Annotated in this window: 111 protein-coding genes, 2 tRNA genes, 1 other RNA gene and 1 pseudogene (2 of these 115 cut by a window edge); 49 read left to right on the top strand and 66 right to left on the bottom strand. The window is 55.8% G+C overall.

The window, feature by feature from the left end; genetic code table 11:
• From LN244_RS04605 to LN244_RS04585, 5 genes are all read left to right on the top strand, one after another.
• A protein-coding gene (locus LN244_RS04605) for an FCD domain-containing protein (protein ID WP_239041674.1) crosses the window boundary here: on the top strand, positions 1 to 502 show its 3' portion. It extends 272 nt beyond the left edge of the window; 502 of the gene's 774 nt are visible here — the last part of the coding sequence; the start codon falls outside the window, past its left edge; it ends in the stop codon at positions 500 to 502.
• Between the two features lie 81 nt (positions 503 to 583).
• The gene (gene doeB2 / locus LN244_RS04600; protein WP_239041673.1) at positions 584 to 1744 is read left to right on the top strand and encodes a N(2)-acetyl-L-2,4-diaminobutanoate deacetylase DoeB2; all 1161 of its coding nucleotides are present in this window, start codon (positions 584 to 586) and stop codon (positions 1742 to 1744) included.
• 216 nt (positions 1745 to 1960) lie between these two features.
• Positions 1961 to 3223 (top strand): aspartate aminotransferase family protein, encoded by a 1263-nt coding sequence (locus tag LN244_RS04595; protein WP_239041672.1) that lies wholly within the window; start codon positions 1961 to 1963, stop codon positions 3221 to 3223.
• The gene (gene doeA / locus LN244_RS04590; protein WP_239041671.1) at positions 3216 to 4496 is read left to right on the top strand and encodes an ectoine hydrolase; all 1281 of its coding nucleotides are present in this window, start codon (positions 3216 to 3218) and stop codon (positions 4494 to 4496) included. Before LN244_RS04595 ends, doeA begins: the two co-directional genes overlap by 8 nt.
• Positions 4496 to 5866 (top strand): NAD-dependent succinate-semialdehyde dehydrogenase, encoded by a 1371-nt coding sequence (locus LN244_RS04585; protein WP_239041670.1) that lies wholly within the window; start codon positions 4496 to 4498, stop codon positions 5864 to 5866. Before doeA ends, LN244_RS04585 begins: the two co-directional genes overlap by 1 nt.
• A 36-nt stretch (positions 5867 to 5902) precedes the next feature.
• Here the strand turns inward: LN244_RS04585 and LN244_RS04580 are convergent, their stop codons facing one another.
• Both LN244_RS04580 and LN244_RS04575 read right to left on the bottom strand, forming a co-directional pair.
• Entirely contained in the window at positions 5903 to 6223 is a 321-nt protein-coding gene (locus LN244_RS04580) for an SMR family transporter (protein ID WP_239041669.1), read from the bottom strand.
• The gene (locus tag LN244_RS04575; RefSeq protein ID WP_239041668.1) at positions 6220 to 6567 is read right to left on the bottom strand and encodes a DMT family transporter; all 348 of its coding nucleotides are present in this window, start codon (positions 6565 to 6567) and stop codon (positions 6220 to 6222) included. Before LN244_RS04575 ends, LN244_RS04580 begins: the two co-directional genes overlap by 4 nt.
• A gap of 129 nt (positions 6568 to 6696) precedes the next feature.
• Here LN244_RS04575 and LN244_RS04570 point away from each other — a divergent pair, with 129 nt between their 5' ends.
• The 4 genes from LN244_RS04570 to LN244_RS04555 all read left to right on the top strand — a co-directional run bounded on the left by LN244_RS04570 (position 6697) and on the right by LN244_RS04555 (position 12165).
• On the top strand, positions 6697 to 7614 hold the full coding sequence (locus tag LN244_RS04570; RefSeq protein WP_239041667.1) for a LysR family transcriptional regulator: 918 nt from the start codon (positions 6697 to 6699) through the stop codon (positions 7612 to 7614).
• Positions 7615 to 7747: 133 nt separating this feature from the next.
• Entirely contained in the window at positions 7748 to 8611 is an 864-nt protein-coding gene (locus LN244_RS04565) for an MBL fold metallo-hydrolase (protein WP_239041666.1), read from the top strand.
• Between the two features lie 38 nt (positions 8612 to 8649).
• Positions 8650 to 10389, top strand: coding sequence for a bifunctional protein tyrosine phosphatase family protein/NAD(P)/FAD-dependent oxidoreductase (locus tag LN244_RS04560; protein WP_239041665.1), 1740 nt, complete (start codon positions 8650 to 8652; stop codon positions 10387 to 10389).
• Between the two features lie 30 nt (positions 10390 to 10419).
• The gene (locus tag LN244_RS04555; RefSeq protein ID WP_239041664.1) at positions 10420 to 12165 is read left to right on the top strand and encodes a SulP family inorganic anion transporter; all 1746 of its coding nucleotides are present in this window, start codon (positions 10420 to 10422) and stop codon (positions 12163 to 12165) included.
• Here LN244_RS04555 and LN244_RS04550 read toward each other — a convergent pair.
• Positions 12149 to 12607 (bottom strand): methyltransferase family protein, encoded by a 459-nt coding sequence (locus LN244_RS04550; RefSeq protein ID WP_239041663.1) that lies wholly within the window; start codon positions 12605 to 12607, stop codon positions 12149 to 12151. The genes LN244_RS04555 and LN244_RS04550 overlap by 17 nt on opposite strands.
• A 156-nt stretch (positions 12608 to 12763) precedes the next feature.
• Between LN244_RS04550 and LN244_RS04545 the strand changes: the two genes are divergently transcribed.
• Positions 12764 to 14095 (top strand): DASH family cryptochrome, encoded by a 1332-nt coding sequence (locus LN244_RS04545; protein WP_239041662.1) that lies wholly within the window; start codon positions 12764 to 12766, stop codon positions 14093 to 14095.
• Positions 14096 to 14194: 99 nt separating this feature from the next.
• On the top strand, positions 14195 to 14791 hold the full coding sequence (locus tag LN244_RS04540) for a TetR/AcrR family transcriptional regulator (protein ID WP_239041661.1): 597 nt from the start codon (positions 14195 to 14197) through the stop codon (positions 14789 to 14791).
• 52 nt (positions 14792 to 14843) lie between these two features.
• Here the strand turns inward: LN244_RS04540 and LN244_RS04535 are convergent, their stop codons facing one another.
• From LN244_RS04535 to LN244_RS04460, 16 genes are all read right to left on the bottom strand, one after another.
• On the bottom strand, positions 14844 to 16130 hold the full coding sequence (locus tag LN244_RS04535) for a TRAP transporter large permease (RefSeq protein WP_239041660.1): 1287 nt from the start codon (positions 16128 to 16130) through the stop codon (positions 14844 to 14846).
• 9 nt (positions 16131 to 16139) lie between these two features.
• The gene (locus LN244_RS04530; protein ID WP_239041659.1) at positions 16140 to 16616 is read right to left on the bottom strand and encodes a TRAP transporter small permease; all 477 of its coding nucleotides are present in this window, start codon (positions 16614 to 16616) and stop codon (positions 16140 to 16142) included.
• 53 nt (positions 16617 to 16669) lie between these two features.
• Entirely contained in the window at positions 16670 to 17707 is a 1038-nt protein-coding gene (locus tag LN244_RS04525) for a TRAP transporter substrate-binding protein (RefSeq protein ID WP_239041658.1), read from the bottom strand.
• 178 nt (positions 17708 to 17885) lie between these two features.
• On the bottom strand, positions 17886 to 18875 hold the full coding sequence (locus LN244_RS04520) for an FAD-binding oxidoreductase (RefSeq protein ID WP_239041657.1): 990 nt from the start codon (positions 18873 to 18875) through the stop codon (positions 17886 to 17888).
• On the bottom strand, positions 18875 to 19903 hold the full coding sequence (gene dmpG, locus LN244_RS04515) for a 4-hydroxy-2-oxovalerate aldolase (protein WP_239041656.1): 1029 nt from the start codon (positions 19901 to 19903) through the stop codon (positions 18875 to 18877). The genes LN244_RS04520 and dmpG overlap by 1 nt, the downstream gene beginning before the upstream one ends.
• Positions 19904 to 19917: 14 nt before the next feature.
• Positions 19918 to 20829 (bottom strand): acetaldehyde dehydrogenase (acetylating), encoded by a 912-nt coding sequence (locus LN244_RS04510; RefSeq protein ID WP_239041655.1) that lies wholly within the window; start codon positions 20827 to 20829, stop codon positions 19918 to 19920.
• Between the two features lie 15 nt (positions 20830 to 20844).
• Complete coding sequence (locus LN244_RS04505; protein ID WP_239041654.1) at positions 20845 to 22680, bottom strand: feruloyl-CoA synthase; 1836 nt, start codon at positions 22678 to 22680, stop codon at positions 20845 to 20847.
• A gap of 35 nt (positions 22681 to 22715) precedes the next feature.
• Complete coding sequence (locus LN244_RS04500; RefSeq protein ID WP_239041653.1) at positions 22716 to 23498, bottom strand: 2-keto-4-pentenoate hydratase; 783 nt, start codon at positions 23496 to 23498, stop codon at positions 22716 to 22718.
• The gene (locus LN244_RS04495; RefSeq protein ID WP_239041652.1) at positions 23499 to 24437 is read right to left on the bottom strand and encodes an NAD(P)H-dependent flavin oxidoreductase; all 939 of its coding nucleotides are present in this window, start codon (positions 24435 to 24437) and stop codon (positions 23499 to 23501) included.
• Positions 24438 to 24474: 37 nt separating this feature from the next.
• Positions 24475 to 25257, bottom strand: coding sequence for a 3-(cis-5,6-dihydroxycyclohexa-1,3-dien-1-yl)propanoate dehydrogenase (gene hcaB, locus LN244_RS04490; RefSeq protein WP_239041651.1), 783 nt, complete (start codon positions 25255 to 25257; stop codon positions 24475 to 24477).
• An 8-nt stretch (positions 25258 to 25265) separates the two neighbouring features.
• Complete coding sequence (locus LN244_RS04485; protein ID WP_239041650.1) at positions 25266 to 25805, bottom strand: 3-phenylpropionate/cinnamic acid dioxygenase subunit beta; 540 nt, start codon at positions 25803 to 25805, stop codon at positions 25266 to 25268.
• Entirely contained in the window at positions 25805 to 27151 is a 1347-nt protein-coding gene (locus LN244_RS04480) for an aromatic ring-hydroxylating oxygenase subunit alpha (RefSeq protein WP_239041649.1), read from the bottom strand. The genes LN244_RS04485 and LN244_RS04480 overlap by 1 nt, the downstream gene beginning before the upstream one ends.
• Positions 27152 to 27176: 25 nt before the next feature.
• Positions 27177 to 27524, bottom strand: a complete 348-nt coding sequence (locus LN244_RS04475; protein ID WP_239041648.1) for a non-heme iron oxygenase ferredoxin subunit — start codon at positions 27522 to 27524, stop codon at positions 27177 to 27179.
• Between the two features lie 6 nt (positions 27525 to 27530).
• Positions 27531 to 28373 (bottom strand): DODA-type extradiol aromatic ring-opening family dioxygenase, encoded by an 843-nt coding sequence (locus LN244_RS04470; RefSeq protein ID WP_239041647.1) that lies wholly within the window; start codon positions 28371 to 28373, stop codon positions 27531 to 27533.
• A gap of 5 nt (positions 28374 to 28378) precedes the next feature.
• A complete protein-coding gene (locus tag LN244_RS04465) occupies positions 28379 to 28663 on the bottom strand; it encodes a hypothetical protein (RefSeq protein WP_239041646.1) in 285 nt (94 codons plus the stop codon).
• Positions 28660 to 29484, bottom strand: a complete 825-nt coding sequence (locus LN244_RS04460; RefSeq protein ID WP_239041645.1) for an alpha/beta fold hydrolase — start codon at positions 29482 to 29484, stop codon at positions 28660 to 28662. The genes LN244_RS04465 and LN244_RS04460 overlap by 4 nt, the downstream gene beginning before the upstream one ends.
• Before the next feature lie 251 nt (positions 29485 to 29735).
• Here LN244_RS04460 and LN244_RS04455 point away from each other — a divergent pair, with 251 nt between their 5' ends.
• A complete protein-coding gene (locus LN244_RS04455) occupies positions 29736 to 30443 on the top strand; it encodes a dienelactone hydrolase family protein (protein WP_239041644.1) in 708 nt (235 codons plus the stop codon).
• 89 nt (positions 30444 to 30532) lie between these two features.
• Positions 30533 to 31513, top strand: a complete 981-nt coding sequence (locus tag LN244_RS04450) for a nucleoid-associated protein (protein WP_239041643.1) — start codon at positions 30533 to 30535, stop codon at positions 31511 to 31513.
• Between the two features lie 20 nt (positions 31514 to 31533).
• Here the strand turns inward: LN244_RS04450 and LN244_RS04445 are convergent, their stop codons facing one another.
• Positions 31534 to 32190 (bottom strand): DsbA family oxidoreductase, encoded by a 657-nt coding sequence (locus LN244_RS04445; protein WP_239041642.1) that lies wholly within the window; start codon positions 32188 to 32190, stop codon positions 31534 to 31536.
• A 147-nt stretch (positions 32191 to 32337) separates the two neighbouring features.
• Here LN244_RS04445 and LN244_RS04440 point away from each other — a divergent pair, with 147 nt between their 5' ends.
• Positions 32338 to 33027: a pseudouridine synthase gene (locus LN244_RS04440; RefSeq protein WP_239041641.1), complete on the top strand. Its 690-nt coding sequence runs from the start codon at positions 32338 to 32340 to the stop codon at positions 33025 to 33027.
• A gap of 8 nt (positions 33028 to 33035) precedes the next feature.
• Here LN244_RS04440 and LN244_RS04435 read toward each other — a convergent pair whose 3' ends face one another.
• Complete coding sequence (locus LN244_RS04435) at positions 33036 to 33557, bottom strand: GNAT family N-acetyltransferase (protein ID WP_239041640.1); 522 nt, start codon at positions 33555 to 33557, stop codon at positions 33036 to 33038.
• A 92-nt stretch (positions 33558 to 33649) separates the two neighbouring features.
• Between LN244_RS04435 and LN244_RS04430 the strand changes: the two genes are divergently transcribed.
• Entirely contained in the window at positions 33650 to 34510 is an 861-nt protein-coding gene (locus LN244_RS04430) for an endonuclease/exonuclease/phosphatase family protein (protein ID WP_239041639.1), read from the top strand.
• A gap of 112 nt (positions 34511 to 34622) precedes the next feature.
• Here LN244_RS04430 and LN244_RS04425 read toward each other — a convergent pair whose 3' ends face one another.
• From LN244_RS04425 to rsmI, 3 genes are all read right to left on the bottom strand, one after another.
• A complete protein-coding gene (locus LN244_RS04425; protein WP_239041638.1) occupies positions 34623 to 34961 on the bottom strand; it encodes a TfoX/Sxy family protein in 339 nt (112 codons plus the stop codon).
• A gap of 151 nt (positions 34962 to 35112) precedes the next feature.
• An RNA gene (gene rnpB, locus LN244_RS04420) (RNase P RNA component class A) lies at positions 35113 to 35466 on the bottom strand.
• 40 nt (positions 35467 to 35506) lie between these two features.
• A complete protein-coding gene (rsmI, locus tag LN244_RS04415; RefSeq protein WP_239041637.1) occupies positions 35507 to 36340 on the bottom strand; it encodes a 16S rRNA (cytidine(1402)-2'-O)-methyltransferase in 834 nt (277 codons plus the stop codon).
• 36 nt (positions 36341 to 36376) lie between these two features.
• Here rsmI and LN244_RS04410 point away from each other — a divergent pair, with 36 nt between their 5' ends.
• The 4 genes from LN244_RS04410 to LN244_RS04395 are packed head-to-tail and all read left to right on the top strand — an operon-like array spanning position 36377 to position 39765.
• Positions 36377 to 38209 (top strand): penicillin-binding protein activator, encoded by a 1833-nt coding sequence (locus tag LN244_RS04410; protein ID WP_239041636.1) that lies wholly within the window; start codon positions 36377 to 36379, stop codon positions 38207 to 38209.
• Positions 38210 to 38221: 12 nt separating this feature from the next.
• The gene (locus LN244_RS04405; RefSeq protein ID WP_239041635.1) at positions 38222 to 38581 is read left to right on the top strand and encodes a YraN family protein; all 360 of its coding nucleotides are present in this window, start codon (positions 38222 to 38224) and stop codon (positions 38579 to 38581) included.
• A gap of 18 nt (positions 38582 to 38599) precedes the next feature.
• Positions 38600 to 39184, top strand: a complete 585-nt coding sequence (locus LN244_RS04400; protein ID WP_239041634.1) for an SIS domain-containing protein — start codon at positions 38600 to 38602, stop codon at positions 39182 to 39184.
• A 5-nt stretch (positions 39185 to 39189) separates the two neighbouring features.
• The gene (locus tag LN244_RS04395) at positions 39190 to 39765 is read left to right on the top strand and encodes a BON domain-containing protein (protein WP_239041633.1); all 576 of its coding nucleotides are present in this window, start codon (positions 39190 to 39192) and stop codon (positions 39763 to 39765) included.
• A 49-nt stretch (positions 39766 to 39814) separates the two neighbouring features.
• Here the strand turns inward: LN244_RS04395 and LN244_RS04390 are convergent, their stop codons facing one another.
• From LN244_RS04390 to LN244_RS04345, 10 genes are all read right to left on the bottom strand, one after another.
• Positions 39815 to 40255 (bottom strand): ClpXP protease specificity-enhancing factor, encoded by a 441-nt coding sequence (locus LN244_RS04390; RefSeq protein WP_239042364.1) that lies wholly within the window; start codon positions 40253 to 40255, stop codon positions 39815 to 39817.
• A gap of 172 nt (positions 40256 to 40427) precedes the next feature.
• Positions 40428 to 41060, bottom strand: a complete 633-nt coding sequence (gene sspA / locus LN244_RS04385; protein WP_239041632.1) for a stringent starvation protein SspA — start codon at positions 41058 to 41060, stop codon at positions 40428 to 40430.
• Positions 41061 to 41150: 90 nt separating this feature from the next.
• Positions 41151 to 41918: a cytochrome c1 gene (locus LN244_RS04380; protein WP_239041631.1), complete on the bottom strand. Its 768-nt coding sequence runs from the start codon at positions 41916 to 41918 to the stop codon at positions 41151 to 41153.
• Complete coding sequence (locus LN244_RS04375; protein ID WP_239041630.1) at positions 41918 to 43174, bottom strand: cytochrome b; 1257 nt, start codon at positions 43172 to 43174, stop codon at positions 41918 to 41920. Before LN244_RS04375 ends, LN244_RS04380 begins: the two co-directional genes overlap by 1 nt.
• Complete coding sequence (gene petA, locus LN244_RS04370) at positions 43174 to 43770, bottom strand: ubiquinol-cytochrome c reductase iron-sulfur subunit (protein WP_239041629.1); 597 nt, start codon at positions 43768 to 43770, stop codon at positions 43174 to 43176. Before petA ends, LN244_RS04375 begins: the two co-directional genes overlap by 1 nt.
• Before the next feature lie 264 nt (positions 43771 to 44034).
• Complete coding sequence (rpsI, locus tag LN244_RS04365) at positions 44035 to 44427, bottom strand: 30S ribosomal protein S9 (RefSeq protein WP_239041628.1); 393 nt, start codon at positions 44425 to 44427, stop codon at positions 44035 to 44037.
• Positions 44428 to 44440: 13 nt separating this feature from the next.
• Positions 44441 to 44869 (bottom strand): 50S ribosomal protein L13, encoded by a 429-nt coding sequence (rplM, locus tag LN244_RS04360; protein ID WP_239041627.1) that lies wholly within the window; start codon positions 44867 to 44869, stop codon positions 44441 to 44443.
• A gap of 170 nt (positions 44870 to 45039) precedes the next feature.
• A complete protein-coding gene (gene zapE, locus LN244_RS04355; RefSeq protein WP_239041626.1) occupies positions 45040 to 46149 on the bottom strand; it encodes a cell division protein ZapE in 1110 nt (369 codons plus the stop codon).
• A gap of 119 nt (positions 46150 to 46268) precedes the next feature.
• On the bottom strand, positions 46269 to 46979 hold the full coding sequence (locus LN244_RS04350; protein WP_239041625.1) for an LrgB family protein: 711 nt from the start codon (positions 46977 to 46979) through the stop codon (positions 46269 to 46271).
• The gene (locus LN244_RS04345; RefSeq protein WP_239041624.1) at positions 46976 to 47341 is read right to left on the bottom strand and encodes a CidA/LrgA family protein; all 366 of its coding nucleotides are present in this window, start codon (positions 47339 to 47341) and stop codon (positions 46976 to 46978) included. Before LN244_RS04345 ends, LN244_RS04350 begins: the two co-directional genes overlap by 4 nt.
• 178 nt (positions 47342 to 47519) lie before the next feature.
• Here LN244_RS04345 and LN244_RS04340 point away from each other — a divergent pair.
• The 3 genes from LN244_RS04340 (at position 47520) to LN244_RS04330 (ending at position 49082) form a co-directional block, all read left to right on the top strand.
• Positions 47520 to 47596: transfer RNA gene (locus LN244_RS04340), tRNA-Pro, on the top strand.
• 23 nt (positions 47597 to 47619) lie between these two features.
• A tRNA-Pro gene (locus tag LN244_RS04335) sits at positions 47620 to 47696 on the top strand.
• Between the two features lie 93 nt (positions 47697 to 47789).
• Entirely contained in the window at positions 47790 to 49082 is a 1293-nt protein-coding gene (locus LN244_RS04330) for an NCS2 family permease (protein WP_239041623.1), read from the top strand.
• Between the two features lie 106 nt (positions 49083 to 49188).
• On the opposite strand, the gene aceF is transcribed toward LN244_RS04330, so the two are convergent.
• The 3 genes from aceF to pdhR form a co-directional block, all read right to left on the bottom strand.
• Entirely contained in the window at positions 49189 to 51165 is a 1977-nt protein-coding gene (gene aceF / locus LN244_RS04325) for a dihydrolipoyllysine-residue acetyltransferase (protein WP_239041622.1), read from the bottom strand.
• A gap of 48 nt (positions 51166 to 51213) precedes the next feature.
• Entirely contained in the window at positions 51214 to 53862 is a 2649-nt protein-coding gene (aceE, locus tag LN244_RS04320) for a pyruvate dehydrogenase (acetyl-transferring), homodimeric type (RefSeq protein WP_239041621.1), read from the bottom strand.
• Between the two features lie 228 nt (positions 53863 to 54090).
• On the bottom strand, positions 54091 to 54855 hold the full coding sequence (gene pdhR / locus LN244_RS04315) for a pyruvate dehydrogenase complex transcriptional repressor PdhR (RefSeq protein ID WP_239041620.1): 765 nt from the start codon (positions 54853 to 54855) through the stop codon (positions 54091 to 54093).
• A 183-nt stretch (positions 54856 to 55038) separates the two neighbouring features.
• On the opposite strand from pdhR, the gene LN244_RS04310 reads away from it, so the two are divergent.
• From LN244_RS04310 to LN244_RS04300, 3 genes are read left to right on the top strand one after another with little or no spacing between them, the layout of a single operon-like run.
• Positions 55039 to 57888: an FAD-binding and (Fe-S)-binding domain-containing protein gene (locus tag LN244_RS04310; RefSeq protein WP_239041619.1), complete on the top strand. Its 2850-nt coding sequence runs from the start codon at positions 55039 to 55041 to the stop codon at positions 57886 to 57888.
• Positions 57875 to 58363 carry a universal stress protein gene (locus LN244_RS04305; protein ID WP_239041618.1) on the top strand — a complete coding sequence of 163 codons (489 nt, stop codon included), beginning with the start codon at positions 57875 to 57877 and terminating at the stop codon, positions 58361 to 58363. Before LN244_RS04310 ends, LN244_RS04305 begins: the two co-directional genes overlap by 14 nt.
• Before the next feature lie 49 nt (positions 58364 to 58412).
• Complete coding sequence (locus LN244_RS04300) at positions 58413 to 59315, top strand: AEC family transporter (RefSeq protein WP_239041617.1); 903 nt, start codon at positions 58413 to 58415, stop codon at positions 59313 to 59315.
• 49 nt (positions 59316 to 59364) lie between these two features.
• On the opposite strand, the gene LN244_RS04295 is transcribed toward LN244_RS04300, so the two are convergent.
• The 13 genes from LN244_RS04295 to LN244_RS04235 all read right to left on the bottom strand — a co-directional run bounded on the left by LN244_RS04295 (position 59365) and on the right by LN244_RS04235 (position 74269).
• A complete protein-coding gene (locus tag LN244_RS04295) occupies positions 59365 to 59649 on the bottom strand; it encodes a ComEA family DNA-binding protein (protein WP_275424707.1) in 285 nt (94 codons plus the stop codon).
• Positions 59650 to 59764: 115 nt separating this feature from the next.
• Positions 59765 to 60490 (bottom strand): orotidine-5'-phosphate decarboxylase, encoded by a 726-nt coding sequence (pyrF, locus tag LN244_RS04290; protein ID WP_239041616.1) that lies wholly within the window; start codon positions 60488 to 60490, stop codon positions 59765 to 59767.
• 11 nt (positions 60491 to 60501) lie between these two features.
• The gene (gene lapB, locus LN244_RS04285) at positions 60502 to 61686 is read right to left on the bottom strand and encodes a lipopolysaccharide assembly protein LapB (RefSeq protein ID WP_239041615.1); all 1185 of its coding nucleotides are present in this window, start codon (positions 61684 to 61686) and stop codon (positions 60502 to 60504) included.
• 1 nt (position 61687) lies between these two features.
• Positions 61688 to 61993 carry a LapA family protein gene (locus LN244_RS04280; RefSeq protein WP_239041614.1) on the bottom strand — a complete coding sequence of 102 codons (306 nt, stop codon included), beginning with the start codon at positions 61991 to 61993 and terminating at the stop codon, positions 61688 to 61690.
• A 44-nt stretch (positions 61994 to 62037) separates the two neighbouring features.
• Entirely contained in the window at positions 62038 to 62334 is a 297-nt protein-coding gene (ihfB, locus tag LN244_RS04275; RefSeq protein ID WP_239041613.1) for an integration host factor subunit beta, read from the bottom strand.
• Between the two features lie 64 nt (positions 62335 to 62398).
• The gene (rpsA, locus tag LN244_RS04270; RefSeq protein ID WP_239041612.1) at positions 62399 to 64081 is read right to left on the bottom strand and encodes a 30S ribosomal protein S1; all 1683 of its coding nucleotides are present in this window, start codon (positions 64079 to 64081) and stop codon (positions 62399 to 62401) included.
• Between the two features lie 27 nt (positions 64082 to 64108).
• The gene (gene cmk, locus LN244_RS04265) at positions 64109 to 64804 is read right to left on the bottom strand and encodes a (d)CMP kinase (protein ID WP_239041611.1); all 696 of its coding nucleotides are present in this window, start codon (positions 64802 to 64804) and stop codon (positions 64109 to 64111) included.
• A complete protein-coding gene (locus tag LN244_RS04260; RefSeq protein ID WP_239041610.1) occupies positions 64804 to 67044 on the bottom strand; it encodes a bifunctional prephenate dehydrogenase/3-phosphoshikimate 1-carboxyvinyltransferase in 2241 nt (746 codons plus the stop codon). Before LN244_RS04260 ends, cmk begins: the two co-directional genes overlap by 1 nt.
• Complete coding sequence (hisC, locus tag LN244_RS04255; protein WP_239041609.1) at positions 67038 to 68141, bottom strand: histidinol-phosphate transaminase; 1104 nt, start codon at positions 68139 to 68141, stop codon at positions 67038 to 67040. The genes LN244_RS04260 and hisC overlap by 7 nt, the downstream gene beginning before the upstream one ends.
• 30 nt (positions 68142 to 68171) lie before the next feature.
• The gene (pheA, locus tag LN244_RS04250; RefSeq protein WP_239041608.1) at positions 68172 to 69062 is read right to left on the bottom strand and encodes a chorismate mutase; all 891 of its coding nucleotides are present in this window, start codon (positions 69060 to 69062) and stop codon (positions 68172 to 68174) included.
• A 1-nt stretch (position 69063) separates the two neighbouring features.
• Positions 69064 to 70146 carry a 3-phosphoserine/phosphohydroxythreonine transaminase gene (serC, locus tag LN244_RS04245; protein ID WP_239041607.1) on the bottom strand — a complete coding sequence of 361 codons (1083 nt, stop codon included), beginning with the start codon at positions 70144 to 70146 and terminating at the stop codon, positions 69064 to 69066.
• Between the two features lie 33 nt (positions 70147 to 70179).
• A complete protein-coding gene (gene gyrA / locus LN244_RS04240; protein WP_239041606.1) occupies positions 70180 to 72816 on the bottom strand; it encodes a DNA gyrase subunit A in 2637 nt (878 codons plus the stop codon).
• 124 nt (positions 72817 to 72940) lie between these two features.
• On the bottom strand, positions 72941 to 74269 hold the full coding sequence (locus tag LN244_RS04235) for an HDOD domain-containing protein (protein WP_239041605.1): 1329 nt from the start codon (positions 74267 to 74269) through the stop codon (positions 72941 to 72943).
• A gap of 96 nt (positions 74270 to 74365) precedes the next feature.
• Between LN244_RS04235 and ubiG the strand changes: the two genes are divergently transcribed.
• The 3 genes from ubiG to LN244_RS04220 are packed head-to-tail and all read left to right on the top strand — an operon-like array spanning position 74366 to position 76553.
• On the top strand, positions 74366 to 75085 hold the full coding sequence (gene ubiG / locus LN244_RS04230; RefSeq protein WP_239041604.1) for a bifunctional 2-polyprenyl-6-hydroxyphenol methylase/3-demethylubiquinol 3-O-methyltransferase UbiG: 720 nt from the start codon (positions 74366 to 74368) through the stop codon (positions 75083 to 75085).
• The gene (locus LN244_RS04225) at positions 75085 to 75759 is read left to right on the top strand and encodes an HAD family hydrolase (protein WP_239041603.1); all 675 of its coding nucleotides are present in this window, start codon (positions 75085 to 75087) and stop codon (positions 75757 to 75759) included. The genes ubiG and LN244_RS04225 overlap by 1 nt, the downstream gene beginning before the upstream one ends.
• 38 nt (positions 75760 to 75797) lie before the next feature.
• Positions 75798 to 76553 carry a YciK family oxidoreductase gene (locus tag LN244_RS04220; protein ID WP_239041602.1) on the top strand — a complete coding sequence of 252 codons (756 nt, stop codon included), beginning with the start codon at positions 75798 to 75800 and terminating at the stop codon, positions 76551 to 76553.
• A 62-nt stretch (positions 76554 to 76615) separates the two neighbouring features.
• Here LN244_RS04220 and rluB read toward each other — a convergent pair whose 3' ends face one another.
• From rluB to LN244_RS04200, 4 genes are all read right to left on the bottom strand, one after another.
• The gene (gene rluB, locus LN244_RS04215; RefSeq protein ID WP_239041601.1) at positions 76616 to 77545 is read right to left on the bottom strand and encodes a 23S rRNA pseudouridine(2605) synthase RluB; all 930 of its coding nucleotides are present in this window, start codon (positions 77543 to 77545) and stop codon (positions 76616 to 76618) included.
• Positions 77546 to 77659: 114 nt separating this feature from the next.
• The gene (locus LN244_RS04210; RefSeq protein WP_239041600.1) at positions 77660 to 78055 is read right to left on the bottom strand and encodes an H-NS histone family protein; all 396 of its coding nucleotides are present in this window, start codon (positions 78053 to 78055) and stop codon (positions 77660 to 77662) included.
• Between the two features lie 78 nt (positions 78056 to 78133).
• Complete coding sequence (locus LN244_RS04205; protein ID WP_239041599.1) at positions 78134 to 78754, bottom strand: L-threonylcarbamoyladenylate synthase; 621 nt, start codon at positions 78752 to 78754, stop codon at positions 78134 to 78136.
• Positions 78755 to 78787: 33 nt separating this feature from the next.
• Positions 78788 to 79663 carry a PHP domain-containing protein gene (locus LN244_RS04200; RefSeq protein ID WP_239041598.1) on the bottom strand — a complete coding sequence of 292 codons (876 nt, stop codon included), beginning with the start codon at positions 79661 to 79663 and terminating at the stop codon, positions 78788 to 78790.
• A gap of 49 nt (positions 79664 to 79712) precedes the next feature.
• On the opposite strand from LN244_RS04200, the gene LN244_RS04195 reads away from it, so the two are divergent.
• The 4 genes from LN244_RS04195 to LN244_RS04180 all read left to right on the top strand — a co-directional run bounded on the left by LN244_RS04195 (position 79713) and on the right by LN244_RS04180 (position 81832).
• Positions 79713 to 80267, top strand: coding sequence for a septation protein A (locus tag LN244_RS04195; RefSeq protein ID WP_239041597.1), 555 nt, complete (start codon positions 79713 to 79715; stop codon positions 80265 to 80267).
• A complete protein-coding gene (locus tag LN244_RS04190; RefSeq protein ID WP_239041596.1) occupies positions 80267 to 80566 on the top strand; it encodes a YciI family protein in 300 nt (99 codons plus the stop codon). Before LN244_RS04195 ends, LN244_RS04190 begins: the two co-directional genes overlap by 1 nt.
• Before the next feature lie 143 nt (positions 80567 to 80709).
• Positions 80710 to 81300, top strand: a complete 591-nt coding sequence (locus tag LN244_RS04185) for an OmpA family protein (protein WP_239041595.1) — start codon at positions 80710 to 80712, stop codon at positions 81298 to 81300.
• 100 nt (positions 81301 to 81400) lie between these two features.
• Positions 81401 to 81832, top strand: coding sequence for a DsrE family protein (locus LN244_RS04180; RefSeq protein WP_239041594.1), 432 nt, complete (start codon positions 81401 to 81403; stop codon positions 81830 to 81832).
• Positions 81833 to 81901: 69 nt separating this feature from the next.
• Here the strand turns inward: LN244_RS04180 and purL are convergent, their stop codons facing one another.
• Entirely contained in the window at positions 81902 to 85807 is a 3906-nt protein-coding gene (gene purL, locus LN244_RS04175) for a phosphoribosylformylglycinamidine synthase (RefSeq protein WP_239041593.1), read from the bottom strand.
• Between the two features lie 108 nt (positions 85808 to 85915).
• Here purL and mltF point away from each other — a divergent pair, with 108 nt between their 5' ends.
• Positions 85916 to 87412, top strand: coding sequence for a membrane-bound lytic murein transglycosylase MltF (gene mltF / locus LN244_RS04170; protein WP_239041592.1), 1497 nt, complete (start codon positions 85916 to 85918; stop codon positions 87410 to 87412).
• A gap of 10 nt (positions 87413 to 87422) precedes the next feature.
• Here mltF and tadA read toward each other — a convergent pair whose 3' ends face one another.
• From tadA to guaB, 3 genes are all read right to left on the bottom strand, one after another.
• Positions 87423 to 87929, bottom strand: a complete 507-nt coding sequence (gene tadA, locus LN244_RS04165; RefSeq protein WP_239041591.1) for a tRNA adenosine(34) deaminase TadA — start codon at positions 87927 to 87929, stop codon at positions 87423 to 87425.
• 79 nt (positions 87930 to 88008) lie between these two features.
• Positions 88009 to 89589 carry a glutamine-hydrolyzing GMP synthase gene (gene guaA / locus LN244_RS04160; RefSeq protein ID WP_239041590.1) on the bottom strand — a complete coding sequence of 527 codons (1581 nt, stop codon included), beginning with the start codon at positions 89587 to 89589 and terminating at the stop codon, positions 88009 to 88011.
• 93 nt (positions 89590 to 89682) lie between these two features.
• Complete coding sequence (guaB, locus tag LN244_RS04155; protein ID WP_239041589.1) at positions 89683 to 91152, bottom strand: IMP dehydrogenase; 1470 nt, start codon at positions 91150 to 91152, stop codon at positions 89683 to 89685.
• A 120-nt stretch (positions 91153 to 91272) separates the two neighbouring features.
• Between guaB and xseA the strand changes: the two genes are divergently transcribed.
• From xseA to LN244_RS04140, 3 genes are all read left to right on the top strand, one after another.
• Positions 91273 to 92619: an exodeoxyribonuclease VII large subunit gene (xseA, locus tag LN244_RS04150; protein ID WP_239041588.1), complete on the top strand. Its 1347-nt coding sequence runs from the start codon at positions 91273 to 91275 to the stop codon at positions 92617 to 92619.
• A gap of 65 nt (positions 92620 to 92684) precedes the next feature.
• The gene (locus tag LN244_RS04145) at positions 92685 to 93311 is read left to right on the top strand and encodes an FKBP-type peptidyl-prolyl cis-trans isomerase (protein WP_239041587.1); all 627 of its coding nucleotides are present in this window, start codon (positions 92685 to 92687) and stop codon (positions 93309 to 93311) included.
• Between the two features lie 52 nt (positions 93312 to 93363).
• Positions 93364 to 94125, top strand: coding sequence for an alpha/beta fold hydrolase (locus tag LN244_RS04140; protein ID WP_239041586.1), 762 nt, complete (start codon positions 93364 to 93366; stop codon positions 94123 to 94125).
• A 7-nt stretch (positions 94126 to 94132) separates the two neighbouring features.
• Here LN244_RS04140 and LN244_RS04135 read toward each other — a convergent pair whose 3' ends face one another.
• The 7 genes from LN244_RS04135 to bioB form a co-directional block, all read right to left on the bottom strand.
• Positions 94133 to 94861, bottom strand: coding sequence for a putative metalloprotease CJM1_0395 family protein (locus tag LN244_RS04135; protein ID WP_239041585.1), 729 nt, complete (start codon positions 94859 to 94861; stop codon positions 94133 to 94135).
• A 71-nt stretch (positions 94862 to 94932) separates the two neighbouring features.
• Positions 94933 to 95172 (bottom strand): hypothetical protein, encoded by a 240-nt coding sequence (locus LN244_RS04130; RefSeq protein WP_239041584.1) that lies wholly within the window; start codon positions 95170 to 95172, stop codon positions 94933 to 94935.
• Positions 95173 to 95290: 118 nt separating this feature from the next.
• On the bottom strand, positions 95291 to 95977 hold the full coding sequence (gene bioD, locus LN244_RS04125) for a dethiobiotin synthase (protein WP_239041583.1): 687 nt from the start codon (positions 95975 to 95977) through the stop codon (positions 95291 to 95293).
• Complete coding sequence (gene bioC, locus LN244_RS04120; protein WP_239041582.1) at positions 95974 to 96756, bottom strand: malonyl-ACP O-methyltransferase BioC; 783 nt, start codon at positions 96754 to 96756, stop codon at positions 95974 to 95976. The genes bioD and bioC overlap by 4 nt, the downstream gene beginning before the upstream one ends.
• The gene (gene bioH / locus LN244_RS04115) at positions 96743 to 97519 is read right to left on the bottom strand and encodes a pimeloyl-ACP methyl ester esterase BioH (protein ID WP_239041581.1); all 777 of its coding nucleotides are present in this window, start codon (positions 97517 to 97519) and stop codon (positions 96743 to 96745) included. Before bioH ends, bioC begins: the two co-directional genes overlap by 14 nt.
• Positions 97516 to 98682, bottom strand: a complete 1167-nt coding sequence (gene bioF, locus LN244_RS04110; RefSeq protein ID WP_239041580.1) for an 8-amino-7-oxononanoate synthase — start codon at positions 98680 to 98682, stop codon at positions 97516 to 97518. Before bioF ends, bioH begins: the two co-directional genes overlap by 4 nt.
• A gap of 12 nt (positions 98683 to 98694) precedes the next feature.
• On the bottom strand, positions 98695 to 99750 hold the full coding sequence (gene bioB / locus LN244_RS04105) for a biotin synthase BioB (RefSeq protein ID WP_239041579.1): 1056 nt from the start codon (positions 99748 to 99750) through the stop codon (positions 98695 to 98697).
• Positions 99751 to 99849: 99 nt separating this feature from the next.
• Between bioB and LN244_RS16480 the strand changes: the two are divergent.
• From LN244_RS16480 to LN244_RS04045, 13 genes and pseudogenes are all read left to right on the top strand, one after another.
• Positions 99850 to 100032, top strand: a pseudogene (locus LN244_RS16480) (double zinc ribbon domain-containing protein); the annotation flags it as partial.
• Between the two features lie 123 nt (positions 100033 to 100155).
• Positions 100156 to 100557, top strand: a complete 402-nt coding sequence (locus tag LN244_RS04100) for a ComF family protein (protein ID WP_239041578.1) — start codon at positions 100156 to 100158, stop codon at positions 100555 to 100557.
• Between the two features lie 32 nt (positions 100558 to 100589).
• The gene (gene modA, locus LN244_RS04095; protein WP_239041577.1) at positions 100590 to 101336 is read left to right on the top strand and encodes a molybdate ABC transporter substrate-binding protein; all 747 of its coding nucleotides are present in this window, start codon (positions 100590 to 100592) and stop codon (positions 101334 to 101336) included.
• Complete coding sequence (modB, locus tag LN244_RS04090) at positions 101323 to 102009, top strand: molybdate ABC transporter permease subunit (RefSeq protein ID WP_239041576.1); 687 nt, start codon at positions 101323 to 101325, stop codon at positions 102007 to 102009. Before modA ends, modB begins: the two co-directional genes overlap by 14 nt.
• Entirely contained in the window at positions 102006 to 103076 is a 1071-nt protein-coding gene (gene modC / locus LN244_RS04085) for a molybdenum ABC transporter ATP-binding protein (protein ID WP_239041575.1), read from the top strand. Before modB ends, modC begins: the two co-directional genes overlap by 4 nt.
• 94 nt (positions 103077 to 103170) lie before the next feature.
• Positions 103171 to 104802 (top strand): Na/Pi cotransporter family protein, encoded by a 1632-nt coding sequence (locus LN244_RS04080; protein WP_239041574.1) that lies wholly within the window; start codon positions 103171 to 103173, stop codon positions 104800 to 104802.
• A gap of 40 nt (positions 104803 to 104842) precedes the next feature.
• The gene (gene tsaA / locus LN244_RS04075) at positions 104843 to 105562 is read left to right on the top strand and encodes a tRNA (N6-threonylcarbamoyladenosine(37)-N6)-methyltransferase TrmO (RefSeq protein ID WP_239041573.1); all 720 of its coding nucleotides are present in this window, start codon (positions 104843 to 104845) and stop codon (positions 105560 to 105562) included.
• Between the two features lie 3 nt (positions 105563 to 105565).
• Positions 105566 to 106654, top strand: a complete 1089-nt coding sequence (locus LN244_RS04070; RefSeq protein ID WP_239041572.1) for an efflux RND transporter periplasmic adaptor subunit — start codon at positions 105566 to 105568, stop codon at positions 106652 to 106654.
• Between the two features lie 12 nt (positions 106655 to 106666).
• On the top strand, positions 106667 to 109714 hold the full coding sequence (locus LN244_RS04065) for an efflux RND transporter permease subunit (protein ID WP_239041571.1): 3048 nt from the start codon (positions 106667 to 106669) through the stop codon (positions 109712 to 109714).
• A gap of 60 nt (positions 109715 to 109774) precedes the next feature.
• Complete coding sequence (locus LN244_RS04060) at positions 109775 to 110758, top strand: SLAC1 anion channel family protein (RefSeq protein WP_239041570.1); 984 nt, start codon at positions 109775 to 109777, stop codon at positions 110756 to 110758.
• A gap of 39 nt (positions 110759 to 110797) precedes the next feature.
• Complete coding sequence (locus LN244_RS04055) at positions 110798 to 112729, top strand: sensor domain-containing diguanylate cyclase (RefSeq protein WP_239041569.1); 1932 nt, start codon at positions 110798 to 110800, stop codon at positions 112727 to 112729.
• A gap of 75 nt (positions 112730 to 112804) precedes the next feature.
• Entirely contained in the window at positions 112805 to 114094 is a 1290-nt protein-coding gene (gene bioA, locus LN244_RS04050; RefSeq protein ID WP_239042363.1) for an adenosylmethionine--8-amino-7-oxononanoate transaminase, read from the top strand.
• A 28-nt stretch (positions 114095 to 114122) separates the two neighbouring features.
• Entirely contained in the window at positions 114123 to 114554 is a 432-nt protein-coding gene (locus LN244_RS04045) for an acyl-CoA thioesterase (RefSeq protein WP_239041568.1), read from the top strand.
• 13 nt (positions 114555 to 114567) lie between these two features.
• Here the strand turns inward: LN244_RS04045 and dnaB are convergent, their stop codons facing one another.
• Positions 114568 to 114576, bottom strand: partial view of a replicative DNA helicase gene (gene dnaB / locus LN244_RS04040; protein WP_239041567.1) — the end only. It continues 1380 nt past the right edge of the window; 9 of the gene's 1389 nt are visible here — the last part of the coding sequence; its start codon lies beyond the right edge, outside the window — the gene reads right to left on this strand; the stop codon is at positions 114568 to 114570.

The following is a 114576-nucleotide window of genomic DNA, read 5'->3' as shown; positions in this document are numbered from 1 at the left end:
CCATACACGCACTCTGTACGATCTTTTCGAGGTCCGTGAGCAATTGGAAGGTCAGGCCGCGGCGCTGGCAGCCGAGCGCGCCACCGAAATGGATCAGGTTCGGATTACCCGGGCGTTTGAGGCGATGGAAGCGGCAGACCCGCTCAGTAACGCCAATCTTGATCACGCCTTCCACAGCGCCATCGTGGAAGCCTCTCACAACCCGATCCTGGTCCACATCCTGAGCAGTCTCAAGGAACTGATGCTGGGGTCGGTTCAGGCATCCGTGATGAACCTCAATCACCGTCAGGCCTTCAAACAACAGATCGACAAGCACCATCGTCAGATTTACCACGCTGTCATCAGCCGCCAGGCACGCTGGGCTCGCAAGGCCGCCATGGCACACGTACGCCATGTCAGCGAAGCCCTGCGCCAGATTGAAGAAGCCGAACACCACCTGATTCGCCACGCGCTTGACGACGCCACCGATGACACGCCCCCCATCTCCCGCAGCCTTCAATAATCCGCTATGGTGCCTGTCACTTGAGCAGGCCGTCAGCCATCAACTAGGCTGAACAGATTCCTTTTCGGGCAAGGAGATCTCATGAAGAATCGGTGGAATGACATCATCAAGGCAGCCGTGCGGTTTCGTCATCAGTTGCATCGCCATCCTGAACTGACCTGGCAGGAAGAAAATACCAGCCACCTGATCCGGGAGCAGCTGGACCAGCTGCAGATCCCCTGGCGCAGCTGTGCGCGTTACGGCACAGTTGCTACTCTGGCGCCAGATGCCACAGGCCCACACATCGCGCTGCGTGGTGACATAGATGCATTGCCGATTGAAGAGCTGACCGACCTGCCCTATCGCTCCGAGCACCCGGGGTGCATGCATGCCTGCGGCCACGACGGTCATACCGCTGCACTCTGGGCCACCGCCGCCTGGCTGAAAGTCCATGAAGACGAATTGCCGGGCCCCGTCACCTTGTTGTTTCAACCTGCAGAAGAAGGCGGTCATGGTGCCCGCGCCATGATTGAAGAAGGCGCGCTCGATGGTGTGGAGTGTATCTATGGCTGGCACAATTGGCCTGCCATCCCCTACGGTCAGGCGATCTGCCCGGATGGGCCGGTGATGTCAGGCAACGGTACCTTCGAGATCGAACTCCATGGACGGGGGGGCCATGCCAGCCAGCCCGAGCTCTGTCGCGACCCGGTACTGGCCGCCGCTGCCGTCACGCTGAACCTGCAGCAGATTGTCAGCCGACGCTTGCCGCCACAGGCAGCCTGCGTGATCAGTGTCACCTGGATCAATGCAACCAGCGCCGCCAACGTAACTCCCCAGACCGTCAAGCTGGGCGGCAGCATCCGCCTCAGCCAGCCGGAGCTGCGCGATACCATCAATCAACTGATCAGGGAGATCACCGAGGACACCGCACGCAGTTACGGCGTCAGCGCACAGGTGGAAACCGCCAAACGCTACGAAGCGACCATCAACCATGCCGATGCCGCCACCCGTTACCGCGAGGCCCTTGAAGCCAGTCTGGGCAGTGAGTGGCAGTGTGACAGCATCCACGTCCCCATCATGGCTTCGGAGGATTTCAGTTACTACCTCAACCATGTCCCCGGCGCCTTCGCGCTGATCGGCATGGGGCGTGAGGATAACTATCGACACTCCTGCCACAGCCCCCATTACGTCTTTAACGACGACCTCATCCCCAAGGTCGTGGAAGTCTTCGCCCGCCTGGCCGGCGCACCGCTCGCCGACTGAGCCCCCTCCGGAAGTGGAAAGAATTTTCCCTTCCGGCTTGCTGACCCGCTTTTTGTCTCCTACGTTGAAGGGGAAACAACATCAAATCGGCCCTTGGGCTGCTGCTTTATTTCAGCTGTACATCTTCCGGCCACACGCCGGCCAACACACCCTGATCACCCCTGTGGGTACGTCCTGCAGACACCTTGTCACAACCCGATGCAGAAGGAGATCGGTATGGAACTGTTTGAACGCTGGGAATCCGAAATTCGCGGTTATTCAAGAGCCTATCCGACGGTCTTTACCAAGGCCTCCAATGCCCGTCAGTTCGACGAACAGGGACGCAGCTATATCGATTTCTTCGCCGGTGCAGGCGTCCTCAACTTCGGTCATAACAATCCACGTATGAAAGAAGCCCTGATCCGTTTCATCGAAGCCGATGGCGTAGCCCACAGCCTCGACATGGCAACCGATGTGAAACGCGAGTTTATCCGTGCCTTCGTAGACACCATCATCAAACCGCGCAACTGGGACTACAGGCTGCAGTTCATGGGCCCGACCGGCACCAATGCGGTGGAAGCGGCGCTGAAGCTGGCCCGGCGAGTCACTGGCCGTAGCCACGTCATCGCCTTCAGCCAGGGCTTTCACGGTATGACCCTTGGCTCACTGGCCTGTACTGCCAACCAGTACTTCCGCAACGCCGCCGGGGTGCCACTCAACCATGTCAGCCACGTGCCCTTTGAAACGCCCAATGGATGCGGCATGGGATGCCTGAATACGCTGCGTGAAACATTGGAGAACAGTTCCAGCGGCGTCGACGCCCCTGCCGCCTTTATCGTCGAGCCACTGCAGGCCGAAGGTGGTGTCAATATCGCCAGCCGCGAGTGGCTGCTGCAGCTGCAGCAACTGGCCCGTGATACCGGCGCTCTGCTGATCTTCGACGACATTCAGGCCGGCTGCGGTCGCACCGGTCAGTATTTCAGTTTCGACGGCATGGGGCTTGATCCCGACATCATCTGCCTGGCCAAGGGGATCGGCGGCTATGGCACACCGCTGGCGATGAATCTGGTCAAGCCGGAGCATGATGCCCACTGGCAGCCGGGTGAGCACACCGGCACCTTCCGCGGACAGGGGTTTTCCTTTGTCGCGGGCCGCGAAGCCCTGCGTTACTTCGAGGATGATGCACTGATGCGTCAAACCCGCGAACGTGGCGAGTCGGTTCATGCCCGCCTGAAAGCACTGGCTGAAACCTATACTGCCGCCGGCTTCGAAGCTCGCGGCAAGGGCATGATGCAGGCACTGGATGTCGTTGAGGGCACCCGTGCCAAAGCCATTGCCCGTGAGTGCTTTGAGCGCGGCCTGCTGGTGGGTCCCTGTGGCGTGGGAGGCCGCGTCGTCAAACTGATTCCGCCCCTGACCATCCCCGATGACGATCTGGAGCAGGGACTGCGCCTGCTGGAAGATGCCGTACACCATGTGATGGAGGCTGAAGATGCGTGAACGCGATGACATGACCTTTCCCATCGAGGAGTATCAGCGCCGCCTTGGCGAGCTGCGCCAGCGCATGGAGAAGCGACTGCTCGATGCGGTGATTATCACCGACCCTGAGAACCTGATGTATCTGACCGACTACCAGACCACGGGCTATTCCTACTTTCAGGCACTGGTAGTCCCCCTCGACGACGAACCCTTCATGATCACGCGAATGATGGAGGAGTCCAACGTTCACGCGCGAACCTGGGTGGAAAAAACGCGCCCCTACTCCGATACCGGTGATGCCATCCAGATGCTGATTGAGTCACTGCGCGAGTTCAACCTGTCGGACAAGGTCCTGGGGTATGAGCGTAACAGTTACTTCTTCCCGGCCTACCATCAGGACTACTTCAAGACCGCGTTCAAGGGCGGTCGCCTGATGGACTGCTTTGGCATTGTCGAAGAGGGACGCAAATGCAAATCGGCGGCTGAACTGGATGTGATGCGCATCGCGGCCCGTGCGGCTCGTGCCGGCATGGAGGCTGGTATCGAGATTTGCCAGGCGGGCGTGACCGAGAACGAAATCGGTGGCGCCATCAGCGCCGCCATGTTCAAGGCCGGAGGCGATTTCCCGGCGGTCATGCCCTATGTCACTTCCGGCCCGCGCACCATGATCGGCCACGCCACCTGGGAAGGCCGAACCGTTCAACCCGGTGAACATGTCTTTCTTGAAGTGGGCGGCTGCTATCGGCGCTACCACACAGCGTTAATGCGTACCGTGGTCTGCGGCGAACTCAGTGACTCCATGTACAAGGCCCAGGAAACCATGAAATTGGCCCTGCGCCAGTTGCGACATGAGCTCAGACCTGGACTGACCGTATCGGATGCCGACCACCTGGTACGGTCAATCATTACCGACAACGAGGTCGGTGCCCGCCTGATCACTCGCTCGGGATACTCTATCGGTATCGCCTTTCCACCCAGCTGGGATGAAGGTTACATCCTCAGCCTTAAAGGCGGGGACAGCTCGGTTCTGGAGCCCGGCATGACCTTCCATGTCATTCCCTGGATGTGGGGCGTGGACGGCGACAAGACCTGCGGGATATCGGATACCTTTTACATTACCGAGCGCGGCTGCGGCTCTTTCTTCGAGGATGTGCCCCAGGATTTTGCCCTTAAACCCGAAACCGGCATGAAGACACAACCGTCACCTGCGCCAGAACACAGGGCACCTGTGCCCATTACGTCAGCCAATGCCGACAAGCCCAAGAAGACACAGAAGCAGGGAGGTGCCCAATAATGCTGAAAGTAATCAATCCCACCACCGGGCAACGGCTGCATGAGTATCCGGCACTTAACCCGGCTGACATGAATGCTCGCATCGCGGCCGCGGAAAACGCCTTCAGGCATTGGCGGCAACAATCGATTGCACAGCGCGCCGAAGTGTTAAACCGCGTGGCGACACTGATGAGAGATCAGGAAACAGAGCTGGCCCGGTTGATGACGCTGGAGATGGGCAAGCCGGTCAAGGAAGCACGAGGTGAAGTCCAGAAGGCCGCCTGGTGTGCCGAGCACTATGCCGCTCATGCCGCTGATTACCTGGCGTCCGTTACACTCAATTCCGATGCCAGCAGCAGCTACGTGCAGCACCTCCCATTGGGGCCCGTGCTTGGGATTCTGCCGTGGAATGCCCCCTTCTGGCTGGCATTCCGTTTCTGCGCTCCGGCGTTAATGGCCGGCAACACGTGCCTGATGAAACATGATCCCCATGTCCCGGCCTGCGCTGAAGCGATCGCTGACCTGTTCGTACAGGCAGAGGCGCCGGCGGGCATATTGCAGAACCTGCCGTTAACAACTTCATCCGTGGAAAGTGCCATTCGCCATCGGGCCGTCAGAGCCGTCTCCTTCACCGGTTCCAGCGCCGCTGGCAGTCGAGTTGCAGCCCTGGCCGCGGCTGAGCTCAAGCCTGCCGTGCTGGAGTTGGGTGGGTCCGATCCGGCCATCGTCCTCAAGGATGCGGACCTGGAAGCTGCTGCCGATGCCATCGTGCTGTCACGCATCATCAATGCGGGCCAGTCCTGCATCGCAGCCAAGCGGATCATCGTGGAAGCCCCGGTGCATGAGCGGTTTGTCGAACTGCTCAAGGACAGGCTTGAGAAGCTGCGCCTTGGTGACCCCTCATCGGTGGAAACGGATATCGGCCCGATTGCCCGTGAAGATCTGCGTGCCGAGCTGGCCCGGCAAGTGGATGAAACCATCGCCGCTGGAGCCGAATGCCTGCTGGGTGGCCAAATGCCCGAAGGCGAGGGATTCTTCTATCCGGTCACGCTGCTCACCGAGGTCAATAACCAGATGACCGCCTGCCGAGAGGAAACCTTCGGCCCTGTCGCCGTAGTACTGAGAGCGAACAGCGCCGAGCACGCGCTTCAGATTGCCAACGATACCGAGTACGGCCTGGCCGCTTCCATATGGACCAACCGACAGCGTGGAGAAGCTCTCGCACAAGAGATAGAGGCCGGACAAGTGGTCGTCAACGGGCTGGTCAAGACCGACCCGCGCCTCCCCAGTGGCGGGATCAAACGTTCAGGCTACGGTCGCGAACTGGGCCCTCACGGCATTATGGAATTCGTCAATGTGCAGCAGGTTTGGGTAGGCCCGAAGCAGGAGTAGTGTAGTTGCACGTGTGTGGAGTAGCGCAGGGAGGCGCTAGCCTCCCAGACGCATCAGCAGGATCGCCAGAATAAGCAGACTGATCCCCAGCCAGCTGATCCAGTTCAGGCGCTGGCCGAAAACCATCCAGGTCGCCAGTGCTGTCCCGGTGATCGACAGCACTCCCCAGATCGCATAGGCCATAAACAGGTCCAGTGTTTGAACGGCCAACGCCAGCAATGCGAAAGCCGACATAATGGCCACTACTGCCAGCGCACCCCAGCGACGGCGACGAAAACCGTCCGAATGCTCCAGCGACAGGTTGGCCATGATATCCAGTACCACCGAGCCCAACAGATAGAACAGGCCTATACTCATGTGACCTCCTCGGCATCCTGCCGGCAATAATGGCCATAGTTGGTCAGGGCCACGCCAATCAACGCCAGCAACAGCCCTGCGGCCTGATACCCAGTGATCTGCTCTCCCAGCCACAGCAGGGACATCAGAGCAATGAGTACCATTCCCATGCCTTCCCAAAAGGCGTTGGCCAGGGTAATCGGGATGCGCAGGGTTGCTCGGCTCAATAACAGGTAGGACAACCCGACCATCGCAACAGCAACCAGAGTACCGTAGAGCAGGTAGCCCTCTTCCACTATCAGCTTCATCAGAGTCGTACCCAACACTTCCCCGACAACCGCCAGAATCAAGAACATCCAATGCATATATACCTCAACTTGCATCCCTGAAGATGCCTCGCCCCTAATAACGCCACTTTATCGATGCACCGAAAGTGTCGCGAGTCGCTCAGCGTCAACTATAATGACGCTGACTTTTCCACAGGCAAAACAACCATGCGTACCGAACACCTGCTCTATTTCGTCACCGTTGCGGAAAAAGGCTCGATTGCCGCCGCCGCAGCCGAGCTGGGGCGTAATCGAAGCACCCTCAGCATGGCGATCAGTGCACTTGAGGATGATCTGAACACACGACTGTTCATGCGCCGAGGCAACAGCCTGGCGTTGTCGCCCGTCGGTGAACTGATTCTGGACGACTGCCAGCGGTTGCTGACGCTGCAAGAAAAAATCCTCTATCAGTGCGCCAATCCTCCCGGTGAGGCGCTGTGCGAACTGAGCATTGGCCGCGATGATGTGCTGACCGAGTCGTTCTGGCGCCGGGTGATCACCCGTATCCGGACCTCGCTGCCTGATATTCGCCTGAGCATGAGGTTTGCCGGCGCCGACGAGTTGCCCGAACTGGTGCGACAGGGTCAGCTGGATCTGGCCTATGCAATGGCCTTCAACCCGGACTACTCGGGAGACAGCCTGTACCAGCAGATCATCACCAAGATCCGGATGCAGATGATGGCATCCGATCAACACCGCCTCGCGCGTCTGACGCACCTGAACAATGCGGACCTCTCCGGCTCTACCCAGATCACCTACCTGGACAGTGATCAGCAGGAGCGTTTCTGGCTTGCCAATCTGGGTACTGCCAGCCTTGCGCTCAGCAGCTTCGAGCTGATCCGGGATGCCATCAAGGACCGGCTGGGATGGGGTTATGTGCCCGAGCCGCTGCTGATCATGGAAGAGGAAGATTCCGCCGGACTGCGTGTGCTTAACCACGGTCTGAACACCGCCTGGTATCCCTATCTGGCGTATAGCCGCGCCCCGCTCTCGTCCCCGAACAAGCCGCACAGCCACACCGACAAAGCGTTGCAACAGGTTCACCGTATCGTCATTGAAGAGATGCAACTGGCGGGCATTCTCTAGCCACTTTCTGCATGAAAAATGGCTCGTTTATAACCTTTCCCTATTTGGCACTTTGTCGAATAGGGATTAGGATTGCTTATATCCAATTACGTTATAAGCATATAATAAAAAGAAATTTCACCCTGGAGGCGTTATGCAACCGACCGTTACTGCTTTCTTTGACGAGCCTACTTTTACCTACAGCTACGTGGTTCAGGACCCGAGCTCAAACCACTGCGCCATCATCGACTCAGTACTCGACTTCGACTACGCCGCCGGCAAGACGTCCACGGATTCGGCCGACGCTATCCTTGATTTCGTGGCAAACAAGGGCCTGACCGTGGACTGGATTCTGGAAACCCACGTCCATGCCGACCACCTGTCGGCCGCTCCCTATCTGCAGCAACGCACCGGCGGTAAGCTTGGCATTGGCGCTCACATCACCACAGTGCAGGAAACCTTCGGCAAGGCGTTCAATACCGGTACCGAATTTGCCCGTGACGGCAGCCAGTTCGATGCTCTTTTCAATGACAACGACAGCATTCGCATCGGCAATCTCGAAGGCCTGGCGATGCATACCCCGGGTCACACTCCAGCTTGCATGACGTATGTTTTCGGCGATGCTGCGTTTGTCGGCGATACCCTGTTCATGCCGGACTATGGCACCGCACGCTGCGACTTCCCGGGCGGTGATGCCCGCGTCCTGTACAAGTCGATCCAGAAAGTGTTCACCCTGCCCGACGAAACCCGCCTGTTCATGTGCCACGACTACAAGGCACCCGGTCGTGAAGAATACGCCTACCAGACCAGCGTAGCCGAAGAGCGAAAACATAACGTTCATGTCAAAACCGGGATCAGCGAGGAAGACTTCGTACGGATGCGTACTGAACGTGATGCCACTCTCGACATGCCACGCCTGATCCTGCCGTCGGTTCAGGTCAACATGCGTGCCGGCCAGATGCCGCCGGCCGAGAACAACGGGCAGGTTTACCTGAAAGTCCCGATCAACCTGTTCTGAACCCTCCAGCCAAAAATAACAATACAGGAGCAGTCAACGTGGAAATTCATCAGCTAACCCCCTTCCTCAGTGTCAGTCCGCAGATAACCGCCGCCGATGTCGGCGTCGCCGCCTCCATGGGCTTCAAGGCGATCATTTGCAACCGACCTGAAAAGGAGAGTCAGGACCAGCCTGATATGCAGGCGATCCGTGAAGCCGCCAAACGCCATGGACTGGAGTGGCACTATCAGCCGGTTGTGTCGGGTCAAATTACTGACGCCGATGTCGTCCGCTTTGGCGAGCTGATGAACCAGCTCAAGGGCCCTGTATTGGCCTTCTGTCGCACCGGCACCCGCTGCAGCACTCTCTGGGCCCTTTCCGAAGCGCCGCGACTGGACGTGGAAGCCATCCTGAGAGCCTGCGCAGCAGCTGGCTACGATCTCGGTGCTCAGCGTGAACGCATTGAACAACTGGCCGCCAGCTCTCAGCCGGCAAACCAGAAAATCCGGGTTGCCGCCAAACGCCACGACGTTCTGATTATCGGCGGCGGTGCAGCCGGACAGGCCGTCACCGGCAGCCTGCTCAAACGCCGACCTGATCTGGATATCGCTATCATCGAACCCCGTCAGGAACACTATTATCAGCCCGGCTGGACGCTGGTAGGCGGCGGCGTTTTCGAGCGCAAGCAGACCGTCCGCCCCATGGCGGAAGTCATGCCGCAACAGGTCAAATGGTACCAGGCCGCTGCAGCATCCTTTCTTCCTGAACAGCAGCAGGTTGTGCTCGAAGACGGTGAGCATCTGGGCTATCGAATCCTCATTGTCGCCCCGGGACTGACGCTGGACTGGGATGCCATTCCGGGCCTGCGAGAAACTCTGGGCCGAAACGGTGTCACTTCCAATTACCGTTTTGATCTCGCTCCATATACCTGGGAGCTGGTGCAAAGCACGCGCAAAGGCAAGGCGCTGTTTACTCAACCGCCGATGCCGATCAAATGTGCCGGCGCTCCGCAAAAGGCGATGTATCTGGCCTGCGACCATTGGCAGCAGAAGGGCAATCTCAAGGATCTTAATATCGAGTTTTGTACCGCCGGTGCTGCTTTGTTCGGTGTCGCCGACTATGTGCCTGCACTGATGGAATATGTTGAGCGCTATGGCATTCACCTTAATTACCAGCACAACCTGATCGCAGTCGAGGGTGACAAGCGACTGGCCCGGTTCAAGGTCACCCGAGCGGACGGTGAAACCGAAGAAGTGGAAAAGTCCTTCGATATGCTTCATGTCTGTCCACCTCAGCGAGCCCCCCGCTTTATCAGCGACAGCCCCCTCGCTGATGAGGCCGGATGGATAGAACTGAATCCGGAAACGCTGCAGCACAGCCGCTATGGTGACATTTTCGGTCTCGGAGATGCAGGCAACACGCCCAATGCCAAAACAGCGGCAGCAGTCCGCAAGCAGGCCCCGGTCGTGGCCGAAAATGTGTTGATGGCCCTTGATGGCAAGGCACCGCGAGCCGTCTACGATGGCTACGGCTCCTGCCCGTTGACAGTAGAGCGCGGCAAGATCGTGCTGGCCGAATTTGGTTATGGCGGCAAGTTGCTGCCCAGCTTCCCGACCTGGCTGGTCGAAGGCACCCGCCCCAGCCGTTTTTCCTGGCTGCTGAAGGAAAAGATGCTGCCCTGGATCTACTGGAACGCCATGCTCAAAGGAAAAGAATGGCTGGCCGGGCCGGAGATTCTGCACCATCGCCCGGCAGAGCACGAAGCCTCTGCGGCTTGTGACTTCGCCGATAAAAAGTAACGCTGAACGCCCCGAACAGGATGCGAATTGATGTTGGAACGCTACCTCCCGATACTGCAGTGGCTGAAGGTCTACAACCGCAGCACGCTGACCAGCGACCTTATTGCGGCCATGATCGTCACCATCATGCTGATCCCGCAATCGTTGGCCTACGCCCTGCTTGCCGGTCTGCCGGCTGAGGTTGGCCTCTACGCCAGCATCCTGCCTCTGGTGGCCTATGCCGTGTTCGGCACCAGCCGGACGCTTGCCGTAGGGCCTGTCGCGGTGGTCTCGCTGATGACCGCCGCGGCTGTCGGCAACCTGGCACTGCAAGGTACCGCAGAATACCTCACCGCGGCTATCGCCCTTGCCTTTCTGTCCGGGGTGATCCTGATTCTGATGGGCCTGCTGCGCCTTGGCATTTTGGCCAACTTTCTCAGTCATCCGGTGATCTCCGGCTTTATCACCGCCTCGGGCATCATCATTGCCGCCAGTCAGCTGAAGCACATCCTGGGTGTCGATGCCAGTGGTCATAATCTGCTGGAAATCCTGATGTCGATCACCGCCAACCTGGGGCAAATCAACCTGCCGACGTTGATCATCGGCATCAGTGCCACCGCCTTCCTGTTCTGGGTACGCAAACAGCTGAAGCCGCTACTGATCGGTCTGGGTTTGCCCGAACGGCTGGCCGATATCCTCGCCAAGGCGGGTCCGGTACTGGCCGTCGCTGTAACCACACTGGCCACTTGGGGGATGGATTTGCAGAGTCGTGGCGTCAAGGTTGTCGGCGAGGTCCCGAGTGGCCTGCCGGGGTTACAGCTACCCGGTTTTGATGCCGACCTCTGGCAACAGCTGCTGATATCCGCACTGCTGATCAGCATTGTCGGCTTTGTCGAATCGGTATCCGTGGCCCAGACACTGGCATCCAAACGCCGCCAGCGAATATCTCCGGATCAGGAGTTGATCGGCCTGGGCAGCTCCAACATTGCGTCGGCCGTATCGGGTGGCTTTCCGGTCACGGGGGGGTTTTCTCGCTCCGTGGTCAATTTCGATGCAGGTGCCGAAACGCCTGCAGCAGGTGCATTCACGGCGGCAGGCATCGCCATCGCAACACTGGTACTGACACCGCTGATCTTCTTCCTGCCCAAGGCCACACTGGCAGCCACCATCATTGTGGCAGTGCTGTCTCTGGTCGACCTGGGGGCCTTGAAACGAACCTGGGACTTTTCCCGCAGCGACTTTGCCGCCATGCTGGCGACCATTGCGCTAACGCTGGTAGAGGGCGTCGAACTGGGCATCATCGCTGGTGTCGGCCTGTCGATCCTGCTTTACCTCTACCGTACCAGCAAACCGCACAGTGCCATCGTGGGCCGGGTGCCGGGCACCGAACATTTCCGCAACGTGGACCGTTTCAATGTTGAGACCTGCCGTCAGATCCTGACCCTGCGCGTGGATGAAAGCCTGTATTTTGCCAACGCCCGCTATCTGGAAGATCGGGTATACGACCTGGTGGCCCAGAAGCCGGACGTAAAGCACCTGGTACTGATGTGCCCGGCGGTTAACCTTATTGACGCTTCGGCACTGGAGAGCCTGGAGGCGATCAACCACCGACTCAAGGACAGCGGCGTGACCTTCCACCTTTCAGAGGTCAAGGGGCCCGTAATGGACAGCCTCAAACGGACCCATTTTCTTGATGAGTTAACGGGGCAGGTTTTTCTCAGTCAGTATGCAGCCTGGGAAACACTGGGCCGCCAGACCGGTTGCAACCACGGTATTGAAACTAGAGCCAGCGCCTGACGCGGCGGCAGTAATCACGATACTCATCTCCAAACAGCCGTGCCAGTATCCGCTCTTCAGGGCGGATCTGGAAACGGGTCATCCACAATACGAATAGAGCCCATCCCAGAGGGGACAGGACCCACCCCAAATACAGCGCCCAGGCAACGAGCATCAGCACCAGTGACAGGTACATGGGATTTCGGCTGTATCGGTAAATACCTCGCACCACCAGATGGCTGCTTTTCTCAGGACAGTGCGGATGCACGGTGGTACCGACCCTGACAAAGTGGGCAACCGCCATCATGCCCAAAAGCATTGCCAGGACCATGACGATAATGGCCCATCGGGGGTCCAGCGGCACCTGCATGAACGCCGGAGAGACTTGATCCCCTGCATACATCAACAAAGCCACCAGCGTGGCAATCGCAGGAGGCGGGAGTTTCAACTCGAGTGATGACACAATTCTGGCCCCCCTGGCATGAAATGATGACGCACAGCCCCGGCCAGGTCGGCCTCCCTGCGCCGGTTCCAACAATCTGAAGACTACCTCGCCCGAACTGAATGGCAAACCGAAGTCTCCTCATCATCGTAACAACGGTATATCCGAGGAGATATCATGAACACAGGACTTTATTGGCTTACGCAGGATTTGCGCCTGGACGACAACCCGGTCCTCGCCCATGCGGCGAACAGCTGTGATCATCTGCTGTGCGTCTACATTATGGATCCATCGCTTGAATCACGACCGCACTTCAACAGTGTGCGCATGGGGAGCAAGCGCCAACGATTTCTGCATGAAGCGCTTTGGGACCTTGAGCAACAACTGCAGTCCCTGGGACAGCGGTTGCTGCTGCTAAAAGGGGATCCAGTTGAGCAACTGTCCCAACTCATCATTCGTCATCATCCAGGCAGTCTTCACCTGTCGCGCCCCTCGGGCCTGTATGAGAGTAAACAGCTCGCTATCTTGTCCAAACGTTTCCCGTTCATGAAGGTTGAACTTGATGACAGCTACACCCTGTATACCCGGGATCAAATGCGCAACGTGTGGGAGACGTTTCCAGCCAGCTTTTCCAAATTCCGGCGTGCGGTTGAGCCGTTGCAGGTCAGCCCCCCCTTGCCACGTATCCAACGGCTTCCTCCAATGCCCGTGGTCGACAACGAAGTCATAGCGACCCTGCCTAACCCTGCCCCGCGCAATTCAGACGACTGGTTTACCGGAGGCGAGCTGGCAGCACAGGCCCATCTGGCCCGCTATTTCACTTCGGATCTACCGCTTCACTACAAGCAGGTTCGCAATGAGCTGGACGGCCTGGAAAAGGGCACCCGCTTTTCCCCCTGGCTGGCACAGGGCAGCCTGTCACCCCGCCGTGTTGTTCATCAGTTGAAGCGCTATGAGCAGCAACATGGTGCCAATGATTCTACCTACTGGATTTTCTTTGAGCTTTTATGGCGGGAGTTTTTCCAGTGGTACGCCCGAGAACATGGTTACCGCCTGTTTCATCCGCGCGGCATCAAATCCAGCCCCACCCTGACGAGTTTTTATCCACAGCGCTTCAAAGCCTGGTGCGAAGGCTCAACGCCCTGGCCCCTGATCAATGCGTGCATGCATCAGCTGCGGCAAACCGGCTGGATGTCCAATCGCGGCCGTCAGATTGTCGCCAGCTGCCTGGTCAACGAGCTGCAACTGGACTGGCGCTATGGCGCGGCCTGGTTCGAGCAGGAACTGATTGACTACGATGTCGCCAGCAACTGGGGCAACTGGCAATATCTGGCCGGTGTGGGAGCCGATCCCAAGGGTAAACGCCATTTCAACATCGACAAACAGACACAACTGTATGATCCAGACCATGCCTTTATCGAGCATTGGCATGGGCGCTCACAGCAACTGGCAACGGACCATGTCGATGCAGCGGACTGGCCCATCATACCGGGCCGGTATTACCAATAAGCCTGTCACCCCATAAACTCGGACAAACTGAGTCAACTTGCATATTGTTTAGCTGTATACTGGTCGCACCGATCAATATATGGAGCGATATTGTCAATTATGGCTAACAAACGCCTATCACGTGCCGACTGGGTTAATGCGGCCACTCAAGTTCTGGCCACCAGTGGTATTGATATGGTCCGCGTTGATAACCTGGCCAAGAAATTGAAAATAACTCGCGGCAGCTTCTATTACCATTTTGACAGCCGCAAAGAGCTGTTACAGGCGGTTCTCGACAGCTGGCGCCTTAAGGCCACGGAAGCGGTGATTGAAAGTCTCAAGATGAGATCTTCCGACAGCAAGGAACAGCTGCTGGAGCTGATTGCTTTGCCGTTGAAAGGTGACAAGGCCCAGAAAGCCGCGTCCATCGAGATTTCGCTGCGCGCATGGGCTCGTCGTGACGAGATTGCGCGAGCCACCGTCGATGAAGTCGACAGCTACCGTATCAGTTTCATTGAGGATTTGTTCAAGGATATGGGGCACTCTCCCCAGCAGGCCAAGGATCTGGCGCATCTGATGTATTCCTTCCTGATCGCCTCATCGCTGGTTGAGCCAGAAGCCTCAGAGGACGTTCGCCGAGAGCGCGCACAGCGTATCGCCAACTTTCTTGCTGACAACTGCCCTCTTTCGGAGTGCAAGTTCAGAGGACAGGCATAAAAAAACGGCTACCATCAGGGCACTGAATGGTAGCCGTGGTTCAAGACCCCTCTTACATCATGTCAACGAGAACCAAAGACAACGCAGGGAACGCAATAATCAGCATGAGGCGGAAAATATCCGCTATCAGGAAGGGAAAGACCCCTTTGAAGATGACCTTAAGGTCAACCTCGGGCACCACTGACTTCAAGACAAACACGTTGAGTCCAACTGGAGGCGTGATCAGGCTGATTTCAGTGGCAATAACCACGATAATCCCAAACCAGATCAGATCCATACCCATTCCCTGCACCACCGGATAGAACACCGGTACTGTCAACAGAAGCATGGAGATCGATTCCAGCACCGCACCCAACACAAAGTAGATCAGGATGATCACCATCAGCACTCCAATCAGGCCCAGGTTCAGCCCTTCTATCCATTCCACGATGGTGAATGGCAGATTGGATACGTTGACCAGGTTGGCGAAGACCAGGGAGCCGATCAGGATGGCCACCAGTGACACCGTGGTGGCTGCCGAGTCCTCCAGCGCTTCCTGCATTTTTTCCATGCACAGCTTGCCACGAATCAGGGTGATCAGAATGGCGCCAACGGAGCCAACTCCAGCCGCCTCAGTCGGAGAGAAGAAGCCGAAATAAATCCCGCCCAGCACAACGACGATCAACAGTGAAAATGCCCACAGCTGACGGATAGCCAATAGCTTGTCCTTAAAACTCGCCTCATCGCTGTCAGTGCACTTGTCCTTAAGGACATGAACGGTAAAGAGTACGGCAGCAATGTAGAAAAGCACGCCGATGATGCCCGGAATGACACCGGCGACAAACAGTTTACCGATATCCGTTTCCGTAATAATGCCGTAAAAAACCAGCGCAATAGAGGGTGGAATAAGAATACCCAAGGTTCCGCCTGCCGCGATTGAGCCGGTTGCCAGACCATCGCTGTAGCCAAACTTTTTCATCGACGGATAGGCGATACGCGTCATGGTTGCCGCCGTTGCAAAGCTGGAACCACAGAAGGTACTGAAGCCTCCCGAGGCGCCAATCGTTGTGATCGCCAGCCCCCCCTTGTGATGACCCACCAGCGCATGAGTCGCGTTGTACAACTCCTCTGCCAGACCGGAGCGGCTGATGATATTGCCCATCAAAATGAACAGGGGAATGACGGCAAACTCATAGGAGAGTACGGTTTCCGTCGCGATCATCCCCAACTGACTCAGGGCCGCACTCCAGCCCTGGTAGTGTGACAAACCAATAATCCCTACCAGGCCGGTCGCGATGGCGATGGGGACACGAAGAAACAGCAGTATCAACAGTACTGTGAAAGCAATCAGCATTTCCATGGGTAATCCTCAAGCCTCTCCTTGTTCTCTGTCCGGATAGGCCACCACAAGGCTCACCAGCGCGATGATTGCGAATACCGACATGGCCGCAATCACAATCCACTTTTCCAGTCCTAGGAACATGAAAATATCCCCAAACTGTTTTGACTCTTCCATTTGCTTGTAAACCATATATACAAGCGTGGAAAAGAAACCGAGTTCAATTAAATAGCCAAACCAGGCAATAACTTCACCCGCTTTGCCTTTAAATAGTTTTTCCAATAAATCAATTCGGACGTGTTTGCGCTTTTTATGCACATGATAAAGTCCGGAGTAAAAACAGATGCCCAGACAGATCCCAACGACCTCGTACGAGAACCCGATGGGACTGTTGAAAACAACCCGCCCGAATACATCCATGAATGTAATTCCGGACATGACGATCAGTGCCAGAATGGAGATTTTGGCACAGAGGTATTCCATCAAGTTGAGCAGTGAAATCCGCATAACAACCTCGGTGGGAAGTGTCGCGCCCCGACCCGGAGCGCGACAGCAAACCTTTATTGAGCGATCTTGTCGATCTCTTGACGGTAGAAGTCAATCGCCTCCTGACCGTTGACCCCTTCCAGCTCGGCTTTGGCCAGCCAGGCGACACGGATAGGCTCAAACGCCTGATCAATCGCCTCATTGAGTTCACCATCGGCCAGAATGTAATTCTCGCCGAGGCGAGACTTCAGCTGCTCGCGTGCCATGACATCGTTTTCATGCCAGAGGCTACCCATGCGAACGGCCAATTTCTCACCCGAGATCGACATAATCGCCTCGCGGTCAGCTTCACTGATCTGATTCCACTTGTCCTTGTTCATGATGACAAAGGTGCTGTTGGTGAAAATGCCGCCCGGAATCTGAGTGATTTTTTCAACGTAATTGTCGACCTTGAAGCCGGTCAGCAGCTCATCTGACAAGGTGGTGCCGTCAATGATGCCGCGGGACAGAAACTCACGCAGTTCGGACAGAGAACCTGCAATCGGGACCGCGCCCAGTGTCTTGAGGGCATCCCCTACGACGCTGGTCTGAACACGAATTTTCTTGCCGCTGAAATCGCCCGGGCTGGTGATGGCATCCTCTTTCATGTGGATGTTGCCACCAGAGGTTACATGGACGGCCAGAGTCACAACGTCCTGATGCATACCGGCCGGTTTGAAGTATTTTTCAAACAGGCGCCAGTAGGCAGCGGAGCTGATGCCGGCATTTTCGTTGGTAAAGGGCAGCTCAACCATTTCGGTCAGCGGGAAGGCACCGGGCGCATAACCATGAGGCCCCCAGGCAATGTCGGCAATACCGTTCACCACAGCCTGATAGTTGCGGGTCGGCGGAGCCAGAGGTTTGGCCGAAGGCATCACCTTGACACGTCCTTCGGTGACCTTTTCGATCTCGTCAAAGTACTGGTAAAGGCCATCCTTCTGTGACCAGTGCTGAGACGGGAACCACTGGTTGTATCTGAGCGTTACATCAGCGGCCCAGCTGGCGGTAGATGTAATGAGAGCACCGGTCAGGACGAGTCCGGCTTTGAACACTTTAGTAGTCTTCATCGACATTGTTATGGCTCCAATTGTTATTATGATTCTTACATACAGTACAGTACTGTATTTTCAACACACCTGTATGTTTTTGCAACATTGCGGTGCTAGTACTTAAGTCGGATCAGGAAAGCCCGAAGGGGCTCAGCAAGATTGAAACATGCGGAGCAGCAGGGCTGCTCCGGCATCCGGTCGATCAAACAAAGGCATCTGCAAAGAAGTTGCTCTGATCCAGATCGCATTCAGCCACAAAATCACGGCGAGCTGAGTCAATCACAACCGGGGCGCCACAGGCATACACCTGGTATCCGGACAGGTCGCTGTAGTCCTCCATGACCGCCGCATGGACAAAACCGGTACGCCCCTCCCAATCGGACAGATCATCTGAAAGTACAGGTGTGTACTCAAACCAGTCCAGATCGGACTGCCACTGGCGGCAGAGTTCATCCATGTACAGGTCCTGAGCACGACGCCCGCCCCAGTACAGGTGCACCCTGCGTCCTTTACCAGTCGCGATCAGCTGCTCCATCAGCGCCTTGATCGGTGCAAAGCCGGTACCACTGGCCAGGAAGATCGCAGGTGCGTCACTGTCGCGCAGATAGAAGGTGCCGAAGGGTCCTTCTATCGTCACCACATTCTTGAGTTGGACGTCCTCAAAGATCATCGGTGTCGCTTGACCGCCCGGCACCAGACGGATATGCAGTTCGATGCTGCCGTCAACAGCCTCAGCAGTCGCCATGGAGTAACTCCGTGTTACGACATTTTTGATGGTCAAATCCACGTACTGGCCCGGGACATAGTTGAACACCGCCCCCGGCGCCAGCTTGCAGGTCAGCTTGACGACATCATCAGCCAACTGCTCCTTGCCCATTACTCGGGCAGCGACTTTCTGTACCGTTACGCCTTCAAAGCTGGTGACTTCCGGCGAGTGCAGGACCACATCGCTGAGCGCCTTCGCCTGACAGGTCAGTACGGTTGTACCCGCAATATCAGTCTCACTCAGTACCAATCCCTCAGGATATTCCACCTGGCCTGACTTCAGCTCGGTCCGACAGTCACCGCACTGGCCATCTCGACAGCCATGCTTGAGCACAACGCCAGCCTTGAGACCGGCATCAAGAATGCTGGTATCTGCTTGAACTTCATACGTTTTTCCAACCGGATTTACCGTCACGACGTGGCCCATCAGATCAGCCCCTTCTCTTTCGCCATGGTCAGTGCCAGGTCTTCAATCATGTCTTCCTGACCACCGACGGTACCGCGGCGACCAAGCTCTACCAGAATGTCACGGGCCTGAATGCCATACTTCTTCTCCGCGCGCTGGGCAAACAGCAGGAAGGAGGAGTAGACGCCGGCGTAGCCCAGGGTCAGCGCATCGCGGTCTACGCGGATCGGCTGATCCATGATCGGGAACACCCGGTCTTCGGCCACGTCCATGATCTTGTACAGATCAATACCGGTCTCGACGCCCATGCGATCCAGCACGGCGCAGAACACTTCCAGCGGCGTGTTGCCGGCACCGGCCCCCAGACCGGCGACGGAGCCATCGACACGAGACGCGCCCGCTTCGATCGCCGCCAGCGAGTTGGCGATCGCCATGCCCATGTTGTGGTGACCGTGGAAGCCGATCTCGACATTGCTCGGCAGTTCAGCGCGCAGCAGGCCGATCTTGGCGGTCACTTCATCCGGCAGCATGTAACCGGCGGAGTCGGTGGCGTAGATGCAGTTGGCACCGTAGCTGACCATCAGCCTGGCCTGCTCGAGGATCTTCTCCGGGCTGACCATGTGGGCCATCATCAGGAAGCCCACGGTGTCCATTTCCATTTTGGCGGCCATGCCGATGTGCTGTTCGGACACGTCCGCTTCGGTGCAGTGGGTCGCCACACGGATGGTGGACACGCCCAGATCTTTCGCCATTTTCAGATGATCGACGGTACCGATGCCCGGCAACAGCAGGGCGGAAACCTTGGCATTTTTCATCTTGGGAATGACCGCACCCAGATACTCTTCGTCGCTATGCGCCGGAAAACCGTAGTTGACCGACGTGCCGCCGAGGCCATCGCCGTGGGTGACTTCGATCAGCGGCATGCCCGCTTCATCCAGGCCGGTGGCGATGTTGACCATCTCGTCGAGACTGATCTGGTGACGCTTGGCGTGCATGCCGTCACGCAGAGACATGTCGTGCAGCGTGACTTTCTTACCGTTCAGATTCATATTGCTTTCCTCCGTTAGCCACGCTCAGGCAAGGTAATGGTGCCGTTGGACACCTCTTCGGCGAACATCTCGGCGGTGCGCAGACCGGCCGCGGTCATGATGTCCAGGTTGCCGGCGTACTTCGGCAGGAAGTCGCCCAGACCTTCCACTTCCATGAAGCAGGAGACGCGGTTGCCGTCGAAGATCGGACCATTGACCAGGCGGTAGCCCGGTACGTACTTCTGCACCTCTTTCACCATGGCGTGCACGGATTCGGTGATGGCGGCCTGATCCGGCTCGCCTTCGGTCAGGCAGTGGATGGTGTCACGCATGATCAGCGGCGGCTCGGCCGGGTTGATGATGATGATCGCCTTGCCTTTCTTGGCACCCCCAACCTTCTCCACGGCACCGGCCGTGGTACGGGTGAACTCGTCGATGTTCTGGCGCGTGCCCGGACCGACAGAACGGGAGGAGACGGTGGCGATGATTTCGCCGTACTCGACCGGCTGTACGCGGCTGACTGCCGCGACCATCGGGATGGTCGCCTGGCCACCGCAGGTGACCATGTTGACGTTCATCTCCAGGTTCTTGGCGTGCGCTTCCAGATTCACCGGCGGGACGCAGTAGGGACCGATGGCGGCCGGGGTCAGGTCGACCATGATCACGCCCAGCTCGTTCAGCTTGCGGCTGTTCTCGGCATGGACATAGGCAGACGTGGCGTCGAAGGCGACGCGGATATCGTCTTCAATCACGTGCGGCAGCAGACCGTCCACACCGGTGGCGCAGGTCTTGATGCCCATCTCTTCGGCGCGCTTGAGGCCTTCGGAGGTCGGGTCGATCCCGACCATCCAGACCGGCTCGATCCACTCGGAGCGCTGCATTTTCATCAGCAGGTCGGTGCCGATGTTACCCGGGCCGATAATGGCCGCTTTCAGTTTCTTGCTCATTGATTTAACACCCAATCAGATAATGCTCAGAACCAGTTGATCCGGTTTTTCCGCGTAGAGGCGCTCGACATCCACGCCACGCGTTTCCAGCATCTTTCTCTGGTTCAGGTTGCCCTTGTCAGTCACTTCTCCCTTCTCGATTTCAGCGGGAGTATCCAGCACCACCAAGCGGCAAACCTTTTGTGCCGATCCTTTGGCCACCTGGGCCATCAGCGTCATCGCCGTATTCAGCTCTTCACGGACATGCGGCTCCTGCATCAATTCAGAACCAGTCATCGTTCCGCCCTTGTCCTCGGCCAGCTTGCGCATACGGGGACCCGGAATGACGAGCAAGCCTAGATAGTCACGATCATGCCCGGTCACCACCACATCGGTTACCAGGTCACCGAAGAACTTGTGTACCTGAGCACGAATACTGGCAACACATACCCAGGTGCCCGTGCTCAGTTTGAAATCCTCGGACACTCGGCCATCGAAACGGATACCCGCTGAGGCGTTATCAGGGTCCTGCAACAGGCCGGCATCCCCAATCCGATAAAAGCCTTCCTCATCAAACGCCTCTGCTGACTTCTCGGGGTCATGGAGGTATTCGTTGAAGACTATCGGTCCCTTGATGCGCATCTCCAGCTTGGAACCGTTAGGCACGAACTTGATCTCCACCCCCGGGAAAGGCACGCCGATGTTGCCAGGCTGATCCAGCCGCCAATGTACGTTGGTGATGGCAGGTGCCGTTTCGGTCGCGCCCCATTCGGTGGTAAAGAACACATCATTGCCCGTGGCTTCACAGAGCTGCTTGAGCTCATCCCACACAGGCCTGGACAGGGCTGCTCCGGCATAAAACAGCATGTCCAGGTTGGAGAAGAAGGACTGGCATAGCGCCTGATCATCCCGCATCTGCTCCAACAGGACCTCATAGCCCTTGGGCACATTGAAAAACAGGTTCGGCTTTACATGACGGAGATTGCGGATGGTTTCGCCGATCAGACCCGGCAGCGGCTTGCCACTGTCGATATAGAGCGAACCACCATTGCGCAACACCAGGTTGAAATTGTGGTTGGTGCCAAAGGTGTGACTCCAGGGCAGCCAATCAAGCACTCGTGGCGCTTTCGTTTCAACAAAGGGCCAGTACTGTGCAATCATCTGCTGGTTGGAGCACATCATGCGCTGCGTATTGACCACGACCTTTGGCGTCCCGGTCGAGCCTGACGTCAGCATGTATTTGGCGTGAGTATCAGGCCCAATGGCCGCAAAACGGCGATCCACCTCTTCAGATGCCTCGGTTTCCAGCATGGCCTTGAGACAGTGAACCCCGCTGCCCTGCTCGATATTGCGTGAAGCGATGAACAGGTCGACGCCCTTGCACGCATCAAAGGATGCCCGGAACAGCTCGGCATCATCCGCAAACACGGCGCAGGGGTTGAGTTTGGCGATAATCGCCTGCAAGCGATCATGGGAGCGTGACATCAGAGAATAGGCCACTGACACAGGTGTAACCGGTACACCGATATACATGGCAGCCATCTTGATCAATGCATGATCAACCGAGTTACCGGATAGAATGACCAGTGGCCGCTGACCATCACTTTCCAGCCCCAGATCAATCAGCCCCTGAGCCACGGCCCTTACACGGGTGCGAAACTCGGCATAGCTGACTTCATCCCAGGTGCTGCCGTGACGCTCGGCAATAAACACCTGCCCCGGGCGTTCTTCTGCCCACCTTTCCAGCCAGTCACCGACACAACGATCATAGGTTCCCAGCTCCGTCTCTGATCTGACAATGAAGACACCGTCAGCTCGACTTTCGACTGCTATACGAGTGTTCGGTAGCTGCGCAAAAACATCTGCACTCATCTTAAAACCTTTAGAATCTTATTGTTATCAGTCAGTTAACCGGCTTTCAGCACCAGCTCATCGAGCTGATCAAAGCTGAATCTGAGCTGCATGCCCGGCTCGATGCTGACCATCGGCGCCATGGCACCCGACAGCACAAGGTGCCCCTTTCGGATCGGGGTGCCCAGATCATACAGCTTTCGAGCCAGCCACCAGGTTGCGTTCAACGGATTACCCAGACAGGCCGCCCCGGTTCCATGAACGGGATCACCGCCTTCCGTCTCGATGGACACACTCAGGCGGGTAAAGTCCACCCCAGAAGGATCAAACCGTTTGGCACCCACCATGTAGAGAGCCGAAGAAGCGTTGTCGGCAACGGTATCAACGATATTGATTTTCCAATCACGCACCACGGAATCGACGATCTCCACCACGGGCATGAAACAATCGATCTCGGCCAGCATCTCGGTAAACGTCAGATCCTTTCGATCGAGATCATTCTTGAAAATGAAGCCGATCTCGCCCTCTGCCTTGGGAGCAATCAGTTGCGAGCAATCGATCAGCGCACCAGAGCGGCGCTCCATCTCGGCGAACAGAACACCGTAATCGGGCTGATCCACCCCCAACTGCCGTTGAACAGCTTCGGAGGTCAAACCGATCTTATAACCGGTTACGCGCCCACCTTTCTCCAGTCGCTCACGGTTGACCAGCTGCTGAACTGCATAGGCGTCATCCATGCCAAAATGGGGATAATCCGCCGAAATGGGTCCGGTCGCACACGCGTCTGTTCTGGCTTTAATTATGCGCTGTGCTACAGCATTGAACTCTTCCTGACTCATTTACAGGTATCCCTCTGACAGGTTTTTCATGTGCTTCAGAGCTGAGACATACTCTTCATGCAATTCATCTATGATCTGGCTTGCTGATGCCACTTCGCGGGTTGCCCCCACACCTTGCCCAGCCGACCATACGTCTTTCCAGGCCTTGTTGGCCGTTGAGATGTTGCCCGAAAAGTCGATCGGCTTGCTTGAAGCTGCCTGCTCAGGCTGAATGCCTGCCTTTTCCAGACTGGCTTTCATCCAGGTCGCATTAACACCGCTGACCGCCGTGGTTTCAACAATATCCTCAAGGCCGGAGGCGACCAGCATGTCGCGATACTCGTCACTGGCGAAGCTTTCCTGTGCGGCGATAAAGCGCGTACCCACGACCACAAAGTCAGCCCCTGCTGCCTGCATCGCCAGCACATCCCGTCCGCGCGATACACAGCCTGCGACCCCCAGAGGACCATCCCAGAATTCTCGCACTTCGTTAATGAATGCCAGCGGGTTGTATCTGCCGGTATGGCCGCCGGCACCACTGCACACCAGAATGAGGCCATCCACTCCCGCCGCAATCGATTTCTTCGCCATGGCAGGGGTGATCACATCCGCGAAAACCTGGCCGCCATAGGCTTTTACGGTATCGGTCACCCGCGCCGGCGAACCCAGTGCGGTGGTCACGATCGCAGGCTGATAACGGCGCACCAGCTCCAGCTCGGCATCGAAACGATCGTAGGAAGAGTGCACGATCATATTGAGCAGCCAGGGCAGCTGCTCTTCGTGCAGCTCGGCGTGAATCTGTGCCAGCCACTCATCAAGTGTCTCGACGGTACGGGCATTCGCCGCCGGGAGTGCGCCAATCACTCCGGCACGGGCACCGGCAATCACCAGCGCTGGCGAAGACACCAGAAACATCGGCGCCACCAGTAGTGGCAGCCGCGTACGTTGGAAAATATTCATTATTGTTATGCTCCAGTTATATGACTGGGCCTGCCCGTTACCGGGCGACCCAGCCACCATCACTGTGGATAACGCTTCCCGTCGTCATCGGGGACTGTTCGCTGGATGCTAACACTACATAAAGTGCGGCGTGGTCCGCCGGCGATGCAATCCGCTTCAACGGCACGGCGTTGGCCGCATTCTCATGGAAGCCTTGAATCTGGTTCAGCGGCTGGGCACGTCCTGAAATCCCCTCTACCGATTTCATTTCGGTATCGGTCGCCCCGGGAGACACTCCGTTGACGCGCACATCCGGTGCCATCTCGTAGGCCAGCTGTTTGATCATGCCAACGACTGCATGCTTCGAGGTGACATAGAGAATGCCCCCGCCGCCCGGATAGAATCCGGAATTGGACACTGTCAGAATGATGCTGCCGCGGCTTTTCTTCAGCTCTTCCTGTGCGGCTCGAACGCCGTTGAGATACCCCATCACATTGACGTGAAACAGGCGATCAAAGTTTTCGGCCAGGCTTTCCGGAGCGATCTTGCGCAGCGGCACGAAGTAATCAAACAGCGCGGCATTGCCCACAAAAATATCGAGTTTGCCAAAGGCGGCGACCGTATCGGCCACCGCACGCGCATTATCCTCGTAGCAGGTCACATCCCCCCGTACCGTGATCAGCCCCTCCGGGTAATCACGCTTGAGCGCTTCGAGCTTGTCGGCATCGATGTCGAACACCGCGACTCTGGCTCCTTCTGCCAGATAGCGCTCGACCACGGCGCGACCGATGCCGTCTGCACCGCCTGAAACCAGAGCAACCTTGTTATCAAGTGCTGTCATGCTGCACCTCAGAGGAAGGTGTTGATGTTTTTGCAGGTCAGCGTCGCATTCGGGATCAGGATCAGGCGTTTCTTGATCTTGAAGCGGTCACCATCAGCCACGATCAGGTCCTGTCGGCGGCCATAGATGACATACTCTTCATCCAGGCCACGACTGCGCACACTCTGGAAAGTGGAATAAACGATAAACTCCCCGTCGGTTTCACCGTAGTAGACCTCCACATTGGTCAGCTGGTGTACGTTTCGGGTTGCCGGGTTTTCAGCCCAGGCTGAAGGCTGCTGGAAGCGCGCGACGCGCCGTCCAAGATCACGCAAGCGGTCATCAAAGAATGCCATGTGATCAGCCGCGTAAAAGCCGTGCTCGAGCAGATTTTCACGGCGACGGTTTTCGATACCCGGCATCCAGTAGTGGATATCCTCGTGCATCAGCGCCAGCCAGTCATCAAAGCGCTCATCGTCCAGCAGGCGGTATTCGTAGTTCAGAAAATGAGTGATGCGGTAATGCTGTTCGGCAGATACCGGACGCAGTTCATCATACAGAGCAGTCATTATTCAGCCTCCGGTTTGCCAACGTTACGATTGGGAACTTCACTCCAGCTGCGAGAGTTGAGCATGTCGTACCAGTACTGGTAGAAGGCACGCGAGTTGGCTTCGTTCAACTGACCTTCATAAACGTTACCCGGCAGCGGTGTTTCGGTGAGCAGGCTGTCCATTCCGAGCCCTACAAACAGATCCTGCTGAGCCGTGACACGACCCTTGGCAGTTTTGGTGCAGTACTCCCAGTTTTCTCCGTCATCCATCTCAAAGACACCGGTCGGAGAGAACGTCATCATCGCGCCCTTGCGCCACTTTTCCTTTACCTCTTCCGGAGCACTCTTGTTCACCACGACCCAGGTGAACAGTTCCATCTTGTTCGGCCCACGCGGCTGCCATACACGTACAGTGTTCTGGCCCGGCAGGAAGGAGAAGTTCGGGAAGATGGTGCAGGAGGAGACTGAGCCGATCATGTTGGAGCGGAAGTCACCCAGACGCTCAGCAACGGACGGCTTGATGGTATGCAGGTACTTGTTCAGCGCACTCTCACCCAATACCGCCACATTGCCCACGGTATCGAGGGCAAATTCATAACCATGACCGTTCCAGTTGACGGAGTAGGACTCTTCGAAGTCACTCACCTTGGCCACGGCACCGCCAAGCATGGCACGTGCGGCAGAATCATGCGTCCAACCGGCATGCAGAATATCGCCGACAAAGTTTTCAGCCGCGATTTTCCAGTTGCATTCGTAAGTGGAACGAATGCAGCCGCCGACAAACTCGGTGCCACCCTCCTGATTGTCGAACAGAGCATCCATATACCAGGCAATCGGACCCAGGTACTCCTTCAGCGTTGGCGCTTCTGGATCAAAGGTGGCAAAGACCAACCCCTTGTAGGAATCGACCTTGGCAACTTCTTTCAGGCCCCACTTGGACTTGTCAAAGTTGCTGTCTTCGTAGACCCCTGATTCATGCTGGCCGACCAGGTTACCCTCGACGTTGAAAGACCAGCCATGGTAGTTACAGATAAAACCTCGAGTGCTGCCGGACTCGGCAAAACAGACCTTGTTGCCGCGGTGCGGACAGGCATTCAGGAACACCTTGATGCCGCCGCTCTTCTGGCGGATCACGATCACTTCATCTTCACCCATGGTGGTGGTGATGTAGTCTCCGGTGTTCGGGATCTGGGATTCGTGTGCCACAAACAGCCAGCAGCGTGCGAATACCTTTTCCAGCTCCTGTTCGTAGATCGCCTGATCGTAGAAGATCTTGCCTGCAATACGTCCGTTCTCAAGGTCACAAACATCCTTGAGGCCGGTCAATGAATCCGTTACATCGAGTGTTTTAATTATATTTCCCATGGTCTGACACCTTTTAGCCTTAGCCTTAGCCTTTCGCAATTAACGCCGGATCTGCCTCAATCAAGGCAAATATCTCGTCACCCTCAATTTCGACCGGATAGGTTCTCAGGTCGATTTCGCAGGGGAACCCCTGCGCCTTGCCGGTCGGTATATGAAACTGTCCCCAGTGCACGGGGCAGGTGATCATGTCATCTTCGATATCTCCCTCGGCCAGGGATGCTGTGGCGTGCGTACACAGATCCGCGGTCGCGTAATAGTGGCCGCCGAGGTTGTACACCGCGATGTCACCGAACTCGGCGTTATCGATTTTCTTGACCTGGTTTTCAGCAAGCTCTGACACCTTGCACAAAAACACCTTTTCAATAACTTCCATTACTGCTCAGCCTTTCTTCAATTCAATAAAGCCCAGACCGGTCACCCACTCCGGCACCGGCTGATACTCGATCAGCTCTCCCCTGGAGGCATTTGCGGCAGCCATCGCACAGATGAAGTTGCGAATCTCCATAGCGCCGTTGCCGCCGTTTTCCAGCACCTGCTCATCGGTATAAGCCGCCAGCCCGTCGATGTCGGCATTGCAGCAGAGGTCGATAACCTGATGATCGAACGCCTCGTTGACCTTGCCGGTTTCCTTGACCCCCACCCAGTGGCTGATGCCGCCACTGCCGATCACGAAGAGCTGTTCATCGCTGTCGAATGACTCCACTGCGGCGCGAATCTGCTCACCCAACTGACGCGCGCGCGCCTTGGTGATAAACGGATCAACGGCACTGGCCAGATACACCGGTATGGCCGTAATGCTGCGACCACTGATCTCTTCGGCACGGCGAACAATCAGCTTGTAGGGAATGGAGAACGCGTGATCCGTGGTAAACGAGCGTGCGACCGCCCAATCAAAACCACTGTCTGAGCCCTGTTGGGCAATGTGCTGCGCCAGCGCTTCGTGGTTGCTCACCTGCTCCTTTTTCAAGCCCGGCAACTGATCAAGCGGACCTTCAACATGACCGGTCGCGATGCAGTATTTGGGCAGGCAAGTGGTGCCAAACAGCATGTAGTGATCATTGCCGATGATGATGACGCTGGAAGCCGCGCTGTCGGCCAGGCGCTGGGCACAGGTCTCATAGGCATCCCACACTTTCTTTGCTTTATCAGCCTCGGGCGCATCTGGCGCCACGAACATGACCGGGTCATGCGGAACCAGAAAACCGCCAGTAATCTCTGCCATAGTGCTTACCCCTTGATTGATGCGGAGTGGGCGGAATCAGAGCCCAGCTTGCGGTTATAGGAAGAAACCCGGCGATCCGGCGACATCTCGATCCAGTAGCCAAGCGTCAACATCGGATTCACGCCCTCTTCCTGCATCGCCTTGACGTCAAACTCGAGAATCATGCGCGCGCCTTCTTCATCGAGCGGAAATCGTCCAAGGAATTTCTGCGGGTCTTCGCGGTATTTTTCCTTCGAGAAACGATCCACGGAGAGACTCCAGAGGATGCGTTCAAGCACGTCCCGCTTCATGCGACACCTCCGATGAAGGTGTTCAGAATATTGAGGAACTTCTGCTTCTGCTCGGTCTGTACCCAGTGGCCGCACTGACCAAACACATACAGATCGCTGTTGGGGATGTTCTCGGACAGCACGCGACCACACTGCACCGGCACCACATTATCTTCACGCCCGTGCAGGATCAGGGTCGGAGCCTGAATATGCTTGATGGCCTTTTCCGGGAAGCCCTTGACCAGGGTTTCACCTTCGGTGTTCGGCTGCGGAATCAGCTTGCGCAGAGCATCCTGGGCACCGGGTCGGGCGCTGGCTTCATAGCGGGATTGCACCAGCTCATCGGTGATCAGAGACGTGTTGTACGGGAACAGCTCCATCAGAGCGCGCATGTTTTCCACTGACGGCTCGTACAACCAGGCACCCGCCAATCCTTTGGTCTGTACAAACGTACCTGCCGGCGTACCCAGCAGTACCAGCTTATCCAGACGCTCGGGGTTGAACAGCGCCAGACCGATACCAACGGCACCGCCGAAGGAGTTACCAACCAGAGAGGCCTTATCCAGACCGATGGCATCCATGAACTCGACCAGATGATTGACCCAGAACTTGATGTCGTAGTGGGCATCCTCCTTGAATTCGGTAAAACCGAAGCCGGCAATATCCGGAACGATGACATGGAAGTTTTCTGCCAACTGATCCATGACACCATTCCAGTTGGTCCAGCCGGATACACCGGGACCTGAACCGTGCAGCAGCAACAGAGGTGCTCCGGCACCGCATTCAAAGTACGCCGTTTCATGACCGGCCGCCTGAACAAACTTGCGATCTGACTCTTTCATCACACCTCCGAACATACAGTTGTGTATTCGGATACTAGTGACAACATACAGAACCGTCAACAAAAACCCTTCCTGTCATTCAAACCCCACACCATCAAAAGCTGAAATACAACCCAAGAAATAAATATAACTTTTTGTTTTTTATGCATATAAATGTTCAAAGTTAAACTTTTGGCTAACACTTCCATGACAGATGACATGCGCCACCAAATACGCGAAAATCCAGACCGTAACAATACATAGGTGTATTCATGAAAAATCGACAACAGACCGTTGAGCAGTCTCTTGGGGACAATCATCACAGACATGAAGTATTCAAAACCGACCATGCCACCCATCAGGTTCTGATCTATTCCACCTGGGCAGGTATTACCGATTTCGAGCGCAACATTGCCGAACGGTTAAACACGTCAGGACTGGACGCTGTTGTGATGGACTTTTTTGGCCGTCACTGCGACCTGTCCACGATTGAAGCGCGGCGAGAGGCCATGCTGGGTTACACGCGAGACTTCAAGGCGATGACGGGACACTTGCACCGGCTGAACGCCTTCGTGCTGGCGCATACCGGTCAAACGACCATGACCAACTCGGTGATGGGATTCTGTCTGGGCGGCATGTGTGCAATGCTCTCGGGCCTGACACAGACCGGCCTTGCACATGCCATCAGCTTCCACGGACTGCTTTCCTTTCCCTTGAACGCTCCACCGGCCGACCCTGCCACCCGTTTCATGATTTTGAATGGATTGGCCGATCCCATGGTGCCGGAGGCGGATATTCGAACCACCGAGCGCTACTTTGAACGCCACCAGCTGGATCTGACGTTCATCAACTTCAGCCGTACGCAGCACTCTTTCATGCTGCCGGACGCCAACAACCCTGAAAACGGAGTGCAGTACAATCCGGAAGTCGCCGAACGAAGCTGGCACTATGCGGTCGACCGGCTGCAAAGGTTCGATTGATACCACTTCCAGGCTCCAGCCGGGTACAGCTTTACCACAGGGATTGTTTATAATCCTCGTCCCGTTCACACCCAGCTCGGAGCCAGACCATGCCAGCCACCGCCGCTATCGCTCACCGCCTGACACGTCGTACCGGTGACCAGTCCTACAGCCTGCGTGAAGCACCTTTTGACCGAGAAGGGCTGAATAACCGTCTGCTGGCTGAGCTCAAGCCGCTGTTTACTCGTCGCGCCAGCAAGCGCTACGGCTGCTTTGCTGACGAAGCCACGGTATTCAAGGGACTGCTGGTGAACTGGCGTGATCAAAACCTTGGGTTCACCCAGTTCACAGCCAAGGTGATCGAACATCTGGCGATGCTGATGGAACAGGAAGATCTGGAAACCGATGGCCATTGGCTGTTCGTCGAAGAAGAGCTGGAAGCCGCGCACCGACTGTGGATCGCCCAGCTAAAACAGAAAGATGGCCTTCTGCTCAACAACGATAACGACCTGCAGGAAACCGGCTATATCGACTTTGCCAAGACCGGACTGTGCGCCTGCATCGATCTGCACGAGCTCAGCAACCCCGATGGCAAGCGCTACCTGACACTGAGCTTTGGCTTCGGCGACCGCCCACTGCAGCAGCCCCTGATGGTTTTTTTCGGTTTCACCGATACCGTTGATACTCAGGCCGATACCGAGCGTTTCATGGAAGTGGTCAGTGACTATGCCGAATCCATGCCGGAAGAGAATGCCAAACGCTACCAGAAGGAAGTCGCCGAGTTCTGCATGGAGCAGTCAAAGGAAGGCGCCGCCGTCAACTACCGCGAACTGGCCGGCAGCGTTGACTCGGTCGCCGAAGTATCGCTGGATGAATTCATAGCGGAGCGCGCCCCCGAGATGAAGGAGGAGTTCATCCCGGATCGCAGCAGCCTGAAAAAATACATCCGTTATACCGGACGCACCAAGGAGGTCTCGATCAGCTTCAGCAACGAGTCGCTGGGCAGGTCGATCACCTTCGACCCCTCTACGGAAACACTGACACTGAAAGATTTGCCTTCAGCACTGGTGAAGCAGCTCAAGGGAGAATAACCCGGCTGACGCGGGAGGGCTCAGCCCTCCTTCATCTGCAATTCCAGTATGGCCTCGACAAAAGCCTCAACCGGCTGCCCCCCCGTCAGTGCATAGCGCTCGTTGAATACGATAGTGGGAACCGACCTTACGCCTCTCTGCTGCCACAGAGACTCTTCCTGACGTACTTCATCGGCATAACGCCCGCTTCTCAGCACATCCTGTGCAGCAGCACTATCCAGACCCGCTTCTGCCGCCACCTCGCCCAACACCTGAGGGTCTGAAGGGTTACGATTGTGAGTGAAGTAGGCTTCGAGCAGCCCCTTCTTGAGCGCCAACTGCTGCTCACACCCCAACTCTCCGGCCCAGTGCAGCAGACGATGCGCATCAAAGGTATTCCACTTGCGGCTGTCTTCACGAAAATCGAACCTGAAACCCAACTGCTCACCGCGGGCAGCGATCTGAGCCTGATTCTGTTTCACCTGCGCCTCGCTGATGCCGTACTTGGCACACAGGTGTGGAATGATGTACTCCCCGTCGCTTTCCATATCCGGTGCCAGTTCAAAGGGGCGAAAATGGATGTTGGCATCGACCGCACCACCCAGTTGATCCAGTGCCTGCAGCAGACTGTGCAATCCAACCGCACACCAGGGACACATGACGTCGGAAACAAAATCGATCTTAACTTTAAACGCCATGATTACCTCTTCTTGGCCATTGAGCGGGAATGTCACGCTACCCCAGCCGAGGGGCGATGTGAAGAGGCGCTCTTGAGCCTCATGGCTTTCAGAGTTCTGACCCAGCGGGTACACTGCCCCTGACAACAGAAACCGGACGAGATCAAGGTGCGCCTGGACCGTTTCATCTGCAAACACACCGCTCACAGCCATCAAACCTCAAGGCGCCTTGTCGCCTCTGGTCATGCTGAAGTCGATGGTTGCATCATTACTGACCCGCGCCATGCCGTCACCGCTTTCAGTACCATTCGGCTCGATGGTCAGCTGTTGCAGCAACAGCAACCCCACTACATCATGCTGCACAAACCCGCCGGATATCTCAGCGCCACTTCGGATCCTGAGCACAAGACCGTACTGGAGCTGTTGCCCTCGACGCTGCGCCCCAAACTGCACATCGCGGGACGACTCGATCGCGCAACTACCGGTCTGCTCATCCTGACCAACGATGGTCTCTGGTCGCGTCGGATCACAGCACCGGAAGAGAAAATCCCGAAGATTTATCTGGTCACGACAGCTGAACCGATCAGCCCTGACGCTGAGGCCCGTTTTCAGCAGGGCATCTGGCTGGCACGAGAAGGCGTTATGACCTCGCCCGCAACCATTGAGCGCCTGTCTGAGCATTGCTGCCGACTGACCATCTTTGAAGGGCGTCACCATCAGGTCAAGCGCATGTTTGCAGCGATCGGCAACGCGGTCACGGCGCTGCACCGTGAGCGCATGGGGCCTATTACATTGGATGAACAGCTCAGACCCGGTGAGTTTCGCCTCCTGACCGATTCCGAACGCACGGCAATCTAAGTGGATGCTCAACCAGCGTCTGGCTGTATTGGCGTCTCTAGCAGCAACTGGTAAAGAGCAAGGTCCAGCCAGCGCTCAAACTTGAAGGCCGCTTGCACAATGGTGCCGGCATGCGTAAAACCCAAGCTTTCATGCAACCGGATACTGGCTCCGTTGTCCGCATCAATCGCCCCGATCATGACGTGGAGCTCCTGAGCACGAGCCTCCTCGATCAGCCGACACAGCAACGTTCTGGCAATGCCCTTGCCACGGTGGGCCGGATGCACATAGACCGAGTGCTCGACGGTATAAAGGTTGGCGGGATAGGGGCGAAAGGAGCCGTAACTGGCGAAACCGGTCAAATTGCCCTCTTCATCGAAAGCCCCCAATACTGGCCAGCCTCCGGCAGCCTTGTTGCGAAACCAGTCAGCGATCTGTTCGGGAGTGCGAGCCTGATACTCATAAATGGACGTCGTATTGAGAATGGCATCATTAAAAATCTCAAGCACCGTTTCAGCCGAATTCTCTTCACAGCAGTAATCGATATGCATGCACACTCCCGTCAAATCATGCGCAAAGTCAAAACGCGTCACCGTTCATGCTGGACGCATTCGGGTTGGTCGCTTAGGCTGAGAATAACCGGATGCAAGGGACCCAAGCCACTGTCATGCCGCTACCCGTTCAGGAAACCCCAGCCCCCGAAAAAAGCCAGCGCCTGGTCGGCAAACCAACTGACCAAAGTCTCCGGCGTGACACACTGAGACTGCTCAGCTTCAATATTCAGGTGGGTATCAAGACGCAGGCCTATCACCATTACCTGACCCGTGGCTGGCAACACATTTTGCCCCACCGAGGCCGCAACCAGACACTTGACCAGATCGGCCGCCTGCTGCGCCAATACGATCTGGTTGCATTGCAGGAAGCCGATGGCGGCAGTATTCGCAGCGGCTTCGTCAACCAGGTCGAGTACCTTGCCCATGCGGGCCAGTTTCCCTACTGGTATCAGCAGCTCAACCGCAACCTGGGCAAACTGGCACAGCACAGTAATGGCGTATTGAGCCGAATCCAGCCAAGCCAGGTTGAAGATCACCGACTGCCCGGGTTAATCCCCGGCCGCGGAGCCATTCTGGTTCGCTTTGGCGAAGGTCACAACTCTCTGCTGATCATTGTGCTGCACCTGGCACTGGGCGCTCGCACTCAGGACCGTCAGCTGCGCTATATTCGTGAGCTGGTTGAATCACATCCTCATGTGGTACTGATGGGCGATATGAATAATCCACTGGAACACCTGCTCAACCGACCGGCCATGCGCGGCCTGAAACTGGTTTCCGCTGAAGACACCCTGCACACCTACCCCAGCTGGCAGCCTCGACATGCCCTCGACCACATCCTGATCTCGCCCAGCCTGGACCTGCGCAATGTCCGCGTACTGGATTACACCATCTCGGACCATCGCCCCATCGCCATGGAAATCGGCCTGCCACCCTGCCTGCAACACCTTTGATACGACTTCGATGCGCCTATCGGTAAGCGGCAACGGGCAACCCGGGCTTGAGCACAACGCAATCGGCAGTTAACAGAGAACGCCGGGAATGAGTCCGTCTATGACCCTGCCCTCAACCCGCGGACTTGGGCGGCAAGCTCGCAACAAAGGTTTCACAACGCGCAAGCCAGGCATCAAGCTCGGCATCCTCCGCTATACCTTCAGGTGCAACATAGACAAAACCTGTCAGCGCCCTGCCGGTAAAATCCATCTCACGAGCAAACGGCAGCTGGAGACAGGCAGCATACTGATCAGGCCCAACACGGGCCATCAGCGTGTCGCCAAGAATACCGCAGCACATATGACCATTGAGCATGTAGCATAGACCGCCAAACATCCGTCTGGTTGTAAACCCGGGACGTCCATGAAAATAGTCATTCACACGCTCGGCCAGACCTTCGTCATATGCCATATCAACCTTCCATTGATCAAGGCCTTATCAGGCCACTGACTGGGACAGACACCGCTTCATGTGATTCATTCTGGCCACACAGGTTACTGAGGGCAATACTGATATGTTGACAGCCATTTGATGGCGAACAGGAAAGCAATAAAGGAGAGAAAGAGAGAGTCTGCCGATAAGCCGGGTTTTGTCGTGGACAATCATTCATCTAGGACCAGCGTCGCCACTGGCCTCCAGCGACCTACCCGGACCCGGCGCGGGCCACGCCTTAATGGGTCCCTATTTGGTCTTGCTCCGGGTGGGGTTTACCATCGCCGTGGAGTGTTGCCACCCACGCGGTGCGCTCTTACCGCACCATTTCAACCTTACCGTCATCCGAAGATGCTTAGGCGGTATACTTTCTGTTGCACTTTCCGTCGGCTCACGCCGCCCAGACGTTATCTGGCACCTTGCCCAATGGAGCCCGGACTTTCCTCCCCTGCGCGAACGCAGCAGCGATTGCCTGGCAGACTCTGGCGCGAAGTATATAGGTCTGTACCCGTTACGCAAGCGAATCAGTCGATCAACAGCTGATAGAGGCGATTTTTCTTGTAACCAGTAATTTCAGCCGCCACCCCGGCCGCCTTTTTCGGTGGCAACTCCTTGGCCAGAATACGCAGAATGCGCTCAGCGTCGGGGTCGATGGCATCTTCATCCAGAGTATTGTCGGCTCCCTGAACCAGTACAACGAACTCTCCACGCTGCTGGTTGGCATCTGCTTCCATCCAACGGATCAACTCCGCCAGCGTATCGCCATGGATGGTTTCAAACGTTTTGGTCAGCTCTCGTGCGACCACCGCATAGCGATCTTCACCAAAAGCCATCTGCATCGCCTTCAGGCTATCCACAATACGATGGGTAGACTCATAGAACACCAGCGTTTCGCCGTTTTCAGCCAGCGCATCGAGCACCTGAGTGCGGGCGCCGCTCTTAGCCGGTAGGAACCCGATGAACTGGAATCGATCTGAAGGCAGCCCTGAAGCTGACAGGGCCGCAATAAAGGCACAGCACCCCGGCACAGGAGAAACCTTGTAACCGGCTTCTCTCACCGCACGCACCAGATAAAAGCCAGGGTCAGAAATCAGCGGGGTTCCAGCATCACTGACCAGGGCGATCGAATGACCACTGCCTAACAGATTGATAATGTGCTCACAACGCTGACGTTCGTTGTGATCATGCACTGAAATCATCTGTCCTTTAATGTTAAAGTGAGACAGCAAGCGCCCGCTGTGACGGGTATCCTCGGCGGCAATGTAGTCAACGCTGGCCAGCACCTCCTGCGCGCGCTCCGACAGGTCTGCCAGGTTACCGATCGGCGTAGCTACGATGTAGAGAACTGGTTCTGACATTTAGGATATCCATCTGTTGGCAAGGATTGGGATTATATGACGAATATACACCGGCTGTCTTTCAGCCTTCTGCTGGCGACTGCACTGTTGGCGGGCTGTGCAAGCCAAGTGCCTCCACCGCAGGTTGTGGATAAAGTGGCCACTGATGATCAGAGCGCTGACGGCTTGCTGCGAAAGGCCGCTAGCCTGCCGGCCACACCGGCTGCCGAACTGCGGCTGCAGGCCGCTCGCATGCTGGCGCAGACCGGTGAGCAGCAGCGCGCACTGCAGATTCTGAATGCAACAGATATCAGTCGGCTGCCGCCAACTCTGGCATTTGAGATCGCCAAGCTGACAGCCCTGCTCACTCTTGAATCCGACAATCCGGCAGCAGCCCTGCAATCGCTGGACCGTCAGCGCTTCAACAGTCTTTCTGCACTTCAACAGGCCGAGCTGGGCCAGATGCGCGCAGATGCCTGGCTGCAGCAAAACAATGTCACTGCCGCCGTTCGCGAGCTGATCGTCAGCAGCCTCCTGACCCTGGACCCTCAGGAGCAGCAGCGCTATCACGATCAGATTTGGCGCCTTTTACAACAAGGCCCGCTTGCCGACATCAAGGCCGCATCGGTGGCCAACAACAACTACCAGGAACAGGGCTGGTTTGAATTGGCCTTGATGATTCGCGCCAGCTCAGACCTTGCCGCACGTCAGCAGGCAATCGACAACTGGAGCCGACTATGGGAATCACACCCTGCCCTGACACTACCACCTGCAGGTCTGCTGGGTCTTGAACTGGACGGTGAACAGCTGATGGCTCAGCGTATTGGGGTGATCCTGCCCCTGAGCGGTGAGCTTGCAAGACCTGCTTCAGCCATTCGTCAGGGCATGGAGGCACAGCTGGAGATCATGCGCCGTGAAGGCAAGCCCTCGCCTGAGCTGATCATGCTCGACTCAACCGGCATGACGGATGTAAGCCTTCTGCTGGAGCAGGCACGACAGCTCAATGTTGACTTGTTGGTTGGCCCTCTCAATCCTGAGCTCGTCAATCAGATTGCCGCGCAACCGGATCTGGAAATTCCAACGTTGGCTCTGAACCCTGCCGAACCAGGTCCTTCAAGACCTTGGCAACTGGAGCTATCCTCCGAGCATGAGGCACGCATGGCGGCGCGCCGCGCTTTGGCCGACGGCCATAAGCGGGTACTCCTGATCACCCCGGCCGCGGAATGGGGTGACAGGGTAGCCAGCGTCATGCAGGAAGAACTTGAAACGCAGGGTGGGCAGGTTGTTGGTGCGCTGCGCTATCAAGCAACGGATAATTACAACGACCAGGTTGCAGAGTTGCTTTTGACCCGCCAAAGCGCTGAGCGAGAACAGCAGCTGCGTGAGTTGCTGAGACAAAAAATCGAGTTTCAAGAGCGACGTCGCCAGGATGCCGACGCCATTCTGATGACCGCCTTGCCAGACGCTGCTCGCCTGATCAAACCGATGCTGGATTACCACTTTGCTGCCGACCTGCCCGTCTATGCCACTTCGCACCTGTATGTAGGCTACCCGGATGCAACCCGTGACGTGGACCTGAACGGCATTACCTTCTGCGACCTGCCCTGGCTGCTTCAGCCTGCGAGCGAGGCCCAGAGACTGTTGAGCGGCAACGGCGAGGAGACACTGTCTCGCTTTGGCCGACTGTTTGCATTGGGTATAGACGCCATCAAGGTTTACCCTTGGCTGCCTCAACTTGAGCAGCGCCCGGGCAGCTTCATGCTGGGCGAAACCGGGCAGCTGACAATGGACCAGAATAAACGCCTGCAGCGAGAATTGAGCTGCACCACTTTCACCGATGGAGAGCCGGCCAGCCTGATTTCAGCTCAGACGGCCACCACTGAAAATTGAGAGGAAATCGCGATGGATCGCTACCGTATCGGCATGGATGCCGAGCAACGGGCCGAGCATTGGCTCACTCAGCAGGGATTAGCCCTTCTGCAACGCAACGCCCATTGCCGCTTGGGCGAAATCGATTTGATCATGCAGGATGGTGAGCAGATTGTTTTCGTCGAAGTGCGCCGCCGCAGCAGCCGTTATTTTGGCGGTGCAGCGGTGTCTGTGGACTGGCGCAAGCAGCAGAAACTGATCCGGGCAGCCCGTTTCATGCTAAGCCGAAACCCTCACTGGAGCCAGCGTACCTGTCGGTTCGATGTGCTTGCCTTTGAAGGAGACTCGGAGAGTAGCCCTCCAGTATGGTATAAAGACGCTTTTCGTCCCTGAACACCGGAAACGCTTTTAATGGAACTCGAAGACCGCATTGTCAGTCAGTTTCACAACACCATGGAGATTAATGCGCTTACCATTGAGCAGCATACTCCTCTGATCGCAGAAGCCGGTGAACTCCTGCTGCAATGTCTTGTCAGTGAACAGAAGATTTTGTGCGTCGGAAATGGCGGCTCAGCAGCATTGGCACAACACTTCGCCTCACTGCTGCTGAATCGCTTTCGCCACGAGCGCCCCGGCTTACCGGCATTGACTCTCAACGATGCCGCAGCCATGAGTGGTATCAGCGAGGAGACCGGGTTTACCGACGTTTACTCCAAGCAAATAAGAGCGCTGGGGCAACCCGGTGACATTCTGCTGCTGATCTCGACCCACGGTCGCGCCAACAGCCTTGTGCAAGCCATACAGGCCGCTCATGATCGTGACATGATGGTCATCGCGCTCAGTGGTGGCGATGGCGGCAACATGGCCGCATTGTTACTGCCCGATGAAATCGAGATCTGCATTCCTGGCACTGAAGATGCACTCATCCACGGTGCCCACCTGCTGGTTTTGCACTGTTTGTGCGACCTGATTGAATACCAACTCTTTGGAGGCTGATCAACATGCTTAAACGCCCCCTGATCGCAATGGTTATTGCATCGACCCTACTCACTGGCTGCTCAAGCATCATCAGCGCAACCCGGGAAGAGCCGATACAGGAAGACCAGGGAAGCCGCACTCTGGGACGCTACCTCGAAGACGAGTCGATTGAGACCAAGATTCTGGTCAACATCAGTAAAGGGTCAGAGCGCCTGGCTCAATCGCATATCAATGCCGTCAGCTATAACGGACAGGTGCTCCTGATCGGACAGGTGCCTGATGAGCAAGTCAAACAGGAAGCCGAAAACGTGGCTCGCCAAGTGCGCCATGTACGCAAGATTCACAACGAACTGGAAGTTGCCGGCCCCACCTCTACGATCGTACGTAGTAACGACGTATATCTGACCAGCCGCATCAAGGTACAAATGCTGGCCGATGAGCGCGTATCCGGTGGACGCATCAAGGTCGTGACAGAGAATGGTGTCGTTTATCTGATGGGGCTGGTCACGCCTGCAGAGGCTGACATTGCTGTCGAAATAACCCGCTCCGTTACCGGTGTACGGAAAATCGTCAAGGTTTTTGAGTACATTGGAGCCTGACAAGGGGGTGCCGAGCTGCTGAACCGCAGCTCGGCAACATGGAAGATTGTTACTTCACAACACGCAGAGTTGGCTTTTTGTTATCCCTACGCGGCGTGTCGTCTTCAGCTACCGAAGTTTCAACGGAAGCTTCCTGCAGCACTGCTGCATTTTCAGCCTGCTCAAGCAGCACCTCAACTCCCGGTTCCATGCCAAAGCCCATACCCATACCGTTCTCACGGGTAAAGATAGCCAGCACGGCTACCATTGGGACATAGACGTTCATCGGGACACCACCAAAGCGCGCACTGAAACTGATGCCCTGGTCGTCAATCATCAATCCCTGTACCGCTGATGGAGCAATATTGAGGGTGATCTGGCCATCCTGCACAAATTGATCAGGCACCTGCACACCCTGCAAGGTTGCATCAACTGCAATGTGCGGGGTCATGTTGTTGTCAAGCACCCACTCGTACAAGGCTCTCAGCAGGTAGGGACGGCTGGGTTTGATATCGCTCATAAATGCTCCTGCCCCTTTCAGATAAAACAGCTGCAAGGGGCTCAATACTTATGGAGTCTGCTACAAATGCGTTTATGCAACTGCAACAGCTCAGAATTCGCCATATAAAAAAGGGATGAAGTCACCTTCATCCCTGTTTCGATCAGCTTATGCTCACAAGCGCTCAGTCACGAATCTCACGTTCGTATTCGGACAGACTGGCCTGGAACGACTCGCGCTCGAAGAGTCGCTGCATGTACGCCTGCAGCGGCTTGGTCTGTGCTTCCGGCAGCTCAATACCCAGCTGAGGCAAACGCCACAGGATTGGAGCCAGGCAGCAATCTACCAGCGTGAACTCTTCGCTCATGAAGAAAGGCTTCTCAGCAAAGATCGGAGAAATAGTGACCAGGCTGTCACGCAGTTCCTTACGGGCCGCATCCAGCTCAGCATCACTTCCTTCACCCTCGAGAATGCGATCAACCAGCACACACCAGTCACGCTGAATGCGATGCATGAACAGACGGCTTTCGGCACGGGCAACAGGATAGACCGGCAGCAGGGGCGGATGCGGGAAACGCTCATCGAGGTATTCCATCATCACGTTGGGTTCATACAACACCAGCTCACGATCCAGCAGGGTAGGCAGGCTGTTGTAGGGGTTCTGCGCCGCTACATCCTCCGGCAGCTCGTTTGCTTTACACTCAACAATATCAACTGCCACGCCCTTCTCACAGAGTACGATGCGTACCCGGTGGCTGTAATGGTCAGAGCCATCAGAGTAAAAGGTCATGGAAGAACGCTTGGCTACTACGCCCATCGAACTATCCCCATAATAGTATGCTGCTGAAACAAAAAATCTACGCGGCCTTTCGACCGCGTAGTTCAGGACTCAATCACCCCAGGGCGATCAGTGAACGTCTTTCCAGTACTCTTTCTTCAGAGCAAAGGCAAATACGAACAGGATCGCCAGGAAGATCAGAACCTTGGTGCCCAGTCGCTCAGACTCCAGGCGAGACGGCTCACCCATGTAAGTCATGAAGTTAACCAGGTCGTAGATGGTTTTGTCGAACTCTTCAGGAGACTGGCTGCCAGCCTCATTAACTGTCAGACATCCACCCATGGTCTTGCCGGTCAGCGGGTCAATCTCATTCTGACCGTGTGCCAGCTCTTCCGGAGTACAGTGGTTGACGACCTTGCCCTGCAGATCTTCCAGGACATTGGGCATACCCACATCCGGGAAAACAGCATTGTTCACACCCCAAGGACGGTTTTCATCCGCGTAGAAGCTACGCAGGTAAGTGTAAATCCAGTCCGGGCCACGCAGGCGCGCTTCCAGGGTCAGGTCGGGCGGAGGAGCACCAAACCAGCCTGCTGCATCCTGCTTCGCCATCGCACTCTTCATGTGCTCGCCGATCTTGGTTTCCGGGTTGAAGATCAGATACTCCTCAACCAGCTCATTCGGGATGCCCAGATCCTGAGCAGCACGCTCAAAACGCTGGTAGCCAGCTTCGTGGCAACCCATGCAGCGGTTGACGAAAGTCTGCATACCGCGCTGCAAAGACGCCTTGTCGGTCAGATCGACATCAATCGAATCCAGCGGCACACCGGCGCCGCCGGCGGCACTGGCAGTCATCGGAGCCAGCGCCATCATCAGTGTGATAAGGAACTTTTTCATTAGCCTGTAACCCTTTCCGGAACCGGTTTAGTGCGCTCCATACGTGTGTAGAACGGCATCAGCAGGAAGAATGCGAAGTACAGCGCTGTACACAGCTGGGACAGCATGGTACGGCCTTCAGTTGCCGGCAGAACACCCAACACACCCAGAATCACGAAGCTTACGATGAAGATCAGCAGTGCGATTTTGCTCAGCCAGCCTTTGTAACGAATAGACTTGACCGGGCTGCGATCCAGCCAGGGCAGTACGAACAGGATGGCAATAGCAGCACCCATTACGACAACACCCCAGAACTTGGCGTCCAGACCGAACATCGGGAAGGTGATCGCACGCAGCATGGCGTAGAACGGCGTGAAGTACCAGACCGGAGCGATGTGATCAGGTGTTTTCAGCGCGTTGGCTGCTTCAAAGTTCGGCTTCTCGAGGAAGTAACCACCACCTTCAGGGAAGAAGAACACAACGGTGCAGAAAACGAACAGGAAGACAACAACACCGACGATGTCCTTGACGGTGTAGTACGGGTGGAACGGAATGCCGTCCAAGGGTACGCCGTTTTCGTCTTTCTTGTCCTTGATTTCGATACCGTCCGGGTTGTTTGAGCCCACTTCATGCAGCGCAATGATGTGCAGAACCACCAGCGCAAGGATCACGATCGGCAGTGCGATGACGTGCAGCGCGAAGAAACGGTTCAAAGTGATGCCGGAGATCAGGAAGTCACCACGGATCCACTGCTGCAGATCTGGGCCGATAACCGGAATAGCACCAAACAGGGAGATGATTACCTGTGCACCCCAGTAGGACATCTGGCCCCAAGGCAGCAGGTAGCCCATGAAAGCTTCAGCCATCAGTGCCAGATAGATGGTCATACCGAAAATCCACACCAGCTCACGCGGCTTGCGGTATGAGCCGTACATGATGCCACGCAGCATGTGCAGATAAACCACTACGAAGAACGCAGAAGCGCCGGTAGAGTGCAGATAGCGCAGCAACCAGCCGTATTCCACATCTCGCATGATGTATTCAACAGACGCGAACGCACCTTCTGCGCTCGGGTTGTAGCTCATGGTCAGCCAGATACCGGTCAGGATCTGATTCACCAGCACCAGCAGAGCCAGGGAGCCGAAGAAGTACCAGAAGTTGAAGTTCTTCGGCGCGTAGTATTTGGACAGATGGTCTTCCCACAGGGCTGTTGCCGGGAAGCGATCGTCAATCCAGCCCATCAGGCCCGGATTACCTTTGTTTCGTGTACCAGCCATTATGCAGTCTCCGGATCGACACCAATAATCAGTGTGTTGTCATCTTCATACTTGTGCGGCGGGATAACCAGGTTGGTCGGCGCGGGCACAGACTTGTATACGCGACCGGAGAGGTCGAAACGGGAGCCGTGACAGGGGCAGAAGAAGCCGCCGAGCCATTCAGGGCCCAGATCTTCCGGTGCCACTTCGGGACGGTAGGTCGGAGAGCAGCCCAGGTGAGTACAGATACCAACCATAACGGCGATTTCCGGACGGATTGCACGTGCAGCAGTTTTCGGAATGTAATCCGGCTGCTGCGGCTTCTCGGACATCGGGTCAGCGACACGATCGTTCAGCTTTTCCAGGTTGGCCAGTGCTTCCTCGCCACGACGGACAACCCATACCGGCTTGCCACGCCACTCGACGATCATCTGCTGACCAGGCTCCAGCTTGCTGATATCCGCCTTCGCAGGCGCGCCTGCGGCTTTCGCCTTGGCACTCGGATTCCAGGAAGCCACGAACGGGACGGCCGCTCCAACAGCACCCACTGCACCTACTGCAGATGTGGCACCGATCAGGAGACGACGTCGACCCTTATTCACGCCGTCATTGCTCATTAACTTCATCTCCCCTCAATCGACCTGCCGCTTTTCGTACAAGCACAAAAGGCTGACTGGCCGCTCAGTCATGAAAAAACACAAAACCGGTTTGTTCAAATGCGCCGAATGTTAAAGAAAATACCCTTTTTTTACAAGGTAAAATCCCCACTCCATTAGGCGAACAACGCTTTTATTGACCTGACCCCAGATACGAAAAAAGCCCACAACCACGAGGGCTGCAGGCTTTTTTGCATTGCCGTAAAGCGGCCAGGCCGCAAGCAATTAACGCTTGGAGAACTGCGGACGCTTACGCGCTTTGCGCAGACCGACTTTCTTACGCTCAACCATACGAGCGTCACGAGTCACGTAGCCAGCTTCACGCAGAGCACCACGCAGAGTCTCGTCGTATTCCATCAGGGCACGAGTGATGCCGTGACGAATAGCACCAGCCTGACCGAAGCCGCCGCCACCTTTAACAGTGATGTGGGCGTCGAATTTTTCAACGTTGTCAGTCAGCTCCAGCGGCTGCATCACGATCATACGCGCAGTTACGCGACCGAAGTACTCTTCCAGAGTACGGTTGTTGATCATGATCTTGCCAGTACCCGGGCGCAGGAAAACACGAGCAGTAGAGGTTTTACGACGGCCGGTACCGTAATACTGAGTAGTAGACATATTCGCCTTCCCCTTAGATGTTCAGTTCTTTCGGTTGCTGAGCCTGGTGCGGGTGTTCAGCACCGGCGTATACTTTCAGCTTGCTGTACATGGCGCGACCCAGCGGGCCCTTCGGCAGCATGCCTTTAACAGCCAGCTCGATAGTGCGCTCAGGGAAGGTCTGTACCATCTTGTTGAAGTTTGCTTCCTTCAGACCACCCGGGAAACCGGAATGACGATAGTACATCTTGTCGTTGCGCTTGTTGCCGGTCACGTTTACTTTCTCGGCGTTTACTACAACTATGTAGTCGCCAGTATCAACGTGCGGAGTGTATTCCGGCTTGTGCTTGCCGCGCAGACGACGGGCAATTTCAGTAGCCAGACGACCCAGAGTTTTACCCTCTGCATCGACAACATACCAGTCGCGTTTTACTTCGGCCGGTTTGGCGGTAAAAGTTTTCATGGATTTTTCACCTTACAGTTTAAGTCTCGAATCCGAGATTCCGACTTACCTTATAGTTATTGGTTAGCGGCCTTGCCAGCCACTAACGTACACTTATTCGGCACCCTGCTTTCAGGGAGCGCGAATTATACCCGCTGACTTCCCCTCTGGGAAGGGCCAACATAATAAAATCAGGCCGCCCGGTGCTCTCTGGCAAGATACTCGTGCGACTGCATTTCCAGCAGGCGGCTCTGGGTGCGCTCGATCTCGAAGTTCAGACGCCCTTCCGTATAAATCTCGTGGATTGGCACTGCGGCCGAGATGATCAGCTTTACCCCAGAATCATAGAACTCATCCACCAGGTTGATAAATCGACGAGCCGCGTCATCATTGTGACGTCCCATTTGAGGTACATTGCTCAGCAGCACGGCATGGTAGATCTTGCCCAGTTCAATGTAATCGTTCTGGGAACGGGCGCCTTCGCACAATGCATTGAAATCGAACCAGGCCACATCCTCACAGAGGCGCCGCGCCTTGATACCTCGACCATTGATCTCGACTACCGCTTCTGCTTCCTCTTCTTCGAGGTCAGGCGCCAGGCTCTCAAAACTGCGCGCCAGGCTCTTATCAGCCTCAGCGTCCAACGGCCAGTGGTAAAGCTCTGCCTGTTCCAGCGTACGCAGACGGTAATCGATCCCGCCATCCACGTTTACCACCTCAGTGTAGCGCTTGAGCATATCAATCGCGGGCAGGAATCGCTGTCGTTGCAAACCATCTTTATAGAGACCATCCGGAACGATGTTGGAGGTCGCAACCAGGGATACGCCGTTGTTGAACAGTTCCTGCATCAACCCGCCCAGAATCATCGCATCCGTAATATCCGATACGAAAAACTCGTCGAAACAGATAATGCGGGCTTCATCTGCATACTTGCGACCGATCTCCACCAGTGGATTCTTGGTACCGTCAAGCGCCTTGAGCTCGTGATGCACTCGCTGCATGAAACGATGAAAATGGGTGCGCATCTTGCGTTCGAACGGCAGGCTGTCATAGAAGGTATCCATGAGGTATGTCTTGCCACGACCGACACCGCCCCAGAAGTAGAGCCCCTTGATCGGCTCCTGCTTCTGCCGCTTCAACTTCCCCCCCAGTCGCTGCATCAAGCCTGGTCTGGGCGCACGTTCGGCGGCTACCAGATCGTCATACAGGCGCTGCAGATGACCTACAGCCATTTCCTGTGTGGGATCATAGGAGAAATCGTCACGTTTCAGATCCTGCTGGTATCGCTCAAGCGGAGTCATCTTCAGTTTGTACCTCTGATCGGTTTATGCACACCACAACGGTGGCGAACTTTACTGCTGAAGGCGTTTTTGCGCAAACCCGACAGCCTCAAAATCCTGTTCTTTTGCAGAAAACAGGCTCAGAGTCCGAGCAGCCGGACCAGCACCGGCACCAGGAAGGCCGTCAGCAACCCGGTCAATCCCATCGCCAGACCAGCAAAAGCACCTGCCAGAGTACTGAACTCAAACGCGTAAGCCGTTCCAAAGCCATGAGAAGACAGACCGAGGGTAAATCCTTTAACTGCATCATCCTCAATTTTGAGCCAACGAAACAGTGGCGGCGCCGTCAGGCAACCGATGGCACCGGTGATCAGTACCAGTCCGGCCGCCAGCGAGGGATAGCCTCCAATCTTTTCAGCTATGCCAATGGCAATCGGTGAGGTTACCGACTTTGGCGCCAGCGACAGCAAGGTGTTATCAGATGCCCCCAGTGCCCAGGCAGTCGCAATAACTGATAAAGCCGCAGTCAGCGCGCCGCAGGTACAGGCAACCAGTAGTGGCAGCAGCATCTTCTTGATGCGCTCAAAGTGATCATAGAGGGGTACTGCCAAGGCAACCGTTGCAGGCCCCAGCAGGAAGTGGATGAATTGGGCACCCTGAAAGTAAGTATCGTAGTCCGTATCCGTGATCTGCAGCAGCAGAATTATCAGTGACAAGGCCACCAACACCGGGTGCAGTAACGGGGTTCCACCAACACGACGGTTTAACCAGGACGTGAACAGAAACGTGGCGATGGTGACAATGATCCACCAGAGCGGCTTGGCAGCAAAATAAACCCAAAAGCTCGTCATGGCGACTCCTCCGTCTCACCCAGCCTGAGGTTTCGGGTCAGCCGCTTCAGTACCAGCGCCGTCACAACAATGGTGATCACCGTACTACTGACCAGTGCAATCAAAATGATCAGCCATTCGGCCGCGATTAATTCGGCATGCACCATTAACCCGACACCCGCAGGTACAAAGAGCAGCGCCAGGTGCTGTAGCAGACCTTCTGCCGGAGTTCGTACAACTTTCGGCACCCTCTTGGCCATGACGAGTCCAGTCAGCAGTAAGACCATCCCCATCACGGGCCCCGGTACAGGAAGCCCTAAAGCCAACACGATCCATTCACCCAGCAACTGGCATATCAGCAACAGCAGAAGCCCAACCAACATCAGCCATCCCCCTGTGTATATCATTCAGGCAAGAGGCGAAGTGTACTTATTTTCTTAACATTTTTCTCTTCTACTCTTGGCAAACAGCCCAACCCTCTCTATAATGCGCTCCGTTCCTGATTGAGGCATCTATAACGCCATTCTACCAATCAGAACAAGCACTTAGCTTCAGCTTTGTCGGGGTGTAGCTCAGCCTGGTAGAGCACTGTCTTCGGGAGGCAGGGGTCGTAGGTTCAAATCCTGTCACCCCGACCATTTGCTGAAACTAAGTACTGCGTCGGGGTGTAGCTCAGCCTGGTAGAGCACTGTCTTCGGGAGGCAGGGGTCGTAGGTTCAAATCCTGTCACCCCGACCATTTTCTTTTCCCGCACATCATTCATTACCCACTGATCAATTTTTAAGACTAAGGTAGAATACTGCCTTTCCTGTAATTCAGTGGATCGTTTCAATGCTGGACAAGCTCTTCAAGCTCTCCGAGCACCAAACCAATATCAAAACGGAAGTCATTGCAGGCCTGACCACCTTCCTGACAATGGCATATATCATCTTCGTCAACCCCTCGATGCTGGCTGCTGCCGGCATGGATTCGGGTGCCGTGTTCGTGGCCACCTGCCTGGCAGCGGCCATCGGCTGCTTTGTCATGGGGTTTGGCGCCAACTACCCGATTGCCCTGGCTCCCGGAATGGGCTTGAACGCCTTTTTCAGCTTCACGGTCGTCGGCCAGATGGGATACAGCTGGGAAACCGCTCTCGGGGCCGTCTTTATCTCCGGGGTTTGCTTCTTCCTGCTATCACTGTTCCGCATCCGTGAATGGATCATCAACAGCATTCCCCTGTCGCTCAAGGGCGGCATTGGTGCCGGTATCGGCCTTTTTTTGGGTTTTATTGGACTGAAGAATGCCGGCATCGTCACTGACAATCCGGCCACACTGGTCACCATTGGTGACATGAGCCAGTGGGGTGCCATTATGGCGTGCGCAGGCTTCGTCATCATCGCGGCGCTTTATCACAAGAAAGTAACCGGTTCCGTCATGATCGGCATTCTGGCCATTACACTGATCAGCCTTGCTGCCGGCCAGATTGAGTTCAACGGCATCGCTTCAACTCCCCCCTCCCTGGCTCCCACATTCGGTCAGCTGGATATTGCCGGAGCACTGAGCATTGGCCTCGTTAGCGTGATCTTTTCTTTCCTGTTCGTCGATCTTTTCGATACTTCCGGTACGCTGATTGCCGTTGCGCAAAAAGGAAAGATGCTGACTCCTGACGGCAAGCTTCCCCGCCTGGGGCGTGCACTCATGGCTGACTCAACTGCCACCATGGCTGGCTCTGTCATGGGCACCTCGACCACCACCAGTTATATAGAATCAGGCGCAGGTATTGCAGCCGGAGGACGTACCGGCCTTACCGCAGTGGTTGTTGGCCTGCTGTTTCTGGCCTGCCTGTTTCTTTCCCCGCTCGCTGGCACCATTCCTGCCTATGCTACCGCGCCAGCCCTGCTGTTTGTGGCGGTTTTGATGACTCACAGCCTTGTGCTGATCGATTGGGATGACATAACCGAAGCAGCGCCCGTCGTGATTGCTGCCGTCAGCATGCCCTTGACCTTCTCAATCACCACCGGCATCGCATTTGGCATGATCTCCTACACCGCCATCAAGGCACTTAGTGGCCGAACCCATCAGCTCAATCCAGCTCTATGGATACTGTCGGCCCTGTTCATCGTTAAGATGGCCTACTACGGTTAATCAACACGCGCCGATGTCATATTAACCTCTGGCAAGAGCTTGGCAGAGGTATAAAAAAAGGGTGAAGGCCAATGGCCTTCACCCTTTTTTATGCCTGCCGTATCGATCAGAGCAGAAGACGGCGGATATCGCTGAGCAGACCGTTAAGCTCGGTCAGGAAACGCCCCGCATCACCACCATTGATAGCACGGTGGTCATAGGAGAGGCAAAGCGGCAGCATCATGCGCGGCTCAAACTCCTTGCCATTCCAGCGCGGCTTGATGTCTGCCTTTGACACACCCAGAATCGCCACTTCCGGCGCATTCACGATCGGTGTGAACCCAGTGCCACCAATACCTCCAAGGCTGGAGATAGTGAAGCAGGCTCCCTGCATCTCGTTTGGCTTCAGCTTGCGATCCTTGGCCTTGCCCGCCAGCTCAGTGGCCTCACGGGACAGCTCGTAGACGCTCTTCTTGTCAGCATCTTTAATCACCGGGACCATCAAACCATTCGGTGTATCAACCGCAATGCCGATGTTGACATACTTCTTGTACACGATGTGCTCGCCATCATGATGCAAGGAAGCATTGAATTTCTGATGACGCTTGAGCGCAATCGCTGCTGCCTTGATCATGAAAGGAAGCGGAGTCAGCTTGACACCCTCTTTCGCGGCAACATCCTTCATCTCCTTGCGGAAAGCTTCCAGCTCGGTGATGTCCGCTTCGTCGAACTGGGTCACATGCGGGATGTTCAACCAGCAACGCGACATGTTATCACGAGTGATCTTGTCGACCTTGCTCAGCTTCACCATCTCGGTTTCACCGAACTTGCTGAAATCCACAGCCGGAATTGCCGGGATGCCGCTGCCACCGGTCACCGCGGCCGGTCCTTTTTCAGCCAGCTGCTTGAGCGCCGACTTCACGTAAGTCTGGACATCTTCTTTCAGGATACGTCCCTTACGACCGGAACCGGATACGTTTTCCAGCTCGACACCGAACTCACGCGCCAATGCACGCACAGCCGGACCAGCATGAACATTACGGTTCTTCTTCTCCAAAACCGCCAGATCAACATTTTTATCCACAGCCGGAGCCTTGGATGGTGCAGACGGAGAGGCTGCAGCGGGCGCTTGAGCCGGAGCCGCCTTAGGTGCTTCGGCAACCGGGGCCGCGGCCGGCGCACCTGCCACTTCAAGCTCAAGAATCAGATCCCCTTCATTGACCTGATCACCTTCCTTGATCTTCACGGAAACAACCTTGCCACCCTTCGGTGCCGGTACTTCCATGGAGGCCTTGTCGGTTTCCAGAGTAATCAGGCTGTCACCTTCTGCAATCTCATCACCAACCTTGACCAGCACTTCGATGACATCCACATCAGAAGCACCGGACAGATCCGGAACAGTCACCGGCTCCACACCACCAGCCTGAACCGGTACCGGTGCTGCCACGGAAGCAGGCGCAGGTTCTGCAGCAGGCGCGGAAGACTGCTCTGCAGCCGAAGCCGAGTCAGCACCGGCAGCTCCACCTTCGCTGATTTCCAGCTCCAGCAGCAGATCACCCTCATTGACCTGATCACCTTCCTTGATCTTCACGGAAACAACCTTGCCACCCTTCGGTGCCGGTACTTCCATGGAGGCCTTGTCGGTTTCCAGTGTGATCAGACTGTCGCCTTCTGCAATCTCGTCACCGGCCTTGACCAGCACTTCGATGACATCGACATCAGCAGCACCGGAAAGGTCGGGAACCAGGACCTGTTCGATACGTGTTGAGGTCGTGGCAGCAGGCGCCGCAACAGAGTCGATCGGAGATTCGGAGGCTTTGACCGCAGCAGCGGCAGCCGGAGCAGGCTGTTCAACCTCACCCGCTCCATCTACTTCCAGCTCCAGGATGGCGTCACCTTCGTTACAGGTACCACCCTCAGACACGATGATGTTTTTTACCACTCCGGCATGGGTGGACGGCACTTCCATGGAAGCCTTGTCGGTTTCCAGTACGATCAGGGAATCACCTTCGGCAATGGTGTCACCCACACTGACGCATACTTCAACGATGTCGACGTTTTCGCTACCGCCGATATCAGGCACTGTAATGGTAGTCGTAGTCACAATAAATCCTCTCGCAATAAACCAGTCAGATGTTCACTCGCCTGTCACTTACAGTGTCCAGGGGGCCGGCTTGTCCGGATTGATGTTGAACTTCTGAATGGCCTTGGCGACAACCGAAGCCTCCAGCTTGCCCTCTTCCTGCAGCGCCTTGAGTGCAGCTACGGTGACGTAGTAGCGATTCACTTCAAAGAATTCACGCAGTTTGGTACGGCTGTCGGAGCGACCGAAACCGTCGGTACCCAGCACCTTGTAACGACGCGGGATGTACTCGCGCAGCTGATCGGCATACAGACGCATGTAGTCGGTGGAGGCTACAACCGGCCCCTCACGTCCTTCGAGACATTCTTCAATGTAGGATTTACGCGCTGCCTGTTCAGGGTTCAGCATGTTCCAGCGACTGACAGCCTGAGCATCACGGCGCAGTTCGTTGATAGAGGTAGCGCTCCATACATCTGCCTCGACACCGAACTCATCACGCAGAATGGTCGCGGCCTCACGAACTTCACGCAGAATGGAACCACAGCCCATCAGCTGTACCTTGAGATCGGCCTGCTTGCCTTCCTCGAGCAGGTACATGCCCTTGATGATGCCTTCTTCAGCACCCTGCGGCATTTCCGGATGCTGATAGTTCTCGTTCAACGTGGTGATGTAATAGAACTTGTTCTCCTGCTCCTGGTACATGCGACGCAGACCATCCTGAACGATCACAGCCACTTCGTAGCCATAGGTCGGATCGTAGGAGATACAGTTCGGAATCATCTGCGCCATCAGGTGACTGTGGCCATCCTGATGCTGCAGACCTTCCCCGTTCAGCGTAGTACGGCCAGAGGTTGCACCAATCAGGAAGCCTCTTGCCTGAGAGTCACCTGCTGCCCAGGCCAGGTCCATGATGCGCTGGAAACCAAACATGGAATAGAAGATATAGAACGGCACCATGGTGCAGCCGTTATTGGCATAGGACGTTGCCGCTGCGATCCAGGCAGACATGGCGCCCGCTTCGTTGATACCTTCCTGCAGAATCTGACCGTTCTTGGACTCCTTGTAGTACATGATCTGGTCAGAGTCGTGCGGCACGTAGCGCTGACCTTCAGAAGAGTAGATACCCAACTGACGGAACATGCCCTCCATACCGAAGGTACGTGCCTCATCCGGCACGATCGGCACGACACGCTCACCCATCTGCTTGTCCTTGACCAGAGTGCTGAGCACACGGTTCAGGGCCATCTGGGTTGACATGGTACGCTCACCGCTGGATTTGAGCTGCCCCTTGAAGGCTTCAAGCTCTGGCACCTGCAACTGCTCGAACTCTGTCCGGCGCGCCGGATAGAAGCCACCCAGCTGCTTACGACGTTCAAACATGTACTTCATCTCCGCTGAATCCGGAGACGGACGGTAATAAGGCACACTCTTCAGCTGTTCATCAGACAGCGGAATATTGAAGTTGTCGCGGAACGCCTTGAGGTCATCCAGCGCCACTTTCTTCATGGAGTGGGTGTCGTTCTTCGCCTGACCCGACTGGCCGGTACCATAACCTTTAACGGTCTGTGCCAGAATAACGGTCGGCTGTCCCTTGTGATGGAACGCCTTGTGGTAGGCCGCATATACCTTGTAAGGGTCGTGACCACCGCGGTTCAGGTTCATGATCTCGTCATCAGACATATCCTTGACCATCTCGGCCAGCTCAGGATATTTACCGAAGAAATGCTCACGGGTGTAGGCACCGCCGTTGGCTTTGTAGTTCTGCAATTCGCCGTCACAGACTTCGTCCATACGCTTGCGCAGCAGGCCCTTATCGTCTTTCTCGAACAGCGGATCCCAGTGACGCCCCCAAAGCACCTTGATCACGTTCCAGCCAGCGCCCTTGAACACGCCTTCGAGTTCCTGAACGATCTTGCCGTTGCCGCGTACAGGACCATCCAGACGCTGCAGGTTACAGTTGATCACGAAAATCAGGTTTTCCAGCTGCTCACGACCTGCCAGAGAAATAGCGCCCAGCGTTTCCGGCTCGTCGCACTCACCATCACCGAGGAACGCCCATACCTTGCGATCACCACGCTTGACCAGATCACGCGCAGACAGATAGCGCATCACGTGCGCCTGATAAATTGCCTGGATCGGACCCAGACCCATGGACACAGTCGGGAACTGCCAGAAGTCCGGCATCAGCCAGGGATGCGGATAGGAAGACAAGCCGTTGCCATCCACTTCGCGGCGGAAGTTGTCCAGCTGCTCTTCGGTCAGGCGACCTTCCAGATAGGCACGGGCATAGATGCCTGGTGAGATGTGGCCCTGGAAAAACACCATATCGGACTCACGATCACCTTCAGGACCGTGGAAGAAATAGTTGAAGCCGATATCGTAAAGAGTTGCGGAGGAGGAGAAACTGGAGATGTGACCGCCAAGTGCGTCTTCATTGTCGTTGGCTCGCATGACCATTGCCATCGCATTCCAGCGAATGAAGGAGCGGATACGACGCTCCATGAACAGGTCACCCGGCATGCGCACTTCTTCACGCGGCGAGATGGTATTCACATATGAGGTATTGATGGTAGCACCCGCATCAACACCCATGTTGGCCGCCTTGGCGCCCAATTCGCGCAGCAGGTAGCGCGCGCGCTCATCTCCGTCGTTTTTGGCGACGGATTCAAGAGCATCCATCCATTCCTGAGTTTCGATTGGATCGATATCTTCAATCATGTCTCGCACTTTGCCTTCTCCGATCACTTGTAAGCGTGGATGTGCCAAGACTAGTGCGTACTCTGCATGGATTGCACGCTGAGCACACTAAGCTGTCCTGGTTATTGTGGTTTTATGTGTAGTAATACTACATTTGCCCCATACTTTTGTCTATTACCAAGCAATACGTACGGGTTAACGCGTACAAAAACCCTTTATACTGTAGTATTTTGACACTTCTACTGCTATTTACCTTGATTCAAGGTTAGACCGCCTCAAGGCTCTTTCCAGTCGAGTTCGTTCGCGCCCCTGCTCAAGCAGCACCTCTTCGACAAAGGCAAGGTGATCATGGGCTGCCTGGCGGGCCGCTTCAGGTCTGGATTCAAGAATGGCCTGAAGCAACAGGCGGTGCTGTTCGTGGATGCGGCTGCGCATCTCGCCTTTCGGATATATCTGCTCCAGATTGTCCCAAATATGCTGTCGCAGCAGCGTGAACAGGGCACGCATCATATGCAGCAGCACAACATTATGTGTAGCCGCCGCAATCGCAAGGTGAAACTCCACATCAGCCGCCACTTCCTTATCGAACGCCTTTTCCTCATGGAATCGCTGCAATTGATCGTAACAAGCCTGAATGGCAGCCTTGTCAGCTGGCGTAGATCGCATGGCTGCGTAGTACGCGCTGACACCCTCAAGTGCATGGCGAAACTCAAGCAAGTCATACTGTGATTCAGGGTGTGACTTGAACAACTCCAACAGTGGATCAGAGAGTCCGGCTCCTAAATCTTCGGCAACAAAAGTGCCTCCCCCCTGACGACTGACCAGTAAACCGCGTGCCGCCAGCTTTTGCATGGCTTCGCGCACAGAAGGCCGGGAAACCTCGAACTGAGCAGCCAGCTCTCGCTCCGGAGGCAGGCGCTGACCTGGCTTGAGCGCCCCTTCAAGAATCATTGTTTCCAACTGCTGCATGATCACATCGGAGATTCGAGGCTGTTTGACGCGTTTGTACACCATAAGAACATTAATGACCTGATTGTGGATAACCGGATACTTCTCAAGAAGCTAAATTGGTTTGACCAATTTTACAAGTATCCAATATTGAAATATCCACATTACAAGATTGACAGACAATATGTGCTGATCATAAAGTCACCAAAACCAATATGGTTAATTGGTAAGACCAATTATGGTGAATCTATGAAACCTGAGTTCCAAGCATTCCATCAGCAACTGCAGAGCTTCATCCCGCCCGAACGCTTGATTACCGATCCCTTGAGGACGCTGGCCTATGGAACCGATGCCAGCTTCTATCGCCTGATCCCTCAAATCGTGGTCAGGGTTGAAAGTGAAACAGAAGTTGTGCGCCTGATTGGCCTGGCCCATGAACATGCCCTGCCGCTGACCTTTCGTGCAGCAGGAACCAGCCTGTCCGGACAGGCCATTACCGACTCTGTTCTCGTCCAGCTGGGAGATGGCTGGAAAGGCTATGAAATCAGCGAAGACGCCAGCACCATCCGTCTGCAACCCGGGGTGATCGGCGCCCACGCCAACCGCTATCTGGCCCCTTTCCAGCGCAAGATAGGCCCCGACCCGGCATCCATCAATGCGGCCAAGATCGGGGGTATTGCGGCCAATAATGCCAGCGGCATGTGCTGCGGCACGGCACAAAACAGCTACCGCACACTCCACAGCATGCGCATGGTGCTGTCCGACGGGTCCGTTCTGGATACCGCTGACCGGGACTCGGTCGCTCAGTTTCGTCAGCAGCATCACGCCCTGCTGGACAGTCTCGACTCTCTGGCCAAGCTGACCCGCAGCAACAGTGCACTGAAGCAAAAGATTGAACACAAGTATCGGCTCAAGAACACTACCGGCTATGCCTTGAATGCATTGATCGACTTTGAAGACCCCATCGATATTCTGCAACACCTGATGATCGGCTCCGAGGGCACCCTGGGCTTCATCTCTGCCATCACCTACAACACCGTCCCCGATCATCCTTACAAGGCATCTGCACTGGTCTTTTTTGACCAGGTTCGCACCACCTGCGAAGCTGTCGCACGCCTTAAATCGACCCCGGTGGCAGCCGTTGAGCTGATGGACCGTGCCGGACTTCGCTCAGTGGAGGACAAGCCTGGCATGCCCGACTTCATCAGATCTCTGCCTGAGAATGCTGCAGCCCTGCTGATCGAAACGCGTGCAGAGTCAGAAGCGGAGTTGCATCAACAGATTAAAACCATCATGGCCAGCATCGAAGCACTCCCAACCAGCCAGCCGTATGAGTTCAGCACCGATCCAGTTGAATGTGCTCGTTACTGGGCCATCCGCAAGGGCCTCTTCCCAGCGGTTGGCGCTGTTCGAGAAACCGGCACCACCGTGATCATTGAGGACGTCGCCTTCCCGGTCGAGCAGCTGGCAGATGCCGTAGCCGACCTGCACGAGCTTTTTCTGCGCTGGGATTATCCTGAAGCACTTATTTTCGGCCATGCGCTCGAAGGCAACCTCCATTTTGTCTTCACCCAGTCGTTCGACACTGATGAAGCACTACGCCGCTATGAGGGCTTGATGGATGATGTGGCCGACCTGGTGGTCAACCGATATGGAGGGTCACTCAAAGCCGAGCATGGCACCGGCCGCAATATGGCCCCCTACGTGGAACTGGAGTGGGGACAAGATGCCTATCGCCTGATGAAGGAAATCAAGTCTCTGCTGGACCCTGCTGGACTGCTCAACCCCGGCGTGATACTCAACGATGATGCCAAGGTTCATCTTAAAAACCTGAAGCCGATGCCGGCCGCGAACCCCTTGATCGACAAGTGCATTGAATGCGGCTTCTGCGAACCGGTCTGCCCTTCACGGGACCTGACGCTGACACCTCGTCAGCGCATTGTGATCTGGCGTGAAATCAATGAGCTGGATCGCAGCGGCGATGACCCCAAACGCTTGCAGTTATTCAAAAAACAATATGCCTATCAGGGCGAGGAAACCTGCGCCGCCTGCGGATTGTGCTCCACCAGCTGCCCTGTCGGCATCAACACTGGCGACCTGACGCGACTGATACGGCACTACAATCATGAGCACAGAGAAAACCTGGCCGCGTGGGTTGCCGAGCACTATGGCGGCGTCATGAAAGCCAGCCGTGGGCTCTTCAGGCTTGCCGATGTGACACACAAGGTACTGGGCACTGCCCGCATGGGGGCGATCACCCAAGGTGTTCGTCGACTCAGCGGAAACCGAGTCCAGCAGTGGACCCCCGCCATGCCTACGGCGGCCAAAATGACACTCCCCGTTACAGAACCCGGCAATACGCCTGCAGGAAAAGTCGTTTATCTGCCCAGTTGCGCCAGCCGTACCATGGGCCCGATGCGTGGCAGTGAAGAACCCATTTCACTGGCCGACAAGACCATACACCTGCTGCGCAAGGCAGGGTTTGAGGTCATTCTCCCTGATGCACTGGAGGGCCTGTGTTGCGGTATGCCCTTTCAGTCCAAAGGCATGTTCAATGCCGCCGAACGCAAGCGCAGCGAGCTCGGCATACACTTGATGAAAGTGAGCAACCAGGGTCAGATCCCGGTCTACTCGGACACCAGCCCCTGCAGTTTGCGCTTGCAGGAAGGGCTGCCCTCAGAACTACAGATCTTCGACAGTGTCGAGTTCCTTGACCGCTTTGTATTGCCCAGACTCGAGATCACGCCTATAGATGAAGCGGTGGCACTGCATATTACCTGCAGCAGCCAGCGTCAGGGTCAGGATATTGCCCTCAAGCGAATCCTCGAGGCCTGCAGCACCAACGTGATCGTTCCGGACCAGATCACCTGTTGCGGCTTTGCGGGTGACAAGGGCTTTTCGACCCCTGAATTGAATGCGAGCGCTTTGCGTTCGCTGAAATCCCAGGTCCAGCAATGCAGTGGAGGGTACTCAACCAGCCGTACCTGCGAGATAGGCCTTAGCCATCACAGTGGCATTGAATATCGCTCCGTGGTCTACCTGCTTGACCGTTGCTCACACCCCAAGCCTATTGAGGACACTTGTCATGTCGCTTCCTGATATCAAGACTATTCTCTACACCACGCTGCTGGACGATTATTCACGGCCGGTTTTCCGCCACGCCGTTCAACTTGCACGCCTGACGGGTGCACATATCCACATGCTGCACGTCATTGAGCCGATCGGCGAAATGGGACATGCATTGATCCGAAACTACCTGCCGGAGGATATGATCCACAGGATGCACGAAGAAGGCATTCACAAGGTGCTTGATCAAATGCGTGAACGTGTTGATAAGTTCATCGAGGATGAACTGTCCATCCTGCCTGACAACGGCACTCCGAAAATCACTCCCGTTGTCGCAGAGGGCCCTCATTCAGATGTAATTCTTGAACAGGCTGAAAAACTGGGCGCGGATGTTATCATCATGGGCGCAGAAAACAGGTTCGGACATCACAGTCATACGGCAAATCAGGTTATCCGTTACGCCAAAATCCCCGTGTATGTGGTCCCTACCGGTAAAGACTATATCTGATCCCTGAGGGCGGGCTGGCCCGCTGAAGGGGCCAGCCAAAGGAATCTTCATGGACAGCACTTCGCTCGCGCTGCTGGAACGCATCTTTCTTACGGTTTTCCCTCTGACAGCCATTGTCAGTGTCGGTTTTTTTTATGCCAAGGCCAGGCATACCGATATGGCAATTGCCAACCGCATCAACATTGATGTTTTTTGTCCGGCGCTGATCTTTTCGGTCATGTCCGCCAAGTCCTTCGACTTGCCGACTTATTCCAACCTTGCGATTGGCGCTTTGATCGTCGTATTGGGCTCAGGCCTGCTGATCTGGCCTTTATGTCGATTTCTGGGTGTCCAGGTAAAAACCTTTCTGCCACCAATGATGTTCAACAACAGCGGCAACCTTGGCATTCCACTGCTGGTTCTGGCGTTTGGAGAACAGGCACTGCCGGCTGCTGTCGTGCTGTTCCTGGTGGAAAACCTGCTGCACTTCACCGTTGGCATTTATATGCTCGACCACCGTACCAATCCGTTTAACGTTCTGCGGATGCCCATGATCATTGCGACCATTGCAGGTTTGCTGGTCAGCTCCTTCGACTGGACCCTGCCAGGTGCTGTGCAAGTACCCATTGACATGCTGGGACAGATCGCGATCCCGTTAATGCTGTTTGCATTGGGCGTTCGGATGACCAGTGTCGATTTTTCCAACTGGAAAATAGGCCTTTGGGGCAGTTTGCTGGCTCCGGTCAGTGGCATCATCATGGCACTAGCGCTACAACCCATCTTGCAGCTTGAACCCATACAGTTCAGCTATCTGTTGATGTTCGGCGCGCTGCCGCCTGCCGTACTCAACTACATGATGGCAGAGCGCTACAATCAGGAGCCCCAACAGGTTGCCTCAATCGTGTTGCTGGGCAATATCAGCAGCCTGGTTGTCATCCCCGTCGCTCTGGCCTTTGCGCTTCAGGTCAGCTGACAGGAATGTAAAAAGGGCCGGCATATGCCGGCCCTGTGTCTGTATCGTTTTACTGAGAGCCGCCGGTCTGGAGCAGAATCAGCTCGCGATTCTTCTCAACCGTGGCCGGTCCTATTCCTTTGACATCACTCAGTTGATCGACCGCCACGAACGGACCATTGGCTTCACGGTAGGCAACAATGGCTTCCGCTTTGGCAGGCCCTACCCCATTCAGTGCAGCAGCGATCTCACTGGCAGTTGCAGTATTGATATCCACCGGTTCTGCAGCCAGTGACAGGGGAGAAAAAAACAGGGCAGACGAGAGCAGCACTGTGCTCAGCAGACGTTTAATCATGATCGAGTCCTTTCGTTCAAGGGGAAGAAAGCCAGCCATTCCTTGACCGGCTTGGATCATCATAGGCAAGAGCTTTCCCAAGCTGAAGCCTTGCCCGGTGAGTTATTGACTCTGATCAGCCTTTACGGGCCAAAAGAGCGGCAGAAACTTCTTGCTGAATACGCACAGCAACCTCAGCTGGCGACTCGGCCTGGGTAATCGGCCTGCCAACCACCAGATAATCACTGCCGATTTCAATTGCTTGTGCCGGTGTCATGATACGACGCTGATCTCCCTGATCGGCATCGGCAGGCCGAATCCCGGGCGTCACCAGGGCAAAGGGCTGATCAATCGCCTCACGAATCGCTGAAACCTCTTGTGCCGAGCAGACCACCCCATCCAGACCGGAAGATTGAGTCAGCCTGGCGAGCCTTACCACCTGCTCCATAGGATCCAGATCCAGGCCAATTTCGGCCAGATCTTCACGCTCCATACTGGTCAGCACAGTAACAGCTATCAGCAGTGTACGGTTATTCTGTACCTGCTCCAGTTGCTCGCGTGCAGCTTCCATCATGCGACGACCACCGGACGCATGCACATTAACCATCCAGACTCCCATCTCGGCGGCTGCACGTACGGCGCGCGCCGTGGTATTGGGAATATCATGAAACTTAAGGTCCAGAAAAACCTCGAATCCCAAACGGTGCAAAGCCTCAACAATTCCGGGGCCACAGCGGGTAAACAGCTCCTTGCCCACTTTGACACGGCATAATGCCGGATCCAGCTGTTTTGCCATTCGCAACGCAGCATCCTGATCGGGATAATCGAGAGCGACAATGATTCGTTTGGTATCGGTGGTCATTTTAATATCTCTTACTCGCCTTCAAGGCCCTGTATGGGCCCTATCGTGCCCCACTGCTTGCAGGACGGGCATTGCCAATGCAACGTCCGCCCTGAAAAACCGCATTGGCCGCACTGATAAATGGGTTTACTCAGTTCCAATTGGCCGGTCAGTCCCCGCAAAACACTGAGGCTCTGTCTGGCACTCTGGGAACCATAGTCAATATGCATATCGATCAACCGGTTGAACCCCCTGATCGATGGACGCTTTTTCAACTCTTCCGTGAGAAATTTCCCCGCAGCATACACATCTTTTTGCTGCCAGATCATCTCAGCCAAAGCCATGATGACCGTTGCCGATGGAGCCTGTTGCAGGCACCTGCGCAGATAGGTTTCGAACTCTGGTTCGGCCCCCAATGCCCGATAACATTCAGCCAAAGGCGCAATGGTTTCAGACACATACTGTGAATCCTGCTCCAGCACCTGCTTAAGTGACTTGATCGCCTGACGCCAGTTTGATTGTGCTATCTGCATTTTTGCCCTGATAAGGCTTGCCCTGCAGCAGGCACGATCATAACTCAAGGCCTGACGAAGATACTGCTCGGCTGCTGCGATATCTCCCTGACGAAGAACAACTTCGGCACGCTCACAACAGTAGTGAGCCAGCTCATGCTGAACCTCAACAAGGTCACTGCCATGAAGCTCGCGCGCCATATCCAGTGCCTGCTGCCATTCCCTTTCCTTTTCGTACAGCTTGATCAGCAGCAGTTGAGCCTTGCGACGCGCACCTGCATCAGCGGCACGCAGGATAATATCTCGCAGCAGATTTTCTGAACGATCCAGAAGCCCCAAGGCGTCATAATCACGAGCCAAGGCCATCTGAATGCGGAGAAAGTCAGATTCTTGCAGGTCGGGACGTGCCAAAAGCTTTTGATGAATGCCAACGGCGCGATCCACTTCTCCCTTACGACGGAACAGCTTTGCCAGGGTCAAATGTGCCGGAATCGTATCAGAGTTGATCTCAAGTGCGCGAATAAAACTTTCGATGGCTTCATCGGTATTTTCGTTGATCAAGTGATCAAGACCGATGAAGTATTCCTTGTTCAGGTTGTTGGCGGGTTCAGCTTCCTGACGGTTCAATGACTGTATACGGCCCAACCACCAGCCTGCGCCCACTGCCAGAAACAGCGGAACAATCAGCAGGTAGTCAGACAGCATTTCAGTTTGAGTTTTTCAGGCCCGCCGTGCGCAATTGATCAAGCTCCTTACGGAACGCCTGTTCTTTGCGACGAGCAGACCTCAGTCGGGTTTTGAGCGCAAGCAGAGTGAAAGAACTCAACACCATGCCGCAAACTCCACCCAGCACAAATACCGCAATCAGCCAGAGAGAAAGACTGGCTTCAGGCAGCGTCAGGAACACCAGATCAATTTGCACCGGTTGGGTGTTATGGATGGTGAATAGAATGCCTATGCCGATCACAATCAGTGCCAGCAGGGTCAGGATCAGTTTTTTCAGCCAGTTCACGCCTTCATCCTCTGCAGTTGACCGGCATAATTATGACAGGGAACTCAATAGCCGGCTTTAAGCCCATCGTTCACCTGGTCTCGAAGCTCCTTACCGGGTTTGAAGTGAGGAACATATTTGGCCGCCAGGGGAACGGCTTCTCCCGTTTTCGGGTTACGCCCCATCCGGGGTGCACGATAGTGTAACGAGAAGCTGCCGAAACCGCGAATTTCGATGCGCTCGCCTGTCGACAGGGCATCGGTCATGTGGTCCAGCATGGTCTTGACAGCCAATTCTACATCTTTGACCGACAATTCGGGATGGGCATCAATCAAACGCTCGATTAACTCTGACTTGGTCATAACACCTCCGGTTGAGACCGAAGGCTCCGTGAGCACGGAGCCTCAGACTAGAGCGACGCTGGGATCAGGAATCCTGCTTTTTCATCTGTTGTTTGATCAGGTCACCGATAGTGGTCGGTCCCTGCTCCTGAGGTGCCTGCTCCTGCACCGCCTTCATAGCCTGTTTTGCCTGAGCTCGTTCCATTTGACGCACAGAAAGGTTCAGTGCGCGATTACGGCGATCCACACTCAGGATGGCGGCTTCAAGCTCATCGCCGACCTTGAGCTCAGTGGTCAAGTCAGCAACATGAGCTTCAGACAGCTCGGAGACCTTGAGCACACCTTCGACACCCTCAGCCAGAGCAACCGTCGCCTGACGTGGATCCACCTCCTGGATAACACCGGTGACGATACTGCCTTTCGGATGCTGGTCAGCAAACTGTGCAAAAGGATCAGAGTTCAGCTGCTTGACACCCAGAGCGATTCGTTCCCGTTCCGGATCAACGGACAATACCAGAGCTTCAACTTCATCGCCCTTGCTGTAGGCTTTCATCGCTTCTTCACCCGGCAGATCCCAGGAGAGATCCGACAGGTGCACCAGACCATCAATGCCACCATCAAGACCGATGAAGACACCAAAATCAGTAATGGAGCGGACACGGCCCTTCAGCACATCCCCCTTGGCATGTTCGCTGGCAAACTTCTCCCATGGGTTGGTCTGGCACTGCTTCATGCCCAGAGAAATGCGGCGACGCTGCTGGTCGATATCCAGAATCATGACCTCGACTTCATCACCGAGCTGGACCACTTTGGAGGGATGGATATTCTTGTTGGTCCAGTCCATTTCGGATACATGAACCAGCCCTTCGATACCCGGCGCAATTTCAGCAAAGCAACCATAATCTGTCAGGTTACTGACTTTGGCCTTAACCCGGCTACCAACGGAGTATTCGGAGGTCAGCTTGTTCCATGGATCTTCCTGCAACTGTTTTAGACCCAGGGAAACGCGCTTGCGTTCGGCATCATACTTCAGCACTTTAACGTCGATTTCATCACCAACGGTCAGCACTTCGCTCGGGTGCTTGACGCGCTTCCAGGCAATATCGGTAATGTGCAGCAGGCCATCAATACCACCCAGGTCGATGAAAGCACCGTAGTCGGTCAGGTTCTTCACGATACCTTTGACGACCAGACCTTCTTCCATCTTCTCCAGCAGCTTTTCACGTTCCTGGCTGTAGGCCTCTTCCAAAACAGCTCGACGAGACACCACCAGGTTATTGCTGCGCGCATCAAGCTTGACGATGCGCAGCTCCAGTTCCTGACCTTCGAGATGCGAGGTGTCACGCAGAGGGCGAATATCAACGAGAGAACCGGGAAGGAAGGCATTCAGTCCGTTGACATTGATGGTCAGACCGCCACGTACACGACCAACAATGTGACCCTGAACATTCTTGCCTGCTTCATAGGCATCTTCCAGCACTGCCCAGGCCTCGATACGCTTGGCGCGTTCGCGGGACAGGACGGTAGAACCAAAGCCATCTTCCAGGGATTCAAGAGCAACACGGACTTCGTCGCCCACCTGAAGATTGCACTCACCCTTGTCATCACGGAACTGTTCCAGAGGGATAACCCCTTCAGACTTGAGTCCTGCATTGACGATCACAAAATCGTTATCAATCGCCACCACAGTGCCGGTCACAATGGAACCGGGCGCCATGTCCAGCTCTTTCAAACTCTCTTCAAACAGCTCCGCAAAACTTTCGCTCATTACCGTCCCTTCCCAAGTTTGGCTACATCAACGCAGCCCTCTATGTCTGGCTTCATCCAGTACGGCTTGCAACACCTCATCAATGGTCATTTGGGTGGTGTCGAGCCTGACTGCATCTGGTGCTGGCTTCAGCGGCGCAATCGCACGATTCATATCTCGCGCATCACGGGCTTTAATATCGTTCAATATATCATCAAGGCTAGCACCGGGTTCCTTGCTAATCAACTGCTTATAACGGCGTCTTGCTCGCTCTTCCGCACTGGCATCCAGGTAGACCTTCAATTCGGCCGACGGGAACACAACAGTCCCCATATCACGACCGTCTGCCACCAGCCCCGGGGCCTGTGCAAAGTCACGTTGACGGTTCAGCAACGCTCTTCGAACCGGTCCGAGCGCGGCTATCACAGACGCATCCTCTCCAACCCTTTCATTACGGATTGCGTGGGTGACCTCTTCCCCTTCCAGAATGATCTGCACAGCCTTGCCGCTATCAGATGCCTTGAACTGGACATCCAGATGTTCGGCCATGACTTCCAGCGCTTCCACATCATCCAGTTCAACACCATGATGACGAGCTGCCAGGGCGGTCAGACGATACAGCGCCCCGCTGTCGAGCAAATGCCAACCCAACTCCTTCGCCAGCAACTGACAGATAGTGCCCTTGCCTGATCCACTGGGGCCATCAACCGCGATGACTGCTATCTGTTTATTCTGGATGGACATCAGTCCTCCTCCTTATGAACGTTCAGACCAACCCGCTGCGCCTGTTCAACAAAATCCGGATAGGCTGCCAGCAGAGTTCCACTCTGGGTCACTGTTATCGTTTCAACGCTGCACAAACCGGCTGCCAACAGGGCCATTGCCACTCGGAGACTGCCCTTGGCATCGACACTACCGGCCCGCAAGCTGCCGCCGGTGATTCGGATACTGTCTTCATCCTGCTCAACCGCCGCACCAAGCTCAACGAGCAAGGTCACGGTTTTGTGCACAGGATCATCTTCCTTGTGCTTCAAGCGGGCCAGACCACTGAAACGGCTCTCGCCTTCTGCCACCGCAGCCGCGACGAGCAACAGTGGCAACTCATCCAGAGCAGGTGCCAAGAGCTCTGCATCAGCATCAATTCCCTTGAGTCGCTGTCCTGCCTCAATCACCAGATCAGCAACAGGCTCACCCAGTTGCTCTCTCCGATGCTCAAGCGTTATGCCTGCACCCATTTGCTGCAGTAACACCAAGGCACCGATACGGCTGGGATTAATCCCCACGGCACGCAATCGATAACGGCCACAGCTGTGCTCAGAACCGGCGGCAAGCATGAACAGTGTCGCCCAGGACATATCCCCTGGCACATCAATGTTGGTGGCTTTCAAACTATCGCCCGGAACCAGCCTGATACCGGCATCCGTACGCTCAATATCGGCCCCCATCGCTGCCAGCATGCGCTCGGTATGATCCCGTGTCGCCACCGTCTCACGAATGCAGGTTTCACCTTCGGCCCAAAGACTGGCCAGCAGCAGGGATGACTTGATCTGCGCACTGGGTACCGGCAGACAGTAATCGATCCCCCGCAACTGCTGCCCACCTTTTATACGCAGGGGCGCACCACCTTTTTCACCGGTTTCGATCAACGCCCCCATCTGTCGCAAAGGCTCCGCAACCCTTGTCATGTCACGCAGGCACAAGGCTTCATCACCAAACAACTCGGTATCAAATGACTGAGCGGCCAACACACCGGCCAACAAACGCATGGCGGTAGCCGAATGTCCCAGATACAAGGGTCCTGGTGGCGGCTTTAGTCCGTTAAGGCCAACCCCGAATACCCTGACCTGCCCCTGATGCGGTCCTTCGATCACCACACCCATGTCACGCAGCGCCTGCAAAGTCGCCAGACTGTCCTCGTTCTCGAGGAAACCGTTAATGTCTGTTACCCCTTCAGCGATCGCCGCAAGGATGATGGCTCGATGCGAAATCGATTTATCACCGGGCAGACTGAATTCACCGTTCAAACGAGCTCCACCTCGGGCGCGCAAGTTTACCGCTCTCGTATGATCGTTCGATGAATAGCTTGCCTTGTTCAGCAAACGGGTAAAGTGGTCACGTGCTGCCTTGGCGCGGGTAAAGATTCCCAGCATGCCCTCGCTGTCACCCTGATCGATGGCACGCCGCAAACGTGCCACGCCTTGGGTATAGCGATCAATTTGGGCCAGGATGGCGTCCCGATTGGCAATACAGATGTCATGCCACATGGTGGGATCACTGGCTGCAATACGGGTAAAGTCGCGGAAGCCTCCGGCAGCGTAGCGGAAGATATCGAGGTTTTCTTCCTCTCGTGCAAGTGTGTCGACCAGTGAGAACGCCAACAGATGTGGCAGATGACTGGTTGCCGCCAAGACTTCATCATGCCGCCCCACCTCCATCTGCAACACTTCTGCTCCAACCGCCTGCCAAAGGCGCGCCAGCTCAAGAGTGGCGTTAGGGTCGGTTTCAGGTAATGGGGTCAGTATGACTTTATGATGTTCGAACAGGTCTGCATCTGACGCACGCACCCCGCTCTTTTCAGCACCGGCAATGGGATGCCCTGGGATAAACGTTGCCGGCAGGTGTCCGAAAATTCGGCGCGCTGCTTGAACCAGGTTCCCCTTGGTACTGCCCACATCAGTCACCAGGGTTTGGAGCTTCAGATGAGGGCGGATCATCTCCAATACGGTTTCCATTGCCTTTACAGGCACTGCCAGTACGATCAGATCAGCTCTCGAGACCTCTGCCGCCAGATCCTCAGCGACCCTGTCGATCACACCCAACTGCAGCCCCAGACGACATTCATCCAGGTTACGGTCGGCGCCCACCACTTCTCCGACACAGGAACGGGTTTTCAGTGCCTTGGCCAGTGAACCGCCGATCAGTCCCAGACCAATAATCAGAACACGCTCGAGACGATATTTTGACGTGGAGGTGTAATTCAGCACGCGAGCACCTGCCTCAAGGCCCGCAGGAAGCGATCGTTTTCTTCCGGCAGACCGATGCTGATCCTGAGATGCTGTGGCATTCGATAGGGTGCCAATGGACGCACAATGACGCCTTCATGCAGCAGCGCCTCGAACACAGGCTGAGCTGGGCGCGCCACATCAACGGTGACAAAGTTGCCATACGAGGGAATAAAACCCAGCCCCTGCAATTTGAGCCCTTCTTCAAGCTGCTGCATGCCATCCCGGTTAAGGTCAACGCTGCGTTTCAGGTAATCATGATCAGACAGTACCGCTTCGGCTGCCGCCAGCGCCAGATGAGAGACATTGAAAGGCTGCCTTACCCGATTGAGCAGGTCTGTGATTTCAGGATTCGCAGCGGCGAAGCCAACTCTCAGCCCCGCCAGCCCCCAGGCTTTGGAAAACGTTCGGGTAACTATCAGGTTGGGGTATTGGGGCAACAACTCAAGACCATCAGGAAAATCTGCTGACTCAACGTACTCGGTGTAGGCTTCATCGAGCACGACAATAACCGTCTGAGGAACAGAATCCAGAAATGCCACCAGCTCTTCGCGCATCAATGCCGTGCCGGTGGGGTTGTTTGGGTTGGCAATAAAGAGCAACCGGGTTTTGTCCGAAATGGCCTCGGCCATTGCCTGTAAATTATGGCCGTAGTCGCGAGCAGGTGTAATGACTGCTTTTGCGCTGCAGGCCTGAGTCAGAATCGGGTAGACCGCAAAGGCATACTCGGAAAAGACCACCTCATCATCCGGATTCAGGAAAGCGCGTGTGATGAGCTCCAGCACATCGTTGGATCCATTCCCCAGCGTCAGTTGATCGGCAGCCAGACCGTAGTATTGCCGCAAAGCACGCTTGAGACCAAAGCCATTACTATCCGGATAACGGGTCGATTCCGACAGTGCACTTTCCACCGCAGCCATGGCCATTGCGCTGGGACCCAGCGGGTTTTCATTACTTGCCAGCTTGATGATGTTGCTGATACCCAGCTCACGCTCAAGCTCCTCCACCGGTTTGCCGGCTTCATAGGGGTGCAGTCCCTGCACGCCAGGTGTTGCCAGTGCCATAAAATCGCATGACATGTGTTGGCATCCTTCTGATCGAGTAAAAACTTACAAAACGGCTTTCGGGTAGGATCCCAGATGTTTGACCTCCACCTGCAGGTCATTCAGCTCGGTCAGCAACTCGGCAACCCCGCTATCACTGACATGCCCTTCAAAATCAATATAGAACAGCATTTTCCAGTCATGTTCCCCGCTGCTACGAGTCTCAAGACGAGTCAAACTGATCTTACGCCGATGGAAGGGAGCCAGCAGATCATGCAAGGCCCCCGGCTCATCACGGCATACCAACAACAGGGAGGTTTTGTCTTCGCCGCTGGGACCAATGGCATCACGCCCCACGACCAGATAACGAGGACAACGGTTGAGTTGGCCTGTCGCAGCGTCAGGTGACAACTCGACTTCGCCGCAGATATAAAGATCGAAACGACGAAAAAGATCCAGTGTGTGCCTAATCAGGCCTGCATCCTCGCTTTCGATCGGCACGACGGCATAGTGCGCCTCACCGTTTTCGACTGAGGTGAACACCTGCTCAAGGCTGTCGAGTGCCTGACACTTGGCAGCCTGACCGAAATGCTTTTGTGCCGCCTGCTGGATAAACGTTCCCTCAGGACCGAGGAATACGATCTTGAGGGGTTCTTCAAGCGCGAGGCATACGGACATTATTTCACGAAACAACCGACCGACAGTGGCATCCGACAGCGGGCCTTCATTGCGAGCCATCACCGCACGCAACACCTGGGCCTCTCGCTCGGGGCGATAGAACACCGGCGTTTCATCCCCCTGACGAAAACGTTCCTTTACTTCGGCAACCTGCTGCGCAAGGCGTGCACGGTCGTTCAGCAACTGATGGATCTGGCGATCGACACTGTCGATTTGGTCACGCAGAACCCGCAGTTCCGCTTCCTGCGCTCCGCCCGCCGGCGGTTGATTCGCACTCATCTCAGGCCTGCTCTTTCTCGAAACGCTGCATGAAGTCGATCAGGGCATCCACTGCTGCTTCCGGCACGGCGTTGTAGATGCTGGCACGCATGCCGCCAACAGAACGATGTCCCTTCAGGTTGAGCAGTCCTTCGGCTTCAGCCAGCTCCAGAAAACGCTTTTCCAGAGCCGTATCAGCCAGGGTGAAGGGAACATTCATGATCGAGCGGTTGTTGATCGCGACCGGGTTGGCGTAGAAGTCACTGCCATCAATAGCCGCATAGAGTTTGGCGGCCTTGCGACGGTTCACTTCTGCAATCGCCTCAACCCCCCCCTGGCGCTTGAGCCACTGGAACACCAGCCCCGCCAAATACCAGCCAAAGGTCGGCGGCGTATTGTTCATCGAGTCGGCATCAGCATGAATTTTGTAGTCGTACATGCTGGGTGTACCGGCCAGGGTCTGGCCGATCAGATCTTCGCGCACAATGACTACGGTCAGTCCTGCCGGACCGATATTCTTCTGTGCACCGGCGTAAATCAGGCCAAAGCGGCTGACATCAACGGGCGCCGACAGAATATCAGAGGACATGTCGGCAACCAGCGGCACCTTGCCACTATCCGGAATATAGTCAAACTCGACACCACCGATGGTTTCATTGGTGGTGTAGTGCAGATAGGCCGCATTCGAATCCAGCTGCAGCTCGGATTGAGCCGGTGCCGAAGTGAAGTTGTTGGCCTCAACGCTGGCAGCGATGTTGACGTTGCCGTAGCGCTGAGCCTCCTTGATGGCCTTCTTCGACCAAATACCGGTATTGATATAGTCAGCCGATGCCGCGCCACGTAGCAGGTTCATCGGTACCATTGCGAACTGGGCGCTCGCACCACCCTGCAGGAAGAGCACCTTGTAGTTGTCAGGGATGCCCATCAGGTCACGCAGGTCCTGCTCGGCCTGCTCGGCCACACCGACATACTCGGCACTGCGGTGGCTCATCTCCATAATGGAGAGCCCTTTATCATGCCAATCCAGCAGCTCTGCTTGCGCCTGCAACAGGACCTCTTCCGGCAACGCCGCTGGACCTGCACTGAAATTGAATTTGCGCGTCATATCTGTTTTTGCTTCCACTTGTATAAACGGAAATTATTCATCACCGGTATCAGGCACCGTTTCGCCAGCAGCCTCATCAGCGTCAACGGTAACATTCGACTCAGCAGCCACTTCCTCGCCTTCGTCAGCGTTTTCGTCTTCCTCGGGCTCTTCGATGCGGGCAATACCGACCAGAGCCTCTTCTTCAGCCAGACGAATAAGCATCACACCCTGGGTGTTTCGACCCAGGCTGGAGATTTCACTGCTGCGAGTACGTACCAGGGTACCCCGGTCGCTGATCAGCATCACGTCGTCACCCTCAAACACCTGAACAGCTCCGGCCAACTGACCGTTACGCTCGGTGCACTGCATGGCAATTACACCCTGTCCACCACGACCACGCAGCGGGAACTCGTCCACACGGGTTTTCTTGCCATAGCCGTTCTCGGATGCGGTCAGCACTTCACCGCCTGCCTGAGGCACGATCAGCGCGATAACGCGTGCATCGTCGTCCAGTTTCACGCCACGCACGCCGCGAGCCGTTCGGCCCATGGCTCGTACATCATTTTCGTTGAAACGAATTGCCTTGCCGGCACTGCTCACCAACATGACATCGTCCTGACCACTGGTCAGGGTAGCGCCGATCAAACGGTCACCTTCAACGATATCCAACGCAATCAAGCCGGTGCTGCGTGGACGCGAGAATGCATCCAGTGGTGTCTTCTTGACGGTACCGTTAGCGGTCGCCATGAAGATGAAACGTTCAGGGTCAAACTCCTTAACTGGCAGAATGGTGCTGATCCACTCATCCTCGGCCAACGGCAGGATATTCACCACCGGGCGACCACGTGAAGCACGACTTGCCGGCGGGATCTCATACACTTTGAGCCAGTACACCTTGCCCATATTGGTGAAGCAGAGCACGGTATCATGGGTATTCGCGATCAGAAGGTGCTCGATAAAGTCCTCGTCCTTCATCGCTGTGGCCGACTTGCCCTTACCGCCACGACGCTGCGCCTGGTAATCGGTCAGCGGCTGAGTCTTGGCATAGCCGGCATGGGAAATGGTCACCACCATGTCTTCTTCGGTGATCAAGTCTGCTACGGTCAAATCCTGCATGGAGGCCTGAATCTCGGTGCGACGATCATCGGCATACTCGGCAACCAAAGCTTCAAGCTCTTCGCGGATCACTTCCATCAGGCGCTCGTAGGACCCCAGGATGTGCAGCAATTCCGCGATCTTCTCAAGCAGCTCACGATATTCCGCAATCAGCTTTTCGTGTTCCAGGCCGGTCAAACGGTGCAGGCGCAGATCCAGGATTGCCTGCGCCTGAAGCGGCGACAGGTAGTAGTGGCCATCTCGCAAACCGAACTGAGGCTCAAGGTCTTCAGGACGGCAAGCCGTTTCACCGGCACGTTCCAGCATGTCGGTGACGTTGCCCGGTGCCCATGCCGTAGCGATGAGGCGTTCCTTGGCTTCAGCCGGAGTGGGCGAGCTCTTGATCAGCTCGATGACCGGATCAATGTTGGCCAGCGCTATCGCCAGGCCTTCCAGAACGTGACCACGCTCACGCGCCTTGCGCAGTTCAAAGATGGTACGACGGGTCACGACTTCGCGACGGTGGCGTACGAAGCATTCCAGTATGGTTTTCAGATCCAGGATCTTGGGCTGGCCATCGACCAGTGCAACCATATTGATGCCAAAGACGCTCTGCAGCTGAGTCTGAGCAAAGAGGTTATTGATCACCACCTCGGGGACTTCACCACGACGCAGCTCAATCACGATGCGCATACCATCCTTGTCGGACTCGTCACGCAGCTCACTGATCCCCTCGATCTTCTTCTCTTTGACCAGTTCTGCAATCTTCTCGATTAGACGAGCCTTGTTGAGCTGATACGGGATCTCGGTGATCACCAGCATCGGCCGACCGTTTTTGGGATGATCTTCGACGTGATGGCGGGCTCGTACATAGATACGTCCACGACCGGTGCGGTAGGCCTGCAGGATACCGGCACGACCGTTGATAATGCCGCCAGTGGGGAAGTCGGGACCTGGAATGGACTCCATCAGCTCATCGATGCTGATCTCCGGGTTATCAATCAGCGCCAGACAGCCCTTGACCACTTCACCCAGGTTATGAGGGGGTATATTGGTCGCCATACCCACCGCAATACCGGCAGAGCCATTGACCAGCAGGTTCGGAACGCGGGTCGGCAGAACAGCGGGAATTTTCTCGGTGCCATCGTAGTTATCAACGAAGTCCACCGTTTCCTTGTCCAGATCAGCCAATAACTCGTGAGAGATCTTGGCCATACGGATTTCGGTATAACGCATGGCTGCCGCCGAGTCGCCATCCACGGAACCGAAGTTGCCCTGGCCGTCGACCAGCATGTAACGCATGGAAAAATCCTGCGCCATGCGGACGATGGTGTCATAGACCGCACTGTCACCGTGCGGGTGGTATTTACCGATGACGTCGCCGACTACACGCGCCGACTTTTTATACGGCTTATTCCAGTCGTTGTTCAGTTCGTTCATGGCGAACAATACACGCCGATGAACCGGTTTCAAGCCGTCACGCACATCCGGCAGAGCTCGGCCAACAATCACACTCATGGCGTAATCGAGGTAGGACTGTTTCAGCTCGTCTTCAATGTTGACTGGCAGAACTTCTTTGGCTAAATCACCCATTCGCACAGCTTTCCTTGATCCGGTACCCGAGCACGCCCTGATGGCGCGCTTATAAACTGCGGAAGTATACCACAGCGAGGATCAATTCACGCTAGATACGACAGCCAGACCAAAATTGCAGACTTTAACCCAGCATCCTTCTTAACGAAGCCGGCAAGGCATTGCGTCGCTTGCTCAGCAACGGTACGAGCTTTTGCTGCCAAAGCTTTTGCGACGTCATCGGGTCCAGCCCAAGTTGGCGCTGATAAGCTTCAATAAAGGGTGCTGAGTGACTCTGTTTATTCAAGTATTCCAGAACCCAGCTCGACAGGTGTATGAGGGCAACTGCATCACGCCAGACGGAAGGCAGCTGCTCTGGTGGCAGCCGGTAAGGATAGTGCTGCTGAGCAACCACCTTCCAAATTGCTTCCGGTAACAGCCAGCTTTGCAACAGCAGCCCTCCCGCCACACCGGATGGCGTCTGCCTGATGAAGGGCTTGCTTGCCGGTTGCTGAGACTGCATGACAGCCAGAACGACACGACCGATATCATGCAACAGCGCAATTGTGGATAACTCAGCAGGACGCGCTCGACCGGTCAGCTGCGCCATCGCGAAAGCAATGTATGAAAGGGTGACCGCGCGCTGGTGACTCGCCCTGAAACCCTCCGTATCAGGCAGTGCCTTACGCAGAGTTTCAGCCATGATGATTTGATAGACGCCTTCATAGCCAAGCAGAGTGACCGCATGACTGACATCTGTAACCTGATGCCCAAAATTGTAGGCCGGGGAATTGATCGCCTTGAGCAGAGTAGCTGTCATAGCCGGATCTTCCCTGACCATCTCGATCACCTGACCATGAGTACTGTCCTGGTCCAGCAAACGCTCCATCAATTCAAGACTGGACACAGGCAATCGCGGAATACGTTCAATGATTGCTTGCAGACCATCAGAGCGTTCCAGTCCAGCCTGCTGCCCTCTCATTTCGACCAAGGCATTCACTGACAACTGTCGACAGCTTTGCCTCAAACTGGCCTGTTCCTCCATCAGCGCAGACATGATTCGCACAACGGCAGACTGCCCTCTCTGCAGCAGGGTGATCTGAGTCTGCTCACGCAGCTGTTCAAACTGCGACCTGGACAACACCAGAATATGGCTGCGAACCGAGGCCTCCAGAGCCACGCCTCGAAGGTCCGATAAGAACTCCGACAAGGCATTGATTGCCAGGCCAGCCGGAATCTCTATGGGTGACTCGGACACACCATTGAGGTTCAGCCCACCTTCCATGACCAACAGCATGCGCTGTGCAAGCTCCGGACGCTGCTCCCACAGGTTCGAACCAGCCTCAAAATGAAGACTGTCTGCCCGGTTGAGCAACTCTATCATCGCCTGCTCCGACAATCCGGCCCAGCCTCTTCGGGGTTGCCCCTTGTTTTCAGACACAGTGCTGTCAGCGCGCTTCCACAAATCGATCATACTTTCCCCCTGCTCACAAATGGCATCCCGATTTCCGAGCCAAACGCCATAATGCTAGAATGCGCGCTACTGGAATCTTGAGCAAGGGCACTGAGCATGAAAGAGGATCGCGGGCTGAATCTCGACCCGGCCGAAATTGCCAAATTTGAAGAACTCGCCAGCCGCTGGTGGGATCGGGACAGCGAGTTCAAACCTCTGCATGACATCAACCCGCTGCGGGTCGACTTCATAGACCGTATTGGCCAACTGGCAGGCAAGCAGGTGCTGGATGTAGGCTGCGGCGGCGGCATCCTGTCCGAAGCCATGGCTCATCGTGGCGCCGAGGTCAGTGGCATCGACATGGGTGAAGCACCGCTCAAAGTAGCCAAACTTCACGGTTTAGAAAGCGGCGTCAAGGTCTCGTATCGCCGCATTACTGTCGAAGACCTGGCTGAAGAACACCCCGAGCAATACGACATCGTCACCTGCATGGAGATGCTGGAGCATGTCCCCGACCCCGCCTCGGTAGTACGCGCCTGCGCCCGCCTGGTCAAACCCGGCGGCAAGGTATTCCTGTCAACGCTGAACCGCAATCCCAAAAGCTACCTGTTTGCCATTCTGGGTGCAGAAAGGGTGCTCAAACTGGTTCCTGCAGGCACTCATGATTTCAACAAATTCATCCGCCCCGCCGAACTCGGCCAGATGGTTCGAAGTGCAGGCCTGGAGATTGAGGAGATGACGGGACTGGTCTACAACCCTCTAACCAAGGCCTATCGTCTGGACAGCTCGGATGTCGATGTAAACTACATGCTGGCCTGCCGCAAAGAGGTTGATTGATGAATTTCCCGGCGGCCGTACTTTTCGATCTGGACGGTACTTTGCTTGACACGGCTCAAGATTTTCATCGCGTCGTCAATCGAATGCTGACTGAAGCAGGCCGCCCCGAAATCGGCTACGACTCACTGCGCACCCAAGTATCCAACGGCGCACGCGCAATGGTCTGCCATGCGTTCAAGCTCGAGAGTGATGCCGAGGACTTTCCTCGGCTGCACCAGCAATTACTGGATTACTATGCCGAGCAACTGATCATCAGCAGCAGCCTCTTCCCCGGCATGCTCGAGCTGCTGGACTGGCTGGACCACAACGGGATTCATTGGGGTATTGTGACCAACAAGCCCAAACGCTTTACTCAACCATTATTGAAAACTCTGGACCTGGATACTCGCTGCGGCAGCATCATCTGCCCGGAAGACGTCAGCCGAGCAAAACCGGACCCTGAAGGGCTGCTGCTGGCATGCCATCAGCTTGGTGTGGCACCCGAGCATAGCGTCTACGTCGGCGATCACGTCCGGGATATTGAGGCAGGCCGTGCAGCCAACATGTGCACCATCGCTGCCGGATGGGGCTATCTCAATTCCGGGGAAACACCCGAAGAGTGGTGCAGCGACCATATCAGCCATCGCTCTACTGATCTTCAACCGCTGCTACACTCAATCATGAAGGCCAGTTAATATCTGCTTTTCGCCCGACTCATACCAAGGAGCTTAGGATGTTTCACTACGACGCCCCAGCCGGCCTACTCAAAGACCGCATCATTCTGGTGACTGGCGCTGGCGAGGGTATAGGCCGAGCCGCCGCCTGGCAGTATGCGGCGCACGGCGCCACTGTGGTACTGCTGGGGCGAACCCTGGAAAAGCTGGAGTCACTCTACGATGAGATAGAGAATGCAGGCTACCCTCAACCTGCCATCGTACCGATGAACCTCGACTCTGCCACCGAGCATGACTACATCGAACTGAGCAACCAGCTGTTTGACGAGTTTGGCCGCTTGGACGGCGTCCTTCACAACGCGGGACTTCTGGGGATGCGTACCCCGCTGGAAACATACGACCCCATCACCTGGGAACAGGTAATGCGTGTCAATGTGCACGCCCCCTTTCTGATGACGCAATCCCTGCTTCCACTGCTGCAGCGCTCCGAGGACGCATCAATCATCTTCACGTCCTCCGGTGTCGGCCGCAAAGGGCGCGCCTACTGGGGTGCCTATGCAGTCTCCAAGTTTGCAACCGAAGGCATGATGCAGGTACTGGCAGACGAACTGGAAAATACTCCCAACATCAGGGTCAATGCAATCAATCCCGGGGCGACACGCACTCAAATGCGTGCATATGCCTATCCGGCCGAGCCACCTGAAAGCAACCCGACACCCGCCGAAATCATGCCTTTGTATCTGTATTTAATGGGAGCGGACAGCCGCCAGATCAACGGCCAATCTCTGGACGCTCAGGGTGATGAAAGCGCCTGAGCCCCATCCATGAAACAAAAAAAGGGGGCTAAGCCCCCTTTTTTTAAGCACTGCTGCCGTGTTTACACGCGACGACCGCGGCGACTGACATTACGCTTACCAACCGAACGAGCTTTGCTTCGCTTCTTACCTGCAGTGCGTGGCTTCTCTTCTTCACTTTGTCCCTTGATTACTTCCTGACGCACACGCTGACGCTTGTATAGACGTTTTTCCTTTTCAGACTCCAGCGGTGTCGGATGGTGAGTACGCGCCACATCCAGCCCCACCTCTTTCGACAAGAGGTCAACCTCTTTCGGGGCCAGCTCACGCCAGGTACCCACCTTGATATCACTGGGCAGGAAGACGGGACCAAAACGAACCCGCTTCAGACGGTTCACCTGTAAACCCTGAGATTCCCAGAGACGACGAACTTCACGGTTACGACCTTCCATAACCACGCAGTGATACCACTTGTTGGCGCCCTCACCATCGAAGTAACGCACGTCAGTAAAACGTGCCATGCCGTCGTCCAGCAAGACCCCCTGCTTGAGGCGCTCCAACATCGCCTCATCCACATCACCCAATACCCTTACAGCATACTCACGATCAATTTGCATTGATGGGTGCATCATGCAATTAGCCAGCTCACCATCGGTGGTAAAAATCAGCAGACCACTGGTATTGATATCCAAACGCCCAATCGCCACCCAACGCCCCTGCTTCAGTGGTGGCAGATTGTCGAAGACAGTAGGACGACCTTCCGGGTCATGACGAGTGCAAACTTCACCCAGCGGCTTGTTATAAACCAGCACTCGACGTTCGGCCGTTGCCGAAAAGGTCAGCTCAACTTCCTTGCCATCGACACACACGCGATCCTCAGCTGTTACCCGGTCACCAAGGGTCGCTGGATGGTCGTTCAAGGTTATACGACCACTTTCTATCCAACGCTCCATCTCACGACGCGAGCCAAAACCGGAACGCGCCAAAACTTTCTGCAATTTTTCATCATGCATTTTGACGTCTCCTGAGGCGCTCCAGGTAAGGACCGCCCGAATATATCCTGAAAAATTAAAAAAGCCCCTTCAGGTATTCCCGAAGAGGCTTCGAACCGAAAGCATGATGCCTGATCAATCCAGAGTCGGCAACTCTTCCTTGGTCAGGTTATGCTGATCCATGTACTCACGGAAAGCGATCGGGGTACGACCACGGCCAGACCAGCTATGCTCATTACCTTCGCTATCGGTGATAACATACTTTGCCTTGACTGATTTACGCGAAACAGGCTCAACTCCCTGCTTGAGCTCATCAAGGCCGATTCCCGCTTCCTTCATCAGACGCTGAATTTCTTCAACCTGCTGCTTCTTGGCCTGCTCCATTTCAGCCTGACGCTGGGCAGTTTCCTCGATTTCAGCACGAATATCGTTCAGGTCCGCAATTACCTTGTCGATGTCTGCCAGACTCATTTCCTGGCACTGTTTGCGTAAAGAGTTCTTGCGAGTCAGTATCTTAATGAAGTCAGTCATTTTAAAGCGCCATTAGTCAGTCGTTAATTACGTTTAATTATCGCTATAAAAGACTTTTTTTCAATAAAAAGAGAATAATTATTTAAAATGTTCGGTATTACCAGCCCCTTCTCGAACAACTTCAGGAACATCATCCACCATATTGATTACGCTGGTGGCTTCCATACCGCAATAACCACCATCAATGATGAGATCAACCTGATGCTGCAAGAGATCACGCATTTCATATGGGTCCGTCATTGGCAACTCCTCTCCAGGCATTATCAATGAGGTACTCATTATGGGCTCACCCAACTGAGACAACAGGGCCGACACTATCGCATTATCAGGTACACGAATACCGATGGTCCGACGCTTTGGATGCAATAAACGGCGTGGTACCTCAGTTGTGGCTGGTAGAATAAACGTGTAAGCGCCTGGCGTGTGCGCTTTTAATAACCTGAACTGCTGATTATCAACTTTGGCATACGTACCAATTGAGGACAAATCGTCACAGACCAGAGTAAAGTTGTGCTTATCATCCAGACGACGAATCTGCTTGATTCGATCGACTGCTTTTTTGTCACCCAAGTGACACCCCAGTGCGTACGCGCAGTCCGTTGGGTAAATGATGACTCCCCCTTGATGGAGAATTTCAACCGCCTGCTGAATCAAACGTTGCTGAGGGTTATCTGGATGAATCTGAAAAAACTGGCTCATGCTTAAGCCTCCTGTATCAATGTGCACCCTGTATCAGGCTCGAAGGGGCATATCCGTATAAAACTGATGAATAAGATGTCTGGGCGAATCCACCTTAGGAAAGCGCCCCAAACCGGTCCAATGATGCGCCGGGTTATGGAAATCACTCCCGGAGGAAACCTTCAAATCCAGCGCTTCGGCTTGTTTGAGCATTAATCGAATGTAATCCTGGCTAATACCGGGATAGGCAACCTCAAACCCATCCATACCAGCTTCAGACAATGACGATAAAAGCAGTCTGAGTCTGGAAAAGGTCATATTGTATTTGGTTGGATGAGCCAAAATCGCAAATCCGCCACTCTCTTGAACAATAGCAATGGACTCGCTCACCTCTGGCCACTCAGCCTTTACATCACCCGTTTTACCCTGGCCAAGATAACGATCAAAAGCTTCGTTTTCACTGCTTACGAACCCTGCTTCCACAAGCGCTTTGGCAAAATGCGGCCTACCTATCTGTCCACAGCCTGCAAACTTTCGAGCGCGCTCCAGAATATCCTCTGGAGCGCGCTTGGCGCGCAACTTGGTGGCAATAACCTCGGCCCGCTTCTCACGCAACACTTGCAGACGTGATTCATAATCTCGCCAGCCCTCATAGTCCGGATCAATCCCGAGCCCAAGCAGGTGAAGCGTACGCTTATTCCAGAGGCAGGTTAATTCAACCCCGGGTATAAATCTGATTCCCAACCGATCTGCGGCAATCTGCGCTTCCTTTAAACCAGCAAGGGTGTCGTGATCAGTCAAAGCCAGACAGCGGATCGAATTCTCGGCTGCCTGCTCAACCAGCTCAGCCGGGGACAGCGCACCATCAGATGCTGTACTATGCATATGCAGATCAAACTTCAATTGCTCTGCAAGGTTCAGGTTGGTCACGATTAGGGGCGCACCTTCATATTCACTTACTGGTCAGATTAGCAGGACGATGAAACTATTACTCGACTTTCTTCCAGTCATTATATTCTTTGCCGTATATAAATTCAGTGGCGACATCATTTTGGCCACTGCCGTCCTGATTCCTGCCACGTTGTTACAAATGGCTTACACCTGGATCAAGACTCATCGCATCGAAAAAATGCAGCTGGTTACTCTCGGTCTGGTCGTTGTGCTTGGGGGGGCCACAGTGTTACTTGACGATAAGGCGTTCATTCAGTGGAAACCGACTGTAGTTAACTGGTTATTCGCGCTGGCATTTCTCGGCAGTCACTTTATCGGCCAAAAACCCATCGTCCAGCGCATGATGGAGAGCAGCATTGAACTTCCCGAGCGTATCTGGCGCCAACTGAATATGGGCTGGACCGTCTTTTTCGTCCTGATGGGAATACTTAATCTGGCAGTTGTCCACACCATGAGCGAAGAAGCCTGGGTCAATTTCAAACTCTTCGGCATGCTTGGCTGCACACTGGTGTTTATCATTGCCCAGGGGGTGTACATTTCCCGTCATATGCCTCAGCAGGATCAACATAACGGAGAACAATAATGTATTACGCCATCATGGCTGAAGATAAGCCAAACGTCCTTGATAAACGCATGGCAGCGCGCCCGGATCATCTGGAGCGACTGGAGCAGCTTAAACAGCAGGGACGACTGCTCGTCGCCGGGCCGCATCCCGCCATCGACAGTGAGGACCCAGGCCCGGCGGGCTTTACTGGCAGCCTCGTTATTGCCGAATTTGATTCACTTGCAGATGCCCAGAATTGGGCCGATGCCGACCCTTACTTCGCGGCCGGTGTTTATCAGAAAGTCACCGTCAAACCGTATAAAAAAGTTCTGCCTTAAGCTAGTATAGCTGTTAGCTGATGCAGCCTTGAAACAACAGCTTGTATGGAATACAAGCGTTCTGCTGCTGTTAAGGCGAAATTTGCTGTAATGTACTAAACTGTTTGCAAATTCAAACATCCACCTGGCACAAGGATATAATGATGAAAAAAATTGCAATTGCTGCTGGATTGGCGATCGCCCTGGGCGCTTCTGCCGCTCAGGCTGCAGTACCGGGTTATGCCACAAACTCCAGCGACACTATCTGGCGCACCAGCTTCGGTGAGTGCTGGCACACTGGTTTCTGGACTCAGGAACAGGCGGTTGAAGGCTGCGACAACGTAATGGCCAAAGCTGAAGAACCGGCTCCGGCTCCGGCTCCGGCTGCCATGGCTGACGTTGAGAAGAAGTTCGCCCTGTACTTCGACTTCGACAGCACCCAGGTTGGTGATGTAAGCAACATCGTTAACTACATCGGCTCTCTGGCCAGCCTGCAGAGCGTTAAGCTGGTAGGTTACGCAGACTTCATCGGTTCTGCAGCTTACAACGAAAAGCTGTCTGAGCGTCGCGCACGCGCCGTTGCTGCCAAGCTGGAACAGGCTGGTGTTGACGCAAGCAAAATGGCTATCGGCTTCATGGGCGAGTCCGCCCCGGTTGCAAACTGCACCGGCCGTGGCGCTGAGCTGATTGCATGTCTGCGTCCGGACCGTCGTGTAGACGTTGAAATCATGGGTCAGAAGCGCGTTCAGCAGTAATCTGCTCAACCGCCTGAAGCTCACAAAAAAGCCGGCTTGATGCCGGCTTTTTTGCGCCTTCATTTCTTGCCAGACCACCCAAATTAAAGAGAATCCAGTCATGCTCAGATCCTGTTTACTGGCGTGGGCATTACTTCTTGTCACAACTCACGCCTTCGCGGACAAGACCTATCCACCCCAGAAAGTCATTTATCACATTAACTACAGCGACCCTTCACGCCTGGCAGCGACTTTTACCAACATCCGTAACCACATACAGACAGTCGGTGAAGGAAATATAGATTTGAGTGCCGTCATCCACGGCAAGGCTATCGAGTATTTTATAAGCGCCAAGCAGGATAAGACCAAACAGGTTACTCTCGATACCCTCCGCCTTAACGGCACTCGCTTTATTATCTGTGGCAACACTCTGGATGCATACCGAATTACCCGTGAACAGCTGTATGACGTCAATGCGGAAGATATGGTTCAGGCAGGACTACCCGAAATCGTTTTCCTGCAGCAACAAGGCTTTGTATATGTACGCCCCTGAATGAATTATCCGTATGCAATAAAAACGGCAGCCGAAGCTGCCGTTTTCTTATCTGAAGGAAAGCTGTACTTATTCTCCAACCCAGACGCGTGCATTACGGAACATGCGCATCCATGCACCATCTTCTGACCAGTCATCCGGTGACCACGAGTTCTGCACAGCACGGAAGACACGCTCCGGATGCGGCATCATGATGGTGACACGGCCATCAGGCGTAGTCAGACCAGTAATACCCAATGGAGAACCGTTGGGGTTGGCCGGATAGACTGTTGTAGCATCGCCACGGTTATCCACATAACGCAGAGACACGGTACCGGACTCATTCAACATGCGCAGCTGCGCATCGTCTTCAAACTCGGCACGACCTTCGCCATGGGCCACCGCGATCGGCATGCGGGAGCCCGCCATGCCCTGCAGGAAGATGGATGGGCTATCCTGCACTTCCACCATGGCCACACGCGCTTCAAACTGCTCGGACTGGTTGCGCACGAAGTGCGGCCAGAGATCGGCACCCGGAATTAGCTCATGCAGGTTGGACAGCATCTGACAGCCGTTACACACGCCCAGCGTGAAGGTATCTTCACGCTCGAAGAAAGCAGAGAACTGTTCACGTGCAACCGGGTTGAACAGGATGGACTTGGCCCAGCCTTCACCGGCACCCAGCACATCGCCATAGGAGAAGCCACCACAGGCCACCAACCCACGGAACTGATCCAGGGTAATACGGCCAGACAGAATGTCACTCATATGGACATCAATCGCCTCGAAACCAGCACGATCAAATGCTGCTGCCATCTCAACCTGACCATTTACGCCCTGCTCACGCAGGATCGCCACTTTCGGACGCACACCGGAGGCGATCAGCTCAGCGGCCACATCTTCATTCTGGTCGAAGCTCAGACTTGCATTCAGACCCGGATCTTCACGATCCAGCAGACGATCGAATTCCTGCTGAGCACATTCCGAGTTGTCACGCAGCGACTGGATGCGGAAGGAGGTTTCGGCCCACCAGCGCTGCAGCTGAATCAGGTCAGCGCTGTACACTTCTTCATCGTCAAAGAAGCAGTTCAACTGCAGATCCGGGTTCAGGGTACCAATCACCTTGGCCACATCCCCCAGGCCAGCCGCGTTCAGTTCATTGAGGACAGTTTCCATGTCATCGCGACGGATCTGGATCACGGCACCCAACTCTTCATTGAACAGCGCCGCCGCCAGCTCGGACGTATCTTCCGCGAGCAGATCCAGGTTCAGATCGACACCAGTGCGACCGGCGAAGCCCATCTCGGCGACGGTAGCCAGCAGACCGCCATCGGCACGATCGTGGTAAGCCAGGATCAGACCCTGTTCGTTGAGCTCCTGAATGGCGGCGAAGAAATTGGCCAGCAGTTCGGCGTCATCCACGTCCGGAACGTCCCGACCCACTTCGTTGTACACCTGCGCCAGCGCGGACAGACCCATGCGATTCTGACCATTCCCCAGATCCAGCAGGATCAGGTCGGTCTCACCCTTGTCCGTGCGCAACTGCGGGGTCAGCGTCTTGCGTGCATCCAGCACCGGCGCGAAGCCGGAAATAATCAGCGACATAGGCGCAGTGACACTCTTCTGCTCGCCGTTGTCATCCCAGACGGTACGCATGGACATGGAGTCCTTGCCTACCGGAATGGTAATACCCAACTCAGGGCACAGCTCCATACCCACTGCCTTGACAGTGTCGTAGAGCTTCTCGTCTTCTCCCGCATGCCCAGCAGCACACATCCAGTTGGCCGACAGTTTGATGTCAGACAACTGACCGATACGTGCAGCCGCCAGGTTGGTGATGGTCTCACCGACTGCCATGCGGCCGGAAGCCGGAGAATCTACCAGTGCCAGCGGAGTGCGCTCACCCATCGCCATGGCTTCACCGGCATAGGTGTCATAGGACGCCGTTGTCACAGCACAATCTGCTACCGGCACCTGCCAGGGGCCGACCATTTGGTCACGCGCCACAGTTCCGGTGATGGAGCGGTCACCGATGGTGATCAGGAAGGACTTGGATGCAACTGCCGGCAGCTTGAGAACGCGCTCAACCGCATCGACCAGCTCAATCTTGCTGGTATCGAACTCGGGCACTTCGTAAGCCTTGCGTTCGATGGAGCGATGCATCTTCGGCGGCTTGCCAAACAACACGCTCATCGGCAGATCGACCGGCTTGTTCTCGAAGTGAGTGTCACCCAGCGTCAGGTGGTGCTCTTCTGTTGCTTCACCGACCACCGCAAACGGGCAGCGCTCACGTTCACAAATCGCCTCAAAACGGGCCAGATCTTCCGGCTTAACAGCCAGAACATAACGTTCCTGGGCTTCGTTACACCAGATCTCCAGCGGCGACATGCCCGGTTCGTCGTTGTTGACGTTACGCAGTTCGAAGTTACCGCCTCGGCCACCGTCCTTCACCAATTCAGGGAAGGCATTGGACAGGCCACCGGCACCTACATCGTGGATAAAAGCGATCGGATTGTCTTCGCCAAGCTGCCAGCAGCGATCGATTACTTCCTGACAACGACGCTCGATCTCCGGGTTGCCGCGCTGTACAGAAGCAAAATCCAGATCTGCAGAAGAGCTGCCAGAAGACATGGAGGAAGCGGCGCCGCCACCCAGGCCGATCAGCATCGCGGGACCACCCAGGCAGATCAGCTTGGCACCAACCGTAATCTCGCCTTTCTCGACATGCTCTTCACGGATGTTGCCCAGACCACCGGCGATCATGATCGGCTTGTGGTAACCACGCACCTCGTTACCGTTAGCGCCGGGCACCTGCTGCTCGAAGGTACGGAAATAACCGGTCAGGTTGGGACGACCGAACTCGTTGTTGAATGCCGCACCGCCGATGGGGCCTTCGATCATGATATCCAGTGCGGATGCAATGCGCTCAGGCTTGCCGTAAGTGGATTCCCAGGGCTGCTCGAAATTCGGAATACGCAGGTCGGAGACGGTAAAGCCGGTCAGGCCTGCCTTCGGCTTTGAACCACGGCCAGTCGCACCTTCATCGCGGATTTCGCCGCCGGAGCCGGTGGCCGCACCCGAAAAGGGCGCAATCGCGGTCGGGTGGTTATGGGTTTCCACCTTCATCAGGATATGGATCGCTTCAGGGTTATAACCGTACTGCCCCGTGGCCGGATCCGGGAAGAAACGCCCCGCCTTGCTGCCCACGATCACGGATGCGTTGTCTTTGTAGGCGGACAGTACGTTTTCGCCACCCTGGTTATAGGTATTGCGAATCATGGCGAACAGGGAATGCTCCTGACGCACGCCATCGATATCCCAGCTGGCATTGAAGATCTTGTGACGACAGTGTTCGGAGTTCGCCTGGGCGAACATCATCAGCTCAACGTCGTTGGGGTTACGTCCCAGCCCGGTGAAACTTTCAACCAGATAATCGATCTCATCTTCAGCCAGCGCCAGACCCAGCTCAACGTTAGCGTTAGCCAGAGCGTCGCGCCCACCACCCAGAATATCAACCTGGGTCATCGGACGGGGCTGCTCATGACGGAAGAGGCTTTCAGCCTGGCTGAGGTCAGTCATGATCGCTTCAACCATGCGGTCGTGAAGCAATGAAGCGACCTGTTCACGCTGCTCAGCTGACAGTGCCTGTTCGCTGCGAACATAATAGGCAACACCACGCTCCAAACGCTCGATTGCATTCAGACCGCAGTTATGGGCAATATCAGTCGCCTTGCTTGACCAGGGAGAAATGGTGCCCGGACGCGGCACAACCAGAAACAGCTCACCGATCGGCTCTTCAGCACTGGCTTTAGGGCCATAGCGCAGGATACGATCAAGAACCTGAGACTCCTGCGCTTCCAGATCACGCTGCAGATCTGCAAAATGAGTGTATTCTGCGTACAGGCCAGTCACAGCAGGCAGCAGGGACTGAATCTGGGACAGTAGTTTGGCATGACGAAAAGACGAAAGAGCGGGAGCTCCACGCAGTACGAGCATGTTGATATCGAGCCTCTTGGTTCTACCTGCGAATCAGGCGTTGGAGAGCAAAAATTTAAATGACGATTTTACCTGATCAGGCCATCGAGATACAGAATAGCAGAGCCTATGTTTGAACTGCGCCAGTCCCCGCACTTACGAGAGCTGATCTACTTCGGCTTCCTGGTCGTCATGACTTTCGGACTGGCCATGCTCAGCCTGAGTACTCCTACCCAGCTGGAGGCAATCAAGCAGAACGGTCTGATCCGCTTTGCCACAACTAATACGCCGATGACGTATTACATCCGCAAGGGAGAACCGGCCGGATTCGAATATGAACTGGCCCAGGCCTTTGCCGATCACCTGGGCGTCAAGCTGGAGCTGGCCCTGCCCGACAGTTTTGCCGGTCTGTTTCAGGTACTTAAGGCAAGGAATGCTCACATTGCTGCCGCCAGCCTGACGGCAACACCAGAAAGACGCAAACAGTTTGATTTCTCGCCTGCATATCGCAGCAGCGCACCGGTCGTAATCTACCGCGTCCGGCGCGGCAACCCCGCCCCCAAAACCCTGGAAGATCTGTATAACCGCAATATTCGTGTGCTTGCAGGCTCCAGCTATGCAGAGCTGCTCAAGCAAATACAGAAGCAACATCCTGATCTGAAATGGTCCAGCACCGATGATGACTCCGTCACCGACCTGCTCGACCTCGTACATGACGGCACCCTGGATTACACTCTGCTGGATTCTGCCGTCTTCGATGCACAAAAGTCATTTTATCCCGGCCTCAAAGCTGCCTTTGAACTTCAGGAGCCTCAGCCTATCGCCTGGATGCTGAACCGACATCACGACGGCACTCTCAAGGCTGAGCTGGAAAACTGGTTTCAGCTTGAAAGCACACAGACTCTGATCAAACAGCTCGAGGAACGTTACTTTTCGCGCACCAACCCGCTCAACTTCTTCGACACTGTGACCTTCCGGCGAGATCTTCAGGAACGCTTCCTTCCCCTTTACCCCTGGTTCAAACAGGCTGAAGAGGAGACCGGCATCAGCTGGTTACTGCTGGCAGCTATCGCTTATCAGGAGTCACACTGGAGGGCCGATGCCGTGTCGCCGACAGGCGTCCGAGGCATCATGATGCTTACCCAGGCCGCAGCCGATGAAGTCGGTGTGAGCGACCGAACAGACCCTCAGCAAAGCATTCTGGGCGGAGCTCGTTATCTGGTGAATGTCAAAAAGAAAATCCCCGAACGCATACCTGATCCGGATCACACCTGGTTCGCACTGGCGGGCTACAACGTTGGGTTTGGACACCTGGAGGATGCCCGCATTCTGACGCAAAAGGCTGGCAAGAACCCGGACAAGTGGCAACACGTTCGCGACTTTCTGCCTCGACTGAGCAATCCAAAGTATTACCCGCAGACACGCTATGGCTATGCACGCGGTCATGAACCGGTCCAGTATGTCAGTAATATTCGCAAGTACATGGAGTTGCTGCGCTGGGAGGTGGACACTGCCAGCGCGCGCGACTTGGCACCATCACCGGACTCTGACAGCGACGCAGCCGAAGTCGAGCCAAGCACTACCCTGCCGGAACTGCCATTAAGCAATCTGCCCAGCGCACTTTAAGAGGTAAACTTCAGTCCCCGGCAGCTTCTCGCCGAAGCCGCTTCTGTCGTTTCTGCTCGTCTCGCCGAAGCCGGAAGAACTCGCTGATCACTGACGCGCAAGCCCCCTCAAGCACACCGCCTTCATGTTCCGGGCGATGATTCACCCAGGGCTGATCGAACAACTGCTGATTACTCACAACCGCACCCGCCTTCGGCTCCGTGGTCCCGAACACTACCCTGGCTACACGCGCATGCACCAACGCTCCTGCGCACATGGTACAGGGCTCAATGGTGACGTACAGAGTTGCCCCAACCAGCCTGTAGTTACCCACTCGTGCAGCGGCCTCACGCAAGGCCATGATTTCGGCATGCGCCGTGGGATCATGACCACTGATGGGGCGGTTCCATCCCTCGCCGATGACCTCACCATCCATTACCAGCAGAGCGCCAACCGGAACCTCACCCAACTGTGCCGCTTTTTCGGCCAGCCGTAACGCCTGCTGCATGTAGAAACGATCCAACTGCTCCTGATCCATCGTTACTTACCGCCTTGCCCTCAAACATGAAAAAGCCCGCAACAGCGGGCTTTTCAATCTGATCATCCAGACGCGCCGATCATTCCCACTCAATAGTAGCCGGCGGTTTGCTGGATACGTCGTAGGTCACACGCGAAACCTGTGCGATTTCGTTGATGATTCGACCAGACACCTTCTCCAGAAGCTCATATGGCAGGTGAGCCCAACGCGCTGTCATGAAGTCGATGGTTTCGACAGCACGCAACGCGATCACGTACTCGTAGCGACGTCCGTCACCCACAACCCCCACGGACTTCACCGGCAGGAATACTGCGAACGCCTGGCTGGTCTTGTGATACCAGTCAGCATTGTGCAACTCTTCGATGAAGATCGCATCAGCCTCGCGCAGGATATCCGCGTATTCCTTCTTCACCTCTCCAAGGATACGTACACCCAGACCCGGACCCGGGAACGGATGACGGTAGACCATATCGTATGGCAGCCCCAGCTCCAGACCGATCTTGCGTACCTCATCCTTGAACAGCTCGCGCAGCGGCTCGACCAGTTCGAACTTCATGTCTTCCGGCAGGCCACCCACGTTGTGGTGCGACTTGATCACATGCGCCTTGCCGGTCTTGGCAGCGGCCGATTCAATCACGTCCGGATAGATGGTCCCCTGGGCCAGGAAGCGGCAATCCTTGAGTTTTTCGGCTTCCGTATCAAATACTTCAATGAAGGTGTTGCCGATGATCTTGCGCTTGGCCTCAGGATCGGCTTCGCCTTTCAAACGACTCAGGAACTGATCCTCTGCATTGGCACGGATCACATTCACACCCATATTACGGGCAAACATGTCCATTACCTGGTCGCCTTCACCCTTGCGCAGCAGACCGTTATCCACAAACACGCAGGTCAGTTTGTCACCGATCGCCTTGTGCAGCAGCGCTGCTACTACGGATGAGTCCACGCCGCCAGACAGGCCCAACAATACCTTGGCATCACCAACCTGCTGCTGGACCTTCTCAATGAGGTCCTGAATGATGTTGGCAGCCGTCCACAGAGCTTCGGTACCACAGATCTCGCGAACGAAGCGCTCCAGAATTCGCAGTCCCTGCTTGGTGTGAGTCACTTCCGGGTGGAACTGAACGCCATAGAGATTGCGCTTGGGATCACACATGGCCGCAATCGGCGCAGAGTCGGTGGCTGCAATCACATGGAAGCCTTCCGGCAGCTCAGTGACCTTGTCACCATGGCTCATCCAGACATCCAGAGAAAGGCTGCCGTTGTTGGCGATATGGTCCTCAATACCTTCCAGCAGGCGACTGGGGCTATCAGCCAGGCGCACGCGGGCATAGCCGAACTCTCGCTGGTCAGAGCTGCTGACCTTGCCACCTAACTGTTCAGCCATGGTCTGCATACCGTAGCAGATACCCAGAACCGGCAACCCCATGTTGAAGACACACTCGGGTGCGCGCGGAGAATCCAGCTCGGTTACGGACTCAGGGCCGCCGGCCAGAATGATGCCCTTGGGGGCAAATTCACGAATCGCCGCCTCATCCATATCAAAAGCATGGATCTCACAGTAAACCCCGATTTCACGCACTCGACGTGCGATCAGCTGGGTGTACTGGGAACCGAAGTCCAGAATCAGGATGCGTTGCGCGTGAATGTCTTTGCTCATACTCAGTGACTCCACCGAATGCTGGCCGCCAGGCGGCGCAAACAAAAAGTGGGGCAATCTGACGCCCCACTTACTGGTTAGTGTTAAATCTGTTTAGCCCACACGATAGTTGGGCGCTTCCTTGGTGATGCTGACGTCGTGTACATGGCTTTCAGTGATGCCCGCATTGGTGATACGCACAAACTTCGGCTTGTTACGCATCTCTTCAATAGTGGAGCAACCGGTGTAGCCCATGGAGGCTCGCAGACCACCCATCAACTGATGTAGCACACCACCCATTGGCCCCTTGCAAGGCACACGACCTTCGATGCCTTCCGGCACCAGCTTTTCGGCACCTTCTTTAGCATCCTGGAAGTAACGATCAGACGAACCGGTCAGGCCTGACATGGCCCCCAGGGAACCCATGCCACGATAGGACTTGAATGCACGCCCCTGGAACAGCTCGACTTCACCAGGCGCTTCGTCAGTACCCGCCAGCATGGAGCCTACCATGACCGCAGAAGCACCGGCAGCTATAGCCTTGGCCAGGTCACCGGAGAAACGAACACCGCCATCTGCAATCAAGGGAACACCATGCTCGCGCAGCGCTGCAGCCACGTTGGCCACGGCAGAAATCTGAGGCACACCGACACCGGCAACGATACGAGTTGTACAGATAGAACCCGGACCGATACCAACCTTGACGCCATCAGCACCCGCTTCTGCCAGCGCGACCGCCGCTTCAGCCGTAGCGATGTTACCGCCGATCACCTGAACCTGCGGGAAGTTCTGTTTTACCCACGCCACGCGATCAATGACACCCTTGGAATGACCGTGGGCAGTATCAACTACAACCAGGTCCACACCGGCCGCAACCAGCGCAGCAACACGATCAGGCGTCTCCGGACCAGTGCCTACGGCCGCACCCACGATCAGGCGACCACGACTGTCCTTGGCCGCATTCGGGAATGCCTGCGCCTTGTTCATGTCCTTAACGGTCATCATGCCACGCAGTGAGAAGTTATCGTCAACCAACAGGATTTTCTCGATGCGATGACGACGCAGCAGCTCGCGAATCACTTCCTGGTCTTCACCCTCTTTGGCGGTTACCAGGCGATCCTTGGGTGTCATAATGGTGGAAACCTTGGCATCCAGATCGTGCTCGAAACGCACATCGCGACTGGTCACGATACCGACCAGCTCGCCATTATCGACTACCGGGAAGCCGGAGAAATTCAGTTCGCTCGACAGGTTGATGATCTCGCGCACGGTCGTATCTGAACTGCAGGTCACCGGATCCGTAACCACACCCGCTTCGAACTTCTTCACGCGGCGTACTTCGTCAGCCTGCTTTTCGATGGTGAGGTTCTTGTGGATGATACCAATACCACCTTCCTGAGCCATGGCGATTGCCAGACGGGACTCGGTCACCGTATCCATTGCCGCAGAGACCAGCGGAATGTTCAGTTCAATACCCTTGGTCAGACGGGTTTTCAGCGAGACGTCTTTCGGGAGCACTTCGGAGTACCCCGGAACCAGCAAAACATCATCAAAAGTAAGCGCTTCTTCAACGATTCGCAACATACTGAACCAGCCCGTATTTCCGTGAAAAATTAAACGAGAAATTGTACATCAAAACTGCCCGAACAACAATCAGCAATAACCAAGGATGCCTTCACCAGCGGGGTCGTTTAAGATGTTCGCATGAACAATTACATAGCCTCTCGGAACAGCGGCGCCGTCAGCGTCAGCGAGCTCAATCGCCAGGTCAAATCCCTGCTGGAGCATTCATTTATGACCGTGCAGGTCGAAGGCGAAATCAGCAACCTCGCCAGACCCTCCTCGGGCCACTGGTATTTTACCCTTAAGGATGATCGCGCACAGGTTCGCTGCGCCATGTTTCGCAACCGCAACCTGCAAGTCCGCTTTCGCCCCAAGGAAGGCGACCAGGTTGTGGTCATGGCCAAGGTCAGCCTGTACGAAGGCAGAGGCGACTTCCAGCTGATCTGTGAACAGATGCAGGAGAGCGGACAAGGCCGACTGCAGCAGGCATACGAGCGACTCAAACTGCAGCTCAGTCAGGAAGGGCTGTTCGATCAGGCACGCAAACGCCCAATTCCCCGTCCCGTACGTCATGTGGGTGTGATCACATCACCCACGGGAGCAGCCATACACGATATTCTGCAGGTACTGGCAAGACGCTGCCCATCACTGCCGGTCGCACTCTATCCAACCGCCGTACAGGGAAGCGAAGCAGCGGCACAGATTGTGCGCGCAATTGAACTGGCCAACCGCGATGGCCGCTGCGACGCATTGATAGTCGGTCGTGGCGGCGGTTCGCTGGAAGATCTCTGGCCTTTCAACGAGGAAATTGTGGCGCGCGCAATTGCCGCTTCCGCAATCCCGGTGGTATCGGCTGTGGGCCACGAGGTTGATATATCAATCAGCGATCTGGTGGCTGACCTGCGTGCGCCCACCCCCTCAGCAGCCGCAGAGCTGTTGAGTACTGACCAGGCATCACTCCAGCAGCAGCTTCAAACGCTCCAGCAACGATTGACGCGTCAAACTCTGCGCTATTTGAGCCTGCACCGCACACGTCTGGAGCACTTGCGCGCACGCTTACGACACCCCGGCGAACGCCTTCGCGAGCAATCGCAACGTCTTGACCAGCTTGAACTTCGACTTCAGCGGGCCCTTTCACTGCGCTTGCAGCAGAGTGACCAACATCTGGACGCCTTACATCGGAGGCTGCAACGCAGCTCTCCACAGCGAATACTGGAACGTAAACGCCAGTTACTTTCTCCGTTACAACAACGACTTCAGCATGCCATTGACCTGCTATTGCGCCAGCGTCGGCAGCAATTGCTGTTTCAGGCACGCCAGTTGAACGGCGTCAGCCCGCTGGCAACACTGGAGCGGGGTTATGCGATCGTACAGAACGAGAACGGACAAGCCATCACCCGGCAGGAACAGGTCAGCCCAGGCGATCAAATCAGCGCTCGGCTGCATGAAGGCACGTTGATCTGTACCGTCGACCGTTATGCAGACTGAACCCGCATCCCCGTTGTGGTAGGATCACGCCCCTTTGCATTAACACAACCAAACAGGCAAGTACTATGTCAGAACAGGCTTTGGAAACCACAGAACAACGTGCCAGTTACGGCATCGGGCGCCAGATGGGCGATCAACTGGCTCAAGGCAGCTTCGACGGTGTTGACGTAGAAGCCGTCATCACAGGTCTGCGCGACTCCTTCCATGGTGAAGCACTGCGTGTGCCGGCTGAGCAGATTCAGGCGGCTTTCAACGAAATCAGCCAGCGCATCCGTGAAGCTCAGGAGGCCCTGGCCAAGGAAGCCGCTGAAGCCGGCGAGCAGTTCCTGGCCGACAATGCCACACGTGAAGGCGTTATCACCCTGGAATCCGGTCTGCAGTACGAAATCATCGAAGCCGGTGAAGAAGACGGCGACAAGCCGACCAAGCAGAGCAAGGTGCGCACTCACTACCATGGCACTTTCATCGACGGCAAGGTATTCGACAGCTCCTACGAGCGTGGTCAGCCAGCCGAATTCCCGGTGGGTGGCGTTATCGCTGGCTGGACCGAAGCATTGCAGCTGATGAGCAAGGGTGCCAAATGGCGCCTGTACGTACCCTACCAGCTGGCCTATGGCGCGCAGGGCTCACCGGGTGGCATCCCGCCCTACTCGACCCTGATCTTCGATGTCGAGCTGATCGACATCCTCTGATCCAAGCGGGGCGCTCAAAGGCGCCCCGTCTGTCGACCGAGAGACCTTTATCATGTTGTTGCACTTTCAACGTCACGGCCAGGGCGAGCCACTGGTCATTCTTCACGGCTTGTTTGGCACTTTGGAAAACTGGGGCGCACAGATCAAGGAACTGAGCGAGCATTTCGATGTTATCGCGGCGGATCTGCGCAACCATGGCCGCTCACCGCACAGCGATGAGATGAACTATCAAGCCATGAGCAACGACCTGCTGGATCTGCTGGATCATTTGCAACTCGAGCACATCAACCTGATGGGGCATTCCATGGGCGGCAAAGCCGCAATGCAGTTCGCACTGGACCATCCCGAACGTGTCAAACGACTGATCGTTGTTGATATCGCACCGGTCGAGTATCCCCCCCACCACAACGACGTTATTGCCGGCCTGAATCAGATTGATCTGCTCAATTTGAAAAGCCGAGGAGATGCCGATCGCACGTTGAGCGAATATATCGATTCAGCCGCGACCCGCGCCTTCCTGCTGAAAAACCTGTATCGCAACGAGCACAAGCAGTTTGCCTGGCGCATGAACCTTCCAGTGCTTGAGCAGCAATACGCTCGCATCAGCGAGTCGCCTGAAGGCAGCCGCTATACCGGTGAGGTACTGTTCATCAAGGGTGGGGAGTCCAACTATCTCATGGCGGAACATCAGCAGCCGATCCAGCAGCTGTTTCCCCACGCGAGTTTCAAGATTATCGCAGGAGCAGGACACCTCCCCCATGTGGAGAAGCCGACTGCCTTCACGCGATTGGTGGAAAACTTTCTTGCACAGTGACCGGAGGTCAGGCCTGTAGGTTGAGCAGGGACCCCGAAGGATAGAGCGAAGTGTACACGCCCGCTTCAATCAGCTGCTGCTGGACCGTATTCAAGGGCTGAGGCGCAGCCTGCCGAGCTGTGTCTTGCAGCTGTGCATTGCCCGTCGCTTTGCTCTGAGTGCTTTCGGCCTCGGACACTGACTCATCCTTGCCTGCATCATCGGCTTCAGCAGTATCTTCCTGCTCGCTTTCTTCAAGCTTTGCCAACTCTGCCCGGGCCTCTGCAGCCATGGCCCGCGCACTGGCGGCTACCCGGTAATCCTGTGATGAAGGCTCGGCCGGCGCCATTGCCGCCCTGATAATGGCTTCCGCTTTTTCCAGCGTAGCCCGAGGGTCGCCACTGACGGCGGAGGTGTCGATACTGACCTCACCACCCACGGCATACATGCGCCCATCCGGTCCACGCTGAAACGTATAGGAAACAGCCCCCGTATGACCGCCACCTGCCGCCTGATGCGCCATTTCGTGCTGGCGAACTTCTCGATCACGGGCACTCAGCTGACGTACCACCTGCTGCTCCTGCAGCTCCTGGGCACGTTCCTTTGTGGACATCTCCGATGGCTGTCGAGCCTTGTCGGATTCCGGTGTCAGAGAGTCCGAACGATTTTCTCGCGCCGAGCCGGCAGCGGAAGCACGGCCCGGCAGTTCATCACCAGCAGCAGGAGTAGCGCCACTGCCGGGAGTTGCAATGGGCATTAAGGGAGTGGGAGTGCTCGAAATAACCGTGCTCATGACAAATAGCAACGAAGCCAATCAGCCTGAACGAGTCAGACCCGGGTATCGATCAGGTTACCCAGCACTTCACTGGCCTGATTGACAACTTTTGTCGCCGCCGCGTCTGCCGTACGATCAACAGCAGTATCAGCAATCGCCGGATTCACAGGGCGACCTGAGGCCATTTCAGGGTTTTCAACTTGCCCACTGCCCAGAGTATCACTGGATGCCTTGGGGACGTTATCCAGAGTTCGATTTACGTTGAACAGGCTGTTGGCGGTTGTCACATTCATGCCACACCTTCCTATGATCCTTGGGGCCAGCTTAGCGTTGCCGGGTCATTAGAGTTGATCATGTACCCGGTTACGGGATTGCTGCCAGTATAGATCAAACCCAATCACTGGTCACTTTTTACTCACCCAAAAGCAGCCTCAAGTCAAGGTGATCGGCAACAGCATCCGCAGTAGGCGCTTCAAGCCAGGGCACACGCCCCAGAAGAGGGGCTCGGAAAAGGCGTTCCAGGGTCGCCAGGTTCTCATCCGGACAACTCATCGCAGGATCGATATGGTTGGCGACCCAACCCGCCAGACGCAGACCATCACGCGCAATCGCCTCAGCCGTCAAGATGGCATGATTGATACATCCCAGCTTCATGCCTACCACCAGAATGACGTCCAGCTCCAACAGCTGAGGCAGGCGCGCCAGGCTTTCACGCATACTCAGCGGTACCCGCCAGCCTCCGGCCCCTTCTACCAACACCAGATCCGCCGGCTGCATCATGGCGCCCCGGCAGTAGGCCGCAAGTCGATCCGCACTCAGGGCCCGCCCTTCCTGCTCTGCTGCAATATGCGGAGCGATGGGTGGTTCAAAGGCGATTGGATTCACCTGCTCATAGCTCAACTTGACACTGGCCGTCTGCTGCAACTGAAGTGCATCGCTGTTGCGCAGCCCATCCGGTGTCTGCTCGCAGCCTGCGGCTACGGGTTTGAGACCCATGGTTCTCAACCCCTGACGATTCGCCGCTGCCAAAAGACCGGTCGTCACCAAGGTCTTGCCGGCATCGGTATCGGTACCGGCGATAAAGAAACGCTTTTTCACGGCAGATCCTTACTCAATTCCACATAATAGACTTCATAAGTAGCTGGCAGAGCACCATCAGCCTGACGCTGCTGCTCATAGGCATTCAGCAGACGAACAAGACGTTGACGACTACTGAGCCCCTGCTCTCGACGATGGTTGACGTTGTGAGCTCCCAAAGCCTTGAGCTCGTGCATCAGCTGCTGCAGGCGGCCATAACGAAGTACGCGATATTCAGTTTCACTGCGCACCAGCTCCAGGCCAGCAGGGTGCTCCAACAATTGCTGCAGCGGAATAAAGCTGTTCACATGCACATCATCATCTACCGCTGCCCAGGCCTGTTTAAGCTCATGCAGCGTATCCGGGCCCAATGTAGCCAGCAGACAACGTCCTCCTGGCCTCAGCACGCGAGCCAGCTCGGACAGCAAACGATCAGGCTGCTCACACCACTGGATCGCCAGGCTCGACCAGACCAGATCCACGCTGGCGTCGGCCAGCGGCAGCTGCTCCGCATCACCACATAAATAGTACGCTCCGGGAACCGGGCGCTGCTCGCGAGCATACGCCAGCATGCCATGCGCCAGATCCAGGTGAATCAATGGCGCCTGTGGATAGCGCTCTCGTAACAGCGGTGCTGCATAGCCGGTACCACAGCCCAGATCAAGCAGCTCTCCATCGACCTCAGGTGGCAACCAGTGCAAAAGCCGGTCAGCAATATCCCGCTGTAGCTGTGCAACCGAGTCATAACTCTGCGCGGCCCGACTGAACGCCTGGGCAACCTTGCGCTTATCCCGCTGCATTCACACCTTCTGTATTTCCAGTAAGTGAATTCAGGGCCTGAAGCACCTGATCGGCATGACTGATGAAAGGCAGATGCGCACCCCGTTCCAGCACCCATACATCAAGATGTTGGTTTAACCGGCTAACGTTCGCTGCAAGTGACACCGGTACCAACTGATCTTCAGCCCCCAATATCAACTGAACCGGACAACGGATACCTGCAAGCCCTTTACGCAGATCCGATTCAAGCAGCATGAGTGCCGCAGCCAATGCCTCAGGAGCCGTGTTCACAATGACGGACTTGAGTCGTTTCAATTCATCACGGGCACTGTCTGAGCCCCGAGTTTGCAATGCAGCGAAGCGCTGCAGCGTCTTGGCCTCATTATCAGCCAGCGAATCCACAAAGGCCCCGAACACCTCCGGCGCCATGGCGCAGGGCCAGTCATCGCGAGCCACAAAGCAGGGATTGGAGGCAACCAGACTCAGGCTTTTCACCCGCTCTGGAGCGTGCTCGGCTACGGCCAGTGCCAGTTGCCCGCCCAGTGACCAGCCCACCCAATGAGCCTGCTCTGGAGCAACCTCCAGCAATGACTGGACAACCGCATGCAACGACATGTCACCAGCCGGCACTGAACGTCCAAGCCCGGGCAAGTCAATCAGCGTCACCCGGTAGCGCTCGCTCAAACGGTCGGCAAACTCGCCCCAGATCTCCGAGCTCAATCCCCAGCCGTGCAATAACACCAGCTCGGGCCCATAGCCGCGCGTTTCGGTCCACAGGCTCATTTTACCTCTCCACGCACCGCGTCCAGCGCCTCAAGCAGGCGATCAATCTGCGCCTCACTGTGGGCAGCACTGATTGTGACCCTGAGGCGTGAGCTGCCCGCCGGCACGGTTGGCGGGCGAATGGCACTGATGAAAATGCCACGCGCTTCAAGCTCCGCACTGATGCGCATGGCTTCACCCGCCTCGCCAATCAGGATCGGCTGGATCGGTGTCGGCGAGTCCATGAGCTCATAGCCCAGCTGTGAGCAGCCTCGACGAAATCGCTGGATCAGTTGTGCCAACTTGTCACGGCGCCAGCTCTCGGCTTGCAACAGCCCGAGACTGGTACGGGTCGCTTCCGCAACTGCAGGCGACATGCTGGTGGTATAGATATAGGTCCGGGCAAACTGGATCAGGGTTTCAATCAACACTTCAGAGCCGGCCACGAAGGCACCAGAGGTACCGAACCCCTTGCCCAGCGTGCCGATCAAAACGGGGACGTCTTCACTGCTCAGGCCAAAATGTTCAACACAACCGCCACCGTTATTGCCCAGGCAGCCAAAACCATGTGCATCATCGACCATCAGCCAGCCCCCCTGCTCCCGTGTCACACGACTCAGCTCGGGCAGGTCGGCAATATCGCCATCCATACTGAACACGCCATCCGTAACGACCAGCTTCCGGCGCGCTTCAGAACGCGCCATACGCTGAGCAAGGCTCTCGGGATCATTATGGAGATAGCGCTGGAACCGGGCACCACTGAGCAGACCCGCATCCAGCAAAGAGGCGTGGTTGAGGCGGTCTTGAAACACGGCATCCTGCCTGTCGATCAATGCGTTGATGGCACCGATATTAGCCATGTAGCCGGTGGAAAAGAGCAATACCCGCTCACGACCGGTAAAGGCAGCCAGCTCTTCTTCCAGCGCATGGTGTGCGCGTGAGTGGCCATTGACCAGATGAGAAGCCCCCCCACCAACACCATAGGTATCCGCTCCACGCTTGAGTGCGGTGATCACGTCAGGATGGTTGGCGAGCCCCAGGTAGTCATTGGAGCAAAATGCCAGATAGCGGCGACCGTCGACACTGACTTCAGGTCCCTGCGCCGACTCCAGTACCCGGCGCTGGCGGTAAAGGTTGCCCTGCCGCCGCGCTTGCAGCGCGGCAGCGAGATCATTGAAAGACATAGGAGAAGTGCCTCAGTGAGCCGAGGTAGCATCAACGAACAGTTCGGCATCCTGTTGGGCCTGAATTTTCTGTACCAGACGCTGCTCCTGATCGGCATCGGAATCTTCTATACGCTGCTCTGGACGAATGCCCAAACGCCTGAACAGTTGGAGATCGCGATGGGTTTCCGGATTCGGCGTCGTCAGCAGACACTCACCGTAGAAAATGGAGTTGGCGCCCGCGAAGAAAGCCATCGCCTGAAGCTCATCAGACATCTGCTCACGACCGGCGGACAGGCGCACATGTGACTTCGGCATCATGATACGCGCCACGGCGATGGTACGGATGAACTCCAGCGGATCCAGATCCTCGACATCTTCCAGCGGAGTCCCCTGTACCTTGACCAGCATGTTGATCGGCACCGACTCCGGCTGCTGTGGCAAATTAGCCAACTGCATCAACAGGCCATAGCGGTCCTTGGCCGTCTCCCCCATACCCAGAATACCGCCGCTGCAGATTTTCATGCCGGAATCACGCACATGCTGCAGGGTGTTGAGGCGATCCTCGTAGGTTCGAGTGGTGATGATCTTGTCGTAGAATTCAGGCGAGGTGTCAAGGTTGTGGTTGTAATAGTCCAGACCGGCGTCTGCCAACTGCTGCGCCTGAGACTCCTTCAGCATGCCCAAGGTCATGCAGGTTTCCAGCCCCATCTCCTTCACGCCCTTGATCATCTCGATGACGTAGGGCATGTCACGGTCAGTGGGGTGCTTCCAGGCCGCGCCCATGCAGAAACGGGTTGAACCGGACTCCTTGGCCTGGCGAGCCTTGTTCAATACCGCCTCGACCTCCATCAGACGCTGCTTTTCAAGACCGGTATTGTAGTGAGCACTCTGTGGGCAGTACTTGCAGTCTTCAGGGCAGGAACCGGTTTTGATCGACAGCAAAGTGCTGACCTGAACTTCATTGGGATTAAAGTGCTGACGGTGCACGCTTTGCGCCTGGAACAGCAGATCGTTCATCGGCAGCTCAAACAGCTCACGGACTTCCTGTTCGGTCCAGTCGTGGCGCACTTCAGCCAGGTTTTGCATGACTCCAATCCCCTTGTGACATAATCGGTGATGCGCACCCAAGGACGGGTGCCGGCAATATGGTGTTGATCATAAAGCGACAGAAGGAGCTGTCAACCTATGTTTTTATCAAAAATAAACAACTGGTTATTAATTAACCAGTCCTGCGTGCTATGTGGCTTTCCCGGTGCCGATCCTCATGGCATCTGCGCTGATTGCCACGCCGACCTGCCATGGCTGTTAAGCAGGTGTCGCGGCTGTGCCATGCCTTTGCCTCCGTTTACGCCCCCGGGAAGCCTGTGTGTACGTTGCCTAAAGGAGAGTCCCTGTTTTGATCGCGTTGTGGCTGCTTTTAACTATGATTTTCCGATAAGCCAGTTACTGCCCAGAATCAAATACCGGCGCCAGCCGGGGCATCTGGGATGGATGGGCCGAGTATTTGCCACTTTTTTGCGTGAACAGTACGAACAGGAATGGCCCGATGCCCTTGTCGCGGTGCCCATGCATCCACTCAGCGAGTTCACGCGTGGCTTTAATCAGGCCCGGCTGCTTGCTAACGTTCTGTCGAGCGACCTGAAATTGCCACTGTGCCACTGCCTGAGCAAGACTCGGCGTACCCCGCAGCAGATGACACTGGGGTTGGACGAGCGAAGGCAAAACCTGCAGCATGCTTTCAAGGTCACTCGACAACCACCGCGACACCTGGCAGTTGTCGATGATGTTATGACCACCGGTACCACCGCCAACACCCTTGCCCGGCTACTCAAGTCAGCCGGTGCTGAACACGTCGACATCTGGGTGCTGGCCAGAACGCCGGAGGTTCGATAAATTGAAATGCCATCGCAACGTCAGGGAAGCACATGTTCACACGCCTGCTCTGCGCGCTTTGCCTGCTGCTGCCGAGCCTTGCTCTGGCCGACGGCCTCAACCTGGCCGTCGCCGCCAACTTCAAGCGTCCGCTGGAACAGCTGGTCGCACTTTTTGATCCTCGGCACGAACACGACATCACCATCAGCAGTGCATCGACGGGCATGCTCTATACCCAGATTCATCAAGGCGCTCCCTTCGATATCTTTTTCGCTGCTGACCGGGTTCGGCCAGAGCGATTGGAGCGGGAGGGACTCGGTCTCCCCGGCAGCCGCATGACCTATGCCACCGGCCAACTGGCACTTTGGCAGCCGGCAGGACAGCCGGTATCAATTGCCGACCTGAGCTCAGGGGCTCTTGCCATCGCCAACCCTCGCACGGCCCCCTACGGTCTGGCTGCACAACAGGCCCTGACCGCCATCGGTCGATGGAACGATATCCGAGTCATTCAAGGCAGCAACATCGCCCAGGCATTCCAATTTATCCACAGTGGTAACGTCAGTCAGGGGTTGGTGGCTCAAGCCTTACTGATTCAGCAGAATATTCCCGCCTCACAATGGGCCCCAGTTGACCCACGACTGCATCTACCGGTTGAGCAGCAATTAATCCGGTTGCGGCGCAGTGCCGGCAACCCGCTTGCTGAGCGCTTCATCGAGTTTCTGCACTCGGAACCCGCACAAGAGCTGATCACACAAAGCGGCTATATCTCCATTGAAGGAGCCAACCATGCTGCCCACTGAACAGGACCTGACCGCTCTTTGGCTGACGCTGCAACTGGCGAGTCTGACAACCATCATTCTGCTGCTGCTCGGCACGCCGTTCGCCTGGTGGCTGGCGAATACCCGCCACCGCTGGAAAGTGATACCCGAAGCATTGGTAGCCCTGCCATTGATACTGCCGCCGACGGTACTCGGCTTCTACCTGTTATTGGCATTCGCTCCGGACGGTGCTTTGGGTGCGCCCTGGCAATGGCTTACGGGCTCGGGGCTGGCTTTTACGTTCACCGGTTTGTTGATCGGTTCCGTTCTCTATTCCCTGCCGTTTGTTGTTCAGCCTTTACAAGGCGGCTTCGAGCAACTGGATCAAGGCATGCTGCAGGCGGCACGCTCACTGGGTGCCGGACGCTGGTCCTGTTTCAGGCGCATCGTGCTGCCACTGTGTCGACGCAGTTTTCTGACGGCTGTCACGCTGGGCTTCGCGCATACGGTCGGCGAGTTCGGTGTGGTACTGATGATCGGCGGCAATATCCCGGGCAGCACCCAGGTCCTGTCGATCGCTCTTTACGATCACGTGGAAACCCTCGATTACGGCCGGGCTCACTGGCTGGCGGGTGGGCTACTGCTGTTTTCCGTTAGTTTGCTGCTGGTGCTTTACAGCATCAATCATCGTCAACGCACAGAGGTGATTCGATGAGTCTGTCCCTCTCGCTGCAGCACCGTTATTCGACCTTTGAACTTGAAGTTGAATTGCAGCTGGCCTGCCAGGGCATCACCGCGCTCTTTGGCCCCTCCGGATGCGGCAAATCCACCCTGATGCGATTGCTGTCCGGCCTGGAGCCAGCACAACAGGGCGTCATCCGCTTCGGGAACGATTGCTGGCAGGACTGTGATCGGGGTACTTTTATACCGCCTGAACAGCGCAATATCGGCATGGTCTTTCAGGATGCCCGGTTATTTCCCCACCTGAACGTGCAGGACAATCTCAACTTCGCTACCCCCTATCGGCGCCTGGGTGTTCAACTGGACAAGGCCCTTCTGATCGAACAGTTGCAACTGGGCCCCCTGCTCAGACAAAAGCCTGCAACCCTGTCTGGCGGTCAAAAACAGCGCGTTGCGCTGGCCCGCGCCCTGCTTAGTCGCCCGCGGCTGCTCTTGCTGGACGAGCCCCTGAGTGCACTCGACCAGGAATCACGCCTGTTGATTATGGCCTTGATTGAACAGCTTCAGCAGAGTCACTCCCTGCCTGTGCTGTATGTGACTCACGCGGTCGACGAGGTTTTGAGACTGGCAAATCATATGGTTTGCCTGCAACAGGGAAGAGTGATCGCCGAAGGAGACCCTGCTACCCTTTTCGGTCAGCAAGGCTGCATTCCTCAATTGAGCAACCGCGCACTGCTGCGCGGACGCGTATGCAATCTTGATGTCCGGAGCCGGATGACCGCCATTCTTATTGAAGAGGATCTGCCCCCGATCTGGATAGCAGGCGCTACGCATACTCCCGGAACACCCTTGACGCTGAGCCTTCAGGCTGAAGATATAGCCCTGTCACTGCAGCCTCTCTCCGGTACCAGCCTGCAGAACCAGTTACCGGTGACCATCACGAATATCGAGCATCCCGATCCTGACCGTCCCTGTATTCAGGTCCGTTTTGGCCGTCATGCTCTGCCGGTCAGCATCAGCCACCGCGCACTGGAAGAACTGGACTTGCGACCGGGTCTTCAACTTTGGGCTCTGGTGAAATCCGTTGCCGTTGAATATTGAAAACCTGAAAATCACTTTTGCGACAAACACTTGCTCGACCTGCACCTAATGCTCTGCTAATTTTGAGACAACAATCAAGGGAGATGCTAAGGGAATGACACTGGAAATGCTGGGACAGCTTTTTGGCGGCATAGGACTGTTCCTGCTCGGGATGCAGCTGTTGACCAATGGTCTCAAGCAGGCCGCAGGTCGCTCACTCAAGGCCGCGCTGGAGCATGCCACCGGCTCAAGACTGAAAGGTGTGGTATCAGGTGCCCTTATCACTGCTCTTGTACAGTCATCCAGTGCCGTCACTGTCGCCACGTTGGGCTTTGTCAACGCCGGTTTGCTGTCGCTGGCTCAGTCGGTTTCGATCATCTATGGCAGCAATATCGGCACTACCATGGTGGGCTGGCTGGTCGCCTTGATTGGTTTCAAGTTCAAGATCAGCGCCTTTGCCCTGCCTCTGATTGGTGCCGGCATGGTGCTTCGCGTCAGCGGCGGCAACAGCCGACGGGCACACATAGGGACTGCCATTGCCGGTTTTGGCATTTTCTTCATCGGCCTCGACTTCCTTCGTGCCAGCTTTGATGGCCTGAGTAATTCCGTTCCGCTGGCTGAACTGGGAGCCGGGCCGCTGGCATTGGCACTCTTTGTCGTTGCGGGCATAGTGCTGACCTTCCTGATGCAGGCCTCAGCCGCGGTTATTGCGATTGCCCTGTCTCTGGTACATACCGAAAGTATCTCTCTGGCCGCTGCCGCCGCGCTGGTGATCGGTGCCAATGTCGGCACCACGACCACCGCGCTGCTGGCTTCCATCGGCGCCACACCTAACGCCAAGCGCATCTCGGCGGCTCACGTGCTGTTCAACCTGCTGACCGGCCTGGTCGGTTTGGTACTACTGGTAACACTGGGTGGCCTGCTCAACCAACTGGACCCTTCGGCATTCGACCTGGTCGCGCTGCTGGCCCTGTTCCATACCCTGTTCAATATCGCTGGCGTCTTGTTGATGTGGCCCCTGACTGACCGAATGGTGGCATTTTTAAAGAAACGTTTTCGCACCCTGGAGGAAAGCGAAGCCAAGCCCCGTTATCTGGACAGCAACATACTGACCACCCCATCTCTGGCGGTAGAGGCAATCAATATGGAGTTGGCTCGGGTGAGCCGCATTTGCAGCCGTATGGCTCGAGAAGCCATCAGTGCAGAACGAGGGGCTGCCGAGCGCTTGCAACAGCAATATGAAAGTCTGAACCAGCTGGTCAGTAGCATCGGTGAATTCAACCAGGAACTGGCTCGGCAGAACCTCAGCGTCGAAATCAGCGAAACCCTGCCAATATCATTGCGCGTTGCCCGTTACTTCAACGAAATGGCTCGGCTTGCAGCTCGACTGCCCGAGTACTACCCGGTGTTCGAACAGCTGCAGGAGTCAGGCATTCGCTCCAACGTCCATGATTATCAACAGGCGGTTGTTCACTTGATCGATGCCTGCGAAGTCCGCGATGACATGGCCATTCAAGGCTATGAAACGCATCAGATGAAACGCGAGATGGAACGGGAATACCAGCATCTCAAAAGCGGCCTGCTTGACCAGACAATTTCCCGTCAGTTGACGCCGGCTGACTCAGTGCAACTGCTGGATGCACTGAGTCATATTCACCGCCTGGCCGAGCAGGCCGAGAAAGCATCACGCTACTGGAGCAGCACGACACCGGTACAACACAGGGCACCGCTGCTGGAGCAGGACTGATAGGATATACTGCGCTTCAGCTAACCCAGCGGAGCAGCAAATGAGTCAGCCCCAGTTCCCGATGCAAGCAATTGGTTATATCCACAGCCCTTTCGATGAGAAATTCGGCATCCCGCGCCAGCCAGGCCTGGCGTCCATTCGTGCCGAAGTGGAGCTTGTACCGCCCTATGCGAATGCGGATGCTGTACGTGGCCTCGAGCATTGCTCCCATATCTGGCTGGTGTTTCTGTTCAGCGCGACCGCCGACAAGGGGTGGAGTCCAACCGTGCGACCACCTCGCCTCGGTGGCAACCAGCGTCTGGGGGTCTTTGCGACACGGTCCCCTTTCAGGCCCAACCCCATAGGATTATCCTGTGTTCGCCTGATCGACATCCGCTGCGAACATGACAGCATAAAACTGGACATTGAGGGTGCTGACCTGCTCAATGGCACCCCTATTCTGGATATCAAGCCCTATCTGCCCTATTCGGACAGTCTGCCGGATGCGGAATTCAGTCTGGCGTCCAAAATCGAACGTCTTCAGCAACCAGTGGTATTCAGCCCTTCCGCCGCCAAAAGCTGTGAACAGCTTAGCCGGGATCTGAATCAGCCCTTGGCACGCCAGATCAGTGAAATTCTGAGTTGTGACCCCCGTCCAGCCTATAAGAAAGAGGACAGTGAACGGGTCTACGGCATCAGCCTCTATGGCCAGAATATCCGTTTCCGCATCACTCAAGAACAGATCGACGTCATTAGCATTGAACCCAACATGGAGCTCTGAACCATGCGCATACGGAAGTGCCTCTTCCCTTCTGCAATCCTGTTGGTGCTGCTGTTAAGCGGCTGCGGCCCTGCTCCCGAAAACGCACCGGTCAAGGAGCAATCTCGCCCGGCCAGCCTGTTTGTGGTGCCCGATATCGACACGGGGCTGCAGCGCCAATTTCCCGCCACTGTTGAGGCATGGCGCAGCGCCACTCTGGCCTTCAGGGTACCCGGCACCCTCGAATTGCTTCCGGCTCAGGCAGGGCTGGAGGTCAAACAGGGCGATCTGCTTGCACAACTGGACAGCACCGATTTTCGTCGAATTCTGACTGAGCGTGAGGCTCGATTCGAGCTGGCTCAAATACGCTTCGACCAGCAACAATCCCTGCTATCACGCAATTACACTTCAGAAGTCAGCCTCGATGAAGCCCGCGCCGAACTCAAGGCGGCACGAGCGGCGCTCGAAATTGCCCGCGACAACCTCAGTTATACACGGTTACATGCACCGTTCAGCGGTACCGTTTCGAGACTGCAGACCGAGAACTTCCAGCAGGTTCAGGCCCAGCAACCGGTCCTGCTGCTGCAGGACGAGCGTCAACTGGATATCCGCTTCGGTGTCCCCGAATCGATCATCAGTCGCCTGCGTCCTGAACTACAGCCCGATGGCAATATCTGTGGTCAAGTTCGCTTTACTGCACATCCGAAACATGAGTTCACGGCCTGTTATGCCGAACATGAGTCGGTCTCTGATGTGAGTACCCGCACCTACGAAGTGGTGTTCCGTATGCCACAACCGGAGGTTTTCCCTGCTCATTCCGGCATGAGTGTTGAACTGACCGTGGATCTGGCGCCACTGCTGCAGCCTATTGAAATCAAGGGGGTACCGGTTCCTGTCAGTGCTGTTTTCATGCATGAGCAACAGCATTGGGTATGGCGGCTGGATGCCGAGAATCGGGCCCGTCGACTGGAAGTAACCCCGGTGCAGATTCGTGGAAACCACATTCTGGTTAACGGCGATCTGCAAACCGGCGATCAACTGGTCATGGCAGGAGTCAGTCAGGTGCGGGAGGGGATGAAACTACATCCTATCCCTCAGGAACGCGGCCTCTAAACGGAGACAGGGATGAATCTGACCGAATATGCCATCCGCCAGCGGGTGGTCAGCTGGATGTGTATTCTGCTGTTGCTGGCCGGCGGCATTATCTCCTTTTTCGGCCTGGGACAGCTTGAAGACCCCGAGTTTACCGTCAAGGAGGCGATCATCGCCGTTCCCTATCCGGGTGCTTCTGCGCAGGAGGTCGAGGAGGAGGTTACCCTTCCTGTCGAAATGGCTATCCAGCAGCTGGCCCAGGTAGACACTCTGGATTCGATCTCGTCCGCCGGACTCGCCCAGATCATGGTGACGATGAAAAGTACCTACCGTGAGCAGGAACTTCGTCAGATCTGGGACGAAATGCGACGTAAGCTCAATGATCTGAAGCCGAAACTGCCCCCAGGGGTTGGTCCGATTCAGATTAATGATGACTTCGGTGATGTCTACGGCATTTTCCTGGCCTTGACGGGCGAAGGCTTTGGCTATCGAGCCCTGGCCGACCACGCTGACTTTTTACGTCGCGAGCTGGTGCTGGTCGATGGCGTCAGCAAGGTGATTATCGGAGGCAAGCATCAGCAACAGATCATCGTCGAAGTTGACCGCAACCGAATGGCCGCGATGCAGGTTTCGCCGCAGATGATTCAACTTGCGATCAACTCCCAGAGTCTGATCAGCAATGCGGGCAGCATCCGCCTGAACGGGGATCGGTTGCGCATCGCCCCGGAAGGCACTGCTACTTCAGCCGAGCAGCTCAACGATCTGCTGTTGGGCCAAACCGGTGGCCGGCTGGTCTATCTCAGTGATGTCGCCCGGGTCTATCTGGATTACGCCGAGCCCCCAACCCATCTCTACCGTTTTAATGGTCAGCCGGCACTTACGCTCGGTGTTTCCTTTATGTCAGGTGTCAATGTGGTTGATGTGGGCAAGGCCGTTAAGGCCCGACTGGCAGAGCTGGACTATCGTCTGCCGGTCGGCATGATGCTGGATACCATCTATGACCAGCCCCACCACGTGGACGTATCGGTCAATGACTTCCTGATCAGCCTGGCGCAGGCCATCGCGATTGTGGTGCTGGTGCTGTTAATCACCATGGGTGCCCGTTCGGGTTTACTGATGAGTCTGGTACTGCTGCTCACCATTCTGGGAACGTTCATCATCATGAACATGGCCTCGATCAGCCTGCACCGGGTATCTCTGGGTGCGTTGATCATCGCTTTGGGCATGCTCGTCGATAATGCGATCGTCATCACCGAGGGCATACTGATCAACCTTCAGCGGGGCTACTCAAGACTGGAAGCCGCAATACGTATCGTGAGCCATACTCGCTGGCCCTTGCTGGGCGCCACGCTGATTTCCATTACCGCCTTTGCTCCTATTGGCCTGTCCCCCGATGCGACCGGTGAATTCACCGGCAGCCTGTTCTGGGTGCTATGCATTTCGCTCATGCTCAGCTGGCTGCTGGCGATTACCATTACCCCCTTTCTGGCTTCGGTCCTGTTTCGCGAACAACTGGCCGATGCGCCCACTCGGGAGCCATACCAAAGCCTGTTCTATCAGCTATTCCGCAGTTTACTGAAGCAGGCGCTGCAGTGGCGCTGGCTGACCCTGTTGTTGGCTGTTGCCCTGCTGGGCACCTCGCTGATCAGCTTCAAGCATGTACGTCAGGGATTTTTTCCAGATGCGACACTGCCACTGGTACAGGTGGATTACTGGCTGCCTCAGAGCAGCGATATCCGTACCACCGAACGCGATATCAGCCAGATTGAACAGGATCTGCTGGCGATGAAAGGGGTTCATCAAGTCACCAGCACCATTGGACGAGGCGCTGAACGTTTCATGCTCACCTATGCTCCTGAACGTCAGTATGCCAGCTATGCCCAGCTGCTGGTGGAAGCCGATAGCCGTGACAGTCTGGAGCGCCTGTTACCTGAACTGCGAACCTATCTGCAAACGCATTATCCACAGGCACAGAGCAAACTGAGTCGGATCTCAATCGGCCCTACAACCAAGTCAAAAATTGAGGCTCGTATCAGCGGCCCTGATGCCGAAGTACTGCGACAGCTGGGCCACACCATGATGACTGACGTGTTTGATCAGACCCCGGGGGCGATCAACATCCGGCATGACTGGCGCGAGCGAACACCGGTTATCATCCCGCGTTTCGATGAAGCCGAGGGACGCCGCCTGGGGATCACCCAAGCCGATCTTGCCTCGGCCATCGCACGCAATGTCGAAGGCCAGCCCAGTGGCCTGATTCGAGATGGCAGTCAACTGCTGCCGGTTATTCTGCGCCCGCCTGCCGCACAGCGCCAAAGCCCGGAACAGCTGGAATCCCTGCCCATTTACAGCCAAACCCTGCAACAATGGGTCGATGCTGGTCAGGTATTACAGGGTATAGAGGTCGGTTGGGAAGATCCCTTGATCATGCGACGTGACCGCAAGCGCACCCTGACCGTCATGGCCGATCCTGACCCGGACAGCGGCCTGACAGCCGCCGCACTCTTCAGCCAGGTACGCCCGAGAGCCGAGGCTGTAGATTTGCCACCGGGTTACAGCCTCAGCTGGGGTGGCGAATATGAGGCACAGCAGGATGCAAACAAGGCGCTGTTCGCGTTTGTTCCCATCGGGTTGCTGACGATGGTTGTGATTACCGTATTGCTGTTCGGTTCGGTCCGCCAGACACTGGTCATCTGGCTGACGGTTCCCATGGCGATCATCGGGGTTACGATCGGCCTGCTCAGCATGCAGACCGCATTTGCCTTTACCGCGTTGCTGGGGGTTCTGAGTCTGAGCGGTATGCTGATCAAAAACAGCATCGTGCTGGTGGAGGAGATCAAGCGCCTGTATGACGAGGAAAAGTACAGCTGGCATGATGCTATTGTTGACGCCACCGTAAGCCGACTACGTCCGGTCTCGATGGCGGCCCTGACAACCATTCTGGGCATGTTGCCTCTGCTGATGGACGCATTTTTCCGTCCTCTTGCCGTGACGATCATGTTTGGACTGGGCTTTGCCACCTTGCTGACGCTGGTTGTGGTGCCCGTTCTCTATGCACTGATCTACAGAATCAAATACTGACGTGGCCTGAAAAGACCACAGCCCCCTGTCATCAAAACTGAATAACACAAGGAGCTCGAGATGCCGGAGCGATCATCTTCAGAATCCGGGGTGAGCCACTGGCTCCCCTTCTTCCCGGTGACCTTTTTTGCCAGTGTCATGGGGCTGAGCGGCCTGACCCTGAGCTGGCAGAAGGCCGCTCACAGTCTTGGTCTGGAGCCGATCGTGGGGCGTCTGTTACTGGTGTTCACCGCGTGCGTACTGTTGAGCATCACCTGCACCTACCTGTTCAAGTCCCTGCGTTACCGCGAACAGGTGCTGGCCGAATTCAACCACCCGATCCAGATCAGTTTTTTCCCCGCCTTTTCCATCAGCCTGCTGCTGCTGGCAATTGCGACACTGGAAGTTTCACTGGCACTGTCACATTACCTCTGGATCTGTGGAGCCGGTCTCCACTTGATGCTTACGTTGAACGTTATGACGCAATGGATACACCACTCGCGTTTTAAGGTTCAGCACAGCACACCCGCCTGGTTCATTCCGGTTGTCGGCAATATCATTGCCCCTATCGCAGGCGTTCAACATGGCTATATTGAAGCCAGCTGGTTCTTCTTCGCCATTGGTCTGCTTTACTGGCTGGTCCTGAAAACGCTTATCTTCAATCGCATACTCTTCCATGAACCCTTACCTGAGAAACTGCTGCCGACTCTGTTCATTATGATTGCCCCGCCCGCTATCGGCTTCACTTCCTACCTGCAGCTGAACAACGGAGCTGTGGATAATTTCGCGCGCATTCTTTATTACGCGGCCCTGTTCATCACACTGCTGCTTTTTACCCAATTACCCCGTTTTTCGCGTATCCAGTTCTACCTGTCCTGGTGGGCCTACAGCTTCCCTCTGGCGGCTTTTTCAATTGCCACCCAGAGCATGTGGCTCAATACTAGAAACGAGTTCTTTCTGTTGATGAGCTGGATTTCACTGATCGTTGTCACATTTGTTGTGATTCTGCTGCTGATCAAGACGACACGCGCAGTCGTCAGTGGCAAGCTGTTTATGCCGGACTAACAGACCGACGAGCGACACCCTCATCAGGAACCTGATCCCATGTCGAATGAGAGCCCTAAAATCAGAAAAATCAGTTACATTCTGGTTCTGCTAGGGCTTTACCTTAGCGTGGCGCTATATCTGGCCGATACGCGCAGAGACAAGGAACAGCAATATCTCGGCCAAACGGTCACCCTGCTCAATACCATCTATCAAGCCAGCCTGGACCGTTACGCACTGGCTATGGACAGCTTTCATGATGGCCTGCTGCGGCGCTCGGATATCCTTCCCCTGCTGCAAGCCGGCAGTCAGGCCGAAGGCATGGAGCAGCAGATTTTGCGTGAGGCGCTCTATACACAGCTGCTGCCCGACTATCATGACCTCCAGGCACGTGGTATTGATCAGTGGCAGTTTCATCTGCCCGATGGCCGCAGTTATTTACGTTTTCATGCACCTCATATCCACGGCGACAATCTGCTGAGTGTCCGCCCTTCACTGCAGCAGGTACAAGGCGATCCGGTACCCCGTTACGGATTTGAGGTGGGAAGACTGTTCATCGGCTTCCGCTTTGTTCACCCGCTGATCGATCAAGGCAAACTGATCGGCAGCATGGAGACCGCTGTTTCCTTCCAGCAGATCAGCCAGACCCTCTCCAACCTGGCCCCGGGACAGGCCTTTCTGTTTCTGTTACATCGGGAAACCGTTGACGCTGTCAGCTTGATCGATGTTCGCCGCCAGTTACGCCCGGCCGTCATCAGTAAAGACTTTCTGCTGGATACTCGAAATGTATTCGCCCAGTCGGATACCGAAAACCTCCCTCTGGACGCGTTGCTGGCTCAGCTGGCCAGGGACAACCTGTCATCCAGACTTGAGCAAGGGGAGCACTTTGCCGTCGCTATCTATCACCAGAGCCTGGGCTACAGTGCTTCATTCATTCCAGTCTACAGCTTTGACAGCAGTCTGGGCGGCTATATTCTGGCGCTGCACCCTCAGCCCCTGCTGACCAGTATCCAGTGGGAATTCTACAGTTCCCTTGGTATCAGTTTGCTGGCTATTCTGCTGCTGGGATGGCTACTGCTGAGCCTGCACCATCAGCGCCAACGCGCATTGCAACAGAAGCTCCGACTCGATGCGATCGGCCAGGCAGTTGGGGAAGGGATTTACGTACTCGACCTTGAGGGACGAACCCTGTATGTGAACGAAGCCACCTGTCGCCTGACCGGGTTCAACGCCGAAAAGTTCTACAGTGACAACATTCATCACCTGATCCACTGTCATGCCGGAAACGAACACCTTTCACTCTCCAAGTGCCCGATTTTTACTGCCGCACTGAAGGGACAGAGTTATGAAAGTGACGAGATGTTTCGCAGGCGCACCGGCGAGCTTTTTCCGGTCGTCGTGACCAGTCGTCCGATGATCGAGAATGGCAAGATCACAGGTGTTGTTACCGTGTTCCGCGATATTTCCGAGCGCAAGGAGCATGAGCGCAAGCTGGCCCTGCTGGCGACCACCGATCCATTGACCGGACTGTGTAATCGTCGAGCCTTCATCGAGCGCCTCCACAAGGAACAGCGTCTCAGACAACGCCTGCAACACGACAGCGCTTTGATCATGATCGACTTTGATCATTTCAAGAGGATCAATGACGATTACGGGCACAAGGCCGGAGACGAGGTTCTCAAGCATTTTGCCCGCATGGCATCAGACTGCCTGCGTGAAACGGACCTTCTGGGACGCCTGGGTGGAGAGGAATTCGCGCTGCTGTTGCCGGGTACGGACCTGCAGGGGGCTCTTCACCTGGCCGAACGCATTCGTCAGTGTCTGGAACAGAACCCGACCCAGATGGACAATCAGCAGATTCCCATGACTCTTTCCATCGGTCTTACCCTGCTCGACGAGAATGATTCGGATACGTCAGCGGCTCTCAGCCGTGCCGACAAGGCGCTGTATCAGGCCAAGAACCGGGGACGCAACCGGGTCGAGACCGCCTGAGCAAAACTTGCGTCTGCTGACAAAGATCGCTCTAATGAGGCCCCTCATACCTTTCCACGAGGAGTCGCACCCATGATGAGCGGTCCGAATGAAGAGCAACTGGCCTTTGATTCCCAGCATATCTGGCACCCCTATTCATCGATGATCAATCCACCGGCCATGTTCCCGGTTGAGTCGGCATCAGGGGTACGTATCAAGCTGTCCGACGGACGAGAACTCATCGATGGCATGGCCTCCTGGTGGTCTGTGGTACACGGCTACAACCACCCGCGACTGAACGCGGCAGCCAAGTCACAGATTGATCGTATGGCACATGTGATGTTTGGAGGCCTGACCCATAGCCCTGCCATCGAGTTGTCACGCAAACTGGTCGAGATGACCCCTGAGCCGCTACAGCGCGTGTTTATCGCTGACTCGGGCTCAGTCTCCGTCGAAGTCGCATTGAAAATGGCGATTCAGTACTGGCATGCACGGGGCAAACCGGGCAAACATCGAATGCTCAGCATTCTGAACGGTTACCACGGTGATACTTTCGGTGCCATGTCCGTGTGTGATCCCGTCAACGGCATGCACGAACTGTTCAGTGGCGTGCTCAGCAAACAGCTTTTTGCTCCCCGCCCGGAAACGCCTTTTGGCGGTGAGTTTGATACTGCCGATATCGCCGAGTTGGAACGCCTGCTGGCGGAGCATCAGAATGAACTCGCTGCTCTGATTCTTGAACCCGTGGTTCAGGGTGCCGGCGGCATGCGCTTCTACTCACCGGAATGGCTGCGATGCGCGCGTGAACTCTGTGACCGGTATGAGGTGTTGTTGATTGCCGATGAGATCGCAACCGGTTTCGGTCGCAGCGGAGAGCTCTTTGCCTGTAATCATGCAGGTATCAACCCGGATATTCTCTGTGTCGGCAAGGCACTGACCGGGGGATACATGACCCTGGCCGCAACGCTTGCGACCGCCGATATTGCCGAAACCATCTCCTCCGGCGGTGCCGGCTGCTTCATGCACGGACCAACCTTCATGGCCAATCCGCTGGCCTGTGCCGTCGCCCTGGAAAGTCTGAATTTGCTGCAGGAAATGGATTGGCGCAGCCAGGTCAAGCGCCTGGAATCCGGTCTCAAGCAGGGACTGGAGCCGGCGCAAGAACTGGACTCGGTTGCTGATGTACGTGTCCTGGGCGCCATTGGTGTCATCGAGCGTCATGAGCCGGTCAAACTCCCCGAGGTTCAGCCAATGTTTGTCGAGCGCGGCGTCTGGGTACGCCCCTTCGGCAAGCTTGTCTATGTCATGCCGCCGTATATCATGAGCGATGAGGATCTGGCGACACTGACCGGCGCCATGGTCGACGTGATCAAAGCGCTGGATTGAGTGCGAGTAACCGGAAGGAGCCTGAACAATGGCAAGAATCAAACTGAACATGCCGGACAACTACCTGTTCAGCACTGAACTGGCAGTCCGCATCAGCGATATCAATTATGGCGGCCATATGGGTAATGATGCCGTACTCTCGATGGTACATGAGGCTCGGCTACGCTTTCTCAAGCACTACCATTACACCGAATTTGATGTGGAAGGTGCCGGCATCATCATGACCGACTCCGCCATCGTCTACAAAAATGAAGGATTTCATGGTGACCGCATCCAGGTCGATGTGACCGTAGCCGACTTCAACAAGTACGGCTGCGACCTTTACTACCTGCTCAGCAACAAGGACACTGCTGTCGAGGTCGCACATGCCAAAACCGGTATCGTCTTCTTCGATTATGACAACCGCAAGGTCGTGACGGTGCCTGAAGGCTTTCGTAACAAGATGCTCAGGGAGCCCTGAGCATCATACATCTCTACTCGTC

Source organism: Marinobacterium sediminicola, assembly GCF_022343685.1.
GTDB lineage: Bacteria > Pseudomonadota > Gammaproteobacteria > Pseudomonadales > Balneatricaceae > Marinobacterium > Marinobacterium sediminicola.
The sequence above is the reverse complement of the archived record's forward strand: the minus strand, read 5'-3'. Positions and strand labels throughout refer to the sequence as shown.

What these genes read in the sequence shown, in the direction of transcription:
- doeB2 (WP_239041673.1), top strand. Translation starts at nt 584, where the DNA reads ATGAAGAATCGGTGGAATGACATCATCAAGGCAGCCGTGCGGTTTCGT.
- LN244_RS04595 (WP_239041672.1), top strand. Translation starts at nt 1,961, where the DNA reads ATGGAACTGTTTGAACGCTGGGAATCCGAAATTCGCGGTTATTCAAGA.
- doeA (WP_239041671.1), top strand. Translation starts at nt 3,216, where the DNA reads ATGCGTGAACGCGATGACATGACCTTTCCCATCGAGGAGTATCAGCGC.
- LN244_RS04585 (WP_239041670.1), top strand. Translation starts at nt 4,496, where the DNA reads ATGCTGAAAGTAATCAATCCCACCACCGGGCAACGGCTGCATGAGTAT.
- LN244_RS04580 (WP_239041669.1), bottom strand. Translation starts at nt 6,223, where the DNA reads ATGAGTATAGGCCTGTTCTATCTGTTGGGCTCGGTGGTACTGGATATC.
- LN244_RS04575 (WP_239041668.1), bottom strand. Translation starts at nt 6,567, where the DNA reads ATGCATTGGATGTTCTTGATTCTGGCGGTTGTCGGGGAAGTGTTGGGT.
- LN244_RS04570 (WP_239041667.1), top strand. Translation starts at nt 6,697, where the DNA reads ATGCGTACCGAACACCTGCTCTATTTCGTCACCGTTGCGGAAAAAGGC.
- LN244_RS04565 (WP_239041666.1), top strand. Translation starts at nt 7,748, where the DNA reads ATGCAACCGACCGTTACTGCTTTCTTTGACGAGCCTACTTTTACCTAC.
- LN244_RS04555 (WP_239041664.1), top strand. Translation starts at nt 10,420, where the DNA reads ATGTTGGAACGCTACCTCCCGATACTGCAGTGGCTGAAGGTCTACAAC.
- LN244_RS04545 (WP_239041662.1), top strand. Translation starts at nt 12,764, where the DNA reads ATGAACACAGGACTTTATTGGCTTACGCAGGATTTGCGCCTGGACGAC.
- LN244_RS04540 (WP_239041661.1), top strand. Translation starts at nt 14,195, where the DNA reads ATGGCTAACAAACGCCTATCACGTGCCGACTGGGTTAATGCGGCCACT.
- LN244_RS04535 (WP_239041660.1), bottom strand. Translation starts at nt 16,130, where the DNA reads ATGGAAATGCTGATTGCTTTCACAGTACTGTTGATACTGCTGTTTCTT.
- LN244_RS04530 (WP_239041659.1), bottom strand. Translation starts at nt 16,616, where the DNA reads ATGCGGATTTCACTGCTCAACTTGATGGAATACCTCTGTGCCAAAATC.
- LN244_RS04525 (WP_239041658.1), bottom strand. Translation starts at nt 17,707, where the DNA reads ATGTCGATGAAGACTACTAAAGTGTTCAAAGCCGGACTCGTCCTGACC.
- LN244_RS04520 (WP_239041657.1), bottom strand. Translation starts at nt 18,875, where the DNA reads ATGGGCCACGTCGTGACGGTAAATCCGGTTGGAAAAACGTATGAAGTT.
- dmpG (WP_239041656.1), bottom strand. Translation starts at nt 19,903, where the DNA reads ATGAATCTGAACGGTAAGAAAGTCACGCTGCACGACATGTCTCTGCGT.
- LN244_RS04510 (WP_239041655.1), bottom strand. Translation starts at nt 20,829, where the DNA reads ATGAGCAAGAAACTGAAAGCGGCCATTATCGGCCCGGGTAACATCGGC.
- LN244_RS04505 (WP_239041654.1), bottom strand. Translation starts at nt 22,680, where the DNA reads ATGAGTGCAGATGTTTTTGCGCAGCTACCGAACACTCGTATAGCAGTC.
- LN244_RS04500 (WP_239041653.1), bottom strand. Translation starts at nt 23,498, where the DNA reads ATGAGTCAGGAAGAGTTCAATGCTGTAGCACAGCGCATAATTAAAGCC.
- LN244_RS04495 (WP_239041652.1), bottom strand. Translation starts at nt 24,437, where the DNA reads ATGAATATTTTCCAACGTACGCGGCTGCCACTACTGGTGGCGCCGATG.
- hcaB (WP_239041651.1), bottom strand. Translation starts at nt 25,257, where the DNA reads ATGACAGCACTTGATAACAAGGTTGCTCTGGTTTCAGGCGGTGCAGAC.
- LN244_RS04485 (WP_239041650.1), bottom strand. Translation starts at nt 25,805, where the DNA reads ATGACTGCTCTGTATGATGAACTGCGTCCGGTATCTGCCGAACAGCAT.
- LN244_RS04480 (WP_239041649.1), bottom strand. Translation starts at nt 27,151, where the DNA reads ATGGGAAATATAATTAAAACACTCGATGTAACGGATTCATTGACCGGC.
- LN244_RS04475 (WP_239041648.1), bottom strand. Translation starts at nt 27,524, where the DNA reads ATGGAAGTTATTGAAAAGGTGTTTTTGTGCAAGGTGTCAGAGCTTGCT.
- LN244_RS04470 (WP_239041647.1), bottom strand. Translation starts at nt 28,373, where the DNA reads ATGGCAGAGATTACTGGCGGTTTTCTGGTTCCGCATGACCCGGTCATG.
- LN244_RS04465 (WP_239041646.1), bottom strand. Translation starts at nt 28,663, where the DNA reads ATGAAGCGGGACGTGCTTGAACGCATCCTCTGGAGTCTCTCCGTGGAT.
- LN244_RS04460 (WP_239041645.1), bottom strand. Translation starts at nt 29,484, where the DNA reads ATGAAAGAGTCAGATCGCAAGTTTGTTCAGGCGGCCGGTCATGAAACG.
- LN244_RS04455 (WP_239041644.1), top strand. Translation starts at nt 29,736, where the DNA reads ATGAAAAATCGACAACAGACCGTTGAGCAGTCTCTTGGGGACAATCAT.
- LN244_RS04450 (WP_239041643.1), top strand. Translation starts at nt 30,533, where the DNA reads ATGCCAGCCACCGCCGCTATCGCTCACCGCCTGACACGTCGTACCGGT.
- LN244_RS04445 (WP_239041642.1), bottom strand. Translation starts at nt 32,190, where the DNA reads ATGGCGTTTAAAGTTAAGATCGATTTTGTTTCCGACGTCATGTGTCCC.
- LN244_RS04435 (WP_239041640.1), bottom strand. Translation starts at nt 33,557, where the DNA reads ATGCATATCGATTACTGCTGTGAAGAGAATTCGGCTGAAACGGTGCTT.
- LN244_RS04430 (WP_239041639.1), top strand. Translation starts at nt 33,650, where the DNA reads ATGCAAGGGACCCAAGCCACTGTCATGCCGCTACCCGTTCAGGAAACC.
- LN244_RS04425 (WP_239041638.1), bottom strand. Translation starts at nt 34,961, where the DNA reads ATGGCATATGACGAAGGTCTGGCCGAGCGTGTGAATGACTATTTTCAT.
- rsmI (WP_239041637.1), bottom strand. Translation starts at nt 36,340, where the DNA reads ATGTCAGAACCAGTTCTCTACATCGTAGCTACGCCGATCGGTAACCTG.
- LN244_RS04410 (WP_239041636.1), top strand. Translation starts at nt 36,377, where the DNA reads ATGACGAATATACACCGGCTGTCTTTCAGCCTTCTGCTGGCGACTGCA.
- LN244_RS04405 (WP_239041635.1), top strand. Translation starts at nt 38,222, where the DNA reads ATGGATCGCTACCGTATCGGCATGGATGCCGAGCAACGGGCCGAGCAT.
- LN244_RS04400 (WP_239041634.1), top strand. Translation starts at nt 38,600, where the DNA reads ATGGAACTCGAAGACCGCATTGTCAGTCAGTTTCACAACACCATGGAG.
- LN244_RS04395 (WP_239041633.1), top strand. Translation starts at nt 39,190, where the DNA reads ATGCTTAAACGCCCCCTGATCGCAATGGTTATTGCATCGACCCTACTC.
- sspA (WP_239041632.1), bottom strand. Translation starts at nt 41,060, where the DNA reads ATGGGCGTAGTAGCCAAGCGTTCTTCCATGACCTTTTACTCTGATGGC.
- LN244_RS04380 (WP_239041631.1), bottom strand. Translation starts at nt 41,918, where the DNA reads ATGAAAAAGTTCCTTATCACACTGATGATGGCGCTGGCTCCGATGACT.
- LN244_RS04375 (WP_239041630.1), bottom strand. Translation starts at nt 43,174, where the DNA reads ATGGCTGGTACACGAAACAAAGGTAATCCGGGCCTGATGGGCTGGATT.
- petA (WP_239041629.1), bottom strand. Translation starts at nt 43,770, where the DNA reads ATGAGCAATGACGGCGTGAATAAGGGTCGACGTCGTCTCCTGATCGGT.
- rpsI (WP_239041628.1), bottom strand. Translation starts at nt 44,427, where the DNA reads ATGTCTACTACTCAGTATTACGGTACCGGCCGTCGTAAAACCTCTACT.
- rplM (WP_239041627.1), bottom strand. Translation starts at nt 44,869, where the DNA reads ATGAAAACTTTTACCGCCAAACCGGCCGAAGTAAAACGCGACTGGTAT.
- zapE (WP_239041626.1), bottom strand. Translation starts at nt 46,149, where the DNA reads ATGACTCCGCTTGAGCGATACCAGCAGGATCTGAAACGTGACGATTTC.
- LN244_RS04350 (WP_239041625.1), bottom strand. Translation starts at nt 46,979, where the DNA reads ATGACGAGCTTTTGGGTTTATTTTGCTGCCAAGCCGCTCTGGTGGATC.
- LN244_RS04345 (WP_239041624.1), bottom strand. Translation starts at nt 47,341, where the DNA reads ATGTTGGTTGGGCTTCTGCTGTTGCTGATATGCCAGTTGCTGGGTGAA.
- LN244_RS04330 (WP_239041623.1), top strand. Translation starts at nt 47,790, where the DNA reads ATGCTGGACAAGCTCTTCAAGCTCTCCGAGCACCAAACCAATATCAAA.
- aceE (WP_239041621.1), bottom strand. Translation starts at nt 53,862, where the DNA reads ATGATTGAAGATATCGATCCAATCGAAACTCAGGAATGGATGGATGCT.
- pdhR (WP_239041620.1), bottom strand. Translation starts at nt 54,855, where the DNA reads ATGGTGTACAAACGCGTCAAACAGCCTCGAATCTCCGATGTGATCATG.
- LN244_RS04310 (WP_239041619.1), top strand. Translation starts at nt 55,039, where the DNA reads ATGAAACCTGAGTTCCAAGCATTCCATCAGCAACTGCAGAGCTTCATC.
- LN244_RS04305 (WP_239041618.1), top strand. Translation starts at nt 57,875, where the DNA reads ATGTCGCTTCCTGATATCAAGACTATTCTCTACACCACGCTGCTGGAC.
- LN244_RS04300 (WP_239041617.1), top strand. Translation starts at nt 58,413, where the DNA reads ATGGACAGCACTTCGCTCGCGCTGCTGGAACGCATCTTTCTTACGGTT.
- LN244_RS04295 (WP_275424707.1), bottom strand. Translation starts at nt 59,649, where the DNA reads ATGATTAAACGTCTGCTGAGCACAGTGCTGCTCTCGTCTGCCCTGTTT.
- pyrF (WP_239041616.1), bottom strand. Translation starts at nt 60,490, where the DNA reads ATGACCACCGATACCAAACGAATCATTGTCGCTCTCGATTATCCCGAT.
- lapB (WP_239041615.1), bottom strand. Translation starts at nt 61,686, where the DNA reads ATGCTGTCTGACTACCTGCTGATTGTTCCGCTGTTTCTGGCAGTGGGC.
- ihfB (WP_239041613.1), bottom strand. Translation starts at nt 62,334, where the DNA reads ATGACCAAGTCAGAGTTAATCGAGCGTTTGATTGATGCCCATCCCGAA.
- rpsA (WP_239041612.1), bottom strand. Translation starts at nt 64,081, where the DNA reads ATGAGCGAAAGTTTTGCGGAGCTGTTTGAAGAGAGTTTGAAAGAGCTG.
- cmk (WP_239041611.1), bottom strand. Translation starts at nt 64,804, where the DNA reads ATGTCCATCCAGAATAAACAGATAGCAGTCATCGCGGTTGATGGCCCC.
- hisC (WP_239041609.1), bottom strand. Translation starts at nt 68,141, where the DNA reads ATGTCATGCGATTTTATGGCACTGGCAACACCTGGCGTGCAGGGACTG.
- pheA (WP_239041608.1), bottom strand. Translation starts at nt 69,062, where the DNA reads ATGAGTGCGAATCAACCGCCGGCGGGCGGAGCGCAGGAAGCGGAACTG.
- serC (WP_239041607.1), bottom strand. Translation starts at nt 70,146, where the DNA reads ATGACGCGCAAATTCAATTTCAGTGCAGGTCCAGCGGCGTTGCCGGAA.
- gyrA (WP_239041606.1), bottom strand. Translation starts at nt 72,816, where the DNA reads ATGGGTGATTTAGCCAAAGAAGTTCTGCCAGTCAACATTGAAGACGAG.
- LN244_RS04235 (WP_239041605.1), bottom strand. Translation starts at nt 74,269, where the DNA reads ATGATCGATTTGTGGAAGCGCGCTGACAGCACTGTGTCTGAAAACAAG.
- ubiG (WP_239041604.1), top strand. Translation starts at nt 74,366, where the DNA reads ATGAAAGAGGATCGCGGGCTGAATCTCGACCCGGCCGAAATTGCCAAA.
- LN244_RS04225 (WP_239041603.1), top strand. Translation starts at nt 75,085, where the DNA reads ATGAATTTCCCGGCGGCCGTACTTTTCGATCTGGACGGTACTTTGCTT.
- LN244_RS04220 (WP_239041602.1), top strand. Translation starts at nt 75,798, where the DNA reads ATGTTTCACTACGACGCCCCAGCCGGCCTACTCAAAGACCGCATCATT.
- rluB (WP_239041601.1), bottom strand. Translation starts at nt 77,545, where the DNA reads ATGCATGATGAAAAATTGCAGAAAGTTTTGGCGCGTTCCGGTTTTGGC.
- LN244_RS04210 (WP_239041600.1), bottom strand. Translation starts at nt 78,055, where the DNA reads ATGACTGACTTCATTAAGATACTGACTCGCAAGAACTCTTTACGCAAA.
- LN244_RS04205 (WP_239041599.1), bottom strand. Translation starts at nt 78,754, where the DNA reads ATGAGCCAGTTTTTTCAGATTCATCCAGATAACCCTCAGCAACGTTTG.
- LN244_RS04195 (WP_239041597.1), top strand. Translation starts at nt 79,713, where the DNA reads ATGAAACTATTACTCGACTTTCTTCCAGTCATTATATTCTTTGCCGTA.
- LN244_RS04190 (WP_239041596.1), top strand. Translation starts at nt 80,267, where the DNA reads ATGTATTACGCCATCATGGCTGAAGATAAGCCAAACGTCCTTGATAAA.
- LN244_RS04185 (WP_239041595.1), top strand. Translation starts at nt 80,710, where the DNA reads ATGAAAAAAATTGCAATTGCTGCTGGATTGGCGATCGCCCTGGGCGCT.
- LN244_RS04180 (WP_239041594.1), top strand. Translation starts at nt 81,401, where the DNA reads ATGCTCAGATCCTGTTTACTGGCGTGGGCATTACTTCTTGTCACAACT.
- purL (WP_239041593.1), bottom strand. Translation starts at nt 85,807, where the DNA reads ATGCTCGTACTGCGTGGAGCTCCCGCTCTTTCGTCTTTTCGTCATGCC.
- mltF (WP_239041592.1), top strand. Translation starts at nt 85,916, where the DNA reads ATGTTTGAACTGCGCCAGTCCCCGCACTTACGAGAGCTGATCTACTTC.
- tadA (WP_239041591.1), bottom strand. Translation starts at nt 87,929, where the DNA reads ATGGATCAGGAGCAGTTGGATCGTTTCTACATGCAGCAGGCGTTACGG.
- guaA (WP_239041590.1), bottom strand. Translation starts at nt 89,589, where the DNA reads ATGAGCAAAGACATTCACGCGCAACGCATCCTGATTCTGGACTTCGGT.
- guaB (WP_239041589.1), bottom strand. Translation starts at nt 91,152, where the DNA reads ATGTTGCGAATCGTTGAAGAAGCGCTTACTTTTGATGATGTTTTGCTG.
- xseA (WP_239041588.1), top strand. Translation starts at nt 91,273, where the DNA reads ATGAACAATTACATAGCCTCTCGGAACAGCGGCGCCGTCAGCGTCAGC.
- LN244_RS04145 (WP_239041587.1), top strand. Translation starts at nt 92,685, where the DNA reads ATGTCAGAACAGGCTTTGGAAACCACAGAACAACGTGCCAGTTACGGC.
- LN244_RS04140 (WP_239041586.1), top strand. Translation starts at nt 93,364, where the DNA reads ATGTTGTTGCACTTTCAACGTCACGGCCAGGGCGAGCCACTGGTCATT.
- LN244_RS04135 (WP_239041585.1), bottom strand. Translation starts at nt 94,861, where the DNA reads ATGCCCATTGCAACTCCCGGCAGTGGCGCTACTCCTGCTGCTGGTGAT.
- LN244_RS04130 (WP_239041584.1), bottom strand. Translation starts at nt 95,172, where the DNA reads ATGAATGTGACAACCGCCAACAGCCTGTTCAACGTAAATCGAACTCTG.
- bioC (WP_239041582.1), bottom strand. Translation starts at nt 96,756, where the DNA reads ATGCAGCGGGATAAGCGCAAGGTTGCCCAGGCGTTCAGTCGGGCCGCG.
- bioH (WP_239041581.1), bottom strand. Translation starts at nt 97,519, where the DNA reads ATGAGCCTGTGGACCGAAACGCGCGGCTATGGGCCCGAGCTGGTGTTA.
- bioF (WP_239041580.1), bottom strand. Translation starts at nt 98,682, where the DNA reads ATGTCTTTCAATGATCTCGCTGCCGCGCTGCAAGCGCGGCGGCAGGGC.
- bioB (WP_239041579.1), bottom strand. Translation starts at nt 99,750, where the DNA reads ATGCAAAACCTGGCTGAAGTGCGCCACGACTGGACCGAACAGGAAGTC.
- LN244_RS04100 (WP_239041578.1), top strand. Translation starts at nt 100,156, where the DNA reads ATGGGCCGAGTATTTGCCACTTTTTTGCGTGAACAGTACGAACAGGAA.
- modA (WP_239041577.1), top strand. Translation starts at nt 100,590, where the DNA reads ATGTTCACACGCCTGCTCTGCGCGCTTTGCCTGCTGCTGCCGAGCCTT.
- modB (WP_239041576.1), top strand. Translation starts at nt 101,323, where the DNA reads ATGCTGCCCACTGAACAGGACCTGACCGCTCTTTGGCTGACGCTGCAA.
- modC (WP_239041575.1), top strand. Translation starts at nt 102,006, where the DNA reads ATGAGTCTGTCCCTCTCGCTGCAGCACCGTTATTCGACCTTTGAACTT.
- LN244_RS04080 (WP_239041574.1), top strand. Translation starts at nt 103,171, where the DNA reads ATGACACTGGAAATGCTGGGACAGCTTTTTGGCGGCATAGGACTGTTC.
- tsaA (WP_239041573.1), top strand. Translation starts at nt 104,843, where the DNA reads ATGAGTCAGCCCCAGTTCCCGATGCAAGCAATTGGTTATATCCACAGC.
- LN244_RS04070 (WP_239041572.1), top strand. Translation starts at nt 105,566, where the DNA reads ATGCGCATACGGAAGTGCCTCTTCCCTTCTGCAATCCTGTTGGTGCTG.
- LN244_RS04065 (WP_239041571.1), top strand. Translation starts at nt 106,667, where the DNA reads ATGAATCTGACCGAATATGCCATCCGCCAGCGGGTGGTCAGCTGGATG.
- LN244_RS04060 (WP_239041570.1), top strand. Translation starts at nt 109,775, where the DNA reads ATGCCGGAGCGATCATCTTCAGAATCCGGGGTGAGCCACTGGCTCCCC.
- LN244_RS04055 (WP_239041569.1), top strand. Translation starts at nt 110,798, where the DNA reads ATGTCGAATGAGAGCCCTAAAATCAGAAAAATCAGTTACATTCTGGTT.
- bioA (WP_239042363.1), top strand. Translation starts at nt 112,805, where the DNA reads ATGAGCGGTCCGAATGAAGAGCAACTGGCCTTTGATTCCCAGCATATC.
- LN244_RS04045 (WP_239041568.1), top strand. Translation starts at nt 114,123, where the DNA reads ATGGCAAGAATCAAACTGAACATGCCGGACAACTACCTGTTCAGCACT.